Source organism: Streptomyces daghestanicus (assembly GCF_020521275.1).
Taxonomy (GTDB): domain Bacteria; phylum Actinomycetota; class Actinomycetes; order Streptomycetales; family Streptomycetaceae; genus Streptomyces; species Streptomyces griseoviridis.
This window is the reverse complement of record NZ_BNDX01000002.1, coordinates 1135763-1247904: the sequence shown is the minus strand read 5'-3', so window position 1 is coordinate 1247904 and position 112142 is coordinate 1135763. Positions and strand designations below refer to the sequence as shown.

Below are 112142 nucleotides of genomic sequence, written 5' to 3'. Positions count from 1 at the left end.
CGGGCGAGCCGGAGCAGGACGGCTGACGAGCCCGCCGGCGCCGGACGGCACGCCCGTGCGGCGCGTACGCGCGGGGACGCGCCCGGCGGGTCAGTCGGGCCAGACGCCCGTGTGCAGCAGGGACTCGATCGCGGCGGTGTACGGCTCGACGCGCAGGCCCTGTTCGGCCAGCCAGGCGTCCGAGTAGTACTTGTCGAGGTACCGGTCGCCCGGGTCGCACAGCAGCGTGACCACGCTGCCCCGGCGGCCCTCGGCCACCATCTCGGCGACGATCTTCAGCGCGCTCCACAGCCCGGTGCCGGTGGATCCGCCCGCCTTGCGGCCGATGACCCGCTCCAGGGCGCGGACGGCGGCCACGCTCGCCGCGTCCGGCACCTTCATCATGCGGTCGATCGCGCCGGGCACGAAGCTCGGTTCCATCCGGGGCCGGCCGATGCCCTCGATGCGGGAGCCGCAGTCGCAGGTGACGTGCTGGTCGCCGGTGGTCCAGCCGTCGAAGAAGCAGGAGTTCTCCGGGTCGGCGACGCAGACCCGGGTGTCGTACTGCATGTAGTGGACGTAGCGGGCGAGGGTCGCGGAGGTGCCGCCGGTGCCGGCCGTGGCGACGATCCAGGCGGGCTCCGGGAAGCGCTCCAGGCGGAGTTGGCGGAAGATGGACTCGGCGATGTTGTTGTTGCCGCGCCAGTCGGTGGCGCGCTCGGCGTAGGTGAACTGGTCCATGTAGTGCCCGTCGGTCCGCGCCGCGAGGCGGGCGGACTCCTCGTACATCTTCCGCGGGTCGTCGACGAAGTGGCACTGTCCGCCGTGGAATTCGATCAGGCGGATCTTCTCGGCGCTGGTCGTGCGGGGCATGACGGCGATGAAGGGCACGCCGATCAGCTTCGCGAAGTACGCCTCGGAGACGGCCGTCGAGCCGCTGGACGCCTCGATGACCGGGCGGCCGGGCCTGATCCAGCCGTTGCACAGGCCGTAGAGGAAGAGGGAACGGGCGAGCCGGTGCTTGAGGCTGCCGGTGGGGTGCGTCGACTCGTCCTTGAGGTAGAGGTCGATGCCCCACGGCTCGGGCAGCGGGAACCGCAGCAGGTGGGTGTCGGCCGAGCGGTTGGCGTCGGCCTGGACCTTGCGGACGGCCTCTTTCAGCCACGCGCGGTACGCCGCGTCGCTGCGGTCGACGTCCAGGGTCGCGCCGGTCCCGGCGGGCTGGGGAGTGCTCACGGCTTGGCTCCTTACGCTGCGCGCCGACGGCGTCCGGCACGGCCTCCTGGGCCGATCATAAGCACGTTCCGGGTACGGCTCTCACCTGCATAAAGGCACCTTGGGGAAGGTCAAAGCCGCCGCTGGGGAACAGGGTGCGCGAGGGCGCGGGGGGGCGCATTCGCGCGAGTGCTCCCCGCGCGCCGGGAAGGGGACCTCGCGCACTGGTGCTCCGTGCCGGGGGCGGGCAGACTGCTCCGGGTGGGACGCGGGTCCCGCCCGGGGGGACACTGGAACACACATGTGCAGGCACCGGCCCACGGGAGTGCGGTCCGGCCCACCGACGCACGAGGGAGCGGCGGCCATGGCGGAACCGGAGTTCACGGCGACGGGGGTGCGGATAGCCAAGTGGCTGCGTTCGCTCACCCGGGCCGGGCAGGTCCGGATCAGCGACGGCCGCCTGCAGCTCCTCACCAGTTACGGCAGTGAGATCGACAGCGCCCCGGTGCGTTCGGTGCGCGCCTCCAGGCCCTGGTTCGCGCCCGAGGACCGCGCCCTGGCCCGGCTGGACGGCAAGCGGTACCTGCTGACGCTCGGCGCGTCGGGTTCCCCGCCCGGTGAGACGGGGGGTGCCGCGGCGCGCCGGTTCGTCGAGGCCGTGCGCCGGGCGGCGGGACGCAGCGGGTGAGATGACCGTAAGTTGCGCTGTCCCACCCCTTGCGCCACGCTGGTCTCACGTCACTCTGGGTTTACCGGCGATTACGCTGCGAACCAGCCCGCCGGTCATGACAGCAGGCGATCGCGTGACGCATCCGTCTGCTGACCCGTCCTCAGTGTTCTTCCGGACCTCTATGTCGGGGAGTCGCAGCCGTGATCAGTCACCCAAGCAGGCACTGCACGGTGGAGCTCCAAGCCCTGCCGTCGCGGATCGGCCAGGTCCGCAGAATCGTATCTGCGCAGTTGCGCTACTGGCATCTCGATCCCCTGATCGACCGGGCGGCGCTCGGTGTGACGGAGTTGCTCACCAACGTCCACCTGCACGCCCGGCACGACAAGACGTGCACCGTGAAGATCGAGCTGCTGCTCGACCGGCTCACGGTCTCGGTGCGCGACCATGATCCGCGGCTGCCCGAGGCGGACGCGGCCGACCCCCTCGCGACCCGCGGGCGCGGTCTCTCCATGGTCGCCGCGATGAGCGAGAGCTGGGGTGCCCGGCCGGACGGCGAGTCCGGCAAGGTCGTCTGGTTCACGCTGCCCGCCCCGCCGTCCCCGGCGCCCGTTCCGGCCGGCTCCGCGCGTCCGCCGCGGCGCCTGGTCGAGGAGGTGACCGCCGAGCCGTTCGCCCACGTCGGGCCGAGCGCTCCCGCCCGGTCGGCCGTTGCCGGCTGACCGGGCGGTGACCTGCCCCTCCCGGGGGTGTGGGGCACCCTTCAAGGGGCCTGCGGGAGCCTCCCGGAGGTGCCGGCCCGCGCGTGTGCGGGTTGACCCTGTGAGGGTTTCGCACGCCCCGGGCGCGGACGCGCGGGAACATGTCCGCCGGGTCGTGGGTCCCGCGCGTCCCGGCAGGGTACGGCGGCGTGGTCAGCCGAGCGCCGTCAGCGGGTCGTCGAGGACCGGTTGCCAGGCCAGTTCGGCCGCGCCGACCAGGCTGTTGTGGTCCAGGGCGCAGGCCAGGACGGGGACGCCGCCGCTCCGGCCCCACAGGCTGCGGTCGGCGACGACCGCGCGCAGCCGGTCCGGGTCGGCGTCCAGCAAGGTTCCGTGCAGGCCGCCGAGGATGATCCGGTCCGGGTTGAGGATGTTCACCAGGCCGGCCAGTCCCAGACCGAGGCGGTCGAGGAGGGTCTCGGTGGCGGTGCGCACGGCCGGGTCGGCGTAGTGGCCGCGGATCAGGTCGATGGACTGCTGGAGCAGGGACTGCTCGGGGCCGGGCGCGCGGCCGGCCGCGGTGAGGAAGGCCAGCGGGTCGGTCTCCACGTCGAGGCAGCCCCGGCTGCCGCAGTGGCAGGGGCGGCCCTCGGGGTTGACGGTGAGGTGGCCGACCTCCAGGGCGAGACCGGAACTGCCCGAGTGCAGACGGCCGTCGAGGACCAGGGCGCCGCCGACGCCCCGGTGCCCGGTGGCGACGCAGAGCAGGTCGCGGGCGCCGCGCCCGGCGCCGTGCCGGTGCTCGGCGAGCGCGGCCAGGTTGACGTCGTTGGCGGCGAAGGCGGGGCCGTCGAGGCCGGCGGCCCGCACCTGCTCGGCGAAGATCTGCCGGACCGGCGCGCCCGCGGGCCAGGCCAGGTGCAGCGGGTTGAGGGCCAGGCCCTCGGGTTCGGCGACGGCGGACGGCACCGCGAGGCCGGCGCCCACACAACGCCGTCCCGTGCGGCGCAGCAGGTCGGCGCCGGCCGCGACGACGGAGCCGAGGACCTTGGCCGGGTCGGCGTCGACGATCTCGCAGCCGGGCGTGGTGGCGACGATCCGCCCGCCGAGTCCGACCAGCGCGGCCCGGTAGCCGTCGGCGTGGACCTGGGCGGCGAGGGCGACGGGGCCGTCCTCGGCGACGGCCAGCCGGTGCGAGGGGCGGCCCTGGGAGCCGGCGGCGGCGCCGGGCCGGGCGTCCACCCGGATCAGGCCGAGCGCCTCCAGTTCGGCGGCGACCGCGCCGGCCGTCGCCCGGGTCACGCCCAGCTCGGCGGTGAGGACGGCCCGGGTGGGGGCGCGTCCGGTGTGCACCAGCTCCAGCGCGGGCCCGAGCGCTCCGCGCCCCCGGTCCAGCCGCGCTCTGTTGGTGGTCCCGTCCCCCGCCCTCCGGGGGTCCGCCTTGCCGCTCATGAAGGCGAGTCTCCCATGATCCGCGCGGGGGCGGCCGGGGCTACCGGCCGCTCACCCGCAGGGTGATGTTCAGCCGCCCGTCGAGTCCCAGTTCCGGCGGCGCGGTGCCGGGGTGGACGCGCGGGACGCCGTGGTGGGCGAGCCGGGCCGGGCCGCCGAACACGAAGAGGTCGCCGCCGCGCAGTTCGACATCGGTGTACGGGCGGCCACGCGTGACGGTGTTGCCGAAGCGGAAGACGCAGGTGTCGCCGAGGCTGAGGGAGACGACCGGCGCGTCCGACCGTTCGTCGGCGTCGCGGTGCATGCCCATCCGGGCGTCGGGGCCGTAGAAGTTGACCAGCGCGATGTCGTACGGCGCCGTGGGCAGCGCCTGCGGGCCCAGCGCGTCGGTCACCGCGCGGCGGGCCAGCACGCCGAGGCGGGGCGGGAAGGGCTTGACCGGGGCACCGTCGCCGTCGACGGCGGTGCGGGAGTAGGCGTACGGGTACTGGTGGGGGCCGGGGCAGTCCGGGTTGTCCCGTACGGGCCGTCGGCAGGCGGGGCAGCGGGGCACCGGGCCCCAGTGCAGGCCCAGGCAGACCTGGCGGGCGGTCATCGCGTGGCCGCCGGGGGTGCGGACCGTGCGCAGCCCCGCGGGCGGACGGGCCCACGCGCGGCAGGCGTCCAGCAGCGTCCGCTGGAGTCCGGCGTCCAGCCAGTCCGGCAGGTGCACGGCGCCGGGCGCGATCTCGCGGCGGCCCCGGGGGAACAGCTCGGCGTCCATGGCCCCCATCCTGCCCGACCGGCCGTGAGCTGCGGCTCCGTTAGCCTTGGACGCACGATGCATGACAGTGGCGACCGTATGAAGAGCGAGTGGGGCGAGCCGGTGCTGGCCCGGTTCCCCGAGGACCCGCGCGACCGGCTCCGTGCCTGGGACGCCTCCGACGAGTACCTCCTCGGCCATCTCGCCGAGCGGCGGCGGGAGCCGGGAGGGGCGCTGTCCGGGACGGTCGTGGTGCTCGGTGACCGCTGGGGCGCGCTGGTGACGGCGCTGCACGCGCACCGGCCGACGCAGATCACGGACTCGTACCTGACCCGGGAGGCGACCCGGGCCAACCTCGCCCGCAACGGTGTGGGACCGGACGCGGTGCGGCTGCTGACCACGCGGGACGCGCCGCCGGAGCGGATCGACGTGCTGCTGGTACGGGTGCCCAAGAGCCTGGCGCTGCTGGAGGACCAGTTGCTGCGGCTGGCGCCGTCGGTGCACGCGGGCACGGTCGTCGTCGGCACCGGGATGGTGAAGGAGATCCACACCTCCACGCTGGAGGTGTTCGAGCGGGTGCTCGGTCCGACCCGGACGTCGCTGGCGCGGAAGAAGGCCCGGCTGATCTTCTGCGTGCCGGACCCCGCGCGGGAGCGGCCCGCCAATCCCTGGCCGCTCGGTTACCGGCTCCCCGACGGCGTCGGTCCCGTGTCGGGGCGGACGGTCGTCAGCCACGCGGGCGTCTTCTGCGCCGACCGGCTGGACATCGGCACCCGGTTCTTCCTGAAGCACCTGCCGGACGCCGGGTCCCGGCGGGTGGTGGACCTCGGCTGCGGCAACGGGATCGTGGGGACGGCGGTCGCGCTCGCCGCCCCGGCCGCGCACGTCCTGTTCACCGACGAGTCCTTCCAGGCGGTGGCCTCGGCGGAGGCGACGTACCGGGCGAGCGGGGCGCGGGCGGCGGCGGAGTTCCGGGTCGGTGACGGACTGGCCGGGGTGCCGGACGGCAGTGTGGACCTGGTGCTCAACAATCCGCCGTTCCACTCCCACCAGGCCACCACCGACGCCACCGCCTGGCGGATGTTCACCGGCGCCCGGCGCGCGCTGCGGCCGGGCGGCGAGCTGTGGGTGGTCGGCAACCGCCACCTCGGCTACCACGTCAAGCTGCGGCGTCTGTTCGGCGCCTGTGAACTGGTCGCGAGCGACCCGAAGTTCGTGGTGCTCAGGGCGACGGCCGGGAGGTGACCGCGCCGCCCAGCACCCCGATCAGCTCCGCGACGGTACGGGACATGGCGTCCCGTCCCTCGGCCAGGTAGCCGCGCGGGTCGACCGCCTCGGGGTGGCGGCCGAGGTAGCGCCGTACCGCCCCGGTCAGGGCGATGTTCAGGGCGGTGCCGACGTTGACCTTGGCGATGCCGCCCGCTACCGCCGCGGCGAGTTCGGCGTCCGGGACGCCGGAGGAGCCGTGCAGGACGAGGGGGACGTCCAGCGCGGCCGACAGCCGTTTGAGGAGGTCGTGGTCGAGGGCGGCGGTCCGGGCCGTCATGGCGTGCGCGCTGCCGACGGCGACGGCGAGGGCGTCCACCCCGGAGTCGGCGACGAAGGCGCGGGCCTCGGCGGGGTCGGTGCGGGCGCCGGGCGCGTGGGCGGCCAGCGGCGGCTGTCCGTCCTTGCCGCCCACCTCGCCCAGCTCCGCCTCGATCCACAGGCCCTGGGCGTGGGCCCAGTCGGCGGCGGCGCGGGTCGCGTCCAGGTTCTCGGTGTACGGCAGCCGGGAGGCGTCGTACATGACGGAGCTGAAGCCGGCGTCCGGGGCCTGCCGCAGCAGGGTGTCGCTCGTGACGTGGTCGAGGTGGAGGGCGGCGGGGACGGCGGCGCGTTCGGCGGCGGCGACGGCGGCGCGGGCCAGCGGCGCGAGCCGGCCCTGGTGGAATCCCACGGCGTTCTCGCTGACCTGGAGGATGACGGGCGCGGCGGCGGACTCGGCGCCGGACAGGACGGCCTCGACGTGCTCCAGGGTGATGACGTTGACGGCGGCGACCGCGGTGCGCGCGGCGGCGGCGCGGGCGACCAGGTCGCCGGTGGTGGCGAGGGGCACGGGTCGGTCCTTTCCCCGGGCGGGCCGGGGTGTCAGGGGGCGAGGATCACCGAGCGGGTGAGGTGGCGCGGCCGGTCCGGGTCGAGGCCCCGGGCGGCGGCCACGGCGACCGCGAGCCGCTGGGCGCGGACCAGTTCGGCGAGCGGGTCGAGGGTGCCCGCCACCCATGTCCCGCCGGTGGCGGCGACCTGTTCGGCCAGACCCTCGGGCGCCTCGCCGAGCATCCAGGTCGCCGTGGTGGCGCCGGTGACGCTGATCGGACCGTGCCGGTACTCCATCGCCGGGTACGCCTCGGTCCAGGACAGGGACGCCTCGCGCATCTTCAGCGCGGCCTCGTTGGCCAGACCGACCGTCCAGCCACGGCCCAGGAAGGTGAACTGGGTGCGGTCGACGAGCCCTTCGGGCAGGTCGGCGGCGAGGGCGGTGCGGGCGTCGGCGACGGACGCCTCGACGGGCAGGCCGAGGTGGGCGCGGAACAGGGTGAGCGCGGTGGTGGCGAACCGGGTCTGCACGACCGAGCGTTCGTCGGCGAAGTCCAGGACGACCAGGTCGTCGGCGGCCGTCGTCACGGGCGTGGCGGGGTCGGCGGTGACCGCGGTGGTGCGGGTACGGCCGCGCAGCCGGCCGAGCAGTTCCAGCACCTCGGTGGTGGTGCCCGAGCGGGTGAGGGCGACGACCCGGTCGTAGGCGCGGGTGTGCGGGAACTCGGAGGCGGCGAAGGCGTCCGTCTCGCCCTGGCCGGTCTCCTCGCGCAGCGCCGCGGCGGCCTGCGCCATGAAGTACGAGGTGCCGCAGCCGACGATCGCCACCCGCTCCCCCGGTTCCGGCAGCGTCCCGCCGGTCCGTCCCGCCGTCTGGGCGGCCCGTGTCCAGCACTCCGGCTGGCTGTTCAGCTCGTCCTCGACGTAGGTCATGGCCATGTCCTCCCCTGCGGCGATGATCCAGTCACCCGATCCCATTGATTGTTCTTGCAAGATATAGCGATCTTTCGAGCACAATCAAGCATTCTGCGGAAGCGGGGGTGCGTTAGGGTCGGCCAGGGACCGAGGAACGGAGGGTGCGCATGTCGCGCGACGCCCGCTGGAAGACGCTGCTGGAGCTGCTCGTGGAACGCGGCCGGCTGGACGTCGAGGAGGCGGCGGCCGAGCTGGAGGTGTCGGCAGCGACGATCCGCCGGGACTTCGACCGGCTCGCCGAGCAGCAGATGCTGGTGCGCACGCGGGGCGGCGCGGTGGTGCACGGGGTGTCGTACGAGCTGCCGCTGCGGTACAAGACGGCGCGGCGGGCCTCGGAGAAGCAGCGCATCGGGCAGGCGGTGGCCGCCCTGGTGGCGCCGGGCGAGGCGGTGGGGCTGACCGGCGGCACCACCACCACGGAGGTGGCGCGGGCGCTGGCGGTGCGCACCGACCTCGCGTCCGGCACGCCCGCCCTCACCGTGGTCACCAACGCGCTGAACATCGCCAACGAGCTGGCCGTACGGCCGCAGTTCAAGATCGTGCTGACCGGCGGGGTGGCGCGGGCCCAGTCCTACGAGCTGATCGGCCCGCTCGCGGACGGGGTGCTGGCCCAGGTCACGATGGACGTGGCGGTGCTGGGCGTGGTGGCGTTCGACGTGACGCACGGGGCGGCGGCGCACGACGAGGCGGAGGCCGCGGTCAACCGGCTGCTGTGCGAGCGCGCCGAGCGGGTGGTGGTGGCCGCCGACTCCAGCAAGCTGGGCCGGCGGGCCTTCGCCCGGATCTGCGCGGCCGAGGCGGTGGACACGCTGGTCACGGACGAGGCGGCCGACCCGGGGACGGTACGCCGGTTCGAGGAGGCCGGGATCGCGGTCGTGACCGTGTGAACCAGGCCGTCGCCGAGCGGGTCAGTGTCCGTGCCCGGCGCCGGGCGCGCCGGTGCGGGACGGCCGCCCGGTCGGCGCGGACCGGGGTTCCGCCGCGCCGGCCCGGACGGTGAACGCCGCGGTGCGGACCTCGCCGCCGTGCCGGAAGTCGAGGAAGAGGCGGTAGGTGCCGCCGCTCGGCGCGGTGGCCGTGAAGGAGACCGCGGGGCCGGGCCCGGCGCCCGCTTCGCCGTTCGGGTGGACGTGCAGGTAGGCGAGGTCTCCGGCGCGCAGGGCGACCAGATGGCCGTAGGCCCCGAGGTGGGGCTGGAGGTCGGTCACCGGCTCGCCGCCCCGGCTGACCTCGAACCGCAGGGCGCTCTCCTTGCCGGGGCGCAGGGCGCCGCTCAGTTGGACCTGGTAGCCGTCGGCCTCGGCGGTGGCGGCGGGGGCCGGCAGGGGGCGGGGGGCGTAGGAGCCGGATGCGGCGAGGTCCGCGCCGAGGGTCAGGTTCCCGGCGCCGTGCCGTGCGGGGGTGAAGTCGGCGAGGACCCGGTAGTCACCGGCCCGGGGCAGGTCGACGGGGGTGCGCCAGGTGCCGTCGGCGTCCCGTACGGGGTGCAGGTGCCGATAGGTGAGCAGGTCGCGTGAGGCGAGGACGAGGTGCAGGTCCTTGCCGTGCTCGCGCCGGTAGGCGGTGACCGGGCGACCGCCGCCGTCCCGGACGGCGAAGCGCAGTTCGGTGCGGTGCCCGGAGGTGACGCGGGGGGTGTCGAGGTCGAGGGTGTAGCCGTCCTCGGAGATCGCCAGGCCGCCGGCCGGGGCGCCCTGGTGCCCTCCGTGCCCGGCCTCACCTTCCCCCGTTCCGCCGTGGGTGCCGCGGTGCGCGGGCGCGCTGTCCTCGACGACCGGGCCGAGGCCGGTGCCGATGCCGTAGGCGGTACCGAAGGTCGCGGCCAGGGCGGCCGTGAACGCGGTGATCCTGAGTGCGGTGTGCATGACGCTTGTCTCCTCGGGCACGGGTCGACGGCACGACCGGATGGCCGTCCACGCAGTTCACCATACCCCTGGGGGGTACCTAGTCAAGCACGGACAACACTTGCTCTCCATACCCCTCGGGGGTATACATGGAGGCTGTCGGACGGCATCTCTCATCCACCAGGAGCGGCATGATCACCCCTACGAGCGGCACCACGGCCGAGGCAGAGCTGGTCATCGGCGGCATGACCTGCGCCTCGTGCGCGGCGCGTGTCGAGAAGAAGCTCAACCGGATGGACGGCGTCACCGCCACGGTGAACTACGCCACCGAGAAGGCCCGGGTCGCCCACTCCGGCGAGGTCTCCGTCGCCGACCTGATCGCGGCCGTCGAGGCGACCGGGTACACCGCCCACGAGCCCGAGCCGGCCGCCCCGGCGGACGGCAGCGGTGACAGCGGCGGCGCGGGCCGGCCGGCCGCCGGTGACGACGACGGGCTGCGCCCGCTGCGGCAGCGGCTGGTGACCGCCGTGGCGCTGGCCGTGCCGGTCGTCGTGCTCGCCATGGTCCCGGCCCTCCAGTTCACGTACTGGCAGTGGCTCTCCCTCACCCTGGCGGCGCCCGTGGTGACGTACGCCGCCTGGCCGTTCCACCGGGCGGCGCTCACCAACGCGCGGCACGGCGCGGCCACCATGGACACACTGGTCTCGGTGGGTGTCTCGGCGGCGTTCCTGTGGTCGCTGTGGGCACTGTTCCTCGGGAGTGCGGGCACGCCGGGCATGACCCACCCCTTCGAGCTGACGATCGCCCGCCAGGACGGCGCCGGGAACATCTATCTGGAGGCCGCCGCCGGGGTGACCGCGTTCCTGCTGGCCGGGCGGTACTTCGAGGCGCGGGCGAAGCGGACGGCGGGCGCGGCCCTGCGGGCATTGCTGGAGCTCGGCGCGAAGGACGTGACCGTGCTGCGCGACGGCCGGGAGGAACGGATACCGGCCGCCGAGCTGAGCACCGGCGACCGCTTCCTGGTGCGGCCCGGCGAGAAGATCGCCACCGACGGCACGGTGGTCGAGGGCACCTCCGCGGTGGACGCGTCGATGCTGACCGGCGAGTCCGTGCCGGTGGAGGTGGCCGTCGGGGACGCGGTCACCGGCGCCACGGTCAACGCCGGCGGCCGGCTGGTGGTCGAGGCCACCCGGGTCGGCGCCGACACCCAACTGGCCGCAATGGCCCGGCTGGTGGAGGACGCCCAGAACGGGAAGGCGTCGGCGCAGCGGCTCGCCGACCGGATCTCCGGAGTGTTCGTGCCGGTCGTGATCGGTCTCGCGCTGGCCACCCTCGGCTTCTGGCTGGGCAACGGCGCCGGGCTGACCGCCGCGTTCACCGCCGCCGTCGCCGTCCTGATCATCGCCTGCCCGTGCGCGCTGGGCCTGGCCACGCCGACCGCCCTGCTGGTCGGCACCGGACGCGGCGCCCAGCTCGGCATCCTCATCAAGGGACCCGAGGTCCTGGAGTCCACCCGCCGCGTCGACACCGTCGTCCTCGACAAGACCGGCACCGTCACCACCGGCCGGATGACCCTGCGCACCGTGTACGCCGCCGAGGGCACCGACGAGGAACAGCTGCTGCGTCTCGCGGGCGCCGTCGAGCACGCCTCCGAACACCCGGTCGCCCGCGCCGTCGCGGCCGGCGCCGCGGAACGGACCGGCCCGCTGCCCCCCGCCGAGCACTTCGAGAACGTACCCGGACGCGGCGCACGCGCCCGCGTGGAGGGCCACCAGGTGGCCGTGGGACGCCTCTACGACGATCTGCCGGCCCCCGTGGCACAGGCGGTACGGGACGCCGAGCAGGCCGGCCTCACCGCCGTCGTCGCCGGCTGGGACGGAGCGGCACGGGGCGTCCTCGCGGTGGCCGACACGGTCAAGGAGACCAGCGCCGAGGCAGTGGCCGCGCTGCGCCGCCTCGGGCTGCGGCCGGTGCTGCTCACCGGCGACAACCGGCCGGTCGCGGAGTCCGTCGCCCGGAACGTCGGCATCCCCGCCGAGGACGTCGTCGCCGGGGTGCTCCCCGAGGGCAAGGTGGCCGAGATCGAGCGCTTGCGCGCCGAGGGCCGTACGGTCGCGATGGTCGGCGACGGGGTCAACGACGCCGCCGCGCTCGCCACCGCCGACCTGGGCCTGGCGATGGGCACCGGCACGGACGCGGCGATCGAGGCGAGCGATCTGACGCTGGTCCGGGGCGACCTGCGGGTGGCCGCCGACGCCATCCGGCTGGCCCGCCGCACGCTGGGCACCATCCGCTCGAACCTGTTCTGGGCGTTCGCCTACAACGTGGCCGCGCTGCCGCTCGCCGCCGCCGGACTGCTCAACCCGATGATCGCCGGGGCAGCGATGGCCTTCTCCTCCGTCTTCGTCGTCGGCAACTCGCTCCGGCTGCGCTCCTTCCGCCCGGCCGGGTGACCTGGTTCCGCCTCAGCGGCCGTCCGGACGACGGGAGTCGACCATGGCTCCATTCCCCGGACGGCGCCCGGCGGCTAAGGTAAGGCTCGCCTAATTGGCTTCCATGGAGCTGCCGAAGGGGAGTACCGCATGCGCGTCGCCATGTTCGGCTACCAGACCTGGGGGCACCGCACCCTCCAGGCCCTGCTGGACTCCGACCACGAGGTCGTCCTCGTCGTCACCCATCCCAAGAGCGAGCACGCCTACGAGAAGATCTGGGACGACTCCGTCGCCGACCTCGCCGAGAAGCACGGCGTCCCCGTCCTGCTGCGCAACCGGCCCGACGACCCCGAGCTGCTCGCCGCGCTGCGCGACGCCCGGCCGGACATCCTCGTCGCCAACAACTGGCGGACCTGGCTGCCGCCCGAGATCTTCGACCTCCCCCCGCACGGCACCCTCAACATCCACGACTCGCTGCTGCCCGCCTACGCGGGCTTCTCCCCGATCATCTGGGCGCTGATCAACGGCGAGGAGCGGGTCGGCGTGACCGCGCACCGGATGAACGACGGTCTCGACGCGGGGGACATCCTGATCCAGCGCGCGGTGCCGGTCGGCCCCACCGACACGGCGACCGACCTCTTCCACCGGACCGTCGACCTGATCGCGCCGCTCGTGCGCGAGTCCCTCGACCTGATCGCCTCCGGGCAGGACGCCGGACGCTGGCTGCCGCAGGACCGCGGCCGGGCCAGCTTCTTCCACAAACGCTCCGCCGAGGACAGCCGCATCGACTGGACCTGGCCCGCCGAGCGGCTGGAGCGCCTGGTCCGCGCCCAGTCCGACCCGTACCCCAACGCGTACGCCTACCATCGCGGACGGCGGCTGCGGATCGTATCGGCGGCGGTCTCCGAGGGCCGCTACGGCGGCACCCCCGGGCGGATCTTCATCCGCGAGGGCGACGGGGTGGTCGTGGTGGCGGGCGCCGATGCCCACACCGGCCGCCACCCCGGGCTCCTGGTGCGCCGGGTGCGGACGGACGACGGCACGGAGTACGCGGCCGGCGACTGGTTCCGCACGATGGGCGGGTATCTGACGTCGCATCCCTGACCCGGTGACGGCGCGGGGGCGCGGTCGCCCGGACGGGCCCGGCCGGGACGCCTCCGCGCCGGGCACCGGCGACGCTGGGAGCCAGCCGCCCCCGGGAGCGGGAGCCCATGACCGGACGCGGCGAGGCCGGTGACACCGATGACACCCATGACACCACCGACACGGATACCGGCACCGGCACCGGCACCGGCACCGATGACAGCGACCGCGGCGGTGTGCCGCCCGCGCGCCCGGCGGCGGCCCCGGTGCGCCGTCCGCTCCGGGACCTGACCGCCGTACCGCCGGATCTGCGGGCCGTGGACGGGGCCGGTGTACGCGGCGGTGGCCGCGACGTCCACGCCGGCGCTGGACCGGTCGCTGCGCCGGCTGTCGCGGGCCGCCGACCACTCGAAGATCTCCCTCGGTGTCGCCGCAGCCCTCGCCCTCGCCGTGACCGGCCCCGCCGGGCGGCGGCGCTCGGGGTGGGCGCCCTCGCCCTGGGCTCCACCGCGGCCGACGTGCTGGGCGAACGACTGGTGCGGCGGCCCCGGCCGGACCGGGAGGCGGCGCGGGTCGCGGGCGGCCGGCGGGTGCCGATGCCCGCGTCGGCGGCGTTCCCGTCCGGGCACACGGCCGCCGCGGTCGCCTTCGCCACGGCGGTCGGCGCGGTGCTGCCGGCGGCGGCCGTCCCGCTCGGCACCCTGGCGGGCGCGGTCGCCTACGCGCCCGTCCGCACCGGCGTGCACTACCCGGGGGACGTGGCCGCCGGTGCGGTGCCCGGCACGGCGAGCGCGGCGGCGGTGCCGGCCGCCGGAGCCCGCCTGCCCCGCGTCCGCCGGTCCGGGCGCGAGGTCACCACGGCAGCTGTGCCAGGTGGGCGGTGACCCGGTCCCGGTCCCAGGCGCCGTCGGCGACCAGCAGCCGGTAGCGGTAACCGAAGGACTTCCCGGGCGCCAGCTCGAACTCGTCGAAGAAGGCCCAGGAGAAGGCGACCGACGGGACCGGTTCGGCACGCACGAACCAGTGCGAGGGGTGGATCGCGGTCCGCTCGTCCAGATTCTCGGGGGCGTGCGCGAAGACCAGGGTGGAGTGGGCGTCCACCTCGTCGTGTTCGGCGGTGAACGCCAGCCACGGTCCCTGAGTGCCCATCAGGTGCGCGGCGCCCGCGCGGTCGGGGGTGAAGGCGGTGCCGCCGGTGAAGTCGCGGGGGCCGCGCCACTGGAGGCCGGTGTAGCCGGCCAGCTCGCGGCCCGCCGTGGTGGGGGAGCCGAAGACCAGGGGTTCGGCGCGGGTGTTGGTGAGCCGGATCGACCAGTCCAGGGCCCAGGAGCCGGTCCGTTCGTCCACCGCGTGCACGGTCAGGCCGCGTTCCTCGCGGGCCCACTCGGCGCCGCCGTTCACCACCCAGGTGAGGTGCTCGGTGACGGCCAGCCGGTCCCCTGCCGTCTCGAACGCGCCGAACCCGTCGTGCCGCATCGAGCCGACGCGCTCCGGCAGGGCCAGGTAGCCCCGGCCGGGGACATAGCTGTTGCCGCCCCAGAAGTTCTGGCCGGAGAGGTGGCTGGCGGTCATCTGGACGCCCTTGTGCCAGCGGTGGTCGCTGGGCCGGTAGCCGGTGACCGTGCGGCCGGACAGGGTGCGCAGCGGATGGGCGTACGGTTTGCGGGACTCGAACGGGTCGGGGTCGGGGCGGTAGACATACCGCAGGATCTCCGTGCCGTTCGCCGCCGTGACGGTGATGTGCTCGCCGTGGGTGTGGGTGACGCGGAGGTTCACGCGCGCTCCCGCGGGGCCCAGTCGGGGTGGCCGCCGTGCATGGCCGCGTGGAAGGGGTCACCGGGGACGATCTCGCCGGCCCGTACCGGCCGTCCGGTGAACGCCGCCTTGTAGAGGGCGGCGGCGAACTCCAGCGTGGCGCGGGCCTCCGGTCCGCTGCCCGGGGGCCGGGCGCCCGCGTCCCAGGCGTCGAGCAGGGTGCCGAGCTGCGCGGTGTGGGAGCTGGGCACGTCGGCGGCGGGGGCGCGCCAGGCCGCGGCGCGGGCGGGGCCGACGTGCCGGGCGGGCGTGTAGGTCCAGTCCTCGTTGCGGTGCCCGTACAGGTGCGTCAGCTCCACCGTGGCGTCGGCGCAGTCGATCCGGACCCGGCTCACCTCGTCCGGGGAGAGGACGCTGTTGACGACGGTGGCCAGGGCGCCGTTCGCGAAGCGGACGAGGGCGGTGGAGACGTCCTCGCTCTCGGTGTCGTGGACCAGCCGCGCGGCCATCGCCCGGACCTCCTCCCAGGGGCCCAGCAGGTGCAGCAGCAGGTCGTACTGGTGGATGCCGTGGCCCATGGTCGGACCGCCGCCCTCGGTGGCCCAGCGTCCGCGCCAGGGCGCCGCGTAGTAGGCGGCGTCGCGGTGCCAGGTGGTCTGGCAGTGGGCGACCAGCGGGGCGCCCAGCTCGCCGCCGGCGATCAGCTCGCGGGCGTGCGCGGCGCCGGAGCCGTACCGGTGCTGGAAGATCACGGAGGCGTAGCCGCCCGACGCCTCCTCGGCCGCCGCGATGTCGTCGTACTCGGCGAGGGAGAGGCACAGCGGCTTCTCGCACCACACCCAGGCACCGGCCTTGAGCGCGGCGACCGTCTGCTCCCGGTGCAGCGACGGCGGCGTGGCGATCAGCACGAGATCGGGACGTACGGCGTCCAGCATCGCGCCCATCGAGGTGTACCCGACGACGTCCGTGCCCGCCTCGGCGCGGAAGGCGTCGAGCCGGGCCGGGTCGACGTCCACTGCGGCGACGAGGTCGACCCGGTCGGCGTGGGCCCGCAGGGCGGGCAGGTGGCCGCCGGCGACGACGGCACCGGTGCCGACGACGGCCGCGCGGCGGCGGGGAGCGAGCGGGGGCATGCGGTCTCCTCGGGACTACGGACGGCACGGGAGAAGGGATGGGGCAGGACAGGGCGGGGCGGCAGGCGTAGAAAGCGCTTGCAGGACGGCTAGACCCTAGGCGGCGGGCCGAGGTGCGGACAACCCCCTCGGGCGGGCCGGGCGGAATCCGGTCTTCCGGGCGGGTGCCTCGCCCGGGCCGCAGCGTTTGCGGGGGCCGCCGCCTGCTGGTCGACTGTCGGCGGGGGCCGAGTCCGGTCGCGTGAGGCGCCGGCACTCCCCTTCGGCTCCCCCAGGGAAGGAGTTCAGGCGTGAGCACCGATCCGAGGCCGGCGGCGACGACGGCACATTCCGACGGCAGTCAGCCGTGGCTGCACCAGCAGGGCCGGGTCATCCAGGAGTTCGGCACCGTCAAGCAGTTCCCGTTGGCCCTGTCGATGGAGACCCGCCTCTACTCCGCCCAGCGGGTGAACAAGGTCCTGGCGGACACGCGCATCCTGCACGACCTGTACAAGAAGTACCACTGGCTGATGCGCGGCGCGACGTTCTACCAGCTCCACCTGCTGATGGACAAGCACGCGGGCGAGCAGCTCGCACTGATCGACACGCTGGCGGAGCGGGTGCAGACGCTCGGCGGCGTCTCGATCGGCGACCCCCGGCACGTCGCGGAGATCACCACGATCCGCCGGCCGCCGGACGGGGTCGAGGAGGTGCCGGCGATGCTGTCGCGGCTGCTGGAGGCGCACGAGCAGATCCTCGCGGACTGCCACGACGCGGCGGCGGTCGTCCAGGAGCAGGGCGACGACGGGACCAACGACATCCTGGTGTCGGACGTCATCCGCACCAACGAACTGCAGTCCTGGTTCGTCGCGGAGCACCTGGTGGACACGCCCCTGGTACGCGTCTAGGGCCTGCCGTTCGGATCACGCCGCAGACGCGGGGAAGACGCAGCCGATTCCCCGCGACCTGATCCAAACGACAGGCCCTGGCCCAGGACGTACGGAGACAGAGCGGACCGGTCCCGGGCGCGACGTCCGTCCGGGGCCGCCTCGTGGGCAGGCCCGACCAAGGACGAGCGAACGTGGACGAGACTCCCGAGACGGCCCCCGGCGGCCGGAACGGACAGAACGGCCAGGGCGACGAGAGCGGCCGGGCCGGCCGGCACCCGCACCACGCCCGGGAAGGCCGCTGGACACGGTTCCGGAAGGGGCCGTGGTGGCCGGCGAGCGTGCTGGTCGTGATCCTGGCGGCGGCGGCCGGTCTGTTCGCCGGGTCGTACACGTACACCATGGCGAACCCGACCCCGCACCAGCTCCCCACCGCCGTCGTCGGCTCCTACGAGGAGGCGCGCGGCAAGGAGTTCCTGGCGGGGCTGGGCAAGGCGCTCAACTCCTCGGTGCGCACCCATGCCTACGATTCGCGGGCCGAGGCCATGGAGGCGATCGAGGAGCAGTCCGTCTTCGCCGTCTTCGAGCTGAGCGACGACGGCCGGAAGGTGCTGCTCGACCTCTCGTCGGCCTCGGGCGCCTCGGTCGCGGAACTGCTGGAGCAGGCGGCCCCGGCGGTGGGCAGGGCGACCGGAGTGGCGGTCTCGGTCCGGGACGTCAATCCGCTCCAGGACGGTGACCCGCGCGGCCTGGCCATCTTCTACGTCTCGCTCGCGGCGGTGATCATCGGTTTCGTCGGCGCGATCCAGCTCAGCGTGCACGCCCGCGCGCTCACCCCGCTGGAACGGATCGCCTTCACCGTCGCCTACTCCCTGCTCGGCGGCTTCGTCATCGCGGCGGCCGTGGACTGGCTGCTGGGCGCGCTCGACCTGCCCTTCGTGGAGTCGTGGTCGATCCTCGCGCTCACGATGTTCGCCAGCGGCATGACCTTCACCATGTTCAACACCCTGTTCGGCCGTTGGGCGATGCTCCCGACCTGGGGCGTCATGATCCTGCTGGGCAACCCGTCGTCGGGCGGGGCGGTGTCCTGGCCGCTGCTGCCGTCGGCGCTGGGCGTGATCGGGCAGTGGCTGCCGCCGGGCGCGTCCGTCAACGCCCAGCACACGGCGGTGTACTTCGCGGGGCACCAGCACGCGTTCCCGTTCCTGGTGCTGGCCGGGTGGGCGCTGGTGTCGTGCGCGGTGTTCTGGATCTGGCGGCACCGGCACCCGGGCGGCCGGGACAAGAAGCCGCCGGAACTGGCACCGCCGGCGGACGCCTGAGTCCGGGAGGGCCCGGGGAAGGGCTCCGGGCGCGATCACCACGGCTTTCTCGCACAGGTCGCCCGGCACGGGGATGCTCCGGGGAACGGTCCGCTCCCCGCCCCTGTCGGGCCTCCGGCAGGGGCTGCGATCATGTGGCCGGGGACGCGGGCGCGGCCTCACCCCCGCAAGGCCGACGCCACTGGGCCAGAGGACCGTGTCCGCCGCTCCCCCGCCGTCCTCGAAGCCCCGAAGCCCTCCTGGAGTTGAGCCATGGCCCTCGACGTCGCCGCGATCCGCGCCCGCGTGCCCGCCCTGAAGTCCGGGACCGCCCGGTTCGACGCGCCCGGCGGCACCCAGACCCCGCAACCGGTGATCGACGCGATCGCGGCGGCGCTGACCGGCCCGCTGGCCAACCGGGGCACGACCACCGAGGGCGAGCGCAACGCGGACCGCATCGTCACCGAGGCACGGGCGGCCCTCGCCGACCTGCTCGGCACTTCGCCCGGCACGGTCGTCTTCGGGCGCAGCGCGACCCAGCTCGTCTACGACCTGGCACGGACCCTGGCCAAGGGCTGGGGGCCGGGCGACGAGGTGGTGGTCACCCGGCTCGACCACGACTCCAACATCCGGCCGTGGACGCAGGCCGCCGAGGCGGCGGGGGCGACCGTGCGGTGGGCGGAGTTCGACCCGGCCACGGGAGAGCTGCTGCCCGAGCACCTGACGGCGGTGCTGTCGCCGCGCACCCGGCTGGTCGCGGTCACCGCCGCATCCAACCTGATCGGCACCCGGCCGGACCTGCCGGCGCTGGCCGCCCTCGCGCATCGGGCGGGGGCGCTGTTCCACGTGGACGCGGTGCACTACGCCTCGCACGCGGCGGTGGACCTGGCGGCGCTGGGCGCGGACACCCTGGTCTGCTCGCCGTACAAGTTCCTCGGCCCGCATCTCGGCGTGCTGACCGGCCGCGCGGAACTGCTGGAGTCGCTGCACCCGGACAAGCTGCTGCCGTCCGCCGACACCGTGCCGGAACGTTTCGAACTGGGCACCCTCCCCTACGAACTGCTGGCCGGCGCGCGGGCCGCGGTGGACTTCCTCGCCGAGCTGGAGCCCGAGGCCCGGGGCACCCGGCGCGAGCGGCTGCTCGCCTCCTTCGCCGCGCTGGAGGCGCACGAGGACACGCTGCGGGCGCGGCTGGAGCGAGGGCTCGCGGAGCGGGGCGGGATCACGGTGTACGCGCGGGCCGGACGGCGTACCCCGACCCTGCTGTTCACGGTCACGGGCCACCGTCCCGCGGAAGTCTCCCGGCGATTGGCGGGGCACGGCGTGGACGCCCCGGCCGGATCGTTCTACGCGGTGGAGGCGGCGCGGGCGCTGGGCCTCGGCGACGAGGGCGGGGTGCGGGTGGGTCTGGCGCCGTACAGCAGCGCGGAGGACGTCGACCGGCTGCTGGAGGCGCTGGCGGCGCTGGACGCGTAGGGCCCGCCGCCGGGACCGGACGGCGGGGAAGCCGCTGTGGCTGGAGTCACGGCGGGGAAGCCGCTGTGGCTGGAGTCACGGCGGGGAAGCAGCGGCGACAGGAGAACCGCGGTGGCCGGAGCCTCGACCGGGAGGCCGCGGTGGCTCCAGCCCCGACCGCTGCTGCGATCATGGCCGGATGACACGGACCGACCTGCCCCCGGCCTGGGACGAGCGCTCCCTGCTGACGACCTTCCTCGACTACGCGCGGGCCACCGCCGTCGCCAAGTGCGCGGGACTGGCCCCCGAGGACGCCGGCCGGGCCCCGCTGCCGGGATCACCGCTGATGACCCTGGGCGGGCTGATCAGCCATCTGCGCTGGGTCGAGTACTACTGGTTCGAGGTGGTCTTCCTCGGGGCGGAGAGCCGGGTCCCCTGGACCGAGGAGGACCCGGACCGCGAGATGCGCATGGGCGCCGAGCGTCCCCTCACCGAACTGCTGGCGGAGTACGAGGAGCAGAGCGCCCGGTACCGGGACCTGGTCGCCGCCACCGACCTGTCGGCCCCGGCCCGGCGGACGGTCCGGGACGGGGTGCGCGTCACCCTCGGCTGGATTCTCATGCACCTGATCGAGGAGACCTCCCGGCACAACGGCCACGTGGACATCCTCCGGGAGCTGGCCGACGGCACGACGGGCGACTGACACCCCCTCGGCCGGGCCACGTCCTCCCCGCCGGCGCGCCCTCTTCCGAGGCACCACCCCCTGGCGCCCCCCTTTCCCGGCGCCCCCCGCCGGGCGTCCCCTCTCGGCGCTCTCCCCTCCCGGCGGTTCAGCCCTCCGCCGCCAGCCGGTCGAGCCACTCCCTGAGCAGGTGCTGCTCCGCGCCGCTGAGGGTCTCCTGGTCGGAGAGCGCGGCGCGCAGCGCGCGGGCGGCGCCCGCCGGGCCCTTCTCCCGCACCGCCGGCTTCTGATGGGTGACGGCGGTGACCATGGCCTCGCGCAGGGCGGTCAGCAGGGCGGGGTCGCGCCGGTCCTCCGGCAGGGACAGCCAGGTGAGCACCGCGCCGCGCACGGTGGCGTGGATGATCTGCGCCGCGAGCCGCTCCTCGACGCGCAGCCAGCCGCCCGCGGCGAGCCGCCGTATCCGGCCCATCAGGATGCGCATGCCGGCCTCGAAGGCCGGTGAGGCGGTGCGGCTCGGCTCGGCGTACATCAGCGTGAACAGCGCGGGGTGGGACAGTCCGAACTCGGCCGCCACGTCCCAGCCCGCCCGCAGGTCCGCGATCGGGTCCGGCGGGTCCGGGTCGACCCGCTTGCTCGCCAGGAACTCCGTGAAACCGTGTTCGGCCACCGCGTCGAGCAGTCCCTCCTTGTCACCGAAGAGCCGGTAGATGGCCGGCGGCTGGAGACCGGCCGCGTCGGCGACCGCGCGCGTGGTGACCGCGTCCCGCCCCTCCCGCGTCAGCAGGTCGATGGCGGCGTCGATGACCCGCTGCCGGGTCTCCTCACGAGTGGACATGGATCAAAGATACGGCATCACTGGTGCCATCGTTATTTCCAGTGTTACCGTTTTACTGTTTCCACTGGAACCATCCAGCGGGACCCCCTTCGCCATGCCACTGGAGCGCATCATGATCATCGTGACCGGAGCCACCGGACAGCTGGGCCGGCAGATCGTCGAGCGGCTGCTGACCCGCGTGCCCGCCGAGCGGGTCGGCGTCAGCGTCCGCGACCCGGAGAAGGCGCGGGCGCTGGCCGACCGCGGGGTACGGGTGCGGCAGGGCAGCTTCACCGACGCCGCGAGCCTCGCCCACGCCTTCGAGGGCGCCGCGCAGGTGCTCCTCGTCTCCGTCGACGCGATGGGCGAGGAGTGCGTCAAGCGGCACCTCGCGGCGATCGAGGGAGCCGTCGCGGCGGGGGCCCGCCGCATCCTGTACACCAGCCAGATGGGAGCGAGCCCCTCGTCGCGCTTCCAGGCGTGCCGCGATCACGCCGCCACCGAGGAGGCCCTGCGCGCCTGCGGCGTGCCCTTCACCTCGCTGCGCAACGGCTTCTACGCCGCCAGCGCGGCCCACTTCGCCTCGTTCGGGGTCGATTCGGGCCGGCTCCCGCTCCCCGCGGACGGGCCGTTCGCCTGGACCGCGCACGCCGACCTCGCCGAGGCGGCCGCCGTCGTCCTGGCCGACGAGGGCCGCTTCGACGGGCCCACCCCGCCGCTCACCGGGAGCACGGCGCTCGGCTTCGACGAGGTCGCCCGGACCGCCGGTCAAGTGACCGGCCGGGCCATGACCCGCCTCACCGTGCCGGACGACGAGTGGCGGGAGCAGATGACGGGCCGGGGCGTGCCTGCGGAGACGGCCGAGCAGTTGCTGGGCATCTTCACCGCCGCCCGCGCCGGTGAGTTCGCCACCGTGGACCCGACCCTGGCCACCCTCATAGGCCGCGAACCCGTCTCGCTGCGGACGGTGCTGCGCGAGACCCTGGCGGCCTGAGCGGCACCCCCCGGGGCGGGAGACCCGAGCACCCCGCCCGCACCCCCGGCACACGAGTGAGCCCCGGGGGGCGGCCCCCGGGGCTCAGGTACCGCCCTCGCCGTCAGGCGAGCGGCACCGTCACCTCGCCCGTGCCCTCGGCGTGCGCACCACCGGCGACCTGGACGGCGAACGGCCGGTCGGTGCCCTCGGCGGTGACCCGCAGCACCTCACCCTCGCGCCGCACACGGAACGTGGCGGCGGGGACGCCCGTCGCGTCCGGTACGACGGTCTCGGCCGCGTAGTCGGCCCCTGCGGCCGGGTGGACGAGCAGCGTCGGGGTGTCCAGCCAGTCGCCGTCGGGCCGCTGGTCGTCGGCGGCCAGCGGCAGCACGGCGCCCTCGCGGACGTACAGCGGGAGGCTGTCGAAGCCGTGGCGTTCGGTGCGCCAGGCGGGTCCGGTGACCCGCTCGCCGCTGAGGAGGTGGGTCCAGGTGCCCTCGGGCAGGTAGACCTCGACCTCGCCATCCTCGCTGAACACCGGCGCCACCAGCAGGTCGGGGCCGAGCATGTACTGCCGGTCCAGCGGGCGACAGGCCGGGTCACCGGGGAATTCCAGGACCATCGGCCGCATCATCGGCACGCCGGTGCGGTGGGCCTCGGCGGCGGCGCCGTACAGGTAGGGCATCAGGCGGTGCTTGAGGAGGGTGAAGCGGCGGGCCACGTCCACCGCCTCGTCGCCGAACTCCCACGGCACCCGGTACGAGGAGGAGCCGTGCAGCCGGCTGTGCGAGGAGAGGAGGCCGAAGGCGAGCCACCGCTTGAAGACGGCCGGGTCGGGGGTGCCCTCGAAGCCGCCGATGTCGTGGCTCCAGAAGCCGAAGCCGGACAGCGACAGGGACAGGCCGCCGCGCAGGGACTCGGCCATCGCGCCGAAGGAGGACCAGCAGTCGCCGCCCCAGTGGACGGGGAACTGCTGGCCGCCGGCGGTCGCGGACCGGGCGAACAGGACGGCCTCGCCCCGGCCGCGCTCCCGCTCCAGGAGTTCGAAGACGGTCTGGTTGTAGAGGTGGGTGTAGTAGTTGTGCATCCGCTCCGGGTCGGAGCCGTCGTGCCAGACCACGTCCGTGGGGATGCGCTCGCCGAAGTCGGTCTTGAAGCAGTCCACGCCCTGGTCGAGCAGCGGCTTCAGCTTGGCCTGGAACCAGGCGCGGGCGTCGGGGCTGGTGAAGTCGACCAGGCCCATGCCGGCCTGCCACAGGTCCCACTGCCACACGTCGCCGTTCGGCTTGCGGACCAGGTGGCCGAGTTCCGCCGCCTCGTCGAAGAGCGGGGACTTCTGGGCGATGTAGGGGTTGATCCAGGCGCTGATGCGCAGCCCCTTCTCCTTGAGGCGCTTGAGCATGCCCTCGGGGTCGGGGAAGACGTCCGGGTCCCACTCGAAGTCGCACCACTGGTACTCGCGCATCCAGAAGCAGTCGAAGTGGAAGACGGAGAGCGGGATGCCGCGCTCGGCCATGCCGTCCACGAAGGACGTGACGGTGGCCTCGTCGTAGGACGTGGTGAAGGAGGTGCTCAGCCAGAGGCCGAAGGACCAGACCGGCGGCAGGGCGGGGCGGCCGGTGAGGGCGGTGTAGCGGCCCAGGACGTCCTTCGGGGTGGGGCCGGCGACGACGTAGTACTCCAGCGTCTGGTCCTCGACACTGAACTGCACCTGGCCGACGGACTCGGAGCCGACCTCGAAGGAGACGGCACCGGGGTGGTTGACGAAGACGCCGTAGCCGCGCGAGGAGAGGTAGAACGGGATGTTCTTGTACGCCTGCTCGCTGCTGGTGCCGCCGTCCGCCTGCCAGACATCGACGACCTGGCCGTTCTTGACGAACGGGGTGAAGCGCTCGCCGAGGCCGTAGATGTTCTCCCCGACGCCGAGCGCGAGGCGGCTCAGCATGTGGTGGGCGCCGTCGCCGGTGGTGGCGAACGCCGTGCTCTTGGCGTCCGCCCGGGTCAGCTCCCGGCCGTCCGCGTCATGGAAGGTGAGGCCCCAGGGGCCGGAGCGGTCCAGGCGCAGGGTGAGCGGGCCACTGGTCAGCTCGGTGACCGTGCCGTCCTGACGCACCTCGCCGGCACCGCCGGCCGCCTCGTGGAGCGCGAAGCCGGGACCGGGGTGCCGCCTGCCCGCGTGGTGGGTGACCCGGACGCCGATGACGCCCTCGGCCGGCGAGAAGCAGTCGACGGTGATGAGCGGAGCGTTGAGTGTGTCGCCCCGCCGTGTCACCTTCTTCACGGCGGCATGCGCGGTGAAGCGCTTCGACTGGGCGCGGACATCGCGTACTTCGGTGGCGTACGAGAGGTGCACACCCTCGCGGACGAGCCAGAAGCCGTCGGTGAACTTCATGATCTTCCTCGGGTGGGGCGAGAGCGGTCGGATAGCAGTGCGTGACGTCTCAGGAGCATTTTGATCGTACACAAAACAAATCAGCGCGGAAGGGCTTCGGCCCAGCCTTTTCGCCGGTGAACCGGCCTTGAACTGGCCTGTTCACCGAAGGGAACGAGGCACTCACGGAGCGAAGGGTCGCCTGGGGGGCTAGCGCGGAAGCGGCTCCGTGACGTATTAGTCATGCCATCAAACAAAACCGTCCGGCGTGGGAGCCGACGGTACGACAGCAAGGGCCGCACGATGTCGAAGCGCTTCAACCCCACTCCCGAGGACAGGTTCACGTTCGGTCTGTGGACCGTTGGATGGCAGGGCAGGGATCCGTTCGGGGACGCGACGAGGCCGGAGCTTGATCCGGTGGAGTCGGTGCGGCGTCTGGCGGAGCTGGGCGCGTACGGGGTGACGTTCCATGACGACGACCTGATTCCGTTCGGGGCGTCGGAGTCGGAGCGTGAGGCGCGGGTGAAGAGGTTCCGGCAGGCGTTGGACGCGTCGGGCATGAAGGTGCCGATGGCGACGACGAACCTGTTCACGCATCCGGTGTTCAAGGACGGTGCGTTCACGGCGAACGACCGGGACGTGCGCAGGTTCGCGTTGCGCAAGACGGTCCGCAACATCGATCTGGCGGTGGAGCTGGGTGCCGAGGTGTATGTGGCCTGGGGCGGGCGTGAGGGTGCGGAGTCCGGTGGGGCGAAGGACGTGCGGGACGCGCTGGAGCGGATGAAGGAGGCTTTCGATCTGCTGGCGGAGTACGTGACCTCGCAGGGGTATGAGCTGAGGTTCGCGATCGAGCCGAAGCCGAACGAGCCGCGGGGGGACATCCTGCTGCCGACGGTGGGGCACGCGCTGGCGTTCATCGAGCGGCTGGAGCGTCCGGAGCTGTTCGGGGTGAACCCGGAGGTGGGGCACGAGCAGATGGCGGGGCTGAACTTCCCGCACGGGATCGCGCAGGCGCTGTGGGCGGGCAAGCTGTTCCATCTGGATCTGAACGGTCAGTCGGGGATCAAGTACGACCAGGACCTGCGGTTCGGGGCGGGGGATCTGCGGTCGGCGTTCTGGCTGGTGGATCTGCTGGAGTCGGCCGGGTACGACGGGTGCCGGCACTTCGACTTCAAGCCGCCGCGCACGGAGGACATCGACGGGGTGTGGGCGTCGGCGGCGGGCTGTATGCGCAACTACCTGATCCTCAAGGAGCGGGCGGCGGCGTTCCGTGCGGACCCGGAGGTGCGTGAGGCGCTGGCGGCCTCGCGGCTGGACCAGCTGGCCCGGCCGACCGCCGAGGACGGACTGGCCGGGCTGCTGGCCGACCGGTCGGCTTACGAGACGTTCGACGCGGAGGCCGCCGCCGCCCGGGGGATGGCCTTCGAACACCTCGACCAGCTCGCCATGGACCACCTCCTCGGCGTCCGAGGCTGACCCCCTCGGGTCCGCGGGTCGGCCGGTGCCCGCGGACCTCATCGCATCCGCCCCGTGACACCGTGGTCGCGCGGGCGGGCCGGCACTCCCTCGCACTCAAGGGCACCCACCGTGACAGCACACCCTCCGGCCGCCGCGCCTCGCCGGCGCCGTCGCTCACGCACAGCCGCAGCCCCGATCGCCGCCGTCTCCGTCCTGGTCGCCGGGGCGGCACTGACCGGCTGCGGGCAGCAACCCGACGCCGATGTGTACACCGTGATGAACTCCTCGACCGACGAGTCCTACCACCGCTGGGACGCGGAGGCGATGGCCCGCTGCGGCAAGCAGCTCGGCGTCACCATCGAGCAGCAGAGCGTCCCCGCCGCCCAGGTCATGACCAAGGCGCTGCGCATGGCCTCCTCGAAGTCGCTCCCGGACATCATCCAGTTCGACGCCTCCGAGATGCCGACCTTCGCCGACGCCGGCGGACTGGTCGACCTCAAGTCCATCGGCCTGAGCACCCAGGACATCCCCGAGGGCATCGTCGACTTCGGCTCGTACAAGGGGACGTACTACGGGGCCGCGCGCTCCGTGAACACCCTCGCGCTCTTCTACAACAAGGACCTGCTCGACCAGGCCGGCGTCCCCGTCCCCACCACCTGGGACGAACTGCGCGAGGCCGCGAAGAAGCTCACCCAGGGCAAGCGGTACGGACTGGCGCTCAGCGCCGGTGGCGCGGAGGACGGCGTCTTCCAGTTCATGCCGTTCATGTGGTCCAACGGCGGTGACGAGTCGAAGCTGGACAGCCCGCAGGTGGCCCAGGCGCTGGACTACTGGAAGGCGCTGCTGGCGGACGGTTCGCTGTCGAAGTCGACGGTCAACTGGACGCAGGCGGACGTCAACGACCAGTTCATGGCCGGCAACGCGGCGATGATGATCAACGGTCCGTGGCAGGTGGAGACCCTCAACACGGACAAGTCCCTGCACTGGGAGATCGCGCAGATCCCGGTGCCGAAGGCCGGCGACGACTCGGTCGGCCCGCTCGGCGGCGCCATCCTCACCGTGCCCAACACCGGTGACGAGCAGCGCGAGAAGACGGCCGGGAAGATCGTCGCCTGTCTCTCCAGCCAGCAGGAGCAGCTCACGTACGCGCTCAACAGCTGGATGGTGCCGGCCAACTCCAAGGCCGCCGCCGTCTGGCGGGAGAAGGTGCCGGAGCTGGACGCGCTCGCCGACCAGGTGGCCGTCGCCCGGTCCCGTACCGCCCAGCTGGGCGCGGGCTGGTCGAGCGTGTCGCTCGCCCTGCAGAGCGCCTTCCAGTCGGCTCTGACCGGCGAGTCCAGCGAGGCCGCCCTGAAGCGCGCCCAGCAGCGGGCCACGAGCGGGAACTGAGGTACGCGACCCATGACCACGCCCACCGTCACCGCGACACCGGCCGCCGGAGCGGCCAAGCCGGCCACCGCTGCGGACCCGAACCGGCTCCGGCGCCGCCGCAGGCTCGCGCAGTGGGGCTTCGTCGCCCCCGCCGTCGTCTTCATGCTGCTGTTCTTCGGCTACCCGCTCGTCCGCAACGTCGTGATGAGCTTCCAGCACTACACGCCGAAGACGTTCTTCACCGGTGAGTCCCCGTTCAACGGCACCGACAACTGGTCGAACGTCTTCCAGGACGCGCTGTTCGGCAAGGCCCTGTGGCACACCCTGGTGTTCACGGCCGGCTCGCTGCTCGGCCAGTTCTGCATCGGCCTGGCGCTCGCCGTCTTCTTCAACCGGCGCTTCCCCCTGGGCGGGGTGCTGCGCTCGCTGATCCTGCTGCCCTGGCTCGTGCCGATGGTGGTGTCCGGCATCGTCTGGCGCCGCATCCTCGACCAGGACACCGGCGTACTGAACACCTTCCTGGACACCGTCGGCCTGGGCAGCGGCCACACCCCGTGGCTGACCAGCCCGAACATGGCCCTGCTCTCCGTGATCCTGGTCAACATCTGGATCGGCATCCCGTTCAACATGGTCATCCTCTACGGCGGTCTCCAGGAGATCCCGAAGGAGCTGCACGAGGCGGCCGCCCTGGACGGCGCCTCCGCCTGGCGGACGTTCCGGTCCGTCACCCTGCCGATGCTCAAGCCGGTGGTCACCGTCGTCCTGGTGCTGGGCTTCATGTCGACGGTGAAGATCCTCGACCTGATCCTCGCCCTCACCGACGGCGGACCCGCCGACGCCACCCAGACCCTGGGCACGCTCACCTACCAGAACTCCTTCGTCCAGCTGGACTTCGGGGCGGGCGCGGTCGTCGGCAACGTACTCATCCTGATCTCCGCGGTGTTCGCGGTGTTCTACCTGCGGGCCAACCGCACCGAGGGGAAGTGACGTCCATGGCCTCGCAGACCACCACGGCACCCACCGCCGCGCCCAGGCGCCGCTGGGGTTCCACGATCGCCGGTGTGCTGATCCTGTGCGTGATGCTCTTCCCGCTGTACTGGATGCTCAACACCGCGCTCCAGCCGGAGTCCGGCCTGCTCAAGGTCGACCCGGTGCCGGGCGGCCTGGACCTGTCCGGCTTCTCCAAGGCCATCTCCGACCAGGGCGGCCATCTGCTGACCTCGCTGGTGGTCTCGCTCGGCGCGGTCGTCATCTGCCTGGCGATCGCCGCGCCGGCCGCCTACGGGCTGGCCCGGTTCGGGCTGCGCGGCTCGAAGACCATCGTCTTCGGCACGCTGATCACCCAGATGGTGCCGGGCATCGTCATCGCCAACGCGCTCTACAACTCGTACGTCGACCTGGGCCTGGTCAACTCCTACTTCGGCCTGATGCTGGCGGACGCCTCGCTGGGCATCCCGTTCTCCATCGTGCTGATGCGCTCCTTCATGGTGTCCATCCCCGGTGAGGTGATCGAGGCCGCGCAGATCGACGGCGCCGGCGCGGTGCGGACCTTCCTCAAGGTGGTGCTGCCGATGAGCCGCAACTCCCTGATCACGTCGGGACTGTTCGCGTTCCTGTTCTCGTGGAGCGACTTCATGTTCGCGCTCACCCTGAACACCACCGACGAGGTCAAGCCGGTCACCCTGGGCATCTACCAGTACATCGGCGCGCACGTCGGCGACTGGGGTTCGGTGATGGCCGCGTCGGTGCTGTCGGCGGTCCCGGCGGCGATCCTGCTCGTCCTCGCCCAGAAGTACATCGCCGCCGGTATCGCCGGCGGTTCCGTCAAGTGACGTCCACCGCAAAGGAAATGGGTCAGCCCGCATGACTGAACTCCCCGTCTTCCCGTCCGGCTTCGTCTTCGGTGCCGCGACCGCCTCGTACCAGATCGAGGGCGCGGTGCGCGAGGACGGCCGCGGACCGTCGATCTGGGACACCTACAGCCACACGCCCGGCCTGACGGCGAACGGCGACACCGGCGACGTGGCCTGCGACCACTACCACCGCTACCCCGAGGACGTGACGCTGCTGCGCGACCTGGGGGTGGACTCGTACCGCTTCTCGATCGCCTGGCCGCGCATCGTGCCGGAGGGTTCCGGCCCGGTGAACGCCAAGGGCCTGGACTTCTACTCACGGCTGGTGGACGAGCTGCTGGAGGCGGGCATCGAGCCGGCCGCCACCCTCTACCACTGGGACCTGCCCCAGGCCCTGGAGGACCGGGGCGGCTGGCGGGTGCGGGAGACGGCGGAGCGGTTCGCCGAGTACACGGCCGTCGTCGCCGGGCACCTCGGTGACCGGGTACCGCGCTGGATCACCTTCAACGAGCCGTGGTGCAGCGCCTTCCTCGGCTACTCCATCGGCCGGCACGCGCCGGGCGCCAAGGAGGGCCGGGGCGCGCTGGCCGCCGCCCACCACCTGCTGGTCGGGCACGGTCTCGCGGTCAAGGCGCTGCGCGCGGCCGGGGTGCGCGAGGTCGGAATCACGCTCAACCTCGACCGCAACCTGCCCGCCACCGACTCCCCCGCCGACCTCGCGGCCGTGGTCCGCGCCGACACCCAGCACAACCTGGTGTGGACCGAGCCGATCCTCGCGGGCCGCTACCCGGCCACCGAGGAGGAGACCTGGGGGGAGCTGATCACCGGCGCGGACTTCCGCCGCGACGGCGACCTGGAGCTGATCTCCCAGCCGCTGGACTTCCTCGGCGTCAACTACTACCGGCCGATCGTGGTCGCCGACGCCCCGCACCGCGAGGCCGACCCGGCGCTGCGGGTGGCCACCGACAACCGGTACGAGGAGGTCACGCTCCCCGGTGTCCGGCACACCGCGATGAACTGGCCGGTGGTGCCGGAGTCCTTCACCGACCTGCTGGTGCGGCTGAAGCAGCAGTACGGCGACGCCCTGCCGCCCGTCCACATCACCGAGAACGGCTCGGCGGAGCACGACACGGTCGCCGAGGACGGCGCGGTGCACGACAGCGACCGGGTGGAGTACCTGCGCGGCCACCTGACCGCGCTCAAGGCGGCGATCGACGCGGGTGTGGACGTCCGCGGCTACTACGTCTGGTCGCTGCTGGACAACTTCGAGTGGGCGTTCGGCTACGACAAGCGGTTCGGTCTCGTCCGGGTCGACTACGAGACCCAGGAGCGCACGCCGAAGGACAGCTTCCGCTTCTATCAGGAGCTGATCGCCGCCCACCGGCGGTGATCCGGCGGGCGGGGGCCGTCCTCGCGGGCGGCCCCCGCCGTCACGCCCCGCCGCGCTCCGCGTACGCCGCCGGGTCCTCCAGGACCTCGCGGACGATCACGCCGGCCGCGCCCCGGGCCGCGTCCCCCAGCGAGGACGCGGCCCGCAGCCGTTTGCCGTCCTCGCTCCACAGCCCGGAGACCACCCGGCGGGCCAGTTCCCGGTCGACGGCCGGGGCCAGCCAGTCGATCAGCTCCCGGTAGACGCCGCCGAGCATCACCGCCTCGGGGTCGAAGAGGTTGACCGCGCCGGAGACCACCGCGCCGAGCCGCCGCCCCGCCCCCTCGATCGCCGCGCACGCGGCCGGCTCGCCCCGCCGGGCGCGGCGCCCCAGTTCGGCGACGCCCTGGACACCGGTGTCCGCGTCGATGCCGGCGGCCCGCAGCAGGGCGGCCTGACCGGCGTACTGCTCCAGGCAGCCGTGCGCCCCGCACCGGCACAGCGGGCCGTCCGGGTCGACCACCATGTGCCCGATCTCCCCGGCGAAGCCGTGCGCGCCGCGCAGCAGTTCGCCCTGCAGCACCAGCGCGCCGCCGATGCCGATCTCCCCGGTCAGGTACAGGAAGGAGCGGACGCCCTCGGTGCCGGCGCCGAACCACAGCTCGGCGAGGGCGGCGGCGTTGGCCTCGTTGTCGGAGCTGACCGGCAGCGGGCGCCGGTCGGGGCGCAGGGCGAGCAGGGCCTGCGCGAACAGGCCCTCCACGGCGACCCGCTGCCAGCCCAGGTTGGGGGCCTGGCGCACACTGCCGCCGGTGACCAGGCCGGGCAGCGCGACGTGGACGCCGGCCGGCGCGAGGTCCTGCTCGGCCGCCGAGCCGATGGCACGGGCCGCGAGCCGGGCCGCGCGGGCCAGCACCTCGGAGGGCTGGACGCCCCGGTTGTCGACGTGCTCCACGAGCCGGACCCGGTCGGTGCCGGCGAGGTCGACGACGCAGACGGTGATGAAGTCGATGTTGATCTCGACGCCGAGGCCCGCGGGGCCGGACCGGGAGACCTTGAGGACGGTGCCGGGCCGTCCGACCTGGCCGCTGCTGGTCTTGCCCCACTCCGTGACGAAGCCGTACTCCAGCAACTGCTCGACCAGGGAGGAGACCGCCGCCCTGGTCAGTCCGACGTGCGTGGCGACACCCGCTCTGGTCGCCTCCCCCGCGTCGAGCACGGCCCTCAGGACCAGACTGAGGTTGTGCCGTCTGACCGTGGCCTTGTCGGCCTTCGGTTCCAGGGGGGTCAGGTTGTTCATCATCGTGCTGTCGAGCGTATGCGACGCCGGGGGGCCGCCCGGCGCCCCCTTGCCCGGTCCGGGGGGTGCTCCTACTCTCACTTTGTGCCGCTGATAAACAAAACCCGTTCGCACAAGGACGTGCCGGGTCCCCCCGCCGAACTCGTCCGCCTCCGTTCCGTCCTGACCGCCTTCTTCGCCCTGGACGGCTTCGTCTTCGCCGGCTGGGTGGTGCGCATCCCCGCCATCAAGGAGCAGACCGGCGCCTCCGCCAGCGCGCTGGGACTGGCGCTGCTCGGCGTGTCGGCGGGCGCGGTCGTCACCATGACCCTGACCGGCCGGCTCTGCCGCCGCTACGGCAGCCATCCCGTCACCGTCGTCTGCGCCGTGCTGCTCTGCCTCAGCGTCGCGCTGCCCCCGCTCACCCACTCCGCGCTCGCCCTGGGCGCCGTCCTGCTGGTCTTCGGCAGCGCCTACGGCGGGATCAACGTCGCCTTCAACAGCGCCGCCGTCGACCTGGTGAACGTGCTGCGCCGGCCGATCATGCCCAGTTTCCACGCCGCCTTCAGCCTCGGCGGCATGGTCGGCGCGGGGCTCGGCGGCCTCGTCGCGGGAACGCTGTCGCCGACGTGGCACCTGTGCGGCCTGGCCGTCGTCGGCCTGCTGGTCACCCTGGTCGCCGGGCCCGTCCTGCTGCGCTGCGCGCCGCCCGCGCCGCCGGCCCGCCCGGTCCGGGACGACGGCGCCGCGCGGCCCCGGCCGGACGCCCGTACCCGCCGGGTGGTCGTCACCTTCGGGCTGATCGCCCTGTGCAGTTCCTACGGCGAGGGCGCCATGGCCGACTGGGGCGCCCTCCACCTGGAGCAGGACCTCGGTGCCGCGCCGGGCGTGGCGGCGGTGGGGTACTCCTGTTTCGCGCTGGCCATGACCGTGGGCCGGCTGACCGGCACGACACTGCTGGAACGCCTGGGCCGGACGCCGACCGTGGTGGCCGGGGGCACCGTCGCCGTGGCCGGGATGCTGCTGGGCTCTCTGGCGCCCTCGGTGTGGGCGGTGCTGTTCGGGTTCGCGATCACGGGACTCGGACTCGCCAACATCTTCCCGGTCGCCGTCGAGCGGGCCGGGGCGCTCGGCGGCCCCGGCGGTGTCGCGACCGCCTCGACGCTCGGCTACGGCGGCATGCTGCTGGGGCCGCCCGCGATCGGTTTCATGGCCGACTGGTGGTCCCTCCCGGCCGCGCTCACCAGCGTCGCGGTGCTGGCCGCGGTGGCGGTGGCGGTCACGTCCCTGAACCGGCGCGCGATGGCGTCGGGCTGACCACCGCGCTCCCTGGGCGGGGCCTGGACCTCCCGCCCCCGAGGCACCCCTGAGACACCTCTGCGGGCGGTCACCGATCATCGAAAACCCGTTCGCCCGGCGGGACTTGGTCCGGCAGACTCACCGCTCATGGAGACCGCCGAGTTCATCGAGACACTGGACCGCGAGGGCCGGCTCATGGCCGCCGCCGCCGAGCGGGCCGGAAGCGACGCCGACGTACCGGGCTGCCCCGGCTGGCGGGTACGGGACCTGGTCGGGCACACCGGGGCGGTGCACCGCTGGGCGGCGTCCTTCGTCGCCGAGGGGCACACCGCTCCCCGCCCGATCGCCGATCCGCCGGACCTGGACGGCACCGCGCTCACCGACTGGTTCCGCGCGGGCCACCGGCATCTGGTCGACACCCTCGCCGCCGCCGCGCCGGACGTCGACTGCTGGCACTTCCTGCCCGCCCCCGCCCCGCTGGCCTTCTGGGCCCGGCGGCAGGCACACGAGACGGCCGTGCACCGGTTCGACGCCGAGTCGGCCGCCGCGGGCACCCCCTCGGACGTCGGTACGGAGTTCGCGGCGGACGGCATCGACGAACTGCTGCGCGGGATGCACGCCCGTGAGCGGAGCCGGGTGCGCAGCGAGAAGCCCCGTGTCCTGCGGGTCCGGGCGACGGACGTGCCGGACGCGGTGTGGACGGTACGGCTGTCCGGGGAACCGCCGGTCACCGAACGCGGCGCCACCGCGGACGCCGAGTGCGAGATCGCCGGCCCCGCCGGGGCGCTGTACCTCGCCCTGTGGAACCGGCGTCCCCTGCCCGAGGTGACCGGCGACGCCTCCCTCGCCGACCTGTGGCGCCGGACGTCCGGCGTGGGCTGAGGGCGGGACCGGCGTACGTCTTCGAGCCGCCGGCCGGGGGGCGCCGCACGCCGGTCGGGACGGGGGCGGGCGCCTACTCCGTCGCCGGCTCCGCGGCGGTGCCGTCCGCCGGGTCCGGGCCGGTGCCGTCCGCCGGGCGGCGGTCGAGGACGGCCAGGGCGCGCTGCGCGACCGGGTGGCTGCGGACCAGCTCGGCGAGGGTCGTGGCGCCCCGGGTGATGTCCCGGAACGCGTTCCAGGCCGGACGGAAGCCGGTCAGCGCCGCGTGGAAGAGTCCCGGACGGCGTTCGAACACCGCCAGCAGCCGCTTGCCGACGCTCATCTCCACGCCCAGCCCGGCCTTGACGGCGAAGGCGTAGTTCAGCGCCTGGCGGCGGGCGTCCACCGCGTCGTGCGCCTCGGCGATCCGCACCGCCCACTCCCCCGCGAGCCGACCCGAACGCAGGGCGAAGGAGATGCCCTCCCGGGTCCACGGCTCCAGCAGCCCCGCCGCGTCCCCGCAGACCAGGACCCGGCCCCGGGAGAGCGGCGAGTCGTCGGTCCGGCACCGGGTGAGGTGGCCGGAGGAGATGCTCGGCTCGAAACCGGCGAGGCCCAGGCGGCCGATGAAGTCCTCCAGGTAGCGCTTGGTCGCCGCGCCCTCGCCGCGGGCCGAGATGACCCCGACCGTGAGGGTGTCGCCCTTGGGGAAGACCCAGCCGTAACTGCCGGGCATCGGGCCCCAGTCGATGAGGACCCGGCCCTTCCAGTCCTCGGCGACCGGCTGCGGGACCGGGATCTCCGCCTCCAGGCCCAGGTCCACCTGGTCGACCTTGACCCCGACGTGCGCCGCTATCCGGCTCGCGCTGCCGTCCGCGCCGACCACGGCCCGGGCCAGCACGGTCTCGCCGCCCTGGAGCACCACGGCGGCCGTCCGCCGGTCGGGAACCGCCGAGCCGTGCTGCTCGACCCGGGACACGGTGACGCCGGTGCGCAGCTCGGCGCCCGCCTTCTGCGCGTGCTCGACGAGCTGCGCGTCGAACTCGGGCCGGTTGATCAGCCCGAACAGCATCTGCCGGGAGCGGCGGGTGCGGGTGAAACGGCCGTTGTGGGTGAAGGTCACCGCGTGCACGCGGTCCTTGAGGGGCAGGTCGAAGCCCGGGGGGAGGGAGTCGCGCGAGGGACCGATGATGCCGCCGCCGCACGTCTTGTAGCGGGGCAGGTCCGCCTTCTCCAGCACCAGCACGCGGCGTCCCGCGACCGCCGCCGCGTAGGCGGCCGAGGCCCCCGCGGGTCCCGCGCCCACCACGACGACGTCCCACACCTGACCCGCGTCGTCCGCCGAAGAGTTCTCGCTGCTCACGATGGTCTACTGCTCCGATCAAACCGCATGCCGCACCTGTCCCCCGCATCCTACGGTGGGCATCGCCGCAGGCCACTGTGGGAGGATCGGCACGGCAGGGCGCCCTGCTCGCACAGGACGCGGCCGCACCGCACGATCACGCGCGAACACGTCGTAAACGGAAGTGGTCGGCGCGTGGTCATCAGTACAACGTCGCACCCACAAGGAGCGTGCCCATGTCGTCGAATCCGGTCGCCGAGACCGTCGCCGCCCTGATGCCGAGGGCGAAGGCCGAACTCACCGAGCTGGTGGCCTTCCGGTCGGTGGCCGACTTCGACCAGTTCCCGAGGAGTGAGAGCGAGGCCGCCGCCGCCTGGATAGCGGGCGCGCTGCGCGCCGAGGGCTTCGAGGACGTGGCCCTGCTCGACACCCCGGACGGCACACAGTCGGTGTACGGCTACCTGCCCGGCCCCGAGGGCGCGAAGACGGTCCTGCTCTACGCCCACTACGACGTGCAGCCGCCGCTGGACGAGGCGGGCTGGACCACTCCGCCGTTCGAGCTGACCGAGCGCGACGGCCGCTGGTACGGACGGGGGACGGCCGACTGCAAGGGCGGCGTCATCATGCACCTGCTGGCGCTGCGCGCGCTGAAGGCGAACGGCGGTGTGCCGGTGCACGTCAAGGTGATCGCCGAGGGCTCGGAGGAGCAGGGCACGGGCGGCCTGGAGCGGTACGCCGAGCAGCACCCGGAGCTGCTCGCGGCCGACACCGTCGTCATCGGCGACGCGGGCAACTTCCGGGTCGGCCTGCCGACGGTCACCACGACCCTGCGCGGCATGACCCTCGTACGCGTCGCCGTCGACACCCTCGAAGGCAGCCTGCACTCCGGGCAGTTCGGCGGCGCCGCCCCCGACGCGCTCGCGGCGCTCATCCGCACGCTGGACTCGCTGCGCGCCGAGGACGGTTCGACGACCGTCGACGGGCTGGCGGGTGACGGCACATGGGACGGGCTCCAGTACGCGGAGGAGCAGTTCCGCGCGGACGCCAGGGTGCTGGACGGCGTGGAGCTGATCGGCTCGGGCACGGTCGCCGACCGGATCTGGGCCCGGCCGGCCGTCACGGTGCTGGGCATCGACTGCCCGCCGGTGGTGGGCGCGACGCCCTCGGTGCAGGCCGGCGCGCGGGCCCTGGTGAGCCTGCGGGTGCCGCCGGGCACGGACGCCACCGAGGCCGTGAAGCTGCTCCGGGCCCACCTGGAGGCGCACACGCCGTGGGGCGCCCGGGTCGCCGTCGAGCAGGTCGGCCAGGGCCAGCCGTTCCGTGCCGACACGACCAGCCCGGCGTACCAGGCCATGGCGGACGCGATGGCGGCGGCGTACCCCGGCCAGGAGATGAGCTACGCCGGCCAGGGCGGCTCGATCCCGCTGTGCAACACCCTGGCCGGCCTCTACCCGGACGCGGAGATCCTCCTCATCGGCCTGAGCGAGCCGGAGGCCCGCATCCACGCGGTGAACGAGAGCGTCTCCCCCGCGGAACTGGAACGCCTGTCGGTCGCGGAGGCCCTGTTCCTGCGCAACTACGCGGGCAACTAGCCGGTCACCGCCGGCGGGGGCCGGGCCCGGGGACCTGACCACCGCCGGCGGCGCGACGCCCCAGGGGGCGCGGGGAACTGCGCCGCCGGCCCCCACCACCCGCACGCGGCGCGCAGCGGCCCCCCACCACCCCCGTGGCCGCGGAACTCACCCCACCGGCACCCCCGCCTCCAGATACAGCGCGGCCCCCCGCTCCCGCGCCCGCAGGGCCCACCGCAGCCGCGCGTACCGCACCGGGGGCAACAGCCCCGCCGCCTCCTCCTCCGTGACGAACCGCCAGCCGCGCAGCTCGGGTCCGGGCAGCAGCAGCCGCCCGGCCTCCGCGGGAGCGAGGCGTCCACCGTCGAAGAGCAGCCGCAGCCCCCCGTACCGAGGAGGCGTGGGCGGTTCCCAGTCGACGACCAGCAGGGAGGGCGCGTCGTCGAGGTGGACGCCGGTCTCCTCGGCGACCTCCCGGACACCCGCGCGGGCGGGGGCCTCACCGGGCTCGACGACACCGCCGGGGAACTCCCAGCCGGGCTTGTAGGTCGGGTCGACCAGCAGGAACCGGTCGTGCTCGTCGAAGAGCAGGACACCGGCGGCGAGGGTCTCGGCCGTGGGTTCCGGGGTCTGCACGATGTCGCAGGCGGGCGCGGCGCCGGTGTCGACCGCCTCGGCGATCCGGGCGGCGGTCTGGCGCGGGGTGAGCACGCTGTTGTCGACGGGGTGGGCGTCGGCCATCAGCCAGGAGCCGAGGGCGGCCCGGTAGGGCTCTATCTGGCCGTACGACCACTGCCGTACGCGTATCTCGCCGTCCGGCGGGTCCGGTGGGACCTCGCGGCCGGCTATGCGTTCCCGCAGGATCGTTTCGGCCGGAGTGAGCAGAATGTGCCGGACCGCGATCCGGCGGGCGGCGAGGCCGCCGAAGATCTCGTCGCGGTACTCCTGGCGGAGCAGGGTCATGGGGACCACGAGCGTCCCACCCAGCTCGGCGAGCATCGCGGCCGCCGTGTCGATCACCAGCCGCCGCCAGATCGGGAGGTCCTGGAAGTCCCCGACCTCGGCGAGGCGTTTGGGTGGCAGCAGATGTCCGAGCGCTCCGCCGATGACCTCGGGGTCGAAGAGCGTGCTGTTCGGGATCAGGTCGATCAGTTCCCGTGCGGTGGTCGTCTTCCCCGCACCGAACGCGCCGTTGATCCAGACGACGGTCACAGGTCCCCCTCTTCTGTTGGCCCCCTGTGGCTTGCCCGCTCCACCCTGCCACGGAAACCAGCCCCAGTTGAGGGGGGCACGGCAACGGCGCCGGTCCCCTGCCGGGGTGCCGGCGCCGTACCGGCCGTCGCGGTCAGTCCTCGCGCGTGTCCTTGTCGTCGTGCGGGGCCAGGCTGTCCTGGCTGATGTCGAGGGTGCTGAGGGCGTCGGTCGCCTTGTTCAGGTCGACCGGCAGTCCGCCCAGGGCGTGCGACGGGGTGACGGCGGCGACCACGAATCCGGTGGCGAGGGAGGCGATGGCGAGCATGCTGCGCTTCTTCATGCCGGGTTCAACTGCCGCGGTGCCCCGGGAGTCACTGCCCGTCCGCGCCGTCGGCACGCGCCGCGCCCGACACGGCGGATTCCCGGCCCCCTCAGACCCCCGCCGCGCTCACCCCGGCCGTCCGGGTGAGCGCCGCCGCGGCCGCTCCCACCAGGCCCGCGTCGGTGCCCATCCGGGCCGGCGCGACCGTCAGGCGGCGTACGAAGGAGAGCGTCGCGTACTCGGCGAGGGCCCGGCGCAGCGGTGCGAAGAGGATCTCGCCCGCCTTGCCCACGCCACCGCCGATCACCGCGATGTCGATCTCGACGAGGGTCGCGGTGGCCGCGATGCCGGCGGCCAGGGCCTGGGCCGCCCGCGCGAAGGAGGCCACGGCGACCGGGTCGCCCGCGCGGGCCGCGGCGGCCACCGCGGCGGCGGACGTGTCCCCGTCGGCGCCGGGGCGCCAGCCGCCCTCCAGGGCGCGCCGCGCGATGTTGGGGCCGCTCGCGATGCGTTCCACGCAGCCGCGCGCCCCGCACGGGCACGCGTCCCCGTCGAGGTCCACGCTGATGTGCCCGATGTGCCCCGCGTTGCCGGTCGGGCCGGGATGCAGCCGGCCGCCCAGCACCAGACCGCCGCCGACGCCCGTCGACACCACCATGCACAGCGCGTTGTCGTGCCCGCGGGCGGCGCCCTGCCAGTGTTCCGCCGCCGTGATCGCCACCCCGTCGCCGATCAGCTCGACCGGCAGTCCGCCGGCCGCCGCCCGGACCCGGTCGACGAGCGGGTACCCGCGCCAGCCGGGGACGTTGACCGGGCTGACCGTGCCCGCCGAGGCGTCCACCGGCCCGGCGCTGCCGATGCCGACGGCCGTGGCACGGCCCCACAGCGGGGCGGCCGTCAGCTCGCCGAGCACCTCTTCGACGGCCCCCATCACGGTGTCACCGTCCTCCCGGGCGGGCGTCGGGCGCTGGGCGCGCACCAGAATCCGGCCGTCACCGTCCACCAGCGCACCGGCGATCTTGGTGCCGCCGATGTCCAGCGCGGCCACGAGGTCGGTGTCCATCAGAGTCGGTTCTCCCCGTCAGCCTTCGACAACACGGGCACAGCGGCGGGCGCGTGGCGGACACGGCGACAGGCCGGTCACGCGACGGACGCGCGGACCGCGGAGTGCGAAGGACAGTGTCCACCCGATCTGACAACGTTGTCCAGGCTCTATGCTCGACGCCACACATCCTCATACAACCCTCAGACACGCCCCCCGTGGGCCCAGCCGCCCGCCTTGGACGACAGGAGCCGTCGCGAACCCGTGGACGACAGGACAGGATTTCCCCCCGTGACCGACATGGCCCGCCCCCGGCACCGCAGCAGCGGGAACCGGTACGGCAACCGTCCGACCATGAAGGACGTCGCCGCCCGCGCGGGCGTCGGCCTGAAGACCGTGTCCCGGGTGGTGAACGGGGAGCCGGGGGTGACGCCGGAGACCGAGCGCCGCGTGCAGGAGGCCATCGACGCCCTCGGCTTCCGCCGCAACGACAGCGCGCGGGTGCTCCGCAAGGGCCGCACCGCCAGCATCGGGCTGGTGCTGGAGGACCTCGCCGACCCGTTCTACGGGCCGCTCAGCCGGGCCGTGGAGGAGGTGGCCCGCGCCCACGGCGCCCTGCTCATCAACGGGTCCAGCGCCGAGGACCCCGAGCGCGAGCAGGAGCTGGTGCTGGCGCTGTGCGCGCGGCGGGTGGACGGGCTGGTGGTGATCCCGGCCGGCGACGACCACCGGTATCTGGAGCCGGAGCTGAAGGCCGGGGTGGCGACGGTGTTCGTGGACCGTCCGGCCGGGCACGTCGACGCGGACGTGGTGCTCAGCGACAGCTTCGGCGGCGCCCGGGACGGCGTCGCCCACCTCATCGCGCACGGCCACCGCCGGATCGGCTTCATCGGTGACATGCCCCGCATCCACACGGCCGCCGAGCGGCTGCGCGGCTACCGGGCCGCCATGGAGGACGCGGGCATACCCGTGCGGGAGTCCTGGATGTCGCTGGGCGTCACCGACCCGGAGCGGGTGCGCCGGGCGGCCGAGGAGATGCTCACCGGCCCGGACCCGGTCACCGCGATCTTCACCGGCAACAACCGGGTGACCGTCACCGTGATCCGGGTGCTGGCCGAGCACCCGCACGGCGTCGCCCTCGTCGGCTTCGACGACATCGAGCTGGCCGAGCTGCTGCGGCCCGGCCTCACCGTCGTCGCCCAGGACGCGGCGGCGCTGGGCCGCACCGCCGCGGAGCGCCTCTTCGGCCAGCTGGACGGGGACCTGCTCGTCCCCGAGCGGATCGAGCTGCCGACCCGGCTGATCGCCCGGGGGTCGGGCGAGCTGCCGCCCGCGCCCTGACCGCCCGGGGACGGCTCAGCGCGCCGGGGCGGTGAGGTCGCCGCGCCTCGGCGCCGAGAAGCCCTCCAGGTCGGCGCGGGTCAGCCCGGTCAGCCGGGCGACCTCGCCGATGTCGAGGGCGCCGCAGTCCAGGCCGCGCAGCAGGTAGCCGCTGAGCGCCTTGGCGGTGGCGGGCTCGTCCATGACGTCGCCGTCGGTGCGGCTGGCGTAGCGGGCCAGCCGGGCGGCGGCCTGCTCGAAGCCCTCGCGGTAGAAGGCGAAGACGGCGGCGTACCGGGTGGGGATGTGTCCGGGGTGCATGTCCCAGCCCTGGTAGTAGGCGCGGGCCAGGGCACGGCGGGTGAGGCCGTAGTGCAGCCGCCAGGCGTCGTGGACCTGGGCGGTGGGACCGACCGGCAGCACGTTGGTGGAACCGTCCGAGACCCGTACGCCGGTGCCGGCGGCGGCGACCTGCATGACCGCCTTGGCGTGGTCGGCGGCCGGGTGGTCACTGGCCTGGTGGGCGGCGGAGACGCCGAGGCAGGCGCTGTAGTCGAAGGTGCCGTAGTGCAGGCCGGTGGCGCGGCCCTCGGCGGCCTGGATCATGCGGGCCACGGTGGCGGTGCCGTCGGCGGCGAGGATGGACTGGCTGGTCTCGATCTGGATCTCGAACCCGATCCGGCCCGGCGCGAGCCCGCGCGCCTCCTCGAACTCCTCCAGGAGCCGCACCATGGCCGTGACCTGCTCGGGGTAGGTCACCTTGGGCAGGGTCAGGACCAGCCCGTCGGGCAGTCCGCCGGCCTCCATCAGACCGGTGAGGAAGATGTCGAGGGTGCGGATGCCCCGGTCGCGGACGGCGGCCTCCATGCACTTCACGCGGATGCCCATGTACGGGGCCGCCGTGCCGTTCTCGTACGCCTGGGCCACGATCCGGGCGGCGCGGGCGGCGTCCCGGTCCTCGTCCGTGCCGTGGTAGCCGTCCTCGAAGTCGATCCGGAGGTCCTCGACGGGCTCGCGCTCCAGCTTGGCCCGTACGCGGGTGTACACCGGCTCGGCGAGGTCGTCGGGGAGTCGGAGGACGGCGGCGAGGGAGGCGGCGTCCGGGGCGTGTGCGTCGAGGGCGGCGAGCGCCCGGTCTCCCCAGGTGCGGACGGTGTCCGCGGCGAAGGCGTCGGCGGGGACGTAGACGGTGTGGACGGGCTGGCGGGTGCCGGGGTCCCCTGGGTAGCGCCGGGCCAGTTCCGCGTCGACCGGCGCCAGCCGGGCGCCGATCTCCTCGGTCACGGCGCTCCCGAGGCTCGTCGCCACCTTCTCCTGGCCCATGCCACACCCTCCTCGTTCCCATTCCCAAGGATTTTCCGCTGTACGGAATCAACAATCCGTAGAGCGAAGTTATCCGGCGATCTTCCCACCGGTCAACACCCGTTCCGCCCGACGGGCGCGTACGGCCGAGGCCCCCGTGACCGCGGACGGCGGTCACGGGGGCCTCGGTGCGGGCTCCTGGGGAGGCGCTCAGCCCTTGCGGGCCTTGATCTCCTCGGTGAGCTGCGGGACGACGTCGAAGAGGTCGCCGACGACGCCGTAGTCGACCAGGTCGAAGATCGGGGCCTCGGCGTCCTTGTTGACCGCGACGATGGTCTTCGAGGTCTGCATGCCCGCGCGGTGCTGGATCGCGCCGGAGATGCCGGAGGCGATGTACAGCTGCGGCGAGACGGACTTGCCGGTCTGGCCGACCTGGTTGGTGTGCGGGTACCAGCCGGCGTCCACGGCGGCGCGGGAGGCGCCGACGGCCGCGCCGAGGGAGTCGGCGAGCGCCTCGATGATCCCGAAGTTCTCGGCGCCGTTGACGCCACGGCCGCCGGAGACGACGATCGCGGCCTCGGTCAGCTCCGGGCGGCCGGTCGACTCGCGCGGCGTGCGTGCGGTGACCTTGGTGCCGGTCGCGGCGGCCGAGAAGGAGACGCTCAGTTCCTCGACCGCGCCGGCGGCCGGGGCGGCCTCGACGGCGGCGCTGTTCGGCTTGACCGTGATGACCGGGGTGCCCTTGGAGACACGGGACCTGGTGGTGAACGCGGCGGCGAAGACCGACTGGGTGGCCACCGGACCCTCGTCGCCGGCCTCCAGGTCGACGGCGTCGGTGATGACGCCGGAACCGATGCGCAGCGCGAGGCGGGCGGCGATCTCCTTGCCCTCGGCGGAGGACGGGACCAGCACGGCGGCCGGGGAGACCTGCTCGACGGCGGCCTGGAGGGCGTCGACCTTCGGGACGACCAGGTAGTCGGCGTACTCGGCGGCCTCGCTGGTGAGGACCTTCACCGCGCCGTGCTCGGCGAGGGCGGCGGCGGTGTCGCCGGCGCCGTTGCCCAGCGCGACGGCGACCGGCTCGCCGACCCGGCGGGCCAGGGTCAGCAGCTCCAGGGTCGGCTTGCGGACGGCGCCGTCCACGTGATCGACGTAGACGAGAACTTCAGCCATGGGACTTCTCTCCTGCTCGGATAAGGCGTTGGGCGGTCAGCGGGGCGGGGCTCAGATGAACTTCTGGCCCGCGAGGCGGTGTCAGACGAACTTTCGCTCCGCGAGGAAGGCGGCGAGCTGCTTGCCGCCCTCGCCCTCGTCCTTGACGATCGTGCCCGCGGTGCGCGCCGGGCGCTCCGCCGCCGACTCCACGACCGTGTAGGCGTTCTCCAGGCCGACCTCGTCCTCGTCGATGTCGAGGTCGGACAGGTCCCAGGACTGAACCGGCTTCTTCTTGGCCGCCATGATGCCCTTGAAGGACGGGTAACGCGCCTCGCCCGACTGGTCGGTCACCGACACGACCGCCGGCAGGGAAGCCTCCAGCTGCTCGGAGGCGGCGTCGCCGTCCCGGCGGCCCTTCACCGTGCCGTCCTCGACGGAGACCTCGGAGAGCAGGGTGACCTGCGGCACGCCCAGGCGCTCGGCGAGCAGCGCGGGGACGACGCCCATGGTGCCGTCGGTGGAGGCCATGCCGGAGATCACCAGGTCGTAGCCGGCCTTCTCGACCGCCTTGGCCAGGACCAGGGAGGTGCCGATGGCGTCGGTGCCGTGCAGGTCGTCGTCCTCGACGTGGATCGCCTTGTCCGCACCCATGGACAGCGCCTTGCGCAACGCGTCCTTGGCGTCCTCCGGACCCACCGTCAGCACGGTGATCTCCACGTCGTCGTCGGAATTCTCCGAGATCTGCAGCGCCTGCTCGACCGCGTACTCGTCCAGTTCGGAGAGCAGACCGTCCACGTCGTCCCGGTCGACGGTCAGGTCATCGGCGAAGTGCCGGTCGCCAGTGGCGTCGGGCACGTACTTCACGGTGACAACGATCCTCAAGCTCACGCCGGCTCTCCTACTGCGTCGACATTTCCAGTGCTGCCTCTTGCAGGCAGCATAGGCGCCCCAAGCGGCCGATCCCGGGCGGGGCGACCTGCGCTCCCGCCCAAAATATTACTCGTCAGTACATCCAGTTCATGCCCGCTGAGCAAGCGCTTTGAACTGTGACCTTCGCAACGCAGCGTAACCGGAACCCGACGGTGCCGCCGGGGCCGGGAGCCGGTCAGCCGCGCAGGCCGCCGAAGCGCCCTTGGTGGTACAGGAGCGGCCGGCCGTCGCCGGTGGGGTCGCCGAGGAGCACCTCGGCCAGCACGATGCGGTGGTCGCCCGCCGGGACCCGGCCGGCGACCCGGCAGACCAGCCAGGCGAGGACACCGTCCAGGACCGGCACGCCCTCGGGCCCCTCCCGCCAGGCGGTGGGCGGCGCGAACCGGTCGGCGCCGCTGCGGGCGAAGGTGGCGGCCAGCTCCTGCTGGTGCTCGCCGAGTATGTGCACGCCCACGTGCTCGGTCTCGGCGACCACCGGCCAGCTGGAGGACCCGGTGCCGATGCCGAAGGAGACCAGGGCCGGCTCGGCGGAGACCGAGGCGAGGGAGGTCGCGGTGAAGCCCACCGGACCGGCGGGCCCGCGCGCGGTGATCACGGCGACGCCCGCCGCGTGCCGCCGGAAGACGGACCGCAGCAGATCCGAGGTGCCGGAGTCGTCGGAGCGGAGGCGGTCCAGGTCGGGGGTGACCGTCATGCGTACGTCCTTCTTCGCCGCGCCCCGGCCGGCGGGGAGGGCCGGAGGCTCGAATGTCAGGCTGACGATAGTCGGTGCGTACCGTCAAGCGGGCGTTCCGGATTGCGGAACCGTCCCGCCCCGGCGGTCGCGGGTCACACGGCCTCCCCGAGGGCGGCGATCACGTCCGCCTTGCGGGGCTGCCCGGCGGCCCGGCGTACGATCCGGCCCCCGGCGTCCAGCACCAGCACGGTCGGGGTGGCGACGACGTCCAGGGCGCGGACCAGTTCCAGGCGGGCCTCGGCGTCGATCTCGACGTGGGCGACGCCGGGCACCAGGCGTGCCACCTCGCCGAGCACCCGCCGGGTGGCCCGGCAGGGGGCGCAGAAGGCACTGGAGAACTGGACCAGCGTGGCCCGCTCCCCCAGCTCCGCCCGCAGGTCGGCCGCGTCCAGCCGTCGGTCCTCGTCCCGCCCGCGCACCCGCGCCCTCCCGTCTCGTGGCCACTCTCCCCGGTGCAGCGCTGGCGGGGCGGCGAAAGATTCCCCGAGAGGGCGCACGGCCGGGTAACGGGGACGTGACGAGAATCTCGCCCTCCACGGGCACGAGGGCTGGTACACCGCTCGTTCTTCGGGCACGATCTGCGACAAGCCGTAAACCTACGGCTCCGTAAGTTCCTACTGGGAGTCCCCTTCCCAGGCCAAGAAGGAAGGGTCCGCGCCGCCCATGGCAGAACTCGTCTACCGTCCGGTCATCGGTCTCGCCCGGACCCTGTTCAAGACGTGGGACCTGAAGATCGACTGCCGCGGTTCGGAGAACATCCCGCGCTCGGGCGGCGCGGTGCTGGTGAGCAACCACATCAGTTACCTGGACTTCATCTTCAACGGTCTGGCGGCGCTGCCGCAGAAGCGGCTGGTCCGTTTCATGGCGAAGGAGTCCGTCTTCCGGCACCGGATCTCCGGTCCGCTGATGCGCGGGATGAAGCACATCCCGGTCGACCGCGACCAGGGCGAGGCGGCGTACGCGCACGCCCTGGACTCGCTCCGGTCGGGCGAGATCATCGGGATCTTCCCGGAGGCGACGATCTCCGAGTCGTTCACGCTCAAGAGCTTCAAGTCCGGCGCGGCCCGCCTGGCGCAGGAGGCGGGCGTCCCGCTCGTCCCGATGGCCCTGTGGGGCACGCAGCGGCTGTGGACCAAGGGCCACCCGCGCAACTTCAAGCGCAGCCACATCCCGGTGACCATCAGGGTCGGCGAGCCGATGGAGGCGACGCGCGAGCAGTACGCGGGCGCCATCACCCGTCGTCTGCGCGAGCGGGTGCACGAGCTGCTGGAGGCGGCCCAGCGCGCCTACCCGGTGCGCCCCAAGGGTCCGGACGACACCTGGTGGATGCCGGCCCACCTGGGCGGCACGGCGCCCACGCCGGAGCAGGTCCGCGCGGCCGAGGCGCACTGACCGTCCTTCGGCGGACCGCCCTTCAGAGCGCCGTCGGCAGGGTCCGCCACAGGTGCGGCCGGTCGGTGGCGGCACGCAGGGCGCCCAGTACGGCGGGGTGCGGCGCGGCGTGGAGGGCGGGGAGGTCGGCCTCGCCGGCGGCGGGGTCGGGGGTGAAGGCGAGCCGTTCCCCGGCGAGGGAGAAGCGGGCGTCGACGCCGGGCTTGTTCCCGCGCGGGTCCTGCCGGTGCCAGGCGCCGTTGAACCGTACGGCGATCAGTCCGTGGACCACGTACCCGCTGCCGTCGTCGTGCAGCAGCCGCTGGTAGCAGAGCGCGGCCGGGATGTCCTCGGCCCGCAGCAGCGCGGCCAGGGCGTGGGCCTTCGCGTGGCAGATGCCGGTGCGCCGCTCCAGGACGTCGGAGGCCCGCCACGTGACGCGCGGGTCCCCGGCGTCCGCCGAGTGCGGCACGGTGTCCCGCACGAACGCGAACGCGCGGCGCGCATAGTCATACGAGTCGTCCGCGCCCCGGGCGAGGTGCGCGGCCGTCTCGCGGACCAGCGGGTGTTCGTGGTCGATGACCTCGTCCACGGCGAGATAGGCGGACAGGTCGGGGTTCTCCTGGATCAGCTCCATGCCCGCAGAGCATAGGAAAGCGATCACCCGAGGTCAATAGATTTTCGGGTGATCGCATACCTATGCAGTTTGGGAGGCGTCTACCGGACGGCCATCTCCTCCTTCAGGGCCGCCACGAACGCGTCCACGTCGTCCTCGGTGGTGTCGAAGGCGCACATCCAGCGGACGTCGCCCGCGGTCTCGTCCCAGAAGTAGAACCGGAACCGCTTCTGGAGGCGCTCGCTCACCGCGTGCGGCAGCCGGGCGAAGACGGCGTTGGCCTGCACCGGATAGAGGATCTCGACGCCGTCCACGGCCCGCACCCCCTCGGCCAGGCGCCCGGCCATCTCGTTGGCGTGCCGGGCGTTGCGCAGCCACAGGTCCTTGGCGAGCAGCGCCTCCAGCTGCACGGAGACGAACCGCATCTTGGAGGCGAGCTGCATGGACAGCTTGCGCAGGTGCTTCATGCGGCGTACCGCCTCCTGGTTGATCACCACGACCGCCTCGCCGAACAGGGCGCCGTTCTTGGTGCCGCCGAGGGAGAGGAGGTCGACGCCGGCCGCGTTGGTGAAGGTCCGCATGGGGACGTCGAGGGAGGCGGCGGCGTTGGCTATCCGGGAGCCGTCGAGGTGCACGGTCATGCCGTGGGCGTGGGCGTGGTCGCAGATCGCGCGGATCTCCTCGGGCGTGTAGAGGGTGCCGAGTTCGGTGCTCTGGGTGATCGAGACGACCTGCGGCATCGCTCGGTGCTCGTCGTCCCAGCCGTACGCCTGCCGGTCGATCAGCTCGGGGGTGAGCTTGCCGTCGGGAGTGGGCACGGTGAGCAGCTTCAGGCCGCCGACGCGCTCGGGGGCGCCGCCCTCGTCGACGTGGATGTGCGCGCTCTCGGCGCAGATCACCGCGCCCCAGCGGTCGGTGACCGCCTGGAGCGCGACGACGTTGGCCCCGGTGCCGTTGAAGACGGGGAACGCCTCGGCCGTCGGCCCGAAGTGGCCGCGGACCACCTGCTGGAGATGGGCCGTGTAGTCGTCCTCGCCGTACGCGACCTGGTGCCCGCCGTTGGCCAGGGCCAGGGCGGCGAGCACCTCCGGGTGGGCCCCGGCGTAGTTGTCGCTGGCGAAACCGCGGGCCGCGGGGTCGTGGCGGCGGCGGGCGTCGGTCCTGGGAGGGTTCACGGCTTCTCGGTCAGCCACAGACGGGTTCCGTTCACTTCCGCGGCGGGCTTCTCCCAGACCCCGGCGACCGCCTCGGCCAGGTCCCGCACGTCGGTGAAGCCCGCGAACTTCGCGTTGGGGCGCTCGGCGCGCATCGCGTCGTGCACCAACGCCTTCACCACCAGGATCGCAGCCGCCGAGGTCGGCCCCTGCTCGCCCCCCGCCTTGCGGAAGAAGTCGGCCAGGGCCAGCGTCCACGCCTCGGCGGCGGCCTTGGCGGCGGAGTACGCGGCGTTGCCCGCGGTCGGCTTCGTGGCGCCCGCCGCGCTGATCAGGACGTAACGGCCGCGGTCGCTGCGCTGGAGTCCCTCGTGGAAGGCGAGGGAGGTGTGCTGGACGGTGCGGACGAGGAGCTGCTCCAGGAGGTCCCAGTCGTCCAGGTCGGTCCTGGTGAAGGTCTGGCTGCCGCGCCAGCCGCCGACGAGGTGGACCAGGCCGTCGACCCGGCCGTGCTCCTTCTCGATCCGGCCGGCCCAGGCACGGGTCGCGTCCAGGTCGAGCAGGTCGACCGTCTCCCCGGTGACGGTGGCGCCGCCGTGCGCGTAGCGGGCCGCGTCCACGGCCTCCGCCAGTCTCTCCGGGTCGTGGTCCGAGCCGACGACCGTGGCTCCCGCCTCGGCGAGCCGCAGCAGCGCGGCCCGTCCGGCGGGGCCGCCCGCGCCGGCCACCGCGACGACCGCGCCGTCGAGCGTCCCGTTCCCGCCGGTCCCCGTGTCGGACCCCATGTTCCTCGCCTCCCGCACCTTGTTCTCTCCGCCGCCGGCGCCGTCGCTCACGCGGCGGCCCGCTCGGCGCCGTCCGCCGTGATGCCGCGCGTCGACGCGATCACGTTCTTCAGTTTCCTGGACAGCGCCTCGTAGAACATGCTCAGCGGAAACTCGTCCGGGAGCACGTCGTCCACCAGCTTGCGCGGCGGCAGGCTCAGGTCGAGGGCGTCGGGGCCCTTGGCCCACTTGGAGCCGGGGTGCGGGGCGAGGTAGGCGGAGACCAGCTCGTAGCCGGCGAACCAGTGGACGAGCTTGGGGCGGTCGATGCCGTCGCGGTAGAGGGTCTCGATCTCGGCGCAGAGCCGGTTGGTGACCTCGGGGGCCCGCTCCCAGTCGATCGAGAGCCTGTTGTCGGTCCAGCGGACGACGTCGTGCTTGTGCAGGTAGGCGAAGAGGAGCTGGCCGCCGAGGCCGTCGTAGTTGCGGACCCGCTCGCCGGTGACCGGGAAGCGGAACATGCGGTCGAAGAGGACCGCGACCTGTACGTCGCGGGCCTGCGGGACGCCTTCGCCGGCGAGCTTCACGGCCTCCTTGAAGGCGGTGAGGTCGCAGCGCAGTTCCTCCAGGCCGTACATCCAGAACGGCTGGCGCTGCTTGATCATGAACGGGTCGAAGGGGAGGTCGCCGTGGCTGTGGGTGCGGTCGTGGACCATGTCCCAGAGCACGAACGCCTCCTCGCAGCGCTTCTGGTCGTGGACCAGGGCGGCGACGTCCTCGGGCAGTTCCAGGCCGAGCAGGTCGACGGCGGCGGCGGTGACCCGGCGGAAGCGGGCGGCCTCGCGGTCGCAGAAGATGCCGCCCCAGGAGAACCGCTCGGGCGCCTCGCGCACCGCGATGGTCTCCGGGAAGAGGACGGCGGAGTTGGTGTCGTAGCCCGAGGTGAAGTCCTCGAAGGTGATCCCGCAGAACAGCGGGTTGTCGTAGCGGGTGCGCTCCAGTTCGGCCAGCCAGTCGGGCCAGACCATGCGCAGCACGACCGCTTCGAGGTTGCGGTCGGGGTTGCCGTTCTGCGTGTACATGGGGAAGACGACCAGGTGCTGGAGGCCGTCGGCGCGGTGCGCGGCGGGCTGGAAGGCCAGCAGCGAGTCCAGGAAGTCCGGCACCTGGAAACCGCCGTCGGCCCAGCGGCCGAGGTCCGTCACGAGGGCCTCGTGGTACGCGCGGTCGTGCGGCAGCAACGGGGACAGCTCCCGTACGGCGTCGGCGACCTGCCGTACGGCGTCCTCGGCGGCGGTGCGCTCCGGGGCGCCCTCGGCGGTGAAGTCGATCGAGCCGTCCTTGGACTGCCAGGGCCGGATGCGCTCCACGGCATCCTTGAGCACGGGCCACGCGGGGTGCTCCACCACCCTGTCCGTCGGAGGAATCCGCTCCTCCACAGCCGCCTGCACAAGAATTTCCGTCATGTTCCATCCTCCACGGGAGAACCTCGCGTAAGGACACCGTATGCAATCAAGGTTTCCCCCAGCAAGGGGAACCTCAGCAAATTATCCTGCCCCACCCCGTCCTTCACCGCACTTTTTCCTGTAGGACACCGTGCAGGAGTCCGGTGAGAGGCCGCGTCCGGAGCGGGCGGTTAGGCTGCGGCCGCCCCGTAGGTCTCCGACGGAAACGAGTCGTTCCGTGAACTTCCTCACCATCGGTCACCGGGGTGTCATGGGCGTCGAGCCCGAGAACACCCTGCGTTCCTTCACCGCCGCCGAGCGGGCCGGGCTCGACATGATCGAGCTGGACCTGCACCTGAGCAAGGACGGCGCCCTCGTCGTCATGCACGACACCGACGTGGACCGCACGACCGACGGGACCGGCCCGGTCGCCGGGAAGACCCTCGCCGAGCTGCGCGCCCTCGACGCGGGACGCGAGGAGCGGGTCCCGGTCTTCGAGGAGGTGCTCGACGCCGTGTCGCTGCCGGTGCAGGCCGAGATCAAGGACGTGGCGGCGGCGCGGGCGCTGGCCGGGGTGCTGAACGAGCGGGGGCGGGCCGGGCGGGTGGAGGTGTCCTCGTTCCACGACGAGGCGGTCGCCGAGATCGGCCGGCTGGTGCCGGGGGTGCGGACGGCGCTGATCGCCGGCCGCTACGACGCCGGCGTCGTGGACCGCGCGGTCGCGGCAGGCGCGGCGACGGTGTGCCTGAACATCCGCCGGCTCACCCTGGAGACGGTGGAGCGGGCTCGCGCGGCCCGGCTGCGGATCATCGGCTGGGTGGTCAACACCCAGGAGCAGCTGCGGCTGGCGCGGGCCTTCGGCCTGGACGGCGTGACCACCGACTTCCCGGAGTTCGGGCGGACGGGCCGCTTCACGGCCTGAGCACCGGGCGGCCGTTCAGTCCAGTTCCTTGACCAGCAGCTCGAAGGCGAGGTCGGGGCGGAGCGGGACGCCGAAGCGCTCGTCGCCGTAGGGGAAGGGGCTGGTGCGGCCCGTACGGCGGTAGCCGCGCCGCTCGTACCAGGCGATCAGGTCCTCACGCGCGGTGATCACGGTCATGTGCATCTCCCGCGCGCCCCAGACCGTACGGGCCTGCCGCTCGGCCTCGGCGATGACGGCCTTGCCGAGGCCGGCCCCCTGCAGTCCCGGGCGGACGGCGAACATCCCGAAGTAGGCGTGGCCGTCGCGGCGCTCCAGCTGGCAGCAGGCGACCGGCCGGCCGTCCCGCTCGGCCGTGAGCAGCCTGCTGCCGGGTGCCTCGATGACGGCCCGCACGCCCTCGGGGTCGGTCCGCTGCCCCTCCAGCAGGTCCGCCTCGGTCGTCCACCCGGCCCGGCTGCTGTCGCCCCGGTACGCCGACTCGACCAGCTCGACGAGGGCGTCGACATCGGCGGCGGTGGCGTCGCGGAAGACCAGGTCGGTCGAGGCGGGGACGGCGGCGGTGTCCATGGGGCGGGTCTCCGGATCGGCTGGCGCGGTGCGGGCACCGTTGAGCCTAGCGCCGCCCCCGTCGCCGGCCGCGTTAGGGTGCGGACGCATGGTGCATGTACTCAGCAGTCGTGTCCTGCTCCGCCCCGTCGACCCCGACCGCTCCCGCGCGTTCTACGGCGGGCAGCTCGGCCTCGCCGTCCACCGCGAGTTCGGCACCGGCCCGGAACGCGGCACCGTCTATTTCCTCGGCGGCGGCTTCCTGGAGGTCTCCGGGCGGGCCGAGGCCCCCGCGGACCCGGGGCTGCGCCTCTGGCTCCAGGTCGAGGACGCGGCGGCGGCCCACGAGGAGCTGCGCGCCGAGGGCGTGCCGATCGTGCGGGAGCCGGTACGGGAGCCGTGGGGCCTGGTGGAGATGTGGATCGAGGACCCGGACGGGACACGGATCGTGCTGGTGGAGATCCCCGCCGACCATCCGCTGCGCTACCGGCCGGGCATCTGAGCCCTTTGTCTGAGCGCCCTGGCCGGGAGCGACGAGTACGAGCACTCTCACAGCCGGGGAGCTGGAGCCAGTCAGTCAGGAAGCCGGGCGCGGTGGCAGGCGGGGACCGCGCGGTTCACACCCTGGGCACGCCCAGCCGGCCCTCCAGCTGGACCAGGAGTTCGCCGAGGAGTCCGGCCAGTTCACCGCGCTCGGGGGTGCCCAGGCCGGAAAGGGCAGCGGTCTCGTAGGCGAGCTGTTCGGGGAGGATGCCGTCCACCATGGCGCGTCCGGCCTCGGTGAGGCGGACGTGGGTGACGCGGCGGTCCCGGGTGTCGCCGCGGCGTTCGACCAGGCCGCGCCCGGAGAGCTGCTTGAGGCGCTTGGTGACGGCGGCGCCGGAGGAGAACGTCTCGCGGGCCAGTTCGCCGGGGGTCAGCTCGTGCCCGGTGCGGCGGAGCGCGCCGAGCAGGTCGAACTCGGGGCGGCTGAGACCGATCCGGCGCAGCGGCGCGTCCTCCGCCTGCTGGAGGAGGGCGGCGCAGCGGTTGATCCGGCCGATGATCTCCATGGGGCCGGTGTCGAGGCCGGGGTGGACGGCCTGCCACTGCCGTACGACGCCGGCGACGGTGTCGCCCCGCGCCGGCCCCGCCGTGTCGTCACTGCCCGCCGATGGCCGGTCGGTTGCCGTCATGGCCTCGTGTCCTCCGTTGTCGTGCCCGTCGCCGTACCGGTGGTGGTGCCGGCCGCGGGGCCCGCGCTCCGGTCGGCGTACGGCTCCCCCGCGTCCCGGTCCGCGTCCGCCGTGCGCCGGCGCACCGTAGCGGCGAGGGTACGGTGTCCGGCCTGCTCGGCGAGCACGACCCTCTCCTGGGGCAGGGCCCGCTGCCACCACTCGCCCGCGGCGGCGTCGGCCGTGGCCCGCAGTTCGGTCAGGGCGGACGCCAGGGCGCGCCGGGCGGCGTCCAGCGCGGCGGGCGCGGGGCCGGGGTCCGCCAGGAGGCGGGCGGCGTGCTCGCGGGCGCGGTCGACCGCGGTGAGCGCCTCCTCGACCCGGGATGCGGCGCGCCGGTTGGTGACGGCCATGGCGGCGAGGAAGCCGACCGCGGCGCCGACCACGGTGTCCAGGACCCGCTCGGTGATCAGCTCGCCGGGATCCTGGTAGCGGGCGAACTCGGTGACGAGCAGGGCCATCGGGGTCACGCAGACGCTGCCCAGCCAGTAGTTGCGGCTGATGAACGCCTCGGCGCCGAAGCCGCAGGCCAGGCAGAACAGCACCAGAAGCACCTGGTGGAGGTGGGCGACCGGGGCGACCACGGCGAAGACCAGCACCCCCGCGACGTTGCCGACCACGCGCTGGACGGTCCGGCTCCAGGTGAGGGTCAGGTTCGTCTGGTAGAGCGCCGCGGCGGTGACCAGGGCCCAGTAGGGGCGGCCGACGCCGAGGGCGAGCGAGGCCCAGCCGGCGAGGGCGCAGCCCAGGGCGGTGCGCACGCCGACGGGGGCGAGCGGGCCGAGCCGTCGCCGCAGCGGCGTGGGCCGGGCGGCGAGTTCCGCCTCGACGCCGGCCATTTCCTCGGTGTCGGCGCGGCGGTCCCCGGTACGCGGGACGCGGCCGGTGCCGCGCAGGTCGCGGGCCCAGCCGCGGAGCAGGTCCGGGTCGGCGTCGGCGGGGGCGGCGAGCGCGACCTCGGCGCGGACGACGAGCCGTTCCAGGGCGCGCCGGGTGGCGGCGCGGGCACCGGCGGCCGGTACGGCGAGCAGGGTCTGCCAGGCCGCCTGGACGGCGGCGTATCCGGCGGCGCGGGCAGGGGCGTGGCCGTCGCCGGTGCCGCCGGTGGCGGCGTACGCGGCGGCGGCGTTCAGGGCGGCGGCGGTGGCGCGGCGCTCGGGGCCGTGCGGGCGGACCAGGCCGGGGGCCATGCCGACCACCCAGGCCCAGGCGCCCGCGGCGAGGGCGAGGCCGATGTGCCCGGGGATCTGGCCGAGGGTCTGCGGCACGAACAGGGCGGCGGAGGTGATGAAGGTGAGGACGACGTTGTTCGGCGGGCCGACGCGGGTGGCGTCGCAGAGCACCTTCTGCGCGGCGGCCAGGACGGCGCCCACGGCGACCAGCACGACCGCGCTGTCGGTGAGCGACGCCGCGACCAGGGCGACGGCGAGGCCGCCGACCATGCCGAGGATCACCCACAGCAGGGTGCGGGCGCGGGCGGCGTAGGGGCGGTTGTGGGCGTACAGGGCGCACATGGACCCGGCCATCGTGTACATGGCCAGGTCGAGGCGGCCGAGGGCCAGCAGGGTGAGGTTGGGCGGGGCGAGCGAGGCGACGGAGCTGAGCGCGGGCTTGAACCAGATGTCGGAGGGCCGGCGCGGACGCAGCGCGCCGGCCAGGGGGAGACGGCGGCTGCGGGGGGTGCCGGGGGTGGGGGTCGCACTGCTCATATCCATAGATTAACAGGTGTTTTATCTGTAAAAGATTGCTCGGCTCGCGGGGCCGGTCCGTGGGGGGATACGGCTCGGGGTGGTCGCGCGCTCCGTCGTCTGCCCCCTGGATGCCCCCGCGCGCTTGCGTGCGCGCCGCATGCGCAGGGCATGCCATGGCCGACAAGGACCTCTGGCCGATGACCGGCCGTCACCGGTGACCAGTGGCCGGTGGCCGGCGACCGGCTGTCGAGCGCGAGCAAGGGGGTGCGCGTGCACGGACCGGCGTCCTCCGGCTGGTTGCTGGTCGCGCTGTGCGCGGCGACCGGCGCCTACTGCCTGCTGCGGATGCGCAGCGATGTCGAGGAGCAGCGCCGCGCGGCGGGCGGCGAGGCGCTCATGGGCTTCGGCATGGCCGCGATGGCCGTGCCGGCGGCCGTGTTCACCCCGCCGGCGTGGGCCTGGCCGGCCTGCGCGGCGGTGTTCGGCGCGGCCGGGCTGCGGGCGCTGTGGGCGGCCCGGGGCGGGCGGCACCATCTGCACCATCTGGTCGGCACCGGGGCGATGGTCTACATGTCCCTGGTGATGGCCGGCTCCCCCGCCCACGGCCACGGCGGCTCGGGCGTCCCCCCGCTCACCGGCGCGCTGCTGCTGTACTTCGCCGGGTACGTGCTGCTGGCCGGGGCGCGCCTGGTGCCCGTGCCCGCGGTGGCGGCGGGAGGCACGGCCGACGGGTGGGGCGACCGCCCGGAACTGGCCCGCGCGTGCCGGCTGTCGATGGGGATCGCGATGGTGGCGATGCTGGCCACCATGTGAACGCCGCTCGCCCCGGGCCGCCCGGCCTCCCCGACGCGCCCGGCCGCCGGAACCCGCCCCCGGCCCGCCTCGCGTCCTCGACCGCCGGACCCGGCCCTCGGCCCACCCCGCACGCGTCCTCGACCGCCTGACCCGGCCCCCGCGCCCCCGCGCCCCCTCGTACCGACGCCCCGGCCACCGCAATTGGCCCCCGGGCCACCGTGTCGGCGAGGATCTCGGCATGCAGACGCCGCACCTCGACTCCCCGCCCCGCCCCCCGCGGTCCCGCGCCGCGCTCGGCCTCGCCTGGACTCTGGGGGTGTGCTCGGCGCTGCTGCTGGTCCTGGTCGCCGCCGAGTGGCGCCCGCTGATCGACCTGGACACCCGGATCGCCCGCACCACGCACCGCTGGGCGATCGAGCGGACCGGTCTGACCCAGGCCTTCCGGGTCCTGACCGACTGGGTGTGGGACCCCTGGACCATGCGCCTGCTGTGCGCGGCGGTCGCACTCTGGCTGGGGCTGCGCCGCGACGCCTGGTGGACGGCGCTGTGGCTGGGGGCGACCGTCGCGCTGACCGCCCTGCTCCAGCAGGTGCTGAAGGCCTCGGTGGGCCGCGAACGGCCGGTCTGGCCCGACCCCGTGGACAGCGCCCACTACGCCGCCTTCCCGTCGGGCCACGCCATGACGGCGACGGTGGTGTGCGGCCTGCTGCTCTGGCTGCTGCGCCGGTACGGCGCCGCCCCCGCCGCGCGGGCCGCCGCGCTCGCGCCGGCCGTGGTCTCGGTGGCCGGCGTCGGCCTGACCCGGATCTGGCTCGGCGTCCACTGGACCACGGACGTGGTCGCGGGCTGGGTCATGGGCGCGCTGGTGGTGTGCCTGGCGGTGGCGGCCCACCGGCGGTGGCGCCCGGCCCGGACCCCCTCCCCCGGGGCCGCCGCCTCTTAGGATGCCCGGCATGACCGCCGTCCTCTTCGACTTCTCCGGCACCCTCTTCCGCGTCGAGTCCTGCGCGGCGTGGCTGCGCGCCGTGCTCGCCGACGCCCGCGTCCCGCTCTCCGAGGCGGAACTGACGCGCACGGCGCGGGCGCTGGAGGAGGCGGGCGCACTGCCGGGCGGCCCCGCCCCGCTGCGGGTTCCCGAGGAACTGGCCGCGGTGTGGGAACTGCGCGACCAGACACCGGAACTGCACCGCGCGGCGTACACGGGGCTGTCCCGCCGGGTGCCGCTGCCCGCCCCGGAGCTGCACGACGCGCTGTACGAGCGGCACATGACGCCGGCCGCGTGGCGCCCCTACCCCGACGCCGCCGAGGTGCTGCGCACCCTGCGGGAGCGCGGGATCGCGGTCGGCGTCGTCAGCAACATCGGCTGGGACCCGCGCCCGGTCTTCCGTGAGCACGGCCTCGCTCCCTACGTGGACACGTACGTCCTCTCCTACGAGCACGGCATCCGCAAGCCGGACCCCCGGCTGTTCGCCCTCGCCTGCGCGGCGCTCGGCGCCGACCCGGCGCGCACCCTCATGGTCGGTGACGACCGGAGGGCGGACGGCGGCGCCGCGGCCCTCGGCTGCGGGGTTCACTTCGTGGACCATCTGCCGGTGGCCGAACGCCCGGCGGGACTGCGCCCCGTGCTCGGCCTCGTACCGTGGCGGGCCGCTGAGTCGTCCTGAACGGATCCATAGCCCGAGGCAACCATATCCGGGGAGGGGTGCCCACCTGGGCGATCCCCCGCGTCGCCCAGGTGGGCGGGACGGGCCCGGCCTCGTGGGCGGGCCCGCTGCGCCGAGTATAGTTGGCTGGCAGCCAGTCAACGCAGGAGTTACAGGATGTCCCCGCGGAGCGCCTCGGTCAATGAAGAGTTGCGCAGACGTTCGCAGGAGCGGTTGCTGCGGGCCGCCGTCGAGCTGGTCGGTGAACGCGGGTACGCCGCCACGACGTTGGGCGACATCGCCGACCGGGCCGGGGCGGCGCGGGGGCTGATCTCGTACTACTTCCCCGGCAAGCGCGAGCTGGTGCAGTCGGCCGTGCACCGGCTGATGCACCGCACGCTGGAGGAGGCCCTGGAGCGGGAGCCGCGCACCGCCGACGGGCGGGAGCGGATGGCGCGGGCCATCGACGCGATCCTCGGACTGGCCCGGCTGCGGCCGGTGCTGATGCGCCAGCACATGGCGGGGCTGCTGCACGCCGAGGGCTTCGTGCCGTGTCCGGAGCAGCGGCGGCTGGCCGAGCTGCTGCGGGACACCGTCGCCCGGCACGGTTCGCGGGACGTCGACCGGGACTATCCGATGCTGCGGGCCCTGCTGATGGGCGCCGTGTACGCCGCTCTGATGCCGGGGGCGCCGATGCCGGTCCCCGTCCTGCGCGCCGAACTGTTCGCGCGGTACGGACTGGAGTGGGAGATGGGGGTCCCGCCGGACGCCGGGGCGCCCGGCGGGACGTGCGACAGCGATCTGTCGCGTTTCTTCCCGACCGGGGCCGAGGATCAGTCGAAGTAGTCCGGCTGCGTCTGGACGTTCAGCTCGTCCAGCCGGACCCTCTTGGCCGGGTCCGTGCGCCGGTCGCTGAGCTTGAGCACGTCGAAGCCCTTGGCGATGTCGTTCGAGTAGATGTAGCCGTTGTAGTAGTACGCCGACCAGGAACCGCCGGTCACCATCGTCTCGGTGCTCAGCGGGCCGCGCTCGAAGTAGGCGATCTCCTTCGGCTTCGAGGAGTCGGTGAAGTCCCAGACGGAGACGCCGCCCTGGTACCAGGCCTGGACCATCAGGTCCTTGCCCTTGACCGGGATCAGCGAGCCGTTGTGGGCGACGCAGTTCTCCGTGTCGGCCTGGTGGCGCGGGATCTTGTAGTAGCTGCGGAAGACGAGCTTGCTCTTCTCGCCCTTGCCGACGATGTCGTAGATGCCGTCGGCGCCGCGGTTCGGGCCGATCTCCGCGTTGCAGGTGGCCGCGCCGCCGCCGCCCAGCTCGTCGGTGAAGACGACCTTCCCGGCGGTCTGGTTGAAGGTCGCGGAGTGCCAGAACGCGAAGTTGACGTTGTCCTGGACGCGGTCGATGACCTTCGGGTGCTCCGGGTCCTTGATGGAGAACAGGATGCCGTCGCCCATGCAGGCGCCGGCCGCCAGGTCCTTCGAGGGCAGCACGGTGATGTCGTGGCAGCCGGTGGTCTTGGTGACCCCGGGGTTGGTCGGCGCGCCCGGGTTGCCGCCGCCGTCGGGGCCCTCACCGGGGAACAGCACCGGGAAGCCGACAACCGCCGCCTTCTCGGGGGCGCTGCGCGGCACCTTGATGACCGAGATGCCGTCGTGCGGCGGCTGGCAGTCGGGGTACGCGGCGTTCGGCGAGTACGAGGAGACGTAGACGTAGACGTCGCGGCGCTCGGGCACGATCGTGTGGGTGTGCGAGCCGCAGGCGGTCTCGACGGCGGCGACGTACTTCGGATTGCGCACGTCGCTGATGTCGAAGACCTTCATGCCCTCCCAGGAGGACTTCTCGGTCACCGGCTGGGTGGTGCTGTTGCAACTGTCGTCGCTGCGCGAGGAGTCGGTCGACAGGAACAGCAGGTCGCCGGAGACGGAGATGTCGTTCTGCGAGCCCGGGCAGAGCACCTGGGAGACGGTCTTCGGCTTCTTCGGGTTGCTGATGTCGAAGACGCGGAAGCCGTCGTAGTTGCCGGCGAAGGCGTACTTCCCCTGGAAGGCCAGGTCCGAGTTGGTGCCCGGCAGGACGTCCTTGGGGACGTTGACGAGGTGCTCCAGGTTGGCCGAGTGGACGATCTCGTCCTGGCCGGGTATCTCGCCGCTCGCTATCGCCTCGGCCGCCTCGGCCCGCGCGCTCTTGGAGACCCCCTTCGTCGCGGCCGGCCCGTCCCCGGGGTCGGGGGTCGCCGCCGCCGGTGACGCGGTGAGCAGCGCGGCCAGCAGCCCGGCGGCCGCCGTGGCAACTCCCAGGCGTCTGCGCCGTGTTCTCGGGTCGTTCAACAGGATCACTGCTTCCTCCCTGGTTCCGTTCGCGGGGGAACGGTGTACGCACCCCGCAGTATCGTCGTCGCCATGCTCATACCAACAGGGGGCAACAGACTCGTAATGAAGTTTTTTGATCACTGGCGCGCGGAAGCGTGCTAGGACGGTCACGACACTCACGAGGTGTCCCCCGCCCCGGCTGTTCCAGGAGGTCGTAGTGCCCTTCCGTCCCGCGTCCCGCGCCTCGTTCGTCACGGTCTCGTTGACCGCCCTGGCCGTGCTGGGGCTCGGGGCCTGCGATTTTGGCGGGAAGTCCGACGCGGCCACGTCCTCCGGCCCCTCGGTGATCGCGCCCGGCAGGCCGGGCGAGGACAACCGCACGCTGTCCGCGCGGGACGCCGAGGCGCAGCGCGCCGACGACGACTCCCCCAACTCCGCCGACGTCGAGTACGCGCGCATGATGATCCAGCACCACGCCCAGGCGCTGGTGATGACGGACCTCGCGCCCGAGCACGCCGCCTCGCAGAAGGTGAGGCGCCTCGCCGAACGGATCGCCGCGTCGCAGGAGCCGGAGATCGCCACCATGCGGGGCTGGCTGAAGGAGCACGGCAAGGCGGAGACGGCGACGGGCGGCGCGCACGACCACGCGACGATGCCCGGGATGGCGACCGACGCGCAGCTGAAGCAGTTGCGCGCGGCCCGGGGCACCGCGTTCGACCAGCTCTTCCTCACCCTGATGATCACCCATCACCAGGGGGCGATCACCATGGCCGCGGACGTGAAGGCGCAGGGCAACAACGTCCGGATCGAGGAGATGGCCGACGACGTGGTCGCACAGCAGACCAGCGAGATCGCGCGGATGCGGGAGATGCTCTGACCGGCCGGAGCTCCGGTCAGCGCCGCAGGTGACGCGGCGTGAGCAGGCCCGCGTCCCGGGCCCGGCCGATCAGCCGCAGCGCCCCGCGCCGGCTCTCCCCGGTCGCCCGCATCACCGCGAGGACGGGGTCCGCGCCGCGTTCCTGAGCGGTCCGGTACTCCCGCGCCACCATCGGCGGCGTCTCCGCGCCGGACGGCCGTACGGCGGGCCGGGCATGCCGTACGGCGGCGGGTGCGCCGTCGGCGCGGGCGGCCCCGCACGCCTCGGCGAGGGGGTCCTCCAGCCACTCCCCGAGCAGTGCCAGGTCGTCGAGGCCGAGGGCCGGCCGGGCCCGTACGTCCTCCAGGCCGACGCCCTCCGGGGACACCACGGCCAGCGCCTCGACGCTCGCGCCGTCGGCGAAGACCAGCCGGACGTCGAACCACGAGGCGAGGGAGCCGTCCGCGCGGACGTTCCACGCGTGCCGCACGGTGACCTCGCCGTCCTGCGGGCAGCGGTCGCAGAGCCGGAGGGAACGAGGGACACGGGTGGGTTCGGGCACCCCCGGAACGTAACCGCATGATCACATTCCATACGAACGGACACGCGCCGGGTGTCCCGCGCGGCACTCCGTCAGCGGACCGGCGGGCCCGTCCGGTCAGCCCCGCGGCGCGAGGAGGCCGAGTTCCGCCAGGCTCTCGGCGGTCTCCACGATCGTCGTCCCGGCGGGGCGCGGGACCCAGCCCAGTTCCTTCCGGGCCCGCTCGTTGTGGATGACCGGACGTCTCGGCTCCGGTCCCGGGACCTCCTCGGACGGGACCCGCGCGGCCCGTTCGCCGAGCCGGCTGCGCAGGGTCCGCGCGAGGTCGAGGAAGCTCATGGCGGGACCGTCCGCCAGGGCGAGGTACCGGCGGCCCGCGGCGCCGGGCGCGGCCATCGCGCGCAGATGCAGGTCCGCGACGTCGCGGACGTCCGCGACCCCGAAGTACTGACGGGGCACGGCGGTCGTCGTCCCGTCCAGCATCGACTTGACGAGCTGGGTCGAGGAGCGCAGTTCGGTGATGAGGGTGGGCCCGAGGATGAACGTCGGGTTGACGGTGACGAGTTCGAGGTCGCCGCCCTCGCGTTCCATCAGGTCCCACGCGGCCCTTTCGGCGATCGCCTTGGAGCGCGGGTACGGTGCGAGGCCCGGGGTGCCGGGGTCGGTCCAGTCGTCCTCGGTGTACTCGGCGTCCGGCTTGGGCGAGTAGCCGACCGCCGCGAACGACGAGGTGAGGACGGTGCGCCGGGCGTCTGCGTCCCGGGCGGCGCGCAGCACCCGCAGCACGCCCTCGCGGGCGGGGACGATCAGTTCGTCCGGGTCCTTCGGCTGCCGGACCGGGATGGGCGAGGCGACGTGGTGGACCTCGTCGCAGCCGGCCAGTGCCGCGGGCCAGCCGTCGTCACTCATCAGGTCGGCGGCGACGACCTCGAGACCGCCGTCGTCGGCGCCGCCGCGGCGCACCGCCGCGCGCAGCCCCGCCTCGCGGGCGGCCGTCGAGCGGACGGTGGCGCGCACCTCCCTGCCCTCCCGCAGCAGCGCGGCGATCAGGTGCGTCGCCAGGTATCCGGATCCGCCGGTGACAAGTGCCTTGCTCATGCCGCCCCTTCCAGACGGCCCGCCGCCGTCATCACGCGTCGGGTCGCCTCGGCCTCGGCGACGGCGTCGCCGCGGTCCCGGGCGTCCCACATCGCCGCCTTCTCGCGCAGGTAGTCGAGCCGGGCCCGCTGGGCGGCCAGCTCCTCCTCGGCCCGCCGCGCGTGCCGCAGCAGCAGATCGCGCTGCTCGGCCGCCGCCGCCCGGCCGCGGGCCCGGTTGGCCATGTAGGTCCGCATGTCCCCGATGCCGACGCCCGCGGCGCGCAGGCAGGCCAGCATGTCCAGCTGGTCGAGGTCGTCCTGCCGGTACCGCCGGTGTCCGCTGGTCCCGTCGCGGTCCACCGGGCCGATCAGTCCCACGTCCTCGTAGTAGCGCAGCGTGGGTTCACTCAGCCCGCTACGCCGGGATACGTCCCGAATGGTGAAGGTCGCCATGGCGTCAGCAGAACACACTTCAAGCGCTTGAGGTCAAGGCCGCCGGCCGGCCGTCCACGCGGACACACGGCGGCAACACGGCGGAAATCAACAAACTGTTCAAGGCGCTTACGGTCACTGGCTGTCGGCACCTCCCCCACGTGTGCCCCGTCCCGTCCCCACTCCGCAGCCCAGGAGCGCCCATGGCCACGTCCACGCCCGTGCACCCCGTCGACGCGATACCACCCGTACGCCAGTTGGCCGCCTTCGGCCTCCAGCACGTCCTGGCCATGTACGCGGGTGCGGTGGCCGTCCCGCTGATCGTGGGCGGGGCGATGAAGCTGCCGCCGGCAGACCTGGCGTACCTGATCACCGCCGACCTGCTGGTCTGCGGCATCGCCACCCTGATCCAGTGCGTCGGCTTCTGGCGGTTCGGGGTACGGCTGCCGATCATGCAGGGCTGCACGTTCGCCGCGGTGTCCCCGATGGTGATGATCGGGACGACCGGCGGCGGGCTGCCCGCGATCTACGGCGCGGTGATCGTCGCGGGGCTGGCGATCATGCTGCTGGCGCCGGTCTTCGGGCGGCTGCTGCGGTTCTTCCCGCCGTTGGTGACGGGCACCGTCATCCTGATCATCGGCGTCTCGCTGATGCCGGTGGCGGGCAACTGGGTCGCGGGCGGCTCGGGCGCGGCGGACTTCGGTGACCCGGGGAATCTGGGGCTCGCGGCGTTCGTCCTCGTCGTGGTGCTCGCGGTCCAGCGGTTCGCGCCGGCCTTCCTCAGCCGGATCGCGGTGCTGATCGGCATCGCGGCCGGGCTGGTGGTCGCGGTGCCGTTCGGGTTCACCGACTTCGGCGGGGTCGCGGACGCCGGCTGGGTCGGGATCAGTACGCCGTTCCACTTCGGGGCGCCGGTCTTCGAGGCGTCGGCGATCGTCTCGATGCTGGTGGTGGCCCTGGTGTGCATGACGGAGACCGCGGGCGACTTCATCGCGGTCGGCGAGATGACCGGCCGGAAGGCCGAGCCACGCTCCCTGGCGGACGGGCTGCGCGCCGACGGACTGTCCACGGTCCTCGGCGGGGTCTTCAACACCTTCCCGTACACGGCCTTCGCGCAGAACGTCGGCCTGGTGGGCATGACCCGGGTGCGCAGCCGCTGGGTGGTGGCCGCGGCGGGCGGGATGCTGGTGCTGCTCGGCCTGCTGCCCAAGCTGGGCGCGGTGGTGGCGGCGATCCCCGCGCCGGTGCTCGGCGGGGCGGGCCTGGTGATGTTCGGGACGGTGGCGGCGAGCGGGCTGCGCACCCTCTCCGAGGCCGGCTTCGAGGGCAACCACAACCTCACGGTGGTGGCCGTGTCGCTGGCGGTCGGCCTGCTGCCGGTCGGGGTGCCGACCGTGTACGACGCGTTCCCGGCCTGGTTCCAGACGGTGATGCACAGCGGCATCAGCGCGGGGTGCCTGACGGCGATCGTGCTGAACCTGCTCTTCAACCACCTCCCGGGGCGGTTCGCCGCCGGGGCCGGGGAACCGGCGGCGGGCGTCCCCACCGAGCCCGCCGGGACGGCCGCCCGGACCCAGGGCCTGTCGTTCGGATCAGGTCGCGGGGAATCGGCTGCGCCTTCCTCGCGCCGGTGAGCGGGGCCTGGTGCGTGCGGACGCAAGGCGGAACAGGGAGTCGACGCGGAGCGTCGGCGAGTGACGACAACGCGGCAGGTGCGCGTGCCAGGCCCCGCGTCCGCGGCGTGATCCGAACGACAGGCCCTCACCGGTCCGGTCCGGCCTAGGCCGCCTGTTCCCGCTGGTAGGCGGTGTAGGCGTCCCGCAGGGCCGGGCCCGGCCAGTCGGCGGGGAGGAGGGCCGGCGGGAGGACCGGGTCGGCGAGCAGGTGGCGGACGACGGCCGCGAAGGCGGCGAGGCGGCCGGCCGGGCGGTCCGTGTCCTCGACGCGGCCGAGCAGGGCGCGGGCCGTCGCGGCCCAGGCGTCCAGCGGCCACAGCTCCGCGGCGAGGGCCCGCGCCGGGCGGGCCGGGCGCGCGGTGCCGCGCTCGGCCACCGCGTCCAGCCCGGCGGGCAGCGCGCGGCGCAGGTTGGCGGGGCGCAGCCAGACGCCCTCGCGCAGTTCGGCGAGGCGCAGGGCGGTGAGGCGGGCGCGCAGGTCGGCGCGCGCGGCGGGGCTCCGGCCGCCGGCGGTGACCACGACCAGCTCCCAGTCACCGTCCCACGCGCGCGTGTGCGGCCGTACCGCCTCGTCCTGGCGGCGCTGCCGCTCCAGGAGCCGGTCGCCGATCCGGTAGCCGGTGTCCGTGCGCCGCAGGTCGCCGGCGGCCGTCATCCGGCTCAGCGCCGCCCGCGCGGTGGAGCCGCCCACGTCGAAGCGCTCCGCCAGCCGCACCAGTTCCCGCGCCGGCAGCTCGGGCGGATGGCTGCCGAGCAGCAGGCTGAGCAGGACCGACCGCGCGGACAGCGGACGCGGGACGAGGTCACCGCCGGGCACAGGGTCGTCGATCCGCATGGCTCCGTACTGTACGGGCGTCCGCGTGTTGCAGTATTGCTGCGTCCGTAGACACAGTGCAACACTCGACTCATGACGACCCACGACGTCACCAACCAGCCGCCGCCCCTCGCCCCCTACGACGCCGCCGAGGACACCGCCCTGCTGGTGGGGGTGCGCCGGGAGGGGGCCGGATGGGCCGAGGAGGAGCTGCGGCGCCTCGGCCTGCGGGCGGGCTCGACCGAGGCCCAGGAGTGGGGCGAGCTGGCCAACCTGCACGCGCCCGTCCTGCGCAGCCACGACCGGTACGGCCACCGGATCGACGAGGTCGAGTACCACCCGAGCTGGCACCACCTGATGCGGGCGGCGGTCGGCGCGGGGCTGGCCGGGGCGCCCTGGGCGGACGACCGGCCCGGCGCACACGTCGCACGGACCGCCGGCGGCCTCGTCTGGGGGCACACGGAGGCCGGGCACGGCTGTCCGACGTCGATGACGTACGCGGCCGTGCCCGTGCTGCGCCGCCGGCCCGACCTGGCGAAGCTGTACGAGCCGGGCCTCACCTCACGGGAGTACGAACCGGGGCTGCGGGCGCCCGCGGAGAAGCGGGGCCTGCTGGCCGGGATGGGGATGACGGAGAAGCAGGGCGGCTCCGACGTCCGGACCAACACCACGGCGGCGACGCCGACCGCGGAGTCCGGCGTGTACACGCTGCGCGGGCACAAGTGGTTCACGTCGGCCCCGATGTGCGACCTGTTCCTGGTGCTGGCCCAGGCGCCCGGCGGCCTCTCCTGCTTCCTGGTGCCCCGGGTGCTGCCGGACGGCACCCGCAACACCTTCCGCGTCCAGCGCCTGAAGGACAAGCTCGGCAACCGCTCCAACGCCTCCTCGGAGCCGGAGTTCGACGGGACCGTGGCGTGGCTGGTCGGGCCGGAGGGACAGGGCGTCAAGACGATCATCGAGATGGTCAACTGCACCCGGCTGGACTGCGTGATGGCCTCGGCGACGCTGATGCGCAAGACCCTGGTGGAGGCCGGGCACCACGTACGGCACCGCGCCGCGTTCGGCGCCCGGCTGATCGACCAGCCGCTGATGCGCAACGTCCTGGCCGACCTCGCGCTGGAGTCGGAGGCCGCGACGACGCTCACGCTGCGGCTGGCCGGGGCCGCCGACCGGGCGGTGCGCGGGGACGCCGGGGAGGCGGTGTTCCGGCGGATCGCGACGGCCGTCGGCAAGTACTGGGTGACCAAGCGCGGTCCGGCGTTCACCGCGGAGGCCCTGGAGTGCCTCGGCGGCAACGGCTACGTGGAGGAGTCGGGCATGCCCCGGCACTACCGCGAGGCCCCGCTGCTGTCGATCTGGGAGGGCTCGGGGAATGTCAACGCCCTGGACGTGCTGCGGGCGCTGGGCCGCGACCCCCGGACCGCCGACGCCCTGTTCGGGGAGCTGGCCCTGGCCCGGGGCGCGGACGCCCGGCTGGACGCGGCCGTGGTCCGGCTGAAGGAGCGCCTGGGCGGCGCCGCCGAGTCCGGTGCGCGCCGCCTCGTGGAACTGATGGCGCTCACCCTCCAGGCGTCCCTGCTGGTCCGGTACGCCCCGGCGGCGGTCGCCGACGCCTTCTGCGCGAGCCGGCTCGGCGGCGACTGGGGGCACTCCTTCGGCACCCTGCCCGACGGCGTCGCCACCGGTGCCGTCCTGGACCGCGCCCTGCCGCGCTGACCTGCCTGGACGCCGTTCTCGGGGGCCGTTGTCAGTGGTGGGGTGCAGACTGGCCGCATCCGGGACGAAGGCGTCGACGGGGACGCCGCGGAGGTGATCGGCATGACCGAGGTACTGCTGGCCGTGGGCACCAGGAAGGGCCTGTTCCTCGGGCGCCGCCGGGGTGGCGTCTGGGATTTCGACGCGGACCCGTACTTCACGGCGCAGGCCGTGTACTCGGTCGCCGTCGACACCCGGGGGGACACCCCGAGGCTGCTGGCCGGCGGGGACAGCGCGCACTGGGGACCGTCGGTGTTCCACTCCGACGACCTGGGCCGCACCTGGACCGAGCCGCCCCGGCCGGCCGTGCGGTTCCCCGAGGACACCGGCGCCTCGCTGGAGCGGGTGTGGCAGCTGCACCCCTCCGCGGCCGAGCCCGGCGTGGTCTGGGCGGGCACCGAACCGGCGGCGCTGTACCGGTCGGAGGACCGCGGGGAGAGCTTCGAGCTGGTCCGGCCGCTGTGGGAGCACCCCACCCGCGCCCGCTGGGTGCCGGGTGGCGGGGGCGAGGGCCTGCACACCGTCCTCACCGACGCGCGCGACCCGCGGGCGGTCACCGTCGCCGTCTCGACCGCGGGCGTCTTCCGCACCACCGACGGCGGCGCGAGCTGGTCCCCGTCCAACTCCGGTGTCTCCGCGGTGTTCCTGCCCGACCCGCACCCCGAGTTCGGCCAGTGCGTGCACAAGGTGGCCCGGGACGCGGCCGACCCCGACCGCCTGTACCTCCAGAACCACTGGGGGGTGTACCGCAGCGACGACGCGGGCGCGCACTGGACGGACATCGGCGCGGGCCTGCCGTCCACCTTCGGCTTCGCGATGGCGACGCATCCCCGGCGCGGCGGCACGGCGTACGTGTTTCCGGTCAACGCCGACGCGGACCGCGTCCCGGCCGACCGGCGCTGCCGGGTCTTCCGGACCTCGGACGCGGGCAGGGGCTGGGAACCGCTCACGGCGGGGCTGCCGCGCGAGGACCACTACGGCCCGGTGCTGCGCGACGCCCTGTGCACCGCCGAGGACACCGGTGACCGGGCCGGCGTGTACTTCGGCAACCGCAACGGCGAGCTGTACGCGTCCGCCGACGACGGCGACACCTGGCGGCAGTTGGCCGCACACCTGCCGGACGTGCTGTGCGTGCGGGCGGCGGTGCTGGGCTGACCGCCGCCCGGACCGTCCGTCAGGGCAGCCGCCAGTCCACCGGCTCGGCGTCCTGGCGGGCGAGGAAGTCGTTGGTGCGGCTGAACGGCCGGGAGCCGAAGAAGCCGCGGTCGGCGGAGCGGGGCGAGGGGTGCGCGGACTCGATCACCGGGTAGCGGTCGAGGTGCGGGCGCAGATTGCGGGCGTCCCGGCCCCACAGGACGGAGACCAGCGGCTTGTCCCGTTCGGCGAGTGCGCGGATGGCCTGCTCGGTGACCTCTTCCCAGCCCTTGTCCCGGTGCGAGCCGGGGCTGTTCGGTCGCGTCGTCAGCGCCCTGTTCAGCAGCAGCACGCCCTGCCGGGTCCACGGGGTGAGGTCGCCGTTGGAGGGGCGGGGCAGGCCCAGGTCGCTCTGCAGCTCCTGGAAGATGTTGATCAGGCTGCCCGGCAGCCGGCGCACCTCGGGGGCGACGGCGAAGCTCAGCCCGATCGCCATCCCGGGGGTGGGGTACGGGTCCTGTCCGACGATCAGGACGCGCACGTCGTCGAAGGGCTGCTGGAAGGCGCGCAGGACGTTCGGTCCGGCCGGCAGATAGGTGCGCCCGGCCGCGAGTTCCGCGCGGAGGAAGTCGCCCATCGCGGCGACGCGCTCGGCCACCGGTTCCAGGGCCTTCGCCCAGCCCGGCTCGACGAGTTCATGGAGAGGTCGTGGTGCCACGGGGAGTCACTCTACTGGCGCACGGACGGGCCGCCGTCCGGGAACGGGCGGTGCGGGCGGAACCGGTACGGGAGCGGTACGGGAGTGGCAGGGGGACGGGAGCGGGGCGGTAGCCTTCGTCGCCGTGACGGACGGACATCTCGCCGTGGACTCGGGCGGCTCCGGACTCCGGGTCGCCGTCGGGGCGGCCGGAGGCGGTGCGCCGGCCCGGCGCGCGACGCGGGAGCCGGTGCGGACCGGCGCGCGGGGCATCGATCCCGGGCATCTGCTGGAGCACCTGCTGCCGATGGCACGGGCGGCGGCGGCCGAGGCCGGGGTGGCGCGGCTGACCACCGCCGTCGTCGGGGCGGCGGGACTGGCCACCCTCGGCGAGGCGCTGCGGGCCGAACTGCCCGGCGCCCTGGCCCGGGAGCTGGGCACCCGGACGCTCGCGCTCGCCGCCGACGCCGTCACCGCCTACGTCGGCGCGCTCGGCTTCCGGGCCGGGGCCGTGGTCGCCGCGGGCACCGGCGCCATCGCCGTCGGCACGGACCTGACCCGGTGGCGCCGCGCGGACGGCTGGGGGCACCTGCTCGGGGACTGCGGGAGCGGTGCCTGGATCGGCCGGGCCGGACTGGAGGCGGCGCTGCGCGCGCACGACGGCCGCGAAGACGGCTCCGCGGCGCTGCTGGCCCGGGCCACCCGACGGTTCGGGCCGGCGCCGGGGCTGCCCGGCGCGCTGTACCCGCGTACCGACCGCGCCGCCGTCCTCGCCTCCTTCGCGCCGGACGTGGCCGCCTGCGCGGCCGGCGACCCGGTGGCCGCGGACATCCTGCGGGCCGCCGCGCGGCACCTCGCCGGTTCCGCCGCCGCGGTCTGCCCCGAGGGGGCTTCGGTCGCCCTCACCGGCGGCCTGCGGGGGCTGGGCGACCCGCTCCTCGTCCCGCTGGAGGAGGAACTGGCGCGCCGGCTCCCGGGGGTCCGGCGGGTGCCGGCCGAGGGCGGTCCGCTGGACGGCGCGGTACGGCTCGCGGCCGGGCTGGCGACCGGTCCGCTCCCCCTTCCGGACGACCCGGGAATGCTGTGGGTGACGGTTGCGGAGGGTGGCTGACTTCGGTCCCGCGGGGAGGGGAATCATGCCGATGTCGTCCGATCCGTACATCACTCTTCAGACAAAACCGGACGGATACCGCTCACCTGGGCCCTCCCCGAACAGGGGACCTCGGGAAGCCACTAACATGCGGCACCATGAGCTCCCCCACTGGGCCCGCGTCCGGCCTGCCCGTACGAATGCCGCGCCCCCGCCAGCCGGGACGCCACCGCCGCCCCGAGCCGCTGGTGGCTCCCGAGGGCGCGCCCGCGCTCGTCCTCGCCGTGCCGGGTGCGCCCAGCGGTGCCACGCGGGGTCTGGCCGAGGAGGTCGTGAGCATCGCCCGCTCCGAACTGCCCGGTCTGGACGCCCGGATCGGGTACCTCGACGGTGACGACGAGGAGTTCCCGTCGCTGACGGCCGTCCTCGCGCACGCGGCCGAGGAGCGCACCGCCCGTTACGAGCAGGCGGTCGCGGCCGGTGTCGAGACGAAGGAGCCCGAGGGTCCCGTCGCGGTCGTCGTGCCGCTGCTCGCCGGTCCGGACAACGCGCTGTTGCGCCGGGTCCGCCAGGCCGTGATGGACAGCCGGGTCGCGGCCGAGCTGACGGACGTGCTCGGTCCGCACCCGCTGCTCGCGGAGGCGCTGCACGTCCGGCTCTCGGAGGCCGGGCTGGCCCGTGCCGACCGGGCCCGGCTGTTCACGGTGGCGACGGCGGCGGACGGCATCGTGCTGGCCTCCGTGGGCGGTGAGGAGGCCGTGCAGGCGGCCGGGATCACCGGCATGCTGCTCGCCGCGCGGCTGGCCGTGCCCGTGATGGCGGCGGCGCTGGACCAGGAGGGTTCGATCGCGTCGGTGGCCGAGCAGCTGCGGTCGGCCGGTTCGCAGCAGCTGGCGCTCGCGCCCTACCTGATCGGCCCGGAGATCGACGCGTCCCTGCTGCGCGAGGCCGCCGCGGAGGCGGGCTGCTCGGTGGCCGAGCCGCTCGGCCCGTACCCGGCGATCGGCAAGCTCGCGCTGGCCAAGTACACGACGGCGCTGGGCATCACGCCGTCGCAGCCGCAGAGCGCGCCCGTGCGCTGACGCGCGCGACGAGGGCGGCGAGAGCGTCGAGGGCCCGTTCCGGTTCCGGTGGACCGGGCGGGCCCTTCGCCGTGCGGCGGTACCGTCCCGGCCGGCCGGGCCCGGGTCAGGCGAAGACGACGCAGGAGGCCGCCGGGACGCGGAGCGCGCCGGCCCGGCGGGGCAGGCCGGTACGCCGGTCGACGGCGAACCAGGTCACGTCGCCGGAACGCTCGTTGGCCGCGTAAAGGTGACCGCCGGCCTCGGCAAGCGCCCGCGGCCAGTGCCCGCCGCAGGACACCGTGCCGGCCGGGCGCACCGTCGCGCCCTCGACGGCGAAGACCGTCAGGACGTCCGCGCCGCGGGTCGCGGTCCACAGGAACCGGCCGTCGGGCGAGACGACGATGCCGGAGGGGTAGGCGTCGCCGGACGGGGCGCCGGGCAGGACCGGGACCTCGGTGAGCGGGCGCAGCGCCCCGTCCCCGGCGTCCCAGCGGCAGACGGTGAGCGTCGGGGAGAGTTCGTTGAGCACGTAGGCGTGGGTGCCGTCGGGGTGGAAGGCCAGGTGGCGGGGGCCGGAGCCGGGGCGCAGCGCGGTCTCCCGGTGCACGGTGAGGGCGCCGTCCGCCAGGGCGCACACCCGGACCGAGTCGGTGCCGAGGTCCACGCTGACGGCCCATCGTCCGCTCGGGTCGGGCTGCACCTGGTGGGCGTGCGGGCCCTGCTGGCGCGGTGCCCGCGGCCCCGACCCGGTGTGCCGGAGCACGCCGGAGGCGCGGCGGGCGAGGGTGCCGTCGGGCCGGACGGGTACGGCGGTGACGCTGCCGGAGCCGTAGTTGGCGGTCAGTACGTGGCCGCGGAAGAGGCTGAGGTGGGTGGGGCCGCTGCCGTCGACGGACACCGGCGGCCCGGCCGGTACGAGTCCGCCACCGGTCGGGCGGTACGCGGCCACCGCTCCGTCGGCGGACTCGCTGACCGCGTAGAGCGTGTCCCCGTCCGGCGCCAGGGCGAGCCAGGAGGGGTCGGGCAGGCCGTCGGTGGTGCCGGTGGCGGTCAGCGCGCCGTGGTCCGGGTGGACGGCGGCGGTGACGATGCCGCGGCCGCCGGCGGCCGTGAACGACCCGATGAACGCCTGCCGCGGCCTCGTGCCCCGTGCCACCGCTGTCCCCTTCCGCCCTCGCCGGCCGCCGTCGGCCGGCGGTCGCCCGGGGTGACGGTAGCAGCGATCAGGCGCGGTCCAGACCTAGGGGGGCGGGGTGGCGCAGCGGCGCGGCGAGTTCGGCCAGGGCGTGTTCCAGTCCGTGCAGATGGGCGAGGACGGGTTCACGCGCGCCCGGCCGCTCCGGCCGCTCCGGCAGGGGGCCGGCGCCGGGGCCGGTGGTCAGGGCCTCGACGGCGGCCTCGACCCGGCGGCAGGCGGCGGTCAGCCGGGCGTCGTGGGAGGCCACCGGGTCGGCGGCGACGGCGGCCAGGCCGTGGATCTGCCGGGCGCAGTCGTCGAGCAGGGCGAGCACCCGGCGGGCGCGCCGCCTGCGGGCGCGCAGCGGGTTGAGCGGGTGGGTCAGCGGCGCCACCGACAGCCGTACCCGGCCGAGCAGCTGTTCCAGTTCGGCGACGCGCGGTGCCGGGTCGGCGCCCTCGGTGCCCGCGATCCGGGCGGCGGTCTCGACGGTGCAGGCGTGGACGGCGCGCAGGGCCCGCCTGATCCAGGCGTCGGTGACGGCGTGGGTGGTGACCGGCAGCACGAGCAGCACGGCGAGCGCGGCGCCGAGCGCACCCACGGCCGTCTCGGCGAGGCGCAGGGCGAGCAGGGCCGGGGTGAGCACACCGAGCAGGCCGTAGAGCAGTTCGGCGAGGAGGGTGACGCAGAGCATCATCCAGGTGTAGGAGACGGCCGCCGAGTAGAAGATGCCGAAGACGCAGGCGGCGGCGAGGGCCGCGCTGGGCAGCGGCGCCCCGTCCACGGGGACGGCGACGAGCAGTCCGAGGCCGATACCGAGGACCGTGCCGAGGACCCGGCGGAAGCCGCGGACCAGGGTCTCGCCGCGCGAGGTGGTGTTGACGAAGACCCACCAGGTGGCGCCGACCGCCCAGTACCAGCGGTCCCCGGACACCAGGTGCCCGACGACCAGGGCGAAGCCGGCGCCGGCGGTGGCCTGGACGGCCTGCCGGGTGGTGACGCGGGCGAGCCCGGTACCGGGAAGCGCGGCGGGTGTGGCGGGTGCCGGGAGGCGGCGTTCGTAGCACCACAGCCCGAAGCGGACCGCCGCGGCGGTGGCCACGGACAGCAGGACGGCGGCGTACAGGGCGGGGAGCTGTCCGGGGGTGGTGTGCAGGAACTGCGCCACGAAGAAGGTCATGAAGGCGAACACGCCGAGGCTGTGGCCGCGCGGACCCCAGCGCCGGGCGTACACGCCCGCGCCGGTGACGGCGAGGAAGGCGAGGTCGCGGGCGACGGGGTGGTCGTGCAGGACGGACGCGGCGGCGAGCACCGGCAGGCCGACGGCGGGCAGCAGCGCGGTGGTGACCGCCTGGCCGCGCACGGTCGCGTCGGCGACGGTGAACAGGGCGAGCAGCGCGGCGAGCCCGCCGGCGACGGTGCCGGGCAGCGACTGTCCGGCGGCCCCGCAGACGAGGACGGCCGCGCCGATGCCGGCGACGGCCCGTGCCGCGAACCGCAGCCGCGTCCGTCCCGGGTCCGGTGCCGTGAACATCCTCTTCAGCACGGTGTGACTCCCCCTCGGCAACCTGTGGCTCCCCGTTCCGTGACGCCCGGCACCCCGTCCGGCGCGCCGGCACCAAAAAGGCGCCGCGGATCGGTCCGCAGCGCCATCGACTCCTCCATCTCAGCATCCCGCCCGCCGGTGGCTCAACAGGTTGCCGTTCCACTGGGCCATTGGCCCAGCGAAGACGGCGGTACGATGGCCAGGAGTCGGCCAACGGCTCAGTAGGCCGGGGACACCGGGGAGTGGAGGCGTCATGGCCGTGGACGAGCTGGACACCCGCATCCTGCGGCTGCTGCTGGAGCAGCCGCGCACCAGCGTCCGCGAGTACGCCCGGCTGCTCGGCGTCGCCCGCGGCACGGTGCAGGCGCGGCTCGACCGGCTGGAGCGGGACGGCGTGATCACCGGTACGGGTCCGGTCCTCTCCCCCGCCGCGCTCGGGCACCCGGTGCTGGCGTTCGTGCACATCGAGGTGACGCAGGGGCACCTGGACGACGTGGGGGACGCGCTCGCCGGGGTCCCCGAGATCGTGGAGGCGTTCTCCATCACGGGCGGCGGGGACCTGCTGACCCGGGTGGTGGCCCGTGACAACGCGCATCTGGAGGACGTGATCCAGAAACTGATCAGCCTCCCCGGCGTGGTCCGCACCCGTTCCGAGGTGGCGCTGCGCGAACGGGTCCCGCACCGGTTGCTGCCGCTGGTGGAGTCGGTGGGGCGGGCGGCCGGGAAGTAGGCCGGGAGGTTTTGCCCGCGGCGGTGATCGGTCCGGGCGGCGCGTCCGTATCTCCGGGTGTCCGAGCCCGCCCCGACCCCTGGAGGCCCGACGCGCGTCACGCGCGCCACCGCGGGTACCGCCCTCGTCTGCGGTGCCCTGCTCCTCACCCTCACCGCGCTCGCCTGCCCGACCGTGCTCGCGGTGCGGAACACCACCGGTGGCCCGCACCGGGTGATCGCCGAGACCCGGTACGGACCGCTGACCGAGGCGGACCGGGACTTCGTGGTCAAGGTGCGGGCGGCGGGACTGTGGGGGTACCCGCTGGGGCTGCCGGCCATGGAGCGGGGGACGACGGCGGAGATGAGGGAGGCCGGCGAGCACCTGGTCGCGGGGCACGCCCGGCTGGACGCCACCTGCCGCAGGATCGGGCCCGAGCCGGGCGTCGCGCTGCCCAACCGGGCGTCGCCGCAGCAACAGCGGTTCGTGGCGGCCGTGGAAGGGACGACGGGCAGGCAGTTCGACACCACGGCGGTCACCATCATGCGGGTGACTCACGGGCAGATCTTCCCGGCGATCGCCAGGATCCGCGCCGGCACCGGCAACAGCCTGGTCCGGCAGCTCGCCGACCAGACCGACGACACCGTCCTCGACCAGATCAGCGTCCTGGAGCGCGCCGGCCTGGTCAACTTCGACCGGACCAGCCTCCAGCAGACCGCCCCGCCGAAGCCGACCGCGGCGCGGACGACCCGCCCCCACCGAACCTCCGGGTCCGGCGGTGCGCTGAGGCCGGGGTCGCCTAGGAGCGGCGGCGGGGGCGACCGCGCCGGGCACCACTCCTGGCCGCGCCACGCCTGGCGGGGGCGCCCGCCTGCTTACCCGCGCCGGCCTGCTTCCCCGTGCCCGTCTGCTTCCCGGTCCCCGGCTTGCGGCGGGCCTCGTCCTTCCCGGGTTCCGGCGTGGCCGGCCGGCGGCCCCGGGTGCTGTTGACGGTCCGGCCACGGACGATGCCGATGAAGTCCTCCACCAGGTCGGTGTGCGCGTCCTGCGGCCAGGACAGCGCCACGCTCGACTGCGGGGCGTCGGTGACCGGACGGTGGGTGAGGTCCTTGCGGTGGTGCAGCCGGGCCAGCGACAGCGGGACGACCAGGACGCCCACCCCGGCCGCGACCAGTTCGACGGCGTCCGCCGTGGTGGCGGGACGCTCGACCGCGGGCCGGCCCGGTGGCCGCTCCCAGTCCAGGACGTCGTCGAGGGGGTGGAAGACGACCTCGTCGGCGAGGTCCGCCGCGGTGACCTCGTCGGCCGCCGTGACGAGGTGGTCCCTGGGCACGACCACGACCGTCGTCTCGGTGTAGAGGGGGATGGCGCTCAGGACGTCCCGGTCGACGGGCAGCCGTACCAGGCCCGCGTCCGCGTCGCCGCCCCGCAGCGCCCCGGGCGCCTCGGCGGCGGTCACCTGGGACAGGGAGAGCGGGACCTCGGGCCGCCGCTCGCCCCAGATGCGCACCCACTTGCCGGGCATCACCCCGGGGACGTACGCGAGGCGGAACGGGTGCGGGGCTTCCGAGGCTGTCACCCGGCCAGGTTACCGACCGGGCGGCGGCCCCGGGCACCGCCCCGGCCGGCGGACCGGGAGACGGCCCTGGTCACCGGCGTGGTCAGGACCCGGTCATCCGCTCGATACCCTGGACGCCATGACCGAGCACCAGAGCACCCAGACGATGAAGCCCGCGACCGCGGCGAAGAAGCTGGGTGTGTATCTCGACGCCACGCCCGCCGAGTTCCGCGAGGGCGCCGTCACCCGCGCCGAGCTGAACGCCCTTCAGGCCGATCCGCCCCAGTGGCTGCGCGACCTGCGGCGCGACGGCCCGCACCCGAGGCCGGTGGTCGCCGCGAAGCTGGGTGTCTCCATCGCCGGTCTGCGGCGCGGCGGGATCGACGGGGCGCTCACCACGGAGCAGATCGAGGCGCTGAAGCAGGAGGACCCCGAGTGGCTCCGGCGGGAGCGCGCCACGCAGGCCGAGGTCCGCAAGGAGTCGGCCCGCGTGAAGAAGCTGCACGCCGAGCGCGCCGAGCGGGACTGATCCCGCCGCGGGCTCAGCCCTCCGCCTGCTGTTCCGTCCGGCTCCACGCGTACTGGAGCCAGTCGGAGACGGCGACGGCGCTGAGCCCCGCGCACACCAGCTTGGCCGCCCGGGGTGTCCAGGCGTAGGAGGCGACCAGCCCGCCGGCCACCCACGCGGAGGTGCAGAACGGGCAGGACACCAGGTCGCCGACGGCCCGGCGCAGGCCGCTGCCCCGCGAGGCGTCGTTGACCTCGGTGCCGTGGCTGTCCTCCTCGCGCCGGGTGAAGGGCGCCCTCAGGAAGCTCGTGACCTTGTCCTTGGTGAGCAGCCGGGACGCCTTGAAGGTGGCGGTGCCCAGCAGCAACAGGTCCCAGGGCGGAACCCCGTCGGGCAGCCGCACCCCGCGCCGGTGCGCCGCCCACGCGAAGACCCCCAGCCCGGTCGTGAAGGTGGCCGCCAGGGCGGCGTATCCGCCGAGGGGCGTGCCCTCCTCGTCGCCGTAGCTCCGTTCGCCGTCGGTCATCCGTGCCTCCGTGGTGCCTTGTCGCCGCCGTTGCCGGTGCCGGCCCGGCCGGCTGTTCCGTCTCTTCTGCCGGCGTGCCGTTCGCCCGTGCTGCCGAACAGGTCCGCCCAGTCCGCAGGGAGCTGGTCCAGCAGGTGGTCCACCTGGCCCGCGGGGACGGTGTCGGCGACCGTCGACAGGACGGCGCCGGCATCCCACTCCGCGGTGCGCGGGCGCGCGCCGGTCCGCCGCGCCACCCGCCGCAGGAACTCCTCCCGGTCGAACGGCTCGGGACGTCCCCGTTCCGGCCGCAGCGCCTCGTCCAGCGGGGCGGGCAGTTGGGCGGCCAGATCGGTCGCCTCCCCGGGGACTATCCGGGAGCCGAGGACCCGCAGAACCGCCTCGGTGACCTGTTCGGCCTCCTCCTGGCTGTGGAACTCCCCGCGGTCACGGACCCGGGTCAGGAACTCGTCCGCCCTCACAACGTGCCTCCTCGCTAGATCCCCCCACGGGTGCCCGTCGCCCGGACGGCATAACCGGTGAGGCCGCTCTCATCGGCGGCCGGGTCCGGCTCCGCGCGCCGTCCGGGCCAGGGCGAGCGCCAGGCCGACGGGGTCGTCCCGGAACAGGGCGTGTCCGGCGGTGACGCGGGCGCGGCGGGCCGGCCCCTCCGGGGTGAGCCGGCGCAGCGCCGCCAGCAGCCCGGCGTCGTCCCCGGCGGCCTCGGAGACACCCAGCGCGGCCATGGCGCGGACGCCGTCGGCGCCATGGCCGGGGATCGGGCGGTGGCCGACGACCGGCAGCCCGGCGGCGAGCGCCTGGACGGCGGTCTGGCCGGCCGCGTTGTCGACCAGGGCACGGGCCGCGTGCAGCAGGCCCGGCATGTCGGTCACCCAGCCCAGGGCGAGGGCGCCCGGCACGCGGGACAGCTCGCGGCGCAGCGTCTCGTTGGCGCCGCACAGCACCACCGGCAGGAAGCCGTGGCGGGCCAGCAGGCGGACGGTGGCGTCCGGGCGCGAGGCGACGCCCCAGGCGCCGGACGCCAGCAGGACCGGGGTCCGGCCGGGCGCGTGCCGGTCGAACAGCCGCCGCCAGCGCTCCGCGCCCGCCGCCCCGGCGCGGAAGGCCGGGTCCACGACGGGACCGCACGTCCGGGCCGGCACGCCGGTGTCCCGGCGGACCGCGCGGGCGGCCTCCTCGGTGAGGCACAGGTACTGGTCGTTGCCGGGGTGCAGCCACTGCCGGTGCGGCACGAAGTCGATCACCAGGACGGCGCTCGGGACGGAGAGCAGGCCCCGGGCGCGCAGATGGCCGGTGAGCTGGGCGCCGAGGTGGAAGACGGGGACGACGACGTCCGCCCCGGTCCCCGCGGCCAGCTCGCTCAGCCGGCTCCCCGCCAGCCGGGCGAGCGGTGTGCCGCCGGGGCGGCGGCCGGGACCGGGCCGCAGGAACAGCCGGTACAGCGCGGCGTACGCCCAGGGGAAGTGCCGTACCGATCCCCGGTAGAAGTGCCGCAGCCCGGCGCCCAGGCCGTACGGCAGCAGGGTGAGGACGTCGACGACGGTGGCGTCGCCGCCGCGTTCACGCGTCCGGCGGACCAGTTCGGCGGCGACCGTGTCGTGGCCGGCGCCCATGGCGGCGCTCACCACCAGCAGCCGCCCGGCGGGCCGCGGCGCGGCGGGGGCCGGCCGGCGGGGCGTGGACGAGCTGTCGGGGCGCACGGCGTGGGGGTAGCCCGCCCCCCGCACCCCAAACCGCCTCAAGATGGGCGTTTCGGATGCACCCGGCTGGATACTCCGTCAGCGCCCGTCCCGCCGGACGCCGGGCGCCCTGGTGGCGGCCGCTCCTGAGGTGTTCCGGCCCGCACCCGAGGTGGTTGGCATGGTCTCTGTGTTCTCCCGGCCCCGGCCCCCGCTCGCGCCCACGGCCGCCGCGGCCGGTGCGGAGCCGGCGCGGGAGTTCGGGCGGGCGGGCCGGGCGGGCACGCGGACCGGTGCGGCGCGAGTGACCGGTGCGGCGCGAGTGACCGGTGCGGCGCGAGTGACCGGTGCGGCGCTGGTGACCGGTGCGTCCTCGGGCATCGGCGCGGCCCTGGCCCGGCGGCTCGGTGCCGAGGGCACCTGGGACCTGGTGCTGACCGGCCGCGATCCGGAGCGGCTGCGCGCGGTCGCCGACGCCTCCTCGGCCAGCGCCCTCGCCCTCGACCTCACCGCACCCGGTGCCGACCGCCGGCTCGCCGACTTCACCCTGGCGACCGTGGGTCCGGTGGGCCTGCTGGTGGCCGGTGCCGGGGTCGGCTGGGCCGGGGAGTTCCGCGAGATGCCCGCGCACGCCATCGACGAGGTCCTGGAGACCGACCTGACCGCCACCCTGCGGCTGGTGCGGCTGCTGCTGCCGGACATGGTCGCGGCGGGGACGGGCCGGGTGGTGCTGGTCGGGTCGCTCGCGGGCTGCGTCGGGGTGCGCGGCGAGGCCGTGTACTCCGCGGCCAAGGCGGCGCTCGGCGCCTTCGCCGACGCCCTGCGCCAGGAGCTGCGCGGGACCGGGGTGGGCGTCACCCATGTGATCCCCGGGGTCGTGGACACCCCCTTCTTCGAACGCCGCGGCGCGCCCTACCGGCGTTCCCGCCCCCGGCCGGTGCCGCCGGAGCGGGTGGCCGACGCCATCCGCGACACCGCGGTGCGGCGGGGCCGGGACGAGGTGTACGTACCCGGCTGGCTGCGGCTGCCGTGCCGGGTGCGCGGTGCGACGCCGGGTCTGTACCGGCGGCTGGCCGCCCGGTTCGGCTGAGCGGGCTCGGTGCACGTCCTCACCGTCGTCCTCGCCCTGTGCGCCGCGCTGTCCAACGCCGCCGCGTCGGTGCTGCAACGGCGGGCCGCCGCGGCGGACGCCGCGGACGCGGCACCGGGCCACCCGGTCCGGTGGCTGCTGCGCCTGGTCCGGGACCCGTACTGGGTGGGCGGCGCGGCGCTGCTCGCGGTGACGACGGTGCTCCAGGCGGCGGCGCTCGCGGTGGGATCGCTCGCCCTCGTCCAGCCGCTGATGGCCAGCGAGCTGCTGTTCACCCTGGTGGTCGGCAGCGCGGTCTTCCACCACCGGCCCGACCGGACGACCTGGCTGGCGTTCGGTGCCCTGGCCGTCGGGCTGGCCCTGTTCCTGGGCGCCGCCGCGCCCTCCGAGGGACAGGACACCGCCGTGCCCGGCCGGTGGGCGACGGCCGGCCCGGCGGTGCTCTGCGCGGTGGCCGCCCTGGCCGCGGCCGGCCGGCTGGCCCGGGGTGCCGCGCGGGCCGCGCTGTTCGGTTCCGCCTCGGCGGTGGCGTTCGGGGGGACGGCCGCGCTGCTGAAGGAGGTCACCGGACGGTTCCCGCAGGGCGTGGGCGCCGTCCTCACCCAGTGGCCGCCGTACGCCACGGCGGTGGTCGGCGTACTCGGCTTCCTGCTGTTGCAGAGCGCGCTGCGGGCCGGGACGCTCGCCGCCTCGCAGCCCGCCCTCACCCTCGGTGACGCGCTGACCAGCGTGGCGCTGGGCTGGGCTCTGTTCGGGGAGGAGATCGCCCTCGGCGTACGCGTCCTGCCCGAGCTGCTCGGGGTGGCGCTGATCGGCCTGGGCAGCGTGGGACTGGCCCGCGCGCCGTCGGTGCACGGCACCTGGGACACCGCGGCGGCCCTCGACGGTCCGGGCGGCGGGCCCGGCGCGGGGCGGGCATGATGCGGGGCGGGAAGCGGAACGCGTCGCGCCCGACGGCCGGAGAGACCGCCTGGCCGCCCGGCTGCCTCGCGGCCCGGCCGCCTGGCCGCCCGACTCCGACTGTCTGGCCGCCTGACTGTCTGGCCGCCTGGCCGCCCGGGAGAAAGGAGACGGACGGATGATCGACGGTGACCGGTCCCCCGCCGTGCGGGCCGTGTGCGTACTGGCTCCGCTCGCCGCGGCGCTGGCGCACCTCGGCCCGGCGGCGACCTGGCTGCCCGGGCCGCGCCGCCGCTGGCTGCCCGCCCTGGCCGGCCGGGGGCGCCCGGACCATGTCGCGCTGACCTTCGACGACGGACCCGACCCGGTGTCCACGCCGCTGTTCCTCGACGCGCTGGACGCGCTCGGGGTGCGGGCGACCTTCTTCGTGCTGGGCGGACGGGTCGCCCGGTGCCCGGACGTGGCCCGCGAGACGGTCCGCCGGGGCCATGAACTCGCCGTCCACGGCTGGGCGCACGACCGGCCCTGGCTGCCGTCGCCGGGCCGGGACGCCCGCGAGCTGTTCCGGGCCGCGTACGCGGTCGCCGACGTCACCGGCCGGTGGCCGCGCTGGTACCGCCCGCCCTACGGCATCCTCACCTCCGGACGCTGGGCCGCCGCCCGGCGGGCGGGGCTGCGGCCGGTGCTGTGGACGGCGTGGGGCCGGGACTGGACGCCGCACGCCACACCCGCCTCGGTCCGCCGGACGGCCGCGGCGGACCTGCGCGGCGGCGGGACACTGCTGCTGCACGACACCGACCACGCGTCCGCGCCGGACAGCTGGCGGGCCACGCTGGGCGCCCTGCCGGAGATCGTGGCCGACTGCCGCGCCGCGGGCCTGGCCCTGGGCCCGCTCGCCGGGCACGCGACGGCCAGGACGGGCGCGGCGGCGCTCACCGGGGCCACCCCGGCGACGGCCTCCACGGGGGCGGTCTGAGGGAGGGGCGGCTCCCCCGCGCGCGGGGGAGCCGCCCCTCCTCAGGCCGCCGTGTCCACCAGGGACTCCCGGTGGATGGGCGTACCCAGGCCGGTCAGCGGCGTCCCGGTGCCCCCGCGGCGGGCGGCGACGATCTCCGCCGTGATGGACAGGGCCGTCTCCTCGGGGGTGCGGGCACCCAGGTCGAGGCCGATCGGGGAACGCAGCCGGGCCAGTTCGCGGTCGGTCAGCCCGGCCTCGCGCAGCCGCCGGGTGCGGTCGGCGTGGGTCCGGCGCGACCCCATCGCCCCGACGAAGGCGACCGGCATCCGCAGCGCCTCGGTCAGCAGCGGTACGTCGAACTTGGCGTCGTGGGTGAGCACGCACAGCACCGTCCGCGCGTCGGTGGCGGTGCCCCGCAGATAACGGTGCGGCCAGCCGACGACGACCTCGTCGGCCTCGGGGAACCGGGCGGCCGTGGCGAAGACGGGCCGGGCGTCGCACACGGTGACCCGGTAGCCGAGGAACTTCCCCGCGCGGACCAGCGCCGCGGCGAAGTCGACGGCCCCGAAGACGATCATCCGGGGCGGCGGCACGCTCGACTCGACCAGCAGCGTGAGACCGCCGGGGCAGTGCGAACCGTCCTCCGAGACGCCGACGAGGGCGGTGCGCCCGGCGTCGAGCAGCGCGCGGGCCTCGGCCGCCGCCGTCCGGTCCAGGTCGGGGTGGCCGCCGAGGCCGCCCTCGGCCGGCCCGTCGGGCCGGACCAGCAGGGCGTTCCCCAGCAGTTCCGCCGGTCCCTCGACGACCCGGGCGACGGCCGCCGGACGCCGCTCGGCGGCGGCCGTGAGCGCCTCCGCGAACACCGCCCGCCAGGGCGCGTCCGCGCGGACCGGCGTGACCAGGACGTCGATGATCCCGCCGCAGGTCAGGCCGACCGCGAAGGCGTCCTCGTCGCTGTACCCGAACCGTTCGCGCACCGCGCGGCCGTCCTGGAGGGCCTGGACGCACAGGTCGTAGACCGCGCCCTCCACACAGCCGCCGGAGACGGAGCCGATGGCCGTGCCCTCCCCGTCGACGGCGAGGGCCGCGCCGAGGCCGCGCGGGGCGCTGCCGCCGACCGAGACGACGGAGGCGACGGCGAAGTCCCGGCCCTCGGCGGCCCAGCGGCGCAGCTCACCGGCGATGTCAAACATCCCGGCCCGCCTCCAGCACCCGGTCGGGCCTGATCGGCAGCCGGCGGTGGCGTACGCCCGTCGCGTGCCAGACGGCGTTGGCGATGGCCGCCGCCGCCCCGACGACGCCGATCTCGCCGATGCCCTTGATGCCGACCGGGTCGTCCGGGTCGGGGTCGTCCACCCAGTCCGCTTCCAGGCGGGGCACGTCGGCGTGGGTGGCGACGTGGTAGCCCGCGAGGTCGGGCGCGTAGTGCGCGCCGGTGGAGGGGTCCCGTACGGCCTCTTCGTGCAGGGCCATGGAGATGCCCCAGGCCATGCCGCCGAGCAACTGGTTGCGGGCGGTGAGGGGGTTGACGATCCGGCCGGCCGCGAAGATGCCGAGCATCCGGCGGACCCGTATCTCGCCGGTGCCGGTGTCCACCGCGACCTCGGCGAACTGCGCCCCGAAGGAGTGCCGTTCCTTCTGCGCGAGGGACTGCAGGGCCTCGGTGGTGTCGGAGCGTACGGTGATGCCCTCGGGCGGGATGCCGGTGCCGAGGGCGAGCCGCTCGCGCAGTTCGGCGGCGGCGGCGTTGACCGCCCAGGCCCAGGAGCGGGTGCCCATGGAGCCGCCGGCGACGCCCGCCGGCCCGAAGTCGCTGTCGCCGATGTGCACCCGTACCCGGTCCGTCGTCGTCTCCAGCGCGTCGGCGGCGACCAGGGTGAGGGCGGTCCGGGCGCCGGTGCCGACGTCGGCGGCGGCGATCCGCACGGTGAAGGTGCCGTCCGGCTCGGCGGTCACCAGGGCCGTGGAGGGCAGGGCGCCGGCGCCGAAGGAGGCGGCGGCGGTCCCGGTGCCCAGCAGCCAGCGGCCCTCGCGGCGCACCCCGGGGCGGGGGTCGCGGTCGGCCCAGCCGAACCGGCGGGCGCCCTCGCGGAAACAGGCGGCCAGGTTGCGGCTGCTGAAGGGCAGGCCGGAGACCGGGCCGGTCTCGGGCTCGTTGCGCAGGCGCAGCTCGATCGGGTCGAGGCCGCACCGCTCGGCGAGTTCGTCGAGGGCCGCCTCCAGGGCGAAGGAGCCGGGGGCCTCGCCGGGTGCGCGCATCCAGGTCGGGGAGGGCACGTCGAGCCGGATGACCTGGTTGACCGTGCGGTGGGCGGCGGCGTCGTACATCACCCGGGCCACACCGGCGCTCGGTTCGACGAACTCGTAGACCGTGGAGGTCTGGTTGACCGAGCGGTGCTCCAGGGCGCGCAGCCGGCCGTCCGCGTCGGCGCCGAGCCGGACCCGCTGGCGGGTGGGGCTGCGGTAGCCGGTCAGGGAGAACATCTGACGGCGGGTCAGCACCACGCGGACGGGCCGCTGGAGGGCGGTGGCGGCCATCGCGGCGGAGACCTGGTGGACGCGGAGGCCCTTGCTGCCGAAGCCGCCGCCGATGTGCTCGGAGCGGACCCGCACGGCGGACATGTCCAGCGAGAACATCTGCGCCAGTTCGTTCTGCACCCAGGTGGTGCCCTGGTTGGAGTCGACGACCTCCAGCCGGCCGCCGTCCCAGTGGGCGGTGGCCGCGTGCGGCTCCATCATGCTGTGGTGCTCTTCGGGGGTGGAGTACTCGACGTCCACGACGTGCGCGGCGGCGTCGAGTTCGGCCTCCAGGTCGCCCTTCTCCGTCACGGCGGGCATGTGTCCGTCGACCGGGTAGGCGTCCGGGCGGTCGGCGGAGAGCGCGATGTCGTGCGGTTCCTCCTCGTAGCGCACGACGAGGCTCTCGGCTGCCTCCCGGGCCTGCTCGGGGGTCTCGGCGACGACCAGGGCGACGGGCCAGCCCGCGTGCGGCACCCGGTCGTGCTGGAAGACGGCGGCGGTCGGGTCGGGGGCGCCGAGCATGCCGACGTAGTCGGTCTCGACGCGCGGCGCGTTGCCGTGGTGGAGCACGGCGAGTACGCCCGGCATGGCGAGGACGGCCTCGGTCTCGACGGCGCGGACGCGTCCGCGGGTGATGGTGGAGAGCACCAGCCAGCCGTGGGCGAGGTCGGCGAAGGGGATCTCGCCCGCGTACCGGGCGGCGCCGGTGACCTTGGCGCGGCCCTCGACGCGGGTGCGGGCGGTGCCGACGGCGCCTGCCGGGGCCGTACGGCCGGTCGTGGCAGTGGTCATCGGGCGGCCTCCTCGGTGAGCTGGGCCAGCACGGCCACCACGAGGTTGCGCATGAGGGTCACCTTGTATCCGTTGTCGGGCAGGGGCCGGGCCGCCGCCAGTTCGGCGTCCGCGGCGGCGGCGAAGGCCGCCTCGTCGGCGGGGGCGCCGATGAGCGCCCGCTCCGCCGCCGTGGCCCGCCAGGGCCGGGAGGCGACGGCGCCGAAGGCCAGCCGCACGTCCCGCACGACGCCGTCGCGGACGTCGAGCGCGGCGGCGACCGAGCCGATCGCGAAGGCGTACGAGGCGCGCTCGCGGACCTTGCGGTAGCGGGAACGGGCGGCGACCGGGGCGGGCGGCAGGGTCACGCCGGTGATCAGCGCGCCCGGCGGCAGGGCGGTCTCCCGGTGCGGGGTGTCGCCCACCGGCAGGTAGAAGTCGGCGAGCGGCAGCTCACCGGGTCCCTCGGGCGTCTCGTAGGTGACGACCGCGTCGAACGCGGTGAGGGCCACACCCATGTCCGAGGGGTGGGTGGCCACGCAGTGGTCGGAGGCGCCGAGGACGGCGTGATTGTGGTGGGCGCCGGTGAGGGCGGAGCAACCGCTGCCGGGGACGCGCTTGTTGCACGGCCGGGCGGTGTCGGTGAAGTAGCCGCAGCGGGTGCGCTGGAGGAGGTTGCCGCCGACCGTGGCCATGTTGCGCAGCTGCCCGGAGGCGCCGGCCAGGACGGCCTGGGAGAGCGCGGGGTAGCGGCGGCGGACCTCGGGGTGCGCGGCGAGGTCGCTGTTGGTGACGGTCGCGCCGATGCGCAGGCCGCCGTCGGGGGTCGGCTCGACGCGGTCCAGGGGCAGTTCGCGGACGTCGACGAGGAGGGCGGGCCGCTCCACGCCGGTCTTCATCAGGTCGACAAGGTTGGTGCCGCCGCCGAGGAAGCGGGCCTCCGGTTCGGCGGCGAGCAGGGCGAGCGCGCCGGAGACGTCGGCGGCGCGCCGGTATCCGAACTCCTTCACGCCACCGCCTCCTCGGCGTCGTGCGCCCGCTCGTCCGCGGCGCGGGCCACCGCGTCGACGATGGAGACGTAGGCGGCGCAGCGGCAGAGGTTGCCGCTCATCCGCTCGCGGATCTCCTCGGGGGTCAGCTCGGGCGGTCCCGCCTCGGGCCGTACGTCGTCGGTGGCGGCGCTCGGCCAGCCGGCCGCGTGCTCCTCGATGACGCCGACGGCCGAGCAGATCTGGCCGGGCGTGCAGTAGCCGCACTGGTAGCCGTCGAGGTCGAGGAACGCCTGCTGCACCGGGTGCAGCCGGTCGCCGTCGGCCAGGCCCTCGACGGTGGTGATCTCGCGGCCGTCGGCGGCGACCGCGAGTTGCAGACAGGAGACGGAGCGGCGGCCGTCGATCAGGACGGTGCAGGCGCCGCACTGCCCTTGGTCGCAGCCCTTCTTGGTGCCGGTGAGGTCGAGCCGCTCGCGCAGGGCGTCGAGCAGGGTGGTGCGGTGGTCGACGGTCAGGGGGTGCTTCTCGCCGTTGATGTGCAAGGTGATGTCACTGCGGTTCGGCGAGGGCGCTGAAGCCATGATCAGCCTTCTTCATGCGTCTGGGAACGAGTCATGCGTCCCGGAGCGAGTCGTGCGTCCGGGACTTGGAGCGAGTCGTGTGTCTGGAAATGATTCGTGCGTCAGGAAGGGAGAAGTGGCTCTACGGGAACGAAGGTGGCGCTGTGCGTGTGGGGGGAGGCCGCGGGCTCTGGCGCGTGGCACGGGCACGGATATGCTGGCAGCAACCGGACAGCTGTCCGCTCTACGAAAACGTAACGGACAGTTGTCCGGTTATCAAGGACGGGATTCGGACGAGATGCGGACGGGACTCGTCCGGTCCCGGTCGGCTTCCGTGGAAGGAGGAGCCGTGGAACAGCCGGGCAAGAAAGCACCGTTGCGCTCGGACGCCCAGCGCAACCGCGAGCGCATCCTGGAGGTGGCGCTGGCCGAACTGACGGACTGCGCGAACGCCCCGCTGAGCACGATCGCCCGCAAGGCGGGGGTCGGCCAGGGCACGTTCTACCGCAACTTCCCCAATCGCGAGGCGCTGGTCCTGGAGATCTACCGCCACGAGATGCAGCAGGTCGCCGACAGCGCCGCCGAGTTGCTCGCCGAGCGGGAGCCCGACGGGGCGCTGCGCGCCTGGATGGACCACCTGGCCCGGTTCGCCCTGACCAAGGCGGGCCTGGCCGAGGCCATCCGGCAGGCCACCTGCGCCCCCGACGGACCGGCCAAGCCGGAGCCCTCCCCCCTGCTGTCCGCGGCCGGACTCCTGCTGCGCGCGGGCCAGGAGGCCGGCACCGTCCGTCCCGGGGTCACCTCGGACGACTTCCTGCTCGCCATCGCCGGCCTGTGGCAGATCGAGCCGCGCGACGACTGGCAGGACCGGGCCGACCGGCTGCTCGACCTCGTCATGGACGGGTTGCGGGCGGGGGCGGCGGGGCGGTGAGGCGCCCCGCCGGCACCTGACCCGCGGAGGCGGCGGGAGATGCCCACGGGCTCCGGCCGGCGGCCGGTGTCCGGCGGCGGAATGGCGTGTTCTGATCGACGCCCGCGCGACGCCCGCTCCGTCGGGCGACCCCCCGGCCGACCCCCCGGACGACGCACACGCCCTCTTCGTGCATCTGTGCGCCCCCGCGAGGAGAGACATGGGGAAACCCCGGAACCGCACAGTTGGGCAGGACTATGACTTGAGCGGTGGCTCGGTGTGCGATCACCGGGCCTGTCCGTACGTCGGCTGAGGCAGGTGGTGTCCCATGAGCGAGGCCGTACCCGTGACCGAACGCGTCTGGACGACCGGTGTTGCGCCGGGCATATTCCCCTTCTTCGGGCACGCTATCGCACTGTTGTCGCGCCCGCTGGATTTTCTCGAATCTCTTCCCGCGCGGGGTGATGTGGTCGAGGTCCGGCTGGGGCCGCGCCGCGCCTGGATGGTGTGCCACCCGGACCTGGTCCACCAAGTGCTCAAGGACCCGCGCACCTTCGACAAGGGCGGCCCCCTCTACGACCGGCTGCGCGGGCTCATGGGCGATGGTCTGGTGACCTGCCCCCACGACGACCACCGGCGCCAGCGCAGGCTGCTCCAGCCCGCGTTCACTCCCGCGCGGGTCTCCGCCCTCACCCGGCTCATGGGCGAGGAGGCCGCCTCGGTGTGCCGCTCCTGGCGGCCGGGGCGGCGGGTGGACGTCACGGCGGCGATGGTCGCCCTGACCACGGGGGTGACGAGCCGGCTGCTCTTCTCCGGTTCCCTGGACGCCGGGCGGGCCGCCGCCGTGCGGGCCTGTCTCGCGGTGGTCGTCCGGGGCCTGTTCGTCCGGACGGTCGTGCCGGTCGACGCCCTGTTCCGCCTGCCCACGCCCGGCAACCGGCGGTACCGGAGCGCGGTGCGACGGCTGCACGGGCTGGTCGACACCCTCATCGCGGAGCGCCGCCGCGGCGCGCCCCGGGACGATCTGCTGGGCACCCTGCTGACGGCGGCCGGCGGGGGCGACGGGGCGGACACCGGGCCGCTCACCGAGCGGGAGGTCCGCGACCAGCTCGTCACCCTGCTGCTCACCGGCGTCGAGAGCACCGCGATGTGCCTGGCCTCCGTCTTCGCCCTGCTGGCGGACCACCCGGAGGCGGAGCGGACGCTGCACGAGGAGCTGGACGCCGTGCTCGCCGACGGGTCCGTGCCGGGTCCCGGGGAACTGGCCCGGCTCGCCCGCACCCGTGACGTGGTCACCGAGACGCTCCGGCTGCGCCCTCCGGGCTGGCTGTTCACCCGGCTCACCACCCGGGAGACGGAGCTGGCCGGATGCCGTCTGCCGCGTGGGGCGACCGTGCTGTACAGCCCGTACCTCCTGCACCACCGGGACACGGCGTTCCCCGAACCCGACCGGTTCCGCCCCGAGCGGTGGCTGCCCGGCGGGGAGGCGGCCGGGGCGGGCCGGGCGATGCTGCCGTTCGCTGCGGGGAGCCGCAAGTGCATCGGCGACACCTTCGCCATGACCGAGGCCGTCACCGCCGTGGCCGTCATCGCCCGGCACTGGCGGCTGCGGGCCCCGGCGGGACCGCTCGGCCGGCCGCGTCCGGCCGCCACCCTGGGACCCCGGACGCTGGTCCTGGTCGGCGAACCGCGGACCCGCCCGGCGGAGGGCGGTCCGGCGTCCGCCCCACCGCACGGACGGAACGAACGGCAAGCGCGGCACGCGCACCCCCCACGGCAGGGCGCCTCACAGGACATCCCGCTGACCGGACCGCAGGACGCCGCTCCCAAGGCCCCGCGGACCGGACCGACGACGGCAGGTGACGACGTATGACGGCACAGGCGGCCCGTACGGCCGAGACGACGTTCGCACCACAGGTGAGGGAGACGGCACACGCCGCTCCGGAAGGCAGCCTCAAGGAGCTGATCGACTCCACCCTCCACATGCCCTTCCCCTTCCTGGCCAACCCGCACGAGCAGCGGGCGGCGGCCGGGGTCGACAGCTGGCTGCGCCGCTGGGGGCTGACCGATGACCCGGCGGTGGCGGAGATGATCGTCCGCACCCGTCCGGCGCAGCTCGCGTCGTACAACAGCCCTCATATGGACGCCGAGTTGCTCCAGCTCGTGGCCGATCAGATCGCCTACCAGTTCGTGTTCGACGACCTGGCCGAGGAGCTGGGGCGGCCGGGGCCGGACCGGCTGCTGCCGATGGTGTGCGAGAGCGTGGCGATCCTGCGGGACGACGAGCCGCCGGTCACCCCGCTCGGGGCGGCCCTCGCCGACCTCCACCGGCGGGTGCGGGAGCGGTGCACGCCCGCGCAGGCGGCCCGCTGGGCCTGGAACAGCCGTGAGTACGTGCACGGGCTGCTCTACGAGGCGGTGGCGCAGAGCCATTCGCTGCCGCCGCGGATCGCGCTGGTCACCTCCATCCGGGCGCTGATCGCCGGAGTCGAGCCCTTCTATCCGCTGTGCGAGGCGGCGCAGCCCGAGGAGCTGACCGCGCGGGAGCTGAACCACCCGGTCATGCGGCGGCTCGGGCGTCTCTCGGCGGACGCCGCGGTGTGGATACCCGACCTCTTCTCCGCGGTGAAGGAGCACCGGGCGGGCGGCCTGATCAACCTCGCGCTCGCCTACCGGCGCGCCCACGAGTGCACCCTGCCCCAGGCGGTCGCCCTGGCGGTGCGGCGGATCAACGGCACGATCGAGGAGTTCCAGCGGCTGCGCCGGGTGATCGAGCCCGAGCTGGGCCCGGCGGGCCCCGGCTACCTCGACGGCATGGCGGGCTGGATCCGCGGCTGTTACTACTGGTCGCGGGTGGTGCCCCGGTACGCGGACACGGCGGAGGTGCCGGCGATCGGCGCTTGACGGACGCCGCGGACGCCGGGGCGCCGTACGGACGGCGTGACGGGCGGGAGAGGCGCAGGTGGCACGGGAGGTGGGGCCGTCGCCCCGGAGGCGGCCCGGCGGGTGGCGAAATGGTCCACGCTACCCCTCCCGGCCACGTCCCACACGCCGACCGCGCTCGATTCACCCGTCCTCGTCCAACCTGTCTCAGAGTCCGGGCAGTCCGGCCCGGCCGGCGCGTACGCTCGGCGCTGTCCTCCGACGGCCGTCGACAGGAAGCAGTACCGCACATGGCGACTGGACTGCGTCAACCGGGCAGCGAACGGCGTCCGCTGCTGGAGCGCCGAGACGAACTGGACGCGCTCGACGAAGCGTTGGCGCGCCTGTGTGACACGGACGGGGACGCGCCCCATCCCCGGCGCGGCGGCGTGGTGGCCTTCACCGGACCGGCGGGCATGGGCAAGACGACCCTGCTCTCCCGGGCCCGGGAGCGGGCCCTGGCCCGCGGCTGCACCGTGCTGTCGGGCCGCGGCGGGGAGAACGAGCAGGAGCTGGCGTTCCGGGTGCTGCGCCAGTTGCTCCAGCCCTCGCTCGCGGCGCTGGACGCGGACGAGCGCCGCGCGTTCCTCGGCAGCTGGTACGGCATAGTCGCCTCCGCTCTCGGCCTGGAGGCGTCCGGCGCGGCCCACGCTCCCGACCCGCTGGGCGTGCGCGACGGCCTGGACTGGGTCATGACCCAGCTGACGGTCCGCAAGGCGCCGGTCGTGGTGCTCCTGGACGACGCGCACTGGGCCGACATCGAGTCCCTGGGCTGGCTCGCCTCCTTCGCGCCCCGGGCCGACGACCTGCCGCTGCTGATCGTCACGGCCTACCGGCCCGACGAACTGCCGTCCGAGGCCGACGCGTTCCGCGCGCTGATGGAGCGCCACGGGGAGCGTCCGCACAGCCTCGCCCCGCTCACCGGGGCCGCCGTCGCCCGGATCGTGCGGGACGTCCTGGGCGAGCGGGCCGAGGACGCGTTCTGCGCCGAGTGCTGGGCGGTCACCGGCGGCAGCCCCTTCGAGACCGTCGAGCTGGCCCTGCGACTGGACGAGGCCGGGCTGACCGGTACCCGGGCCGACCTCGGGGCGATGCGGAACCTCGCCTCGGCGGTCAAGGGCCCGGGGCTGATCGACCGGTTGCACCGGCTCGGCGCGGCCACGGTCCGGTTCGCGTGGGCGGTGGCCGTGCTGGGCTGCCCCGCGCCGCCGGACCTGGCGGCCGTGCTGGCGGTGGTCGGCTCCGAGGAGGCCGCCACCGCGACCGAGCGGCTGCGCAAGGCCCGTGTCCTCGCGCCGGGCTCGGGGGCGGGCGGCGGCCTGGAGTTCGTCCACCCCCTGATCGCCACGGCCGTCTACCGGGACGTCCCGGCCCCGCTGCGCGTCGGCATGCACAACGCCGCCGCCGAGGCCGTCCGCGCCGCCGGGGCCGGCCCCACCGCCGCCGCCCGGCACCTGCTGGAGGTGCCCTGCGAGGGCAGTTCCGAAGCCGTCGCCTGCCTCAGGGAGGCCGCCCGCGAGTACCTGCGCTCCGGTGCCCCGGAGGCCGCCCGGCGGGTCCTGGTCCGGGCCCTCCAGGAGCCCCCGCCGTCCGGGGAGCGGGCCGCCCTCCTGCACGAGATCGCCTGCGCCACCTTCCTGATCGACCCGGAGGCCACCGTCACCCACCTCCGGGAGGCGCTGACGGAGCCGGACGTCGACCCCGAGCTGCGCGCCTCGATCGTCTTCCGGCTGGCCCAGGCCCTGGCCCACACCGACCGGGTCGCGGAGGCCGCCGCGGTCGCCGGGGAGGAGGCGAAGCGCGCCGCCAACCCCCGGGTGCGGCTGCGGATGCAGACCGACCACTTCGTGTGGAGCGCCTTCCGCACCGACGAGCCGGACTCCCCCGCGCGCTCCCGCACGCTGGTGCGGCTGGCCGGGCGGATGCCGGGCCGCAGCCTGGAGGAGCGGTACATCCTGGGGCTGCGGTCCTGGGACGCCATGGTGCGCGGCGAACCGCGCCGGCAGTCCATGGACTGGGCGGATAAGGCGCTGCGCGGCGGCATGAGCTGGACCAGCGAGCACCAGGGGTTCGAGGTGCCCGTCTCGGTCGCCCTGGTGTTCATGTACGGCGCCCAGCCGGGACGGTCGGAGGAGCTGTTCATCCAGGGCATCGCCGAGTGCGAGCGCAAGGGCTGGCGCGGCTCGCACCTGGCGCTGGGCCAGGCCCTCTACGGCTATATCCGCTACCGGCGCGGCTGTCTGGCCGAGGCGGAGGAACTGGGCCGGGCGGGCCTGGGCATCGCCGACCGGGTGGACGGGGCGGTGCCCGCGCAGTTCTTCGCCATCGGCATCCTCGTCCAGACCCTGCTGGCCCGGGGCAAGACCGAGGAGGCCCGCCGGCTGGTCGACGACTACCGGTACGTCGAGATGCTGCCGAACGCCGTGATCTACCCCGATCCGCGTACGGTCCACGCCGAGCTGCTGCTGGCCGAGGGCCGGTACCGGACCGCCACCCGCATCCTCACCGAGCTGGGCGAACGGCTGGACGAACGCGGCTGGCGCAACCCGGCGTGGTGCCCGTGGCAGCTCCATCTGGCCCGTGCGGTGGCCCGCAGCGAACCGGGCCGGGCGCTGGCCCTGGCGAGGGACGCGGTCGAGCGGGCCCGTGGGTTCGGCGCCGCGTCGGCGATCGGGCAGGCGCTGTGCGTCGAGGCGGAGGTGACCGGCACGGCCGCCGCGCTCGACCTGTACGCGGAGGCCGTGACGCATCTGGAGGCCTCGCCCGCCGCCTTCGAGCTGGCCCGCGCGCTGGTCGGCCACGGCGCGCTGCTGTCCCGCAACGGGCGGGTGCAGGAGGCCGCCGACCGGCTCTACCAGGGGCTGGAACGCGCGGTGCACTGCGGTGCGGAGGGGCTGGCGGTGCGGGCCAGGGCGGAGCTGTCCGCGGCCGGGCTGCGGCCGCTGCCGCTGCGGTACGCGCAGACGGAGACGCTCACCGTGCGGGAGCGCAGGGCGGCGGAGCTGACCGCGCAGGGCGTTCCGGCGGAGGTGATCGCCAAGGAGCTGCGCCTGACCGAGCAGGGCGTGCGGCAGGTGCTGTCCTCGGTGTACCGCACGCTGGGGACGGACGCGGAGGGCCTGGCGCGGGCGCTGGAGAGCGCGCCCCGCACCCGTCACTGACGCCCCCGGTGGTTCAGGCCCGCACCTCGCCGGCCGGTGACAGCCCGCCGACCGCCCGGTCGCGGTGCCGGTAGCGGCGTTCGGGGCGGCCGGCGACGCCGTACCGCAGGGACACCTCGGCGCTGCCGACGATGTGGAAGTGCTCCAGGTAGCGCCGGGCGCTGACCCGGGAGACGCCGGTGAGGGCGGCGCACTCGCTGGCGGACAGGGAGCCGTCGGCGGCGCGCAGGGTGCGTTCGATCAGCTCGGCGGTCTCCGCGCTCATCCCCTTGGGCAGCACCGGGCCGGGGAGCGCGGGGCCCGTCGCGCCGGCCAGGACCCGGTCGACGTCGGCCTGGCCGCGTACCACCGTGCCCAGCAGCCGGCCGCGCCGTTCCGCGTACCGTTCGAGCCGCGTCCTCAGGTCCTGGAACTCGAAGGGCTTGAGCAGGTAGTCGACGACGCCCTGCCGTACGGCGTCGCGCACCGCGTCCGTCTCGCGGGCCGCGCTGACGACCATGACGTCGCAGTCGTGCCCGGCGGCGCGCAGCCGCGGCAGGACGTCGAGGCCGAACATGTCGGGCAGGTACAGGTCGAGCAGGACCAGGTGCGGGCGGAGCCGGTCGACGGCGGCGACGGCCTGCTCGCCGGTGCGGGCGACGCCGACCACCCGGAACGGGCTGACCCGCTCGACGAAGGCCCGGTGGACCCGGGCCACCATGAAGTCGTCGTCGACCACGAGGGTGTCGATCGGCTGCGCCGGGCCGGCTGCGGTCGTCGTCATGTCGCTCCTTCCGCCACCGCGTCGACGAGGTGGCTGACGGTCGTGCGGGCGGTGACCGGGCACCGGTCGGCGCGGCGGTCGCCAGGATCTCACCGCCGTGACGTTCGCAGACCGGGCGGGCGGGCGCCAGAGGCGTTGCCGGGTCGTGACCGCAATGACCACAACGTCCGTTGGTGACGCAAGCGGGACAGCTCCGCGGTGCCGGGGCACCATGTGGCGCACATCGACGCGACGACAGGTGGTGGCACTCGTGCGCCTGCGCACTCCCCTCGCCCTGCTCGGGGCCGCCGTGCTGGTGCTGGTGGGACCGCCGCTGCTGGACACCGGCGGCGGCGACGGAACCGGTACTCAGATCCCGGGCCTGCGCCTCATGGTCCCCAACACCCCCGGCGGCGGCTACGACATCACGGCCCGTACGGCGGCCAAGGACGCCGAGGACGCCGGACTGACCCACGGCATCGAGGTGTTCAACCTGCCCGGCGCCGGCGGCACGGTCGGGCTGAGCCGGCTGGTGGGCGAGCACGGCAACGGCAGGCTCGCGATGTCCATGGGACTGGGCGTGGTCGGCGCGGTCCGCTCCAACCACGCCCCCAGGACGCTCGCCGACACCACGCCGATCGCCCGTCTCACCGAGGAACAGGACGTGGTGGTGGTCGCCAGGGACTCCCCGTACCGGACGATCGGGGAGCTGACCGCCGCCTGGAAGGAGCGCCCGGGCAAACTGCCGGTGGGCGGCGGTTCGTCACCGGGCGGTCCCGACCATCTGGCGCCGATGCTGATGGCGCGGGCCGCGGGGATCGCCCCGAAGGCGGTCAACTACGTCCCGTTCGACGGCGGCGGCGAGCTGCTCGCCTCGATCCTCGGCGGCAAGGTGGCCTTCGGGGTCTCCGGCGTGGGTGAGTACCTCGACCAGATCAGGTCGGGCGAGCTGCGTCTGCTGGCGGTCACCGGGCCCGAGCGGGTGGAGGGGCTGGACGCGCCCACGCTGCGGGAGTCCGGGCTCGACGTGGACTTCACCAACTGGCGCGGCCTCGTCGCCCCGCCCGGCCTGTCGGACGCCGAGCGGACCAAGCTCACCCGCCTGGTGGAGGAGTTGCACGACTCGCCCGAGTGGCGGAAGTCGATGGAGACCAACGGCTGGGACGACGCCTTCCTCACGGGTGAGGAGTTCGGTGACTTCCTGGCCGCGGAGGACGACCGCGTGGTGTCGGTACTGAAGGAGCTGGGCCTGTGAGCACCCCCCGTACGGACCGCGCCGCCACCGGCCGGCGCGCCTGGCTGCGCGACCACTCCGAACTCGGCGTCTGCGTGCTGCTGCTGGCGCTCGGTGTGCTGGTGCTGACCGACGCGCTGACCATGGACGTCGACCTCACCCAGCGCGGCCCGGTCGGCCCCCGGACGGTTCCGCTCGTCGTCGGCGGCGGGCTGCTGCTGATCGCCGCGCTGCTCGCGGTGGACGTGCTGCGCGGCGGCCGGGGCGAGGCGGAGGGCGGGGAGGACGTCGACCTGTCCGAGCCCGCCGACTGGCGTACGGTCCTGCTGCTCGCCGGGGTCTTCCTCGGCGCGGCCGTGCTCATCGGCCCGCTCGGCTTCCCCGTGGCCGGCGCGCTGCTGTTCTGGGGCGCCGCGTTCACACTGGGCAGCCGCCGCGCGGACCGTGATCCGCTGATCGCCGCCGTGCTGTCCCTGGTCACCTATGCCGTCTTCGACAAGCTGCTCGGGGTGCCGCTCCCCGGCGGACCGCTGATGGGAGTGCTGTGACATGGACGCCCTCGACTCCCTCCTGCACGGCTTCGGCACCGCCCTCACCCCGGTCAACCTGCTGTGGGCCGCCTGCGGCGTGCTGCTGGGGACCGCGATCGGCGTGCTGCCCGGCATCGGTCCGGCGATGGCGGTGGCGCTGCTGCTGCCGGTGACGTACGGCCTGGACCCGGTGGCCGCGTTCATCATGTTCGCGGGCATCTACTACGGTGCCATGTTCGGTGGTTCCACCACCTCGATCCTGCTCAACACCCCCGGTGAGAGCGCGGCCGTGGTGGCGGCCATGGAGGGCAACCCGATGGCCAAGGCGGGCCGGGGCGCGCAGGCGCTGGCGGCCGCCGCGGTGGGGCACTTCGCGGGCGGTCTGATCGGCACGGTGCTGCTGGTGGCGCTGGCGCCGATGGTCGCGGACCTGGCGGTGGACATCGGCGCGCCGGACTACTTCGCCCTCATGGTGCTGGCGTTCATCGCGGTGACCTCGGTGCTCGGCTCGTCCCGGGTGCGGGGGCTGGCGTCCCTCCTCGTCGGCCTGACCATCGGGCTGGTGGGCCTGGACCAGATGACCGGCCAGCAGCGGCTCACCTTCGGTTTCCTGCAACTGGCCGACGGCGTGGACGTGGTGATCGTCGCGGTCGGCCTGTTCGCGATCGGCGAGGCGCTGTGGGTGGCGGCCCGTCTGCGGCGCGGCGCGGCGGACCCGATCCCGGTGGGCCGGCCCTGGCTCGGCCGCGCGGACCTGCGGCGCACCTGGAAGGCGTGGCTGCGGGGCCCGTTCATCGGCTTCCCGTTCGGCGCGATCCCGGCGGGCGGCGCGGAGATCCCGACGTTCCTGTCGTACGTCACCGAGAAACGGCTGTCGAAGCATCCGGACGAGTGGGGCAAGGGCGCCATCGAGGGCGTCGCGGGGCCGGAGTCGGCGGCGTCCGCGTCGGCGGCGGGGACGCTGGTGTCGATGCTGACGCTGGGGCTGCCGACGACGGCGGTCGCGGCGGTGATGCTGGCCGCGTTCCAGCAGTACGGCATCCAGCCCGGTCCGCTGCTCTTCGAACGCGAACCCGACCTGGTGTGGGGCCTGATCGCCTCGCTCTTCGTCGGCATGGTGCTGCTGCTCGCGCTGAACCTGCCGCTGGCCCCGCTCTGGGCCCGGCTGCTGCGCATCCCGCGGCCCTACCTGTACGCGGGGATCATGTTCTTCGCCGCGGTGGGCGCGTACGCGGTCGGCGGGGAGGTCATCGACCTGGTGATCCTGCTGGTCATCGGCCTGGTCGGCTTCGGGATGCGGCGCTACGGGCTGCCGGTGCTGCCCGCCGTCATCGGCGTCATCCTCGGCCCCGCCGCCGAGCAGCAGTTGCGCCGCGCGCTCCAGATCAGCGACGGCAGCGCCACCGGTCTGGTGAACACGCCGTTCGCGGTGACGGTGTACGCGCTGATCGTGCTGCTGCTGGTCTGGCCGCTGGTGGGACGGCTGGTGGGACGGGGAGACCGCCGGCGGTCCCGGACCACCGGCGGCTCCGCTCCGGGCGCGTGACCGCGCCCCGGCGTCGTACGTCAGTCCTTCGCGGCGAGTTCCCTCAGCGCGATGTTGAGTTCGAGGACGTTGACCCTGGGCTCCCCGATGAAGCCGAGGGTGCGGCCCTCGGTGTGTGTGTCGACCAGGCGGTTCACCTGGGCGGCGGTGAGGCCGTTGCGGTCGGCGACGCGGTGCGCCTGGAGCCGCGCGTACCGCGGGGAGATGTCCGGGTCGAGTCCGGAGGCGGAGGAGGTGACCGCGTCGGCGGGCACCTCGTCCGGGTCGACCGGGTGGTCCGGGACGGAGTTGTCCCTGACCACGGCGGCCTTCGCGGCCTTCACCCAGCCGAACAGCTCCTCGTTGCCGGCGGAGCGGTTGGTGGCGCCCGACAGGATCAGCTCGTACCGGGTGTTGACGCTGTTGGTGCCCAGCCCGTTCGCCGGACGCCCCTGGAACCACTTGAGGTCCGCCTCCGGGGTCTCCTGGCCCTTCTTCAGCGGCAGGTTGTACGCCTGCCCGATGAGGGACGAGCCCACGACCCGCCCGCCGGCCTCGACCTGTGAGCCGTCGGCCTTGCCGGGGAACAGGGCCTGGGCGACTCCGGTGACCGCCAGGGGGTAGAGGACGCCGGTGATCAGGGTGAGGACGAGCAGGGCGCGCAGGCCGGCGCCGAGCAGCCGGGCGGCGGTGGATACCGAGGTGTTCATGACGGTCAGCCGATTCCGGGGATGAGGGAGAGCAGCAGGTCGATGATCTTGATGCCGATGAAGGGCGCGATCAGTCCGCCGAGTCCGTAGACGGCGAGGTTGCGGCGGAGCAGCCGGTCGGCGCTGACCGGGCGGTAGCGCACGCCCTTCAGGGAGAGCGGGACCAGGGCGATGATGATCAGCGCGTTGAAGATCACGGCGGCGAGGATCGCGGAGTCCGGCGAGGACAGGCGCATGATGTTGAGCTTGTCCAGGCCGGGATAGACGGCGGCGAACAGCGCGGGGATGATCGCGAAGTACTTGGCGACGTCGTTGGCGATGGAGAACGTCGTCAAGGCGCCCCGGGTGATGAGGAGTTGCTTGCCGATCTCGACGATCTCGATGAGCTTGGTCGGGTCGGAGTCGAGGTCGACCATGTTGCCGGCCTCCTTCGCGGCCGACGTGCCCGTGTTCATCGCCACGCCGACGTCGGCCTGGGCGAGGGCGGGGGCGTCGTTGGTGCCGTCGCCGGTCATCGCGACCAGTTTGCCGCCGGCCTGCTCCCGTTTGATCAGGGCCATCTTGTCCTCGGGGGTGGCCTCCGCGAGGAAGTCGTCGACGCCGGCCTCGTCCGCGATCGCCTTGGCGGTCAGCGGGTTGTCGCCGGTGATCATGACGGTCTTGATGCCCATCCGGCGCAGTTGCGCGAACCGCTCCCGCATGCCCTCCTTGACGACGTCCTTGAGGTGGACGACGCCGAGGACGCGGGGTCCGCGGGCGTCCTCCACGGCGACCAGCAGCGGGGTGCCGCCGGCCTCGGAGACGCGGCTCACCAGGCCGTCCGCGTCCGGTGCGATGTCACCGCCCCGTTCCCGTACCCAGGCGAGGACCGAACCGGCCGCGCCCTTGCGGATCTTCCGGCCGTCCACGTCGACGCCCGACATCCGGGTCTGCGCGGTGAAGGAGATCCACTCGGCGCCGGTGATGTCGCCCCGGTGCCGCCCGCGCAGCCCGTACGTCTCCTTGGCGAGGACGACGACGCTGCGGCCCTCGGGGGTCTCGTCGGCGAGCGAGGAGAGCTGGGCGGCGTCCGCGACCTCGGCCTCGGCGGTGCCGCGCACCGGCACGAACTCGGTGGCCTGCCGGTTGCCCAGTGTGATGGTGCCGGTCTTGTCGAGCAGCAGCGTGGAGACGTCGCCGGCGGCCTCGACCGCCCGCCCCGACATGGCCAGGACGTTGCGCTGGACGAGGCGGTCCATGCCGGCGATGCCGATGGCGGAGAGCAGCGCGCCGATGGTGGTCGGGATCAGGCAGACCAGCAGCGCCACCAGGACGGTCATCGTCAGGTCGGTGCCCGCGTAGTGGGCGAGCGGCGGCAGGGTGGCGCAGACCAGCAGGAAGACGATGGTCAGCGAGGCCAGCAGGATGTTGAGGGCGACCTCGTTGGGGGTCTTCTGCCGGGCCGCGCCCTCCACCAGGTTGATCATCCGGTCGATGAAGGTCTCGCCGGGCCTGGTGGTGATCTTGACGACGATACGGTCGGAGAGCACCTTCGTGCCGCCGGTCACCGCGCTGCGGTCACCGCCGGACTCGCGGATCACAGGCGCCGACTCCCCGGTGATCGCCGACTCGTCGACGGAGGCGACGCCCTCGACGACGTCGCCGTCGCCGGGGATGACGTCACCCGCCTCGCAGACCACCAGGTCGCCGACCTTGAGTTCGGTGCCGGGGACGACGCTGCCGTCGGTGCGGCGGGCGACCGTATCGGTCTTGGCCTTGCGCAGGGTGTCGGCCTGTGCCTTGCCGCGGCCCTCGGCGACCGCCTCCGCCAGGTTGGCGAAGAGCACGGTCAGCCAGAGCCAGGCGCTGATGGTCCAGCCGAACCAGTCGCCGGGGTCGGTGAAGGCGAAGACGGTGGTCAGCACCGAGCCGATCCACACCACGAACATCACGGGCGACGTGACCTGCGCCCGCGGGTCGAGCTTGCGGAATGCCTCCGGCAGCGACCGCAGCAGTTGCTTCGGGTCGAAGAGGCCGGCGCCGACGCGTCCCCCGGACGGCTGGTGACCGGTGGGCACGTCGTCGTGCGGTGCCCGGGTCGGTATGGCTGTGGACATCGAGTCCTCTTGGTTCTCGGTACGCGTCGTCATGCCGCCAGCCCCTCGGCGAGCGGCCCCAGCGCCAGGGCCGGGAAGTACGTCAGACCGGTGATGATCAGGATGGCGCCCACCAGCAGGCCGGCGAAGAGCGGCTGCTCGGTGCGCAGGGTGCCCGCGGTGGCCGGTACCGGCCGCTGTCCGGCCAGCGAGCCGGCCAGGGCCAGGACGAAGACCATGGGCAGGAAGCGGCCGAGCAGCATCGCCAGGCCGATGGTGGTGTTGAACCACTGGGTGTCGGCGTCGAGGCCGGCGAAGGCGGAGCCGTTGTTGTTGGCGCCGGAGGTGTAGGCGTAGAGGATCTCGGAGAAGCCGTGCGCGCCGGAGTTGGTCATGGAGCCGGCCGGGGTCGGCAGGGCCATGGCGAGCGCGGTGAAGACCAGGACCAGCGTCGGCGTGACCAGGATGTAGCAGGCGGCCAGCTTGATCTCGCGGGTGCCGAGCTTCTTGCCGAGGTACTCGGGGGTGCGGCCGACCATGAGACCGGCGATGAACACCGCGATGACGGCCATGATCAGCATGCCGTAGAGGCCGGAGCCGACGCCGCCGGGGGCGATCTCGCCCAACATCATGCCGAGCATGGTGATGCCGCCGCCGAGGCCGGTGAAGGAGGAGTGGAAGGAGTCGACGGCGCCGGTCGAGGTGAGGGTGGTGGCCACCGCGAAGATCGACGAGCCGGCGACGCCGAAGCGGGTCTCCTTGCCCTCCATCGCACCGCCGGCCAGTTCCAGCGCCGCGCCCCGGTGGGCGAACTCCGTCCACATCATCAGGGCGGTGAAGGCGAGCCAGATGGTGGCCATCGTGGCGAGGATCGCGTAGCCCTGCCGCACCGAGCCGACCATGACGCCGAAGGTCCGGGTCAGGGCGACCGGGATCAGCAGGATCAGGAAGATCTCGAAGAGGTTGGTGAAGGGGGTGGGGTTCTCGAAGGGGTGGGCGCTGTTGGCGTTGAAGTAGCCGCCGCCGTTGGTGCCCAGCTCCTTGATCGCCTCCTGCGAGGCGACCGCGCCGCCGTTCCACTGCTGCGAGCCGCCGGTGAACTGGCCGACCTCGTGGATGCCGGAGAGGTTCTGGATGACCCCGCACGCGACCAGGACCACGGCGGCGACGACGGCCAGCGGCACCAGGACGCGGGTGATGCCGCGTACCAGGTCCGACCAGAAGTTGCCCAGCTCACCGGTGCGGGACCGGGCGAACCCGCGCACCAGCGCCACCGCCACCGCGATGCCCACGGCGGCGGAGACGAAGTTCTGCACGGCCAGACCGGCGGTCTGCACGACGTGCCCCATGGCCTGTTCGCCGTAGTACGACTGCCAGTTGGTGTTGGTGACGAAGGAGGCGGCGGTGTTGAACGCCTGGTCGGGGTCGATGGCCCGGAACCCGAGCGAGAGCGGCAGGACGCCCTGGAGCCGCTGGAGCAGGTACAGGAAGAGCACCCCGGCCGCCGAGAAGGCGAGGACTCCGCGCAGATAGGCGGGCCAGCGCATCCCGGTGTCCGGGTCGGCCCCGACGCAACGGTAGATCCACCTCTCCACCCGCCAGTGCCGGTCGGAGGAGTAGACCCGGGCCAGGTAGGTGCCCAGGGGGAGGTAGGCGAGCGCCAGGGCGCCCATGAGGGCGAACAGTTGGAGCACGCCGGCGGTGACGGGTCCCATGGGGTGTCTCAGAACCTCTCCGGGAAGATCAGGGCGAGGACGAGACAGCCCAGCAGGGCGACGGCCACGACCAGGCCGACGACGTTCTCGGCGGTCACAGCTTCGTCACCCCCTTGGCGACGAGGGCCACCAGCGCGAAGACCGCGATCGTGGTGACGACGAAGGCCAGATCGGCCATCGCTAGCTCCTGGAGTGAGGTGCGGTGGAACGGACGTTTCGAGGAAACAACCTCACCGGCCGTCTCCGGCCACTCCTTGACGCTCCTCATACGGGGGTGCGCACGCCTTTGACGGAACCCTGATGTGCGATGGCCGGAGCGGGTGGGTGGGTGTGCGGTGGGGGCGGGCGGGGCCGGAACCGGAGGGTCCCGTACCCGACGCGGCGGGACAGCGCTCCGCAAGGTTTCCTCAAGGGCCGCGCAAGCCTTTCGTCCGCCCCGTGGGGCAGGAAGCACGGCAGAAGGGCCCGCCGGGCCCGTTCGGACAACGGGGGACGCCATGTCGGCGTTGAACTTGAGCAGCGACCCGTCGGTCACCGGACGTGAGTGGCTGACCTTGGTCGGACGGAAGACCGTTCTGGTCGTGGTGCACACCCTGGTCTATGGAAAGCGGCTCCTCGACACCCTGTCGTTGCTGGAGGCCGACTTCCGGGTGCAGGTCGTGTTCACGGCACCGCCGCACGTCTTCGGCGACGAGGTGCCGCGCTTCCTGAGGCAGCTGGGCGGAGCGGTCCTGCCGTGGGACGAAGCGGTCCGGATGACGTTCGACCTGGCGCTGGCCGCGGGACCGCGGGGAGTGGAGAGGATCTCCGCTCCGCTGCTGACACTGCCCCACGGGGCCGGGTACCTGAAGCGTCTCGCCACCGGGCCGCACCCGGGTGTGGCCGGTCTGCGCCGGCAGGACCTCGCCCCCGGCGGCAGATTGCCCGCTGCCGTGGCGGTCCCCCATCACGCGGAACTGTCCGTCCTGGAACGGCACTGCCCCGAGGCGCTGCCGCTCGCCCAGGTGGTCGGGGACTCGGCGCACGACCGGATCGTCGCGAGCCTGCCGGCCCGCGCGGCCTACCGCCGGGCGCTCGGGCTCTCGGACGGCGAGGAACTGGTGGTCGTCGTCTCCACCTGGGGCACGCAGTCCTCCTTCGGCCGGTTCGAGACGCTGCTCCCCCGGCTCATGGCCGAGCTGCCCGCCGGACGCTTCCGCTCGGTGATCCTGGTCCATCCCAATGTCTGGTCGGGGCATGGATCGTGGCAGGTCAGGGCGTGGCTGGCACGCTGCGCCCGGCTGGGCATCGCGGTCCTCGCACCCGAGGCGGACTGGCGAGCCGTCCTGGTCGCGGCGGACCACATCATCGGCGACCACGGCTCCGTCACGCTGTACGGCACCCTCACCGGCGCTCCCATACTGCTGGCCAGCTCGCCGGAGCGGGAGATCAACCCGTCCTCCCCCGCCGCGACCCTGGCCACGACCGCCCCCGCGCTCTCGCCCGCCCACCCGCTGGTCGCCCAGCTCGAGTACGCCGGAGCGGAGTACCGGCCCGAGGAGTACGCGCGCATCGCCGGACGCATCACCTCCGAACCGGGACGGTTCAACCGGAACATGCGCCGGCTGATGTACCGGTTGCTGCGGCTGGGCCAGCCGGCCCACGAACCGGAGACGGTGCCTCTGCCGGAACCGCCCGCGCTGGAGGAGTGGACACGAGCCGGAACGGGTGTCCCGGCATGAGGAGCCTCGTCACGGTGGAACTGCGCCCCGCCCCGCCAGTGCGGCCGGGTCACGCCGAGCGCCCGCGCCGCCGGCCCGGCACGGTCGTCGCCCTGGCCCTGCTGGGCACTTCGGCCGGGCGCGTCTACGGTTTCTCGGCACGGGCCCGCCGGCCGGACGCCGCCGGTGTGTCCGGGGGCGAGGAGCACGTCGCGGCCGACGCCGAGGTCTGCCGCGACCCCGGCTGGCTGAGCTGCTCGGACGTGCTGTACACCGGCCGCGCCCGGCAGATGCCCGACGCGGTGCGCTGGCTGACGAGCGTCATGGGCGCGTTCCCGGGCTGCCGGCTGGCGGCGGCGCCGCTGGCCGGGGGAGGCTGGGCGGTGCTGGACGACGTGGGACGGCCGGCCGCCCTGCTGGGCCCGCGGGTGCCCGCGGACCAGCCCCTGCTGGCCTCCTGCCTGTACGCCTGGCTGGTGCTGGGGCACGAGGTGCGGGCCTTGGACGACCTGCGCGTGTGGCGCGGGGCATAGGGCCCTCCTCCCGGCGCGCGGGCCCTCGCGCGCCGTCCTCATCCCAGTCGGCGCGCGTCCGCCGGGCTCGTGACCTCGTACAGGTCACGGGCCCGGGCACGGAACTCCGAGGCCGCGGTGGTGTCACCGCGTTCCCTCGCGCTGTCGGCGAGCATCTCCAGGGTGCGTGCCTGCCAGTGTGCGGCTCCCGAGGCGGTGAACGTCGCGAGGGCCTCCCGCATCTGGGCCGCGCCCTTGACGTGGTCCCCGGCACGGGCGTGTGCCCGCCCCAGGAACGCGAGGGCACGGGCCGCGTCGTGCGGGTCGGACACGGCGAGCAGCCCTTCGCGGGCGAGGGTGAAGCGGGCGATGGCCCGGCCGTGGTCGTGTTCGGCGAGGGCCACCTCGCCGAGCAGGATCCTCGCGAGAGCCACGCCGCGCGGGTAACCGCACTCGCTCCAGGTCTCCACCGCGCGGTCCAGGTCGGACACGGCCTCGGCGTACCGTCCCGCGGCCATGCGGCAGCCGCCGAGCCCCAGGAGCGCCTGTCCTTCGTCGCGCCGGTCGCCCGCCTCCCGAGCGGCCCGCAGGGACGCCGTGTACCAGTCGGCCGCCTCCTCGGTACGGCCCGCGGCGCTCAGACCGATGGCACCGGAGTTGAGCATCTGCCGTTCGGCCTCGCGGTGCCCGTCCCGGCGTGCCGCATCCAGACCGGTCCGGTGCGCCTCGATCCAGAGGTCGTAGTGACGCATTCGGAGGAACAGCGGCCACATCGCGTCGACGAGTTGCCAGGCGGTGGCATGCCACCCGTGCTCGGCGGCCAGCCGCAGCACCGCCATCAGATGTGTGCGCCGGGTGTCCAGCCAGTCCAGGGCGGCCCGGTCGTCACCGAAGGGCGCGGACCACTGGGCGGGGTGGGCGTATGTGCGGGGCAGAGTGAGCTGGATCGGTGTGATCAGCCGTTGGGCCTCGGTGGCGGTCCACAGGTACCAGTCCGTGACCCGGCGGGTGATCCGCTCGCGCTCCGTCCCGGTCAGCGTCGCCGTGGCGCGGTCGCGGGCGTGCACGCGTACCAGGTCGTGGAAGCGGTAGGTCTCCGGGCCGGCGCTTTCGAGCACGTTGGCCTCGACGAGTTCGTCGAGCCGTCGTGCGGCCCAGGCAGGCGTCCGGCCGCTCGCCGCGGCGGCGGTGTGCACATCGAAGGAGGGCACGGGCAGCAGGCCCAGGGCCCGGTAGAGAAGCGCGGGCCGGGGGCCGAGTGCCGCGTACGACGCGTCGAGTGCCTTCTGCACGGTTCCCGCTCCCTCGATCTCCAGCACGGTCAGGCGGTCCTCGTCCGGGGCCAGTTCCTCGGCCAGGGAAGCGGCCGGCTGCCCCGGACGGGCGGCGAGCCTCGCGGACGCGAGGCACACCGCGAGCGGCAGGCCGGCGCAGAGCGAGACGATCTCCCGGACCGCGGGCAGCTCACCCGCGACGCGGTCCTCGCCCGCACCGCGGATGAACAGCTCCAGGCCGGCCGCGGAACCGAGCGGGCGCAGACGGAGGAACCGTGCGCCGTCCATGGCCAGCCCGCTCAGCCTGCTGCGACTCGTGACGACGACGAGGCCACCGGAGCCACCCGGTAACAACGGCCGGATCTGAGCCGCGCTGAAGGCGTTGTCCAGCATGACCGCGATCCGCAGGTTCGCGGTGACCGAACGCCACAGGGACGCCTGCTCCGCCAGGTCCGCGGGGACCGCGGGAGTCCCGAAGGCCCTGAGGAACTGACCGAGGATCTCGCCCGGGTTCGCCGGACCGTTCTCGACGTGCCCGCGGAGGTCCGCGTAGAGCTGCCCGTCGGGGAAGGCCGGCGCGTGGGTGTGCAGCCATCGGGACGCCAGTGTCGTCTTGCCCATTCCCGCGGGGCCGTTGATGACGATGAGCGGCTGCGGGGCACCGTCGTCGGACCGGGTCCCCAGCATCCGGTCGAGGGCCGCCTGTTCCTCGGCGCGGTCGGTGAAGTGGGCGGGTACCGGCAGGAGCTGACGGGGTGTGGGAAGCCGGTCCGGTGCGGAACTGTAGATGCGGATGCCACCGTGTACGTCGCGCGCCTGGACGGCGGGACCGTACAGGTGGGCCGATCCGCCGATGACGTTCGTGCCCCGCTCGTCCTCCGGCGCCGCAGCCATACCCCCGCCTCCCCCGGCCGTCCCGTTCGGGTGATCGCAGGGGTCCTACCCAAGCCACTGGTCGGAAGACTCGGAACGGCACCATTCACGTCAGAAAAGAAACGTTTTGGCCAGGACTTGACCACACCTGGAAACGATCCGCCCCTCCCTGTCATGCTCATTGCCCTGATGCCGCGTCCGTTGCCCGCCGTCATGCCTCGGCGTACGACCAAGATCCGCGGGAGGCACTGATTGGAACTCCAGCTACTGGGCCCGGTCGGCCTCCGGGTGAGCGGCCGACGCGTGGAACTCGGCTCGGACAAGGAACGGGCTCTGCTGGCCTCCCTGGCACTCGAGTCCGGCCGCCCGGTCGCCCTGGACGCGTTGGTGGACCGCCTGTGGGACGGTGATCCTCCGCCGCAGGCCCGCGCGAACATCCACACCTACGTCTCGAGGGTCCGCAGACGGTTGCGTCTCATCGGCCCCTCCGCCGAGGGCGCGCCGCGCATCGTCAACCGAGCGCATACCTACACGCTGGAAACCGCCTCCGGCACCGTGGACTGGCACCGCTTCAACCTGCTGGTGACGAGGGCGGGCGGTTCCGTGTCCCGAGGGGAGGACGAACGGGCGGCCGGACTGCTGGAAGAGGCCGAACGGCTCTGGCAGGGCGAAGCGCTGGCCGGTCTGCCCGGACTGTGGGCCGAGACCGTGCGCAGAATGCTGGGTGAGCGCCGGCTCGCCGCAACGGTCTCCCGGATGGCCTCCCTCCTGCGGCTGGGCAGGTTCGCCGAACCGGCCGCCGAGCTGTCCGCCCTCCTGGACCGGCACCCGGGCGACGAGACACTCGCCGGCCAACTCATGCTGGCGTTCTACGGTGCCGACCGGTACACCGAGGCGCTCCGTGTGCATCAGGAGATCCGCCACCATCTGATGGCGCAGTTCGGCTCGCGTCCCGGTCCCGAGCTGACCCGTATCCACAGCGGGATTCTCGACCGCGTGCCCATCGCCGATCTCGTACGCGACAGCAAGCCGTCCCACCACACCGCCCCGCCCTCGCGCGCGCCCTTCGACGGGATCTCCCGTGCGGCGCCACGCTCACCTCGCAATCTGCCTCATCAGCCCCCTCTCGTGGGCCGTCGCACAGAGCTGGAGGCGCTGAGGTCGGCGGCCGAAGCGGCGGCGCAAGGGGGCACGGCGGTCACCCTGGAGTCAGTCAGTACGATCAGCGGGATGGCGGGCGTGGGCAAGACGGCCGTGGCCGTGTACGGCGCGCACCAGTTCGCCGAGCTGTTCCCGGACGCACAGCTCTATCTGGACCTCGGTGGCCACGCTCCTGATGGGAGCCCGGTGGAACCGGAGGCCGCGCTGGCCACTCTGCTACGGCTGCTCGGCACTCCGGCGCACACCATTCCCCTCGAACTGGAGGGCCGCACCGCCCTGTGGCGGACCATGCTCGCCGACCGCCGGGTCGTCATCGTGCTCGACGACGCGGCGAGTTCCCGGCAGGTCCGGCCGCTGCTGCCGGGGGGTTCCTCCTCCTTGACCATCATCACCAGCCGGCGCCACCTCACGGGTCTGCCGCTCACGCGGCACATACTGCTGGACGTCCTGCCCGACCACGACGCCATCGCCCTGTTCCGCGAGTTCGCGGGTGCGGAACGGACCGAGGACTTCGGCGAGTTGACGCGCATCGTCAGGCTGTGCGGCTGCCTCGCGCTCGCGATCGAGCTGGTGGCGAGCCGCTTTCGCGCCCATCCGTCGTGGACGCTCACCACGCTCGCCGACCGTCTCGCCCGCCCCGAAGGCCGACTGGACGAGATCCGGGACGCCGATCAGGACGTCACCCGCGTCTTCGACGTCATGTACCACACCCTCTCCGCCGAGGACCGGGCCACGTTCCGTCGCCTCAGCCTCCATCCGGGCCAGGACTTCACGGCGGAGGCGGCAGCCGCCTTGCTGGACCTGCCACGGACCGCCACGGAGCGGATGCTGGAGTCGCTGCTTGCTTCGCACCTCGTCCGCGAGCCGACACCGGACCGGTACCAGTACCACGACCTTCTACGGGAGTACGCGCGATCCAAGGCCCTCGCGGAGGACGGCGAGCCGGAGCGGTCGGCGGCCCTGCGGCGCCTGATCGACTTCTACACGGCCGCCGTCCACCACGCCGACCGGATCGCCCACCCCCGCCGGCTGAGGACGCGTCTGCCCGACGGACTGCCGCAGAACCAGGTGCCGCACTGGCCGGACGCGCGTGCCGCACGGGCCTGGCTCACCGCCGAGCGCGCCAACCTCATGGCCGTGGAGGCTCTGGCGCGCCGTCACGGCCGGCCGGGGACCGCCGCCGCACTGGCCTACGCCATGACCGGCTTGCTCGACATGGAGTGCCTCTGGAGCGAGGCGGAGAGCGTCCTGCGCCCCGCCGTGGACCACTGGTCCGAGGTGGACGACCTGACCGCCCTGTGCCGCGCCCTGTCCCAGCTCAGCGCCTTGCACGCGCATACCGGCCGCTATCAGGAGGCCGCCGAGACGGGTGACCGCGCTCTGCGGATCGCCCGCTCCGTCCAGGACACGGACGCGGAGGCGGAGGCCCTGCGTGTTCTCGGCACCCTGCACTGGCACCTGGGCGAACACCGTACCGCCCTGGTCCTGTTCCAGAAGGCGTTCGGCCTGACGGCGACCTCAGGTGACCCCTGGGAACGGGCCCGGGGGTACAACAACATCGCGGTGACCCTCTTGTTCCTGGGAGAACACGAGCGCGCCAGGGAACACTTCGAGGAAGCGCTTTCCGGATTCGAGGAAGCGGGCGACTACACATCGCTCGGCAAGGCACTGAACAACCTGGGCGACTTGTTCACCCGCGCCGGTGACCTCAAGTCCGCGCGTCGCGCCTTCCAGAAATCCCTCCGCTTTCTGGAGGAGGCCGGGAGTCGACACGACCGGGCAACCGTACGCGGAGGGCTGGCCGACGCCCTCACAGAGTCGGGCGACACGACCACGGCCATGGCGCTATATCAGGAAACACTCCTGGAATTCCGCACAGTCGGGGACCGGAAGAGCCAGGCCGACACCCTGATCGGGATGGGCGACGCACACCGCAGGGCGGGGAACACGGCGCAGGCGGTCCGCCACCTCACGGACGCGCTCGGCATCGCCAGGGATCTCGGCGCCACCCACCAGGAGGCGCAGGCCCGACGCCGCCTGGGTCAGGCGTACTTGGCCATGGGACACCTCTCGTCCGCGAGCGATCACCTCCAAGCCGCGGTGTCGCTGGCCGACCGCATGCAGGACATGGACGAAGCCGTACAGGCGCAGCGGAGCCTGGCCGAGGTCCTCCTGGCGTCAGGCGATGTCGTGGCGGCGCGGACACTGCTTAGACGCACGTTCGAAATGACACGTACGCGCAATCCCGCCGAGGCGGCGGCGATAAGCGAGCGCCTGGCGGGAATCGGCGGGGCGACCGAGTTGCTTAAATGAGCAACAATTCCAGGGGCCGGCGCTCGTACTGGCGACCGTAGGCCGCGTTTTCGATATTCGCCCTCGACCTGGTAACTTCCTCGCCATCAAGATCACCCTTGGAGGGGAAGGCACCAGCACGTGCGCAACAAGCACTACCGGGCGTCCGGAGCAGCCCTGTTCGTGGCCCTGGGCATCGTCCTGCTGTCGGCTCCCGGCGCCGCCGCGGCGACCCCGTCCGCTTCGGCCGTGACGGTCAGCGTAAATCGCTGCATCATCATATGAACAACTGATCAAGGACGGGTCGGCGCACAGAGCCGCCACGTCCCATGACCGGTCATACCCCTGACCGGAGGAGAAATCCCCACCGGGATCACAGGTGAGGGTGGCTTCACAAGCCACCCTCCTTCAGCAGGTCCCGCGGTCACACACGGGCCGGCTCGCCCCTGCGGGAGGCCGGGTGGTCCAAGTGGGCGACCACCGTCGGACAGAAGCGGTGGACGGCCTCGCCGACACCGCGGATGAAGCCCTACTGGTTCCCCCACACGTTCCACGCGGCAACTCCGAAGCCCGCTAGGTGCGCTCCGGAGTCGTACGTCACGGAGATCCACGGACGACCGGCGCCATGGGGGGCCACGCGGGGCTCAGTGGCCGAGGCCAGCCACCGGGCGGGTGGGGATCGCGTCGAGGGCGGTGCGGGCCTGCTCGTCGAGGGTGATCGCGGCCACGGCGAGGTTCGCTTCGAGGTGGGCGGGGTCGGCGGTGCCGGGGATGAGGAGGGTGCGGGGGCTGTGGTGCAGCAGCCAGGCCAGCCCGATCTGTGCCGGGGTGTGCCCGAGGCGTTCGGCGGCGGCGCGCACGGCCGGTTCGTCGGTCACCTTCGGCAGGCCCGGGAACGCGCCGCCCAGCGGGAAGTACGGCACCCAGGCGATCCGCTCCTCGGCGCAGAGCCGGAGCACGTCCTCGTCGTCGCGGGCGACGAGGCTGTAGGCGTTCTGCACGCACACGATGCCGGCGGGCAGGGCGTGGCGCAGGACGTCCAGGGAGACACTGCTCAGCCCGATCGCGCCGATCTTGCCCTCGTCGCGCAGGGCGAGCATCTCCGCGAGCTGGTCGTCGAGGGGGATCACCTGGTCGTCCGGGACGGGGATGGTGATGCCGGAGTCCACCCGGCGGAGGTTGACCACGGGGATCCGCTCCGTCCGCAGGGCGGTGAGGTTCGCCTCGACGCTCGCCCGCAGGTCCTCGGGCCGCTGGGCCAGCCGCAGCGGGAAGGGGCCGCCGGGGTCGGAGACGGCGCCGACCTTGCTGACGACCAGCACGTCGTCGCCGGGGCGGAGGGCTTCGCGGATCACGTCGTTGACGAAGCCGTCGCCGTAGAACTGGGCCGTGTCGACGTGGTCGACGCCGAGGTCGATCGCGTGGCGCAGCAGGGCGACGGCGGCCGGGCGGTCGTCGCGCAGGCGTTCCAGCTGCATCGCGCCGTAGCCGACGCGGGCGACGGCGCGTCCCGCCAGCTCACCGGTGTCCTGCGGGCGCGCGGCCGGCCCGGCGCCAAAGGTGGGTTCGGATGTCATGGCTGCGTACTCCCGTGGGAGGATGGAGGGGAAACGGAGGAACCTCCGTTCCACCCACCGTAGCACTACCGGAGGAGCCTCCGCTTTGTCACGCGCCACGCCCCCGCCCCCGCCGGAGCCCGCCGGCCGGCCGGTCCGCCGCGACGCCCGGCGCAACCGCGACAAGCTGGTCGCCGCCGCCCAGGCGGCCTTCGCGGCGGCCGACGGCCCGGTCGCGCTGGAGGCCGTCGCCCGCGCGGCCGGTGTCGGCATCGGGACCCTGTACCGGCACTTCCCCACCCGCGAGGACCTGGTCGACGCCGTCTACGCCGCCGAACTCGACGCCGTCACCGCGAGCGCCCCCGTCCTCCTCGACCGGCACCCCGCCGATGTCGCCCTGCGGGCCTGGACGGGCCGTTACGCCGCCTTCGTCGCCACCAAGCGCGGCATGATGGACACCCTGCGGGCCGGCATCGCCTCCGGACGCATCGCCGCCCCCTCCCGGGAGCGGGTCACCGCCATCCTCGCCACGATGCTCGAACGGGGCGCCGCGGAGGGCACCCTCCGCGCGGACGCCGACCCCGAGGACGTCACCACGATGCTCGTCGGCGTGTTCCTCGCCGTCGCGGACGGCGCCTCCCGGGAGCGGACCGACCGCCTGCTCGACCTCCTCACGGATGCGGTACGGCCACGGGCGCGGCTCCCCCGGCCGGAGACGCCCCCCCGGCCGCGGTGACCCTCCGGCCCGGGGGGCGGGGTACCGTCCGGCGCCCGCCCGTCAGCCACGATCCGCTCCCGGGCGGGTCACCCGGCGTCGCCGGGCCGGTACGTGCCCCACACCTCGCGCAGGGCGCCGCAGACCTCCCCCACGGTGGCGTGCGCGGCCAAGGCGTCCTTCATGGGCGGGAGGACGTTGACGTCGCTCTCGGCGGCCTTCTTGAGCATGTCGAGCGCGTGGCGGACGCGCGTCTGCTCGCGCCATGCCCGCAGCTTGGCGATGCGCTCGGTCTGCCGGGCCTCGACCGCGGGGTCGGCCCGGTCCCGTTCGCCCGAGCCGGTCCCGCGGGCGGCGCGGCCGGAACCACGCTCGATGTCGTCCATCTGGAAACCTCGTTCCAGGGCGCCGACCGCGCCGCCGAGGTCCTCGACCTTCCGCAGCAGTTCCAGGGCGGCGGCCTCTAGGGCGTCGGCCGCTTCCCTCACGGCGTCGGAGCCGGCG

Annotated in this window: 103 protein-coding genes and 2 pseudogenes (2 of these 105 running past the window's edge); 53 read left to right on the top strand and 52 right to left on the bottom strand. The window is 74.0% G+C overall.

The features are described 5' to 3' along the window. A protein-coding gene (locus Sdagh_RS05460) for a DeoR/GlpR family DNA-binding transcription regulator (protein ID WP_190078557.1) crosses the window boundary here: on the top strand, positions 1 to 26 show its 3' end. The gene continues 790 nt to the left of window position 1, outside the view; only the last 26 of its 816 coding nucleotides appear in the window; the start codon falls outside the window, past its left edge; its stop codon occupies positions 24 to 26. 64 nt (positions 27 to 90) lie between these two features. On the opposite strand, the gene cds1 is transcribed toward Sdagh_RS05460, so the two are convergent. Further along, entirely contained in the window at positions 91 to 1215 is a 1125-nt protein-coding gene (gene cds1 / locus Sdagh_RS05455; protein WP_189424976.1) for an L-cysteine desulfhydrase Cds1, read from the bottom strand. 343 nt (positions 1216 to 1558) lie between these two features. On the opposite strand from cds1, the gene Sdagh_RS05450 reads away from it, so the two are divergent. Together Sdagh_RS05450 and Sdagh_RS05445 are read left to right on the top strand one after the other, a co-directional pair. Then, the gene (locus tag Sdagh_RS05450; RefSeq protein ID WP_189424978.1) at positions 1559 to 1882 is read left to right on the top strand and encodes a hypothetical protein; all 324 of its coding nucleotides are present in this window, start codon (positions 1559 to 1561) and stop codon (positions 1880 to 1882) included. Between the two features lie 182 nt (positions 1883 to 2064). Continuing rightward, the gene (locus Sdagh_RS05445; RefSeq protein WP_189424980.1) at positions 2065 to 2583 is read left to right on the top strand and encodes an ATP-binding protein; all 519 of its coding nucleotides are present in this window, start codon (positions 2065 to 2067) and stop codon (positions 2581 to 2583) included. A gap of 192 nt (positions 2584 to 2775) precedes the next feature. Here Sdagh_RS05445 and Sdagh_RS05440 read toward each other — a convergent pair whose 3' ends face one another. Then, positions 2776 to 4014 (bottom strand): ROK family protein, encoded by a 1239-nt coding sequence (locus Sdagh_RS05440; protein ID WP_189424982.1) that lies wholly within the window; start codon positions 4012 to 4014, stop codon positions 2776 to 2778. Between the two features lie 40 nt (positions 4015 to 4054). Further along, positions 4055 to 4777, bottom strand: coding sequence for an alpha-ketoglutarate-dependent dioxygenase AlkB family protein (locus Sdagh_RS05435; RefSeq protein ID WP_190078556.1), 723 nt, complete (start codon positions 4775 to 4777; stop codon positions 4055 to 4057). Positions 4778 to 4855: 78 nt separating this feature from the next. Between Sdagh_RS05435 and Sdagh_RS05430 the strand changes: the two genes are divergently transcribed. Beyond that, entirely contained in the window at positions 4856 to 6001 is a 1146-nt protein-coding gene (locus Sdagh_RS05430) for a methyltransferase (protein ID WP_189424987.1), read from the top strand. Here Sdagh_RS05430 and Sdagh_RS05425 read toward each other — a convergent pair. Both Sdagh_RS05425 and Sdagh_RS05420 read right to left on the bottom strand, forming a co-directional pair. Next, positions 5979 to 6854 (bottom strand): class II fructose-bisphosphate aldolase, encoded by an 876-nt coding sequence (locus Sdagh_RS05425; RefSeq protein ID WP_190012225.1) that lies wholly within the window; start codon positions 6852 to 6854, stop codon positions 5979 to 5981. The genes Sdagh_RS05430 and Sdagh_RS05425 overlap by 23 nt on opposite strands. Positions 6855 to 6886: 32 nt before the next feature. Next, entirely contained in the window at positions 6887 to 7768 is an 882-nt protein-coding gene (locus tag Sdagh_RS05420; protein WP_189425002.1) for an SIS domain-containing protein, read from the bottom strand. Between the two features lie 149 nt (positions 7769 to 7917). On the opposite strand from Sdagh_RS05420, the gene Sdagh_RS05415 reads away from it, so the two are divergent. Continuing rightward, positions 7918 to 8697 (top strand): DeoR/GlpR family DNA-binding transcription regulator, encoded by a 780-nt coding sequence (locus Sdagh_RS05415; protein ID WP_190012226.1) that lies wholly within the window; start codon positions 7918 to 7920, stop codon positions 8695 to 8697. A gap of 21 nt (positions 8698 to 8718) precedes the next feature. Here the strand turns inward: Sdagh_RS05415 and Sdagh_RS05410 are convergent, their stop codons facing one another. Then, positions 8719 to 9675 (bottom strand): DUF8832 domain-containing protein, encoded by a 957-nt coding sequence (locus Sdagh_RS05410; protein WP_190012227.1) that lies wholly within the window; start codon positions 9673 to 9675, stop codon positions 8719 to 8721. Positions 9676 to 9845: 170 nt separating this feature from the next. Between Sdagh_RS05410 and Sdagh_RS05405 the strand changes: the two genes are divergently transcribed. The 3 genes and pseudogenes from Sdagh_RS05405 to Sdagh_RS05395 all read left to right on the top strand — a co-directional run bounded on the left by Sdagh_RS05405 (position 9846) and on the right by Sdagh_RS05395 (position 14053). Further along, positions 9846 to 12107 carry a heavy metal translocating P-type ATPase gene (locus Sdagh_RS05405; protein WP_226534601.1) on the top strand — a complete coding sequence of 754 codons (2262 nt, stop codon included), beginning with the start codon at positions 9846 to 9848 and terminating at the stop codon, positions 12105 to 12107. A gap of 129 nt (positions 12108 to 12236) precedes the next feature. After that, positions 12237 to 13190 (top strand): methionyl-tRNA formyltransferase, encoded by a 954-nt coding sequence (locus Sdagh_RS05400; RefSeq protein WP_189425148.1) that lies wholly within the window; start codon positions 12237 to 12239, stop codon positions 13188 to 13190. A 107-nt stretch (positions 13191 to 13297) separates the two neighbouring features. After that, positions 13298 to 14053, top strand: a pseudogene (locus tag Sdagh_RS05395) (phosphatase PAP2 family protein). Here the strand turns inward: Sdagh_RS05395 and Sdagh_RS05390 are convergent. Together Sdagh_RS05390 and Sdagh_RS05385 are read right to left on the bottom strand one after the other, a co-directional pair. Next, a complete protein-coding gene (locus Sdagh_RS05390; protein ID WP_190078732.1) occupies positions 14022 to 14945 on the bottom strand; it encodes a DUF6807 domain-containing protein in 924 nt (307 codons plus the stop codon). The pseudogene Sdagh_RS05395 and the gene Sdagh_RS05390 overlap by 32 nt on opposite strands. Next, complete coding sequence (locus tag Sdagh_RS05385; RefSeq protein WP_189425152.1) at positions 14942 to 16057, bottom strand: Gfo/Idh/MocA family protein; 1116 nt, start codon at positions 16055 to 16057, stop codon at positions 14942 to 14944. The genes Sdagh_RS05390 and Sdagh_RS05385 overlap by 4 nt, the downstream gene beginning before the upstream one ends. A gap of 290 nt (positions 16058 to 16347) precedes the next feature. Between Sdagh_RS05385 and Sdagh_RS05380 the strand changes: the two genes are divergently transcribed. From Sdagh_RS05380 to Sdagh_RS05365, 4 genes are all read left to right on the top strand, one after another. Then, complete coding sequence (locus Sdagh_RS05380) at positions 16348 to 16944, top strand: Dps family protein (protein ID WP_189425154.1); 597 nt, start codon at positions 16348 to 16350, stop codon at positions 16942 to 16944. A 173-nt stretch (positions 16945 to 17117) separates the two neighbouring features. After that, entirely contained in the window at positions 17118 to 18245 is a 1128-nt protein-coding gene (locus Sdagh_RS05375) for an ABC-2 transporter permease (RefSeq protein ID WP_189425156.1), read from the top strand. Between the two features lie 252 nt (positions 18246 to 18497). Next, complete coding sequence (locus Sdagh_RS05370) at positions 18498 to 19700, top strand: cysteine desulfurase-like protein (RefSeq protein WP_190012232.1); 1203 nt, start codon at positions 18498 to 18500, stop codon at positions 19698 to 19700. Positions 19701 to 19878: 178 nt separating this feature from the next. Next, the gene (locus Sdagh_RS05365) at positions 19879 to 20382 is read left to right on the top strand and encodes a DinB family protein (RefSeq protein WP_189425159.1); all 504 of its coding nucleotides are present in this window, start codon (positions 19879 to 19881) and stop codon (positions 20380 to 20382) included. 127 nt (positions 20383 to 20509) lie between these two features. On the opposite strand, the gene Sdagh_RS05360 is transcribed toward Sdagh_RS05365, so the two are convergent. Next, positions 20510 to 21199 carry a TetR/AcrR family transcriptional regulator gene (locus Sdagh_RS05360; RefSeq protein WP_189425161.1) on the bottom strand — a complete coding sequence of 230 codons (690 nt, stop codon included), beginning with the start codon at positions 21197 to 21199 and terminating at the stop codon, positions 20510 to 20512. Between the two features lie 112 nt (positions 21200 to 21311). Here Sdagh_RS05360 and Sdagh_RS05355 point away from each other — a divergent pair, with 112 nt between their 5' ends. Beyond that, positions 21312 to 22172 (top strand): NmrA family NAD(P)-binding protein, encoded by an 861-nt coding sequence (locus Sdagh_RS05355; protein ID WP_189425162.1) that lies wholly within the window; start codon positions 21312 to 21314, stop codon positions 22170 to 22172. A gap of 103 nt (positions 22173 to 22275) precedes the next feature. Here Sdagh_RS05355 and yicI read toward each other — a convergent pair whose 3' ends face one another. Beyond that, positions 22276 to 24546: an alpha-xylosidase gene (gene yicI / locus Sdagh_RS05350; protein WP_190078733.1), complete on the bottom strand. Its 2271-nt coding sequence runs from the start codon at positions 24544 to 24546 to the stop codon at positions 22276 to 22278. 282 nt (positions 24547 to 24828) lie between these two features. On the opposite strand from yicI, the gene xylA reads away from it, so the two are divergent. The 5 genes from xylA to Sdagh_RS05325 all read left to right on the top strand — a co-directional run bounded on the left by xylA (position 24829) and on the right by Sdagh_RS05325 (position 30597). Then, positions 24829 to 26001, top strand: a complete 1173-nt coding sequence (gene xylA, locus Sdagh_RS05345; protein WP_226534599.1) for a xylose isomerase — start codon at positions 24829 to 24831, stop codon at positions 25999 to 26001. Positions 26002 to 26112: 111 nt separating this feature from the next. Continuing rightward, on the top strand, positions 26113 to 27372 hold the full coding sequence (locus tag Sdagh_RS05340; protein ID WP_190077832.1) for an ABC transporter substrate-binding protein: 1260 nt from the start codon (positions 26113 to 26115) through the stop codon (positions 27370 to 27372). Between the two features lie 12 nt (positions 27373 to 27384). Next, on the top strand, positions 27385 to 28341 hold the full coding sequence (locus Sdagh_RS05335; protein WP_189422013.1) for a carbohydrate ABC transporter permease: 957 nt from the start codon (positions 27385 to 27387) through the stop codon (positions 28339 to 28341). Between the two features lie 5 nt (positions 28342 to 28346). After that, complete coding sequence (locus Sdagh_RS05330) at positions 28347 to 29186, top strand: carbohydrate ABC transporter permease (protein ID WP_189422014.1); 840 nt, start codon at positions 28347 to 28349, stop codon at positions 29184 to 29186. 31 nt (positions 29187 to 29217) lie between these two features. Next, the gene (locus Sdagh_RS05325) at positions 29218 to 30597 is read left to right on the top strand and encodes a GH1 family beta-glucosidase (RefSeq protein WP_190077831.1); all 1380 of its coding nucleotides are present in this window, start codon (positions 29218 to 29220) and stop codon (positions 30595 to 30597) included. Positions 30598 to 30637: 40 nt separating this feature from the next. Here the strand turns inward: Sdagh_RS05325 and Sdagh_RS05320 are convergent, their stop codons facing one another. Then, positions 30638 to 31879, bottom strand: a complete 1242-nt coding sequence (locus tag Sdagh_RS05320; RefSeq protein ID WP_189422016.1) for an ROK family protein — start codon at positions 31877 to 31879, stop codon at positions 30638 to 30640. A gap of 81 nt (positions 31880 to 31960) precedes the next feature. On the opposite strand from Sdagh_RS05320, the gene Sdagh_RS05315 reads away from it, so the two are divergent. After that, positions 31961 to 33172, top strand: coding sequence for an MFS transporter (locus Sdagh_RS05315; protein ID WP_370594864.1), 1212 nt, complete (start codon positions 31961 to 31963; stop codon positions 33170 to 33172). A 129-nt stretch (positions 33173 to 33301) separates the two neighbouring features. Further along, a complete protein-coding gene (locus Sdagh_RS05310; RefSeq protein ID WP_190077830.1) occupies positions 33302 to 34036 on the top strand; it encodes a maleylpyruvate isomerase family mycothiol-dependent enzyme in 735 nt (244 codons plus the stop codon). A 73-nt stretch (positions 34037 to 34109) separates the two neighbouring features. On the opposite strand, the gene Sdagh_RS05305 is transcribed toward Sdagh_RS05310, so the two are convergent. Continuing rightward, positions 34110 to 35378 (bottom strand): geranylgeranyl reductase family protein, encoded by a 1269-nt coding sequence (locus Sdagh_RS05305; protein WP_189422019.1) that lies wholly within the window; start codon positions 35376 to 35378, stop codon positions 34110 to 34112. A 215-nt stretch (positions 35379 to 35593) separates the two neighbouring features. Between Sdagh_RS05305 and Sdagh_RS05300 the strand changes: the two genes are divergently transcribed. Then, positions 35594 to 36949 (top strand): dipeptidase, encoded by a 1356-nt coding sequence (locus Sdagh_RS05300; RefSeq protein WP_190077829.1) that lies wholly within the window; start codon positions 35594 to 35596, stop codon positions 36947 to 36949. A 147-nt stretch (positions 36950 to 37096) separates the two neighbouring features. Here Sdagh_RS05300 and Sdagh_RS05295 read toward each other — a convergent pair whose 3' ends face one another. The 3 genes from Sdagh_RS05295 to Sdagh_RS05285 all read right to left on the bottom strand — a co-directional run bounded on the left by Sdagh_RS05295 (position 37097) and on the right by Sdagh_RS05285 (position 39507). Further along, a complete protein-coding gene (locus Sdagh_RS05295; RefSeq protein ID WP_189422021.1) occupies positions 37097 to 38140 on the bottom strand; it encodes an NUDIX hydrolase in 1044 nt (347 codons plus the stop codon). 133 nt (positions 38141 to 38273) lie between these two features. Further along, positions 38274 to 38462: a hypothetical protein gene (locus tag Sdagh_RS05290; protein ID WP_189422022.1), complete on the bottom strand. Its 189-nt coding sequence runs from the start codon at positions 38460 to 38462 to the stop codon at positions 38274 to 38276. Positions 38463 to 38553: 91 nt separating this feature from the next. Further along, the gene (locus Sdagh_RS05285; RefSeq protein ID WP_189422023.1) at positions 38554 to 39507 is read right to left on the bottom strand and encodes an ROK family protein; all 954 of its coding nucleotides are present in this window, start codon (positions 39505 to 39507) and stop codon (positions 38554 to 38556) included. 279 nt (positions 39508 to 39786) lie between these two features. Here Sdagh_RS05285 and Sdagh_RS05280 point away from each other — a divergent pair, with 279 nt between their 5' ends. Next, a complete protein-coding gene (locus tag Sdagh_RS05280; protein ID WP_189422101.1) occupies positions 39787 to 40827 on the top strand; it encodes a LacI family DNA-binding transcriptional regulator in 1041 nt (346 codons plus the stop codon). 15 nt (positions 40828 to 40842) lie between these two features. Here the strand turns inward: Sdagh_RS05280 and Sdagh_RS05275 are convergent, their stop codons facing one another. From Sdagh_RS05275 to Sdagh_RS05255, 5 genes are all read right to left on the bottom strand, one after another. Next, entirely contained in the window at positions 40843 to 42129 is a 1287-nt protein-coding gene (locus Sdagh_RS05275) for a DUF6986 family protein (protein ID WP_190077828.1), read from the bottom strand. 189 nt (positions 42130 to 42318) lie between these two features. Continuing rightward, positions 42319 to 43281: an electron transfer flavoprotein subunit alpha/FixB family protein gene (locus tag Sdagh_RS05270; protein ID WP_189422025.1), complete on the bottom strand. Its 963-nt coding sequence runs from the start codon at positions 43279 to 43281 to the stop codon at positions 42319 to 42321. Positions 43282 to 43362: 81 nt separating this feature from the next. Beyond that, the gene (locus tag Sdagh_RS05265) at positions 43363 to 44151 is read right to left on the bottom strand and encodes an electron transfer flavoprotein subunit beta/FixA family protein (RefSeq protein ID WP_189422026.1); all 789 of its coding nucleotides are present in this window, start codon (positions 44149 to 44151) and stop codon (positions 43363 to 43365) included. 217 nt (positions 44152 to 44368) lie between these two features. After that, on the bottom strand, positions 44369 to 44887 hold the full coding sequence (locus tag Sdagh_RS05260) for a flavin reductase family protein (protein ID WP_189422027.1): 519 nt from the start codon (positions 44885 to 44887) through the stop codon (positions 44369 to 44371). A 134-nt stretch (positions 44888 to 45021) separates the two neighbouring features. Further along, positions 45022 to 45387, bottom strand: a complete 366-nt coding sequence (locus Sdagh_RS05255) for a TlpA family protein disulfide reductase (RefSeq protein ID WP_226534714.1) — start codon at positions 45385 to 45387, stop codon at positions 45022 to 45024. Between the two features lie 205 nt (positions 45388 to 45592). On the opposite strand from Sdagh_RS05255, the gene Sdagh_RS05250 reads away from it, so the two are divergent. Beyond that, positions 45593 to 46321: a lysophospholipid acyltransferase family protein gene (locus Sdagh_RS05250; protein WP_189422028.1), complete on the top strand. Its 729-nt coding sequence runs from the start codon at positions 45593 to 45595 to the stop codon at positions 46319 to 46321. A gap of 22 nt (positions 46322 to 46343) precedes the next feature. Here the strand turns inward: Sdagh_RS05250 and Sdagh_RS05245 are convergent, their stop codons facing one another. The 4 genes from Sdagh_RS05245 to Sdagh_RS05230 form a co-directional block, all read right to left on the bottom strand. Continuing rightward, a complete protein-coding gene (locus tag Sdagh_RS05245; RefSeq protein ID WP_189422029.1) occupies positions 46344 to 46937 on the bottom strand; it encodes a transglutaminase domain-containing protein in 594 nt (197 codons plus the stop codon). 80 nt (positions 46938 to 47017) lie between these two features. Beyond that, on the bottom strand, positions 47018 to 48091 hold the full coding sequence (locus tag Sdagh_RS05240; RefSeq protein ID WP_190077827.1) for a threonine aldolase family protein: 1074 nt from the start codon (positions 48089 to 48091) through the stop codon (positions 47018 to 47020). Next, positions 48088 to 48855, bottom strand: coding sequence for an SDR family NAD(P)-dependent oxidoreductase (locus Sdagh_RS05235; protein WP_189422031.1), 768 nt, complete (start codon positions 48853 to 48855; stop codon positions 48088 to 48090). The genes Sdagh_RS05240 and Sdagh_RS05235 overlap by 4 nt, the downstream gene beginning before the upstream one ends. Before the next feature lie 47 nt (positions 48856 to 48902). Next, positions 48903 to 50300: a DUF6421 family protein gene (locus Sdagh_RS05230; RefSeq protein WP_189422032.1), complete on the bottom strand. Its 1398-nt coding sequence runs from the start codon at positions 50298 to 50300 to the stop codon at positions 48903 to 48905. Positions 50301 to 50517: 217 nt separating this feature from the next. Here Sdagh_RS05230 and Sdagh_RS05225 point away from each other — a divergent pair, with 217 nt between their 5' ends. After that, on the top strand, positions 50518 to 51201 hold the full coding sequence (locus tag Sdagh_RS05225) for a glycerophosphodiester phosphodiesterase (RefSeq protein ID WP_189422033.1): 684 nt from the start codon (positions 50518 to 50520) through the stop codon (positions 51199 to 51201). Positions 51202 to 51216: 15 nt separating this feature from the next. Here Sdagh_RS05225 and Sdagh_RS05220 read toward each other — a convergent pair whose 3' ends face one another. Further along, positions 51217 to 51768 carry a GNAT family N-acetyltransferase gene (locus tag Sdagh_RS05220; protein WP_189422034.1) on the bottom strand — a complete coding sequence of 184 codons (552 nt, stop codon included), beginning with the start codon at positions 51766 to 51768 and terminating at the stop codon, positions 51217 to 51219. An 88-nt stretch (positions 51769 to 51856) separates the two neighbouring features. On the opposite strand from Sdagh_RS05220, the gene Sdagh_RS05215 reads away from it, so the two are divergent. Then, positions 51857 to 52249, top strand: a complete 393-nt coding sequence (locus Sdagh_RS05215) for a VOC family protein (protein ID WP_189422035.1) — start codon at positions 51857 to 51859, stop codon at positions 52247 to 52249. 115 nt (positions 52250 to 52364) lie between these two features. Here Sdagh_RS05215 and Sdagh_RS05210 read toward each other — a convergent pair whose 3' ends face one another. Next, the gene (locus tag Sdagh_RS05210) at positions 52365 to 52922 is read right to left on the bottom strand and encodes a MarR family winged helix-turn-helix transcriptional regulator (RefSeq protein ID WP_189422036.1); all 558 of its coding nucleotides are present in this window, start codon (positions 52920 to 52922) and stop codon (positions 52365 to 52367) included. Then, positions 52919 to 54670: an FUSC family protein gene (locus Sdagh_RS05205; protein ID WP_189422037.1), complete on the bottom strand. Its 1752-nt coding sequence runs from the start codon at positions 54668 to 54670 to the stop codon at positions 52919 to 52921. Before Sdagh_RS05205 ends, Sdagh_RS05210 begins: the two co-directional genes overlap by 4 nt. Before the next feature lie 252 nt (positions 54671 to 54922). Here Sdagh_RS05205 and Sdagh_RS05200 point away from each other — a divergent pair, with 252 nt between their 5' ends. The 4 genes from Sdagh_RS05200 (at position 54923) to Sdagh_RS05185 (ending at position 57936) form a co-directional block, all read left to right on the top strand. Continuing rightward, positions 54923 to 55465 (top strand): DUF5134 domain-containing protein, encoded by a 543-nt coding sequence (locus Sdagh_RS05200; protein WP_189422038.1) that lies wholly within the window; start codon positions 54923 to 54925, stop codon positions 55463 to 55465. A gap of 220 nt (positions 55466 to 55685) precedes the next feature. Further along, positions 55686 to 56390 (top strand): phosphatase PAP2 family protein, encoded by a 705-nt coding sequence (locus Sdagh_RS05195; protein ID WP_189422039.1) that lies wholly within the window; start codon positions 55686 to 55688, stop codon positions 56388 to 56390. Positions 56391 to 56400: 10 nt separating this feature from the next. Further along, positions 56401 to 57111 carry an HAD family hydrolase gene (locus Sdagh_RS05190; RefSeq protein ID WP_189422040.1) on the top strand — a complete coding sequence of 237 codons (711 nt, stop codon included), beginning with the start codon at positions 56401 to 56403 and terminating at the stop codon, positions 57109 to 57111. A gap of 156 nt (positions 57112 to 57267) precedes the next feature. Then, a complete protein-coding gene (locus Sdagh_RS05185; protein ID WP_189422041.1) occupies positions 57268 to 57936 on the top strand; it encodes a TetR/AcrR family transcriptional regulator in 669 nt (222 codons plus the stop codon). Here the strand turns inward: Sdagh_RS05185 and Sdagh_RS05180 are convergent. Further along, positions 57924 to 59426: an LVIVD repeat-containing protein gene (locus tag Sdagh_RS05180; protein WP_189422042.1), complete on the bottom strand. Its 1503-nt coding sequence runs from the start codon at positions 59424 to 59426 to the stop codon at positions 57924 to 57926. The two genes, Sdagh_RS05185 and Sdagh_RS05180, sit on opposite strands and share 13 nt — an antisense overlap. Positions 59427 to 59616: 190 nt before the next feature. Between Sdagh_RS05180 and Sdagh_RS05175 the strand changes: the two genes are divergently transcribed. Next, a complete protein-coding gene (locus Sdagh_RS05175) occupies positions 59617 to 60276 on the top strand; it encodes a DUF305 domain-containing protein (protein WP_189422043.1) in 660 nt (219 codons plus the stop codon). A 16-nt stretch (positions 60277 to 60292) separates the two neighbouring features. On the opposite strand, the gene Sdagh_RS05170 is transcribed toward Sdagh_RS05175, so the two are convergent. From Sdagh_RS05170 to Sdagh_RS05160, 3 genes are all read right to left on the bottom strand, one after another. After that, on the bottom strand, positions 60293 to 60745 hold the full coding sequence (locus Sdagh_RS05170) for a DUF6214 family protein (protein ID WP_189422103.1): 453 nt from the start codon (positions 60743 to 60745) through the stop codon (positions 60293 to 60295). Positions 60746 to 60913: 168 nt separating this feature from the next. Further along, on the bottom strand, positions 60914 to 61894 hold the full coding sequence (locus Sdagh_RS05165) for an NAD-dependent epimerase/dehydratase family protein (RefSeq protein ID WP_189422044.1): 981 nt from the start codon (positions 61892 to 61894) through the stop codon (positions 60914 to 60916). After that, positions 61891 to 62328 carry a MerR family transcriptional regulator gene (locus Sdagh_RS05160; RefSeq protein ID WP_189422045.1) on the bottom strand — a complete coding sequence of 146 codons (438 nt, stop codon included), beginning with the start codon at positions 62326 to 62328 and terminating at the stop codon, positions 61891 to 61893. The genes Sdagh_RS05165 and Sdagh_RS05160 overlap by 4 nt, the downstream gene beginning before the upstream one ends. A gap of 182 nt (positions 62329 to 62510) precedes the next feature. On the opposite strand from Sdagh_RS05160, the gene Sdagh_RS05155 reads away from it, so the two are divergent. Beyond that, a complete protein-coding gene (locus Sdagh_RS05155) occupies positions 62511 to 63941 on the top strand; it encodes a nucleobase:cation symporter-2 family protein (protein ID WP_190077826.1) in 1431 nt (476 codons plus the stop codon). A 145-nt stretch (positions 63942 to 64086) separates the two neighbouring features. On the opposite strand, the gene Sdagh_RS05150 is transcribed toward Sdagh_RS05155, so the two are convergent. After that, entirely contained in the window at positions 64087 to 64818 is a 732-nt protein-coding gene (locus tag Sdagh_RS05150; RefSeq protein WP_189422047.1) for a PaaX family transcriptional regulator C-terminal domain-containing protein, read from the bottom strand. Between the two features lie 72 nt (positions 64819 to 64890). On the opposite strand from Sdagh_RS05150, the gene Sdagh_RS05145 reads away from it, so the two are divergent. Continuing rightward, positions 64891 to 66513 (top strand): acyl-CoA dehydrogenase family protein, encoded by a 1623-nt coding sequence (locus Sdagh_RS05145; RefSeq protein ID WP_189422048.1) that lies wholly within the window; start codon positions 64891 to 64893, stop codon positions 66511 to 66513. 102 nt (positions 66514 to 66615) lie between these two features. Continuing rightward, a complete protein-coding gene (locus tag Sdagh_RS05140; protein ID WP_190077840.1) occupies positions 66616 to 67707 on the top strand; it encodes a WD40/YVTN/BNR-like repeat-containing protein in 1092 nt (363 codons plus the stop codon). 19 nt (positions 67708 to 67726) lie between these two features. Here Sdagh_RS05140 and Sdagh_RS05135 read toward each other — a convergent pair whose 3' ends face one another. Then, positions 67727 to 68404, bottom strand: coding sequence for a uracil-DNA glycosylase (locus Sdagh_RS05135; protein WP_190011084.1), 678 nt, complete (start codon positions 68402 to 68404; stop codon positions 67727 to 67729). 124 nt (positions 68405 to 68528) lie between these two features. Here Sdagh_RS05135 and Sdagh_RS05130 point away from each other — a divergent pair, with 124 nt between their 5' ends. Then, complete coding sequence (locus tag Sdagh_RS05130; RefSeq protein ID WP_190077825.1) at positions 68529 to 69494, top strand: N-acetylglucosamine kinase; 966 nt, start codon at positions 68529 to 68531, stop codon at positions 69492 to 69494. Positions 69495 to 69631: 137 nt separating this feature from the next. Continuing rightward, positions 69632 to 70555, top strand: coding sequence for a sirohydrochlorin chelatase (locus Sdagh_RS05125; protein ID WP_190077824.1), 924 nt, complete (start codon positions 69632 to 69634; stop codon positions 70553 to 70555). 106 nt (positions 70556 to 70661) lie between these two features. On the opposite strand, the gene Sdagh_RS05120 is transcribed toward Sdagh_RS05125, so the two are convergent. Further along, positions 70662 to 71693, bottom strand: a complete 1032-nt coding sequence (locus Sdagh_RS05120; RefSeq protein ID WP_189422052.1) for a lactonase family protein — start codon at positions 71691 to 71693, stop codon at positions 70662 to 70664. 67 nt (positions 71694 to 71760) lie between these two features. Further along, positions 71761 to 73260, bottom strand: coding sequence for an FUSC family protein (locus Sdagh_RS05115; protein WP_189422053.1), 1500 nt, complete (start codon positions 73258 to 73260; stop codon positions 71761 to 71763). Between the two features lie 253 nt (positions 73261 to 73513). Here Sdagh_RS05115 and Sdagh_RS05110 point away from each other — a divergent pair, with 253 nt between their 5' ends. Next, positions 73514 to 73990 (top strand): Lrp/AsnC family transcriptional regulator, encoded by a 477-nt coding sequence (locus tag Sdagh_RS05110; protein ID WP_189422054.1) that lies wholly within the window; start codon positions 73514 to 73516, stop codon positions 73988 to 73990. Positions 73991 to 74047: 57 nt separating this feature from the next. Further along, positions 74048 to 74770: pseudogene (locus tag Sdagh_RS05105) on the top strand (DUF4142 domain-containing protein); the annotation flags it as partial. Here the strand turns inward: Sdagh_RS05105 and Sdagh_RS05100 are convergent. After that, complete coding sequence (locus Sdagh_RS05100) at positions 74769 to 75548, bottom strand: LysR substrate-binding domain-containing protein (RefSeq protein ID WP_226534588.1); 780 nt, start codon at positions 75546 to 75548, stop codon at positions 74769 to 74771. The pseudogene Sdagh_RS05105 and the gene Sdagh_RS05100 overlap by 2 nt on opposite strands. A gap of 118 nt (positions 75549 to 75666) precedes the next feature. Here Sdagh_RS05100 and Sdagh_RS05095 point away from each other — a divergent pair, with 118 nt between their 5' ends. Further along, positions 75667 to 76056, top strand: a complete 390-nt coding sequence (locus Sdagh_RS05095; protein ID WP_189422055.1) for a DUF5997 family protein — start codon at positions 75667 to 75669, stop codon at positions 76054 to 76056. A gap of 13 nt (positions 76057 to 76069) precedes the next feature. Here the strand turns inward: Sdagh_RS05095 and Sdagh_RS05090 are convergent, their stop codons facing one another. The 3 genes from Sdagh_RS05090 to Sdagh_RS05080 all read right to left on the bottom strand — a co-directional run bounded on the left by Sdagh_RS05090 (position 76070) and on the right by Sdagh_RS05080 (position 78261). Then, a complete protein-coding gene (locus Sdagh_RS05090) occupies positions 76070 to 76561 on the bottom strand; it encodes a DUF1360 domain-containing protein (RefSeq protein WP_189422056.1) in 492 nt (163 codons plus the stop codon). Beyond that, positions 76558 to 77022 (bottom strand): DUF2267 domain-containing protein, encoded by a 465-nt coding sequence (locus Sdagh_RS05085; protein ID WP_189422057.1) that lies wholly within the window; start codon positions 77020 to 77022, stop codon positions 76558 to 76560. Before Sdagh_RS05085 ends, Sdagh_RS05090 begins: the two co-directional genes overlap by 4 nt. A 69-nt stretch (positions 77023 to 77091) precedes the next feature. Then, positions 77092 to 78261 carry an MGDG synthase family glycosyltransferase gene (locus tag Sdagh_RS05080; protein WP_441007663.1) on the bottom strand — a complete coding sequence of 390 codons (1170 nt, stop codon included), beginning with the start codon at positions 78259 to 78261 and terminating at the stop codon, positions 77092 to 77094. A gap of 160 nt (positions 78262 to 78421) precedes the next feature. On the opposite strand from Sdagh_RS05080, the gene Sdagh_RS05075 reads away from it, so the two are divergent. The 3 genes from Sdagh_RS05075 (at position 78422) to Sdagh_RS05065 (ending at position 81206) form a co-directional block, all read left to right on the top strand. Beyond that, a complete protein-coding gene (locus tag Sdagh_RS05075; protein ID WP_190077823.1) occupies positions 78422 to 79330 on the top strand; it encodes an SDR family NAD(P)-dependent oxidoreductase in 909 nt (302 codons plus the stop codon). Positions 79331 to 79339: 9 nt separating this feature from the next. Then, positions 79340 to 80251, top strand: coding sequence for a DMT family transporter (locus tag Sdagh_RS05070; protein WP_189422059.1), 912 nt, complete (start codon positions 79340 to 79342; stop codon positions 80249 to 80251). Between the two features lie 157 nt (positions 80252 to 80408). Then, the gene (locus Sdagh_RS05065) at positions 80409 to 81206 is read left to right on the top strand and encodes a polysaccharide deacetylase family protein (RefSeq protein WP_190077822.1); all 798 of its coding nucleotides are present in this window, start codon (positions 80409 to 80411) and stop codon (positions 81204 to 81206) included. 41 nt (positions 81207 to 81247) lie between these two features. On the opposite strand, the gene Sdagh_RS05060 is transcribed toward Sdagh_RS05065, so the two are convergent. From Sdagh_RS05060 to Sdagh_RS05045, 4 genes are read right to left on the bottom strand one after another with little or no spacing between them, the layout of a single operon-like run. Continuing rightward, complete coding sequence (locus tag Sdagh_RS05060; RefSeq protein WP_189422061.1) at positions 81248 to 82381, bottom strand: XdhC family protein; 1134 nt, start codon at positions 82379 to 82381, stop codon at positions 81248 to 81250. Continuing rightward, a complete protein-coding gene (locus Sdagh_RS05055) occupies positions 82374 to 84500 on the bottom strand; it encodes a xanthine dehydrogenase family protein molybdopterin-binding subunit (RefSeq protein WP_189422062.1) in 2127 nt (708 codons plus the stop codon). Before Sdagh_RS05055 ends, Sdagh_RS05060 begins: the two co-directional genes overlap by 8 nt. Continuing rightward, positions 84497 to 85489 (bottom strand): FAD binding domain-containing protein, encoded by a 993-nt coding sequence (locus tag Sdagh_RS05050; RefSeq protein WP_189422063.1) that lies wholly within the window; start codon positions 85487 to 85489, stop codon positions 84497 to 84499. The genes Sdagh_RS05055 and Sdagh_RS05050 overlap by 4 nt, the downstream gene beginning before the upstream one ends. Continuing rightward, complete coding sequence (locus Sdagh_RS05045) at positions 85486 to 86052, bottom strand: (2Fe-2S)-binding protein (protein ID WP_189422064.1); 567 nt, start codon at positions 86050 to 86052, stop codon at positions 85486 to 85488. The genes Sdagh_RS05050 and Sdagh_RS05045 overlap by 4 nt, the downstream gene beginning before the upstream one ends. Before the next feature lie 328 nt (positions 86053 to 86380). Between Sdagh_RS05045 and Sdagh_RS05040 the strand changes: the two genes are divergently transcribed. From Sdagh_RS05040 to Sdagh_RS05025, 4 genes are all read left to right on the top strand, one after another. Continuing rightward, positions 86381 to 86962, top strand: a complete 582-nt coding sequence (locus Sdagh_RS05040; RefSeq protein ID WP_226534586.1) for a TetR/AcrR family transcriptional regulator — start codon at positions 86381 to 86383, stop codon at positions 86960 to 86962. Positions 86963 to 87269: 307 nt separating this feature from the next. Next, positions 87270 to 88814 (top strand): cytochrome P450, encoded by a 1545-nt coding sequence (locus tag Sdagh_RS05035; RefSeq protein ID WP_189422066.1) that lies wholly within the window; start codon positions 87270 to 87272, stop codon positions 88812 to 88814. Continuing rightward, positions 88811 to 89845 carry a (-)-alpha-amorphene synthase gene (locus tag Sdagh_RS05030; RefSeq protein WP_226534584.1) on the top strand — a complete coding sequence of 345 codons (1035 nt, stop codon included), beginning with the start codon at positions 88811 to 88813 and terminating at the stop codon, positions 89843 to 89845. Before Sdagh_RS05035 ends, Sdagh_RS05030 begins: the two co-directional genes overlap by 4 nt. A 269-nt stretch (positions 89846 to 90114) precedes the next feature. Beyond that, positions 90115 to 93024 carry an ATP-binding protein gene (locus tag Sdagh_RS05025; protein ID WP_190077821.1) on the top strand — a complete coding sequence of 970 codons (2910 nt, stop codon included), beginning with the start codon at positions 90115 to 90117 and terminating at the stop codon, positions 93022 to 93024. A gap of 13 nt (positions 93025 to 93037) precedes the next feature. Here the strand turns inward: Sdagh_RS05025 and Sdagh_RS05020 are convergent, their stop codons facing one another. Next, complete coding sequence (locus Sdagh_RS05020) at positions 93038 to 93787, bottom strand: response regulator (protein WP_189422068.1); 750 nt, start codon at positions 93785 to 93787, stop codon at positions 93038 to 93040. Positions 93788 to 94037: 250 nt separating this feature from the next. On the opposite strand from Sdagh_RS05020, the gene Sdagh_RS05015 reads away from it, so the two are divergent. Genes Sdagh_RS05015 through Sdagh_RS05005 form a run of 3 tightly spaced genes read left to right on the top strand, consistent with a single transcriptional unit; the run spans position 94038 to position 97076 of the window. Continuing rightward, positions 94038 to 95021, top strand: coding sequence for a Bug family tripartite tricarboxylate transporter substrate binding protein (locus Sdagh_RS05015; protein WP_189422069.1), 984 nt, complete (start codon positions 94038 to 94040; stop codon positions 95019 to 95021). After that, positions 95018 to 95548, top strand: a complete 531-nt coding sequence (locus Sdagh_RS05010; RefSeq protein WP_189422070.1) for a tripartite tricarboxylate transporter TctB family protein — start codon at positions 95018 to 95020, stop codon at positions 95546 to 95548. Before Sdagh_RS05015 ends, Sdagh_RS05010 begins: the two co-directional genes overlap by 4 nt. Position 95549: 1 nt before the next feature. Then, on the top strand, positions 95550 to 97076 hold the full coding sequence (locus Sdagh_RS05005; protein ID WP_190077820.1) for a tripartite tricarboxylate transporter permease: 1527 nt from the start codon (positions 95550 to 95552) through the stop codon (positions 97074 to 97076). Positions 97077 to 97096: 20 nt separating this feature from the next. Here Sdagh_RS05005 and Sdagh_RS05000 read toward each other — a convergent pair whose 3' ends face one another. From Sdagh_RS05000 to Sdagh_RS04980, 5 genes are read right to left on the bottom strand one after another with little or no spacing between them, the layout of a single operon-like run. Then, positions 97097 to 97765 carry a potassium-transporting ATPase subunit C gene (locus tag Sdagh_RS05000; RefSeq protein WP_190011074.1) on the bottom strand — a complete coding sequence of 223 codons (669 nt, stop codon included), beginning with the start codon at positions 97763 to 97765 and terminating at the stop codon, positions 97097 to 97099. A gap of 5 nt (positions 97766 to 97770) precedes the next feature. Continuing rightward, entirely contained in the window at positions 97771 to 99894 is a 2124-nt protein-coding gene (kdpB, locus tag Sdagh_RS04995) for a potassium-transporting ATPase subunit KdpB (RefSeq protein ID WP_190077819.1), read from the bottom strand. Beyond that, a complete protein-coding gene (gene kdpA, locus Sdagh_RS04990) occupies positions 99891 to 101555 on the bottom strand; it encodes a potassium-transporting ATPase subunit KdpA (RefSeq protein WP_190077818.1) in 1665 nt (554 codons plus the stop codon). The genes kdpB and kdpA overlap by 4 nt, the downstream gene beginning before the upstream one ends. Positions 101556 to 101563: 8 nt before the next feature. Then, positions 101564 to 101653, bottom strand: coding sequence for a K(+)-transporting ATPase subunit F (gene kdpF / locus Sdagh_RS04985; protein WP_189422075.1), 90 nt, complete (start codon positions 101651 to 101653; stop codon positions 101564 to 101566). Next, entirely contained in the window at positions 101650 to 101823 is a 174-nt protein-coding gene (locus Sdagh_RS04980; protein ID WP_190011071.1) for a hypothetical protein, read from the bottom strand. The genes kdpF and Sdagh_RS04980 overlap by 4 nt, the downstream gene beginning before the upstream one ends. Before the next feature lie 229 nt (positions 101824 to 102052). Between Sdagh_RS04980 and Sdagh_RS04975 the strand changes: the two genes are divergently transcribed. Together Sdagh_RS04975 and Sdagh_RS04970 are read left to right on the top strand one after the other, a co-directional pair. Then, entirely contained in the window at positions 102053 to 103276 is a 1224-nt protein-coding gene (locus Sdagh_RS04975) for a hypothetical protein (protein ID WP_190011070.1), read from the top strand. Further along, on the top strand, positions 103273 to 103788 hold the full coding sequence (locus Sdagh_RS04970; protein ID WP_189422078.1) for a hypothetical protein: 516 nt from the start codon (positions 103273 to 103275) through the stop codon (positions 103786 to 103788). The genes Sdagh_RS04975 and Sdagh_RS04970 overlap by 4 nt, the downstream gene beginning before the upstream one ends. Positions 103789 to 103826: 38 nt before the next feature. On the opposite strand, the gene Sdagh_RS04965 is transcribed toward Sdagh_RS04970, so the two are convergent. Then, positions 103827 to 105935 (bottom strand): ATP-binding protein, encoded by a 2109-nt coding sequence (locus Sdagh_RS04965; RefSeq protein WP_190077817.1) that lies wholly within the window; start codon positions 105933 to 105935, stop codon positions 103827 to 103829. 231 nt (positions 105936 to 106166) lie between these two features. Here Sdagh_RS04965 and Sdagh_RS04960 point away from each other — a divergent pair, with 231 nt between their 5' ends. Beyond that, on the top strand, positions 106167 to 109388 hold the full coding sequence (locus tag Sdagh_RS04960; RefSeq protein WP_190077816.1) for an AfsR/SARP family transcriptional regulator: 3222 nt from the start codon (positions 106167 to 106169) through the stop codon (positions 109386 to 109388). Positions 109389 to 109508: 120 nt separating this feature from the next. Next, positions 109509 to 109652: a hypothetical protein gene (locus Sdagh_RS04955; protein WP_189422081.1), complete on the top strand. Its 144-nt coding sequence runs from the start codon at positions 109509 to 109511 to the stop codon at positions 109650 to 109652. Positions 109653 to 110011: 359 nt separating this feature from the next. Here Sdagh_RS04955 and Sdagh_RS04950 read toward each other — a convergent pair whose 3' ends face one another. Then, the gene (locus Sdagh_RS04950; protein ID WP_190077815.1) at positions 110012 to 110944 is read right to left on the bottom strand and encodes an aldo/keto reductase; all 933 of its coding nucleotides are present in this window, start codon (positions 110942 to 110944) and stop codon (positions 110012 to 110014) included. 85 nt (positions 110945 to 111029) lie between these two features. On the opposite strand from Sdagh_RS04950, the gene Sdagh_RS04945 reads away from it, so the two are divergent. After that, positions 111030 to 111659 (top strand): TetR/AcrR family transcriptional regulator, encoded by a 630-nt coding sequence (locus Sdagh_RS04945; RefSeq protein ID WP_226534581.1) that lies wholly within the window; start codon positions 111030 to 111032, stop codon positions 111657 to 111659. A 68-nt stretch (positions 111660 to 111727) separates the two neighbouring features. Here the strand turns inward: Sdagh_RS04945 and Sdagh_RS04940 are convergent, their stop codons facing one another. Continuing rightward, positions 111728 to 112142, bottom strand: partial view of a methylmalonyl-CoA mutase family protein gene (locus Sdagh_RS04940; protein WP_190077813.1) — the final stretch only. It continues 887 nt past the right edge of the window; 415 of the gene's 1302 nt are visible here — the last part of the coding sequence; the start codon falls outside the window, past its right edge; it ends in the stop codon at positions 111728 to 111730.

Excerpts from the sequence above, each read along its gene's own strand:
- Sdagh_RS05450 (WP_189424978.1), top strand. The coding sequence starts at position 1,559 with ATGGCGGAACCGGAGTTCACGGCGACGGGGGTGCGGATAGCCAAGTGG.
- Sdagh_RS05440 (WP_189424982.1), bottom strand. The coding sequence starts at position 4,014 with ATGAGCGGCAAGGCGGACCCCCGGAGGGCGGGGGACGGGACCACCAAC.
- Sdagh_RS05435 (WP_190078556.1), bottom strand. The coding sequence starts at position 4,777 with ATGGACGCCGAGCTGTTCCCCCGGGGCCGCCGCGAGATCGCGCCCGGC.
- Sdagh_RS05430 (WP_189424987.1), top strand. The coding sequence starts at position 4,856 with ATGAAGAGCGAGTGGGGCGAGCCGGTGCTGGCCCGGTTCCCCGAGGAC.
- Sdagh_RS05420 (WP_189425002.1), bottom strand. The coding sequence starts at position 7,768 with ATGACCTACGTCGAGGACGAGCTGAACAGCCAGCCGGAGTGCTGGACA.
- Sdagh_RS05415 (WP_190012226.1), top strand. The coding sequence starts at position 7,918 with ATGTCGCGCGACGCCCGCTGGAAGACGCTGCTGGAGCTGCTCGTGGAA.
- Sdagh_RS05410 (WP_190012227.1), bottom strand. The coding sequence starts at position 9,675 with ATGCACACCGCACTCAGGATCACCGCGTTCACGGCCGCCCTGGCCGCG.
- Sdagh_RS05405 (WP_226534601.1), top strand. The coding sequence starts at position 9,846 with ATGATCACCCCTACGAGCGGCACCACGGCCGAGGCAGAGCTGGTCATC.
- Sdagh_RS05400 (WP_189425148.1), top strand. The coding sequence starts at position 12,237 with ATGCGCGTCGCCATGTTCGGCTACCAGACCTGGGGGCACCGCACCCTC.
- Sdagh_RS05385 (WP_189425152.1), bottom strand. The coding sequence starts at position 16,057 with ATGCCCCCGCTCGCTCCCCGCCGCCGCGCGGCCGTCGTCGGCACCGGT.
- Sdagh_RS05370 (WP_190012232.1), top strand. The coding sequence starts at position 18,498 with ATGGCCCTCGACGTCGCCGCGATCCGCGCCCGCGTGCCCGCCCTGAAG.
- Sdagh_RS05365 (WP_189425159.1), top strand. The coding sequence starts at position 19,879 with ATGACACGGACCGACCTGCCCCCGGCCTGGGACGAGCGCTCCCTGCTG.
- Sdagh_RS05360 (WP_189425161.1), bottom strand. The coding sequence starts at position 21,199 with ATGTCCACTCGTGAGGAGACCCGGCAGCGGGTCATCGACGCCGCCATC.
- Sdagh_RS05355 (WP_189425162.1), top strand. The coding sequence starts at position 21,312 with ATGATCATCGTGACCGGAGCCACCGGACAGCTGGGCCGGCAGATCGTC.
- yicI (WP_190078733.1), bottom strand. The coding sequence starts at position 24,546 with ATGAAGTTCACCGACGGCTTCTGGCTCGTCCGCGAGGGTGTGCACCTC.
- xylA (WP_226534599.1), top strand. The coding sequence starts at position 24,829 with ATGTCGAAGCGCTTCAACCCCACTCCCGAGGACAGGTTCACGTTCGGT.
- Sdagh_RS05335 (WP_189422013.1), top strand. The coding sequence starts at position 27,385 with ATGACCACGCCCACCGTCACCGCGACACCGGCCGCCGGAGCGGCCAAG.
- Sdagh_RS05330 (WP_189422014.1), top strand. The coding sequence starts at position 28,347 with ATGGCCTCGCAGACCACCACGGCACCCACCGCCGCGCCCAGGCGCCGC.
- Sdagh_RS05325 (WP_190077831.1), top strand. The coding sequence starts at position 29,218 with ATGACTGAACTCCCCGTCTTCCCGTCCGGCTTCGTCTTCGGTGCCGCG.
- Sdagh_RS05320 (WP_189422016.1), bottom strand. The coding sequence starts at position 31,879 with ATGATGAACAACCTGACCCCCCTGGAACCGAAGGCCGACAAGGCCACG.
- Sdagh_RS05310 (WP_190077830.1), top strand. The coding sequence starts at position 33,302 with ATGGAGACCGCCGAGTTCATCGAGACACTGGACCGCGAGGGCCGGCTC.
- Sdagh_RS05300 (WP_190077829.1), top strand. The coding sequence starts at position 35,594 with ATGTCGTCGAATCCGGTCGCCGAGACCGTCGCCGCCCTGATGCCGAGG.
- Sdagh_RS05290 (WP_189422022.1), bottom strand. The coding sequence starts at position 38,462 with ATGAAGAAGCGCAGCATGCTCGCCATCGCCTCCCTCGCCACCGGATTC.
- Sdagh_RS05285 (WP_189422023.1), bottom strand. The coding sequence starts at position 39,507 with ATGGACACCGACCTCGTGGCCGCGCTGGACATCGGCGGCACCAAGATC.
- Sdagh_RS05280 (WP_189422101.1), top strand. The coding sequence starts at position 39,787 with ATGGCCCGCCCCCGGCACCGCAGCAGCGGGAACCGGTACGGCAACCGT.
- Sdagh_RS05275 (WP_190077828.1), bottom strand. The coding sequence starts at position 42,129 with ATGGGCCAGGAGAAGGTGGCGACGAGCCTCGGGAGCGCCGTGACCGAG.
- Sdagh_RS05270 (WP_189422025.1), bottom strand. The coding sequence starts at position 43,281 with ATGGCTGAAGTTCTCGTCTACGTCGATCACGTGGACGGCGCCGTCCGC.
- Sdagh_RS05260 (WP_189422027.1), bottom strand. The coding sequence starts at position 44,887 with ATGACGGTCACCCCCGACCTGGACCGCCTCCGCTCCGACGACTCCGGC.
- Sdagh_RS05250 (WP_189422028.1), top strand. The coding sequence starts at position 45,593 with ATGGCAGAACTCGTCTACCGTCCGGTCATCGGTCTCGCCCGGACCCTG.
- Sdagh_RS05245 (WP_189422029.1), bottom strand. The coding sequence starts at position 46,937 with ATGGAGCTGATCCAGGAGAACCCCGACCTGTCCGCCTATCTCGCCGTG.
- Sdagh_RS05235 (WP_189422031.1), bottom strand. The coding sequence starts at position 48,855 with ATGGGGTCCGACACGGGGACCGGCGGGAACGGGACGCTCGACGGCGCG.
- Sdagh_RS05230 (WP_189422032.1), bottom strand. The coding sequence starts at position 50,300 with ATGACGGAAATTCTTGTGCAGGCGGCTGTGGAGGAGCGGATTCCTCCG.
- Sdagh_RS05220 (WP_189422034.1), bottom strand. The coding sequence starts at position 51,768 with ATGGACACCGCCGCCGTCCCCGCCTCGACCGACCTGGTCTTCCGCGAC.
- Sdagh_RS05215 (WP_189422035.1), top strand. The coding sequence starts at position 51,857 with ATGGTGCATGTACTCAGCAGTCGTGTCCTGCTCCGCCCCGTCGACCCC.
- Sdagh_RS05210 (WP_189422036.1), bottom strand. The coding sequence starts at position 52,922 with ATGACGGCAACCGACCGGCCATCGGCGGGCAGTGACGACACGGCGGGG.
- Sdagh_RS05205 (WP_189422037.1), bottom strand. The coding sequence starts at position 54,670 with ATGAGCAGTGCGACCCCCACCCCCGGCACCCCCCGCAGCCGCCGTCTC.
- Sdagh_RS05195 (WP_189422039.1), top strand. The coding sequence starts at position 55,686 with ATGCAGACGCCGCACCTCGACTCCCCGCCCCGCCCCCCGCGGTCCCGC.
- Sdagh_RS05190 (WP_189422040.1), top strand. The coding sequence starts at position 56,401 with ATGACCGCCGTCCTCTTCGACTTCTCCGGCACCCTCTTCCGCGTCGAG.
- Sdagh_RS05185 (WP_189422041.1), top strand. The coding sequence starts at position 57,268 with ATGTCCCCGCGGAGCGCCTCGGTCAATGAAGAGTTGCGCAGACGTTCG.
- Sdagh_RS05165 (WP_189422044.1), bottom strand. The coding sequence starts at position 61,894 with ATGAGCAAGGCACTTGTCACCGGCGGATCCGGATACCTGGCGACGCAC.
- Sdagh_RS05160 (WP_189422045.1), bottom strand. The coding sequence starts at position 62,328 with ATGGCGACCTTCACCATTCGGGACGTATCCCGGCGTAGCGGGCTGAGT.
- Sdagh_RS05155 (WP_190077826.1), top strand. The coding sequence starts at position 62,511 with ATGGCCACGTCCACGCCCGTGCACCCCGTCGACGCGATACCACCCGTA.
- Sdagh_RS05150 (WP_189422047.1), bottom strand. The coding sequence starts at position 64,818 with ATGCGGATCGACGACCCTGTGCCCGGCGGTGACCTCGTCCCGCGTCCG.
- Sdagh_RS05145 (WP_189422048.1), top strand. The coding sequence starts at position 64,891 with ATGACGACCCACGACGTCACCAACCAGCCGCCGCCCCTCGCCCCCTAC.
- Sdagh_RS05140 (WP_190077840.1), top strand. The coding sequence starts at position 66,616 with ATGACCGAGGTACTGCTGGCCGTGGGCACCAGGAAGGGCCTGTTCCTC.
- Sdagh_RS05125 (WP_190077824.1), top strand. The coding sequence starts at position 69,632 with ATGAGCTCCCCCACTGGGCCCGCGTCCGGCCTGCCCGTACGAATGCCG.
- Sdagh_RS05110 (WP_189422054.1), top strand. The coding sequence starts at position 73,514 with ATGGCCGTGGACGAGCTGGACACCCGCATCCTGCGGCTGCTGCTGGAG.
- Sdagh_RS05095 (WP_189422055.1), top strand. The coding sequence starts at position 75,667 with ATGACCGAGCACCAGAGCACCCAGACGATGAAGCCCGCGACCGCGGCG.
- Sdagh_RS05090 (WP_189422056.1), bottom strand. The coding sequence starts at position 76,561 with ATGACCGACGGCGAACGGAGCTACGGCGACGAGGAGGGCACGCCCCTC.
- Sdagh_RS05075 (WP_190077823.1), top strand. The coding sequence starts at position 78,422 with ATGGTCTCTGTGTTCTCCCGGCCCCGGCCCCCGCTCGCGCCCACGGCC.
- Sdagh_RS05065 (WP_190077822.1), top strand. The coding sequence starts at position 80,409 with ATGATCGACGGTGACCGGTCCCCCGCCGTGCGGGCCGTGTGCGTACTG.
- Sdagh_RS05060 (WP_189422061.1), bottom strand. The coding sequence starts at position 82,381 with ATGTTTGACATCGCCGGTGAGCTGCGCCGCTGGGCCGCCGAGGGCCGG.
- Sdagh_RS05055 (WP_189422062.1), bottom strand. The coding sequence starts at position 84,500 with ATGACCACTGCCACGACCGGCCGTACGGCCCCGGCAGGCGCCGTCGGC.
- Sdagh_RS05045 (WP_189422064.1), bottom strand. The coding sequence starts at position 86,052 with ATGGCTTCAGCGCCCTCGCCGAACCGCAGTGACATCACCTTGCACATC.
- Sdagh_RS05035 (WP_189422066.1), top strand. The coding sequence starts at position 87,270 with ATGAGCGAGGCCGTACCCGTGACCGAACGCGTCTGGACGACCGGTGTT.
- Sdagh_RS05030 (WP_226534584.1), top strand. The coding sequence starts at position 88,811 with ATGACGGCACAGGCGGCCCGTACGGCCGAGACGACGTTCGCACCACAG.
- Sdagh_RS05025 (WP_190077821.1), top strand. The coding sequence starts at position 90,115 with ATGGCGACTGGACTGCGTCAACCGGGCAGCGAACGGCGTCCGCTGCTG.
- Sdagh_RS05020 (WP_189422068.1), bottom strand. The coding sequence starts at position 93,787 with ATGACGACGACCGCAGCCGGCCCGGCGCAGCCGATCGACACCCTCGTG.
- Sdagh_RS05005 (WP_190077820.1), top strand. The coding sequence starts at position 95,550 with ATGGACGCCCTCGACTCCCTCCTGCACGGCTTCGGCACCGCCCTCACC.
- Sdagh_RS05000 (WP_190011074.1), bottom strand. The coding sequence starts at position 97,765 with ATGAACACCTCGGTATCCACCGCCGCCCGGCTGCTCGGCGCCGGCCTG.
- kdpB (WP_190077819.1), bottom strand. The coding sequence starts at position 99,894 with ATGACGACGCGTACCGAGAACCAAGAGGACTCGATGTCCACAGCCATA.
- kdpA (WP_190077818.1), bottom strand. The coding sequence starts at position 101,555 with ATGGGACCCGTCACCGCCGGCGTGCTCCAACTGTTCGCCCTCATGGGC.
- Sdagh_RS04980 (WP_190011071.1), bottom strand. The coding sequence starts at position 101,823 with ATGAGGAGCGTCAAGGAGTGGCCGGAGACGGCCGGTGAGGTTGTTTCC.
- Sdagh_RS04975 (WP_190011070.1), top strand. The coding sequence starts at position 102,053 with ATGTCGGCGTTGAACTTGAGCAGCGACCCGTCGGTCACCGGACGTGAG.
- Sdagh_RS04970 (WP_189422078.1), top strand. The coding sequence starts at position 103,273 with ATGAGGAGCCTCGTCACGGTGGAACTGCGCCCCGCCCCGCCAGTGCGG.
- Sdagh_RS04965 (WP_190077817.1), bottom strand. The coding sequence starts at position 105,935 with ATGGCTGCGGCGCCGGAGGACGAGCGGGGCACGAACGTCATCGGCGGA.
- Sdagh_RS04950 (WP_190077815.1), bottom strand. The coding sequence starts at position 110,944 with ATGACATCCGAACCCACCTTTGGCGCCGGGCCGGCCGCGCGCCCGCAG.